This window comes from Streptomyces sp. bgisy159, assembly GCF_965341775.1.
In the GTDB taxonomy this organism is placed as follows: Bacteria; Actinomycetota; Actinomycetes; order Streptomycetales; family Streptomycetaceae; genus Streptomyces.
This window is the reverse complement of sequence record NZ_CBDQZH010000025.1, coordinates 1-114788: the sequence shown is the minus strand read 5'-3', so window position 1 is coordinate 114788 and position 114788 is coordinate 1. Positions and strand designations below refer to the sequence as shown.

Genomic DNA, 114788 nt, shown 5'->3' with positions numbered 1-114788 from the left:
CAACTCCCCATAACTCAACGACTCCCCCTCCGCGATCACCGCCACCCGATCCGGATCACACCGCACCCGCGCCTCGAACACCCCCGGCAACGTCCCCTCCTCCACCACCACCGCCGTGTCGTTCACCCCCCGCACCAACCACTCACGCTCCTCCACCGACAACACCTCCACCCCGCTGACCGGCAGCGTCGGATCGTCGTGCAGCTGGTCGAGGATCCGGACCAGCCGGGCGGCGATCACCTCGGCGTCCGCGCGGTCGTAGAGGTCGTGCCGGTAGTCGAGGGAGAGCCGCAGGTAGGGGTCGGACGCGTTGAGGGTGAGCGGGTAGTGGGAGCCCGCGAAGGGGCGGATGGCGTCGATCGCGAAGCCGGCCGCGAGGTTGGCGTCGACGATGCCCTCACGGTCGACGGGGTAGTTCTCGAAGACGACGATCGTGTCGAACAGGGCGGGCAGTCCGGTGCCGCGCTGGATGTCGGCGAGGCCGAGGTGGTGGTGGTCGAGCAGCGCGGTCTGCCGGTGCTGGAGGTCGGTGACGAGGTCGCTCACGCTGCGGTCCGGCCGGATGGTCAGCCGGGTCGGCAGGGTGTTGATGAACAGGCCGACCATGCCGTCGGAGCCCGGCACCTCCGCCGGGCGGCCGTTGACGGCGGCGCCGAACACCACGTCCTGCTGCCCGGTGAGCGTGGACAGCAGGAGCCCCCAGGCGGTCTGGAGGAGGGTGTTGAGGGTGACCCCGAGTTCCGCGGCGCGCCGGGCGAGAGCGCGGCCCTTGTCGATCGAGAGCGGTACCTCGATCCGGCCGAGGGCGGACACGTCCTGCTGGAGCGGGGCGTGGGGGGCGACGAGGGTGGGCTGCTCGAAGCCGGCGAGCGCGGTGGCCCACTCGGCGGCCGCCGCCTCCCGGTCGCGGGTGGACAGCCAGGACAGGTAGTCGCCGTAGGTGCGGGCCGGGGCGAGTTCCCCGGTCCCGGCGTACAGCCGGACCAGGTCCGTGATCACCACGGGGGAGGACCAGCCGTCGAACAGGGTGTGGTGGGCGGTGATGATCAGTTTGGCCTGCCGCGGCCCGTAGGTGAGCAGGGCGAGGCGGAACAGCGGGGGCCGGGCGGGGTCGAGCCGGTCGGCCCGGTCCTCGGCCAGGGCGGTGTCGAGCGCCGCATCGGTCTCGGCCGGGTCCCGGCCCGTCAGGTCGATGTGCCGCCAGGGCAGCCGGACGTGTTCCGGCACGACCTGGACGGGGTCGCCTCCGGCCGCGGTGAGGAACGCCGGGCGCAGGTTCGGGTACCGGTCGAGGAGGGCCTGTCCGGCGGCGCGCATGCGCTCGGGGGCGACGTGGCCGGAGAGGTGCAGCACGAACTGCATGTGGTAGACGTCGAAGGCGCCGTCGGCGAGCGCGGCCTGGAACTGGATGCCGGACTGCCCCGGGGCCTGCGGCCACACCTCGGCGAGACGGCCGTAGCGGGCTTCCCAGCCCTCGATCTCGGTCTGCCCCACGGCGACCAGCGGTGCGTCGGCGGGGGTCAGGCCGCCGGCCTCGGGGCGGGCGGCGTGCCCGGCCATGCCGTGCAGCGCCTCGACCCAGAGCCGGGCCAGCTCGGCGGCCCGCTCCCGGGGCAGCACGCCCGTGGGGAACATGAAGGCCGCCTGCAGCCGGGTGCCGTCCTCGGTGTCCGTGGCGACCGAGTTGACCTCCAGCACGGACAGTGCGGGCAGGTCCGGGTCGGGTGCCGGGATCAGCTCGGTGGACCAGGACGACGGTCCCCAGCCGTCGGCGCGCAGGTGCTCGGGTACGTCGGAGCCGGAGATCCGTCCGAGGTAGTTGAACCCGATCTGCGGTGCCGGGTGGCCGGCGAGCTGCCCGGCGGTGTCCGCGTTGAGGTGGCGCAGCAGCCCGTACCCCATGCCCTTGTCGGGGACGGCGCGCAGCTGCTCCTTGACGCGTTTGATCGCGGTTCCGGCCGCGGGGCCTCCGGCCAGCACGTCGGCCCAGTCCACGCCCCGGACGTCGATCCGGGCGGGGTGCATGGCGGTGAACCATCCGACGGTCCGCGAGAGATCGGCTCCCGGGACCAGTTCCGCCTCGCGGCCGTGTCCCTCCAGCCGGACCAGCGTGGAGCGGTCCGCGGCGCGCCAGCGGTCGACCGCCAGGGCCAGCGCGGCGAGCAGCACATCGGTGGCCGTGCCCCGGTATGCGGCGGGCAGCGTGGTCAGGACCGCCTCGGTGACGTCGGCGGGCAGTTCCACCCGCAGGTGGTCGACGGTGGCCATCACGTCCACCGCCGGGTCGAAGGGCCGGGTGCCGAGCGGTGGGTCGGGTGCCTCCAGCAGGTCCAGCCAGTAGGCGAGTTCGGCCTCCCGCCGCTCGGAGTGGGCCTCCTCCCGCAGCGCCGACAACCAGCGGCGGGCGGACGTGCCGACCGTCGGCAGGTCGGGGGTGCGGCCGGTCCGGACCCGCTGCCACGCCTCGGCGAGGTCCGACATGAGGATGCGCCAGGAGACGCCGTCCACCGCCAGGTGGTGCACGACGAGCAGCAGCCGGCCCGCTCCCGACGGGGCGGCGAACCAGACGGCGTCGACCAGGTGCCCGGTCTCCGGGTCGAGGCGTCCGGCCGCGGCGTCCAGCTCGGCCCGGGCCGACCGGAGCGAGGCCGGCTCGTCCCAGCGGCCGTCGCAGGGCACGCGGTGGATCAGGTCCGCCGCCCGTACGGTGCCCCTGGGCCGCACCAGCAGGGTGGTCTCGGGGCCGCGCACCAGCCGCGCGCGCAGCAGGTCGTGCCGGTCGAGCACGGCGTCGAGGGTCGCGGCGAGCCCGCGCTCGTCGATGCCGTCGGGCAGCTCGAGCGTCATCGCCATGGCGAACCGGTCGATGCCACCGCCGTGTTCGAAGACGTGCCGGGCCACCGGCGGCAGGGGCATCGGCCCGATGCCGCCGTCCTCGTCCTCGGCGAGGGCGCCGGTGCGCTCCCGGCGGGCGGAGGTGACCTCGGCGAGGCGGGCCGCCGTGCGGCACTCGAAGATCTCCCGCGTGGTGAGGTCCAGGCCGCGGGCCCGGGCCCGCGCCACCACCTGGATGGACCGCAGGCTGTCCCCGCCCACCGCGAAGAAGTCGTCGTCGGCACCGACCCGCTCCACCCCGAGCACGTCGGCGTACGCGGCGGTGATGACGGCCTCGGCCTCGGTGCGCGGTTCCCGGTAGGTCTCCCCCGTGAACTCCGGCTCGGGCAGCGCGGAGCGGTCCAGCTTGCCGGTCGGCCCGAGCGGCATCCGGCCGAGCGCCACGAAGGCCGACGGGACCATGTAGTCGGGCAGCCGTGCCGCGACGAACCGGCGCAGTTCGGCGGGCGAGGCGCCGGCCATCACGTCGACGTCGCCGATGCCGCCGGCTCCGTCGTCGCCGACGGCTCCCTCGCCGGTGTGCACCACGTACGCGACGAGCCGCCGCCCGCCCGAAGGTGCCTCCCTGCTGATCACCACGGCCTGGCTGATGCCCGGGTGCTGCAGGCAGGCCGCCTCGACCTCGGCGGTCTCGATGCGGAAGCCGCGCACCTTCACCTGGCCGTCGGCCCGGCCCAGGCACTCCAGCTCTCCCCGGGCGTTCCAGCGGGCCAGGTCGCCGGTGCGGTACATCCGCTCGCCGGGCGGGCCGAACGGGCTTGCCACGTAGCGCTCGGCCGTGATGCCCGGGCGGCCGTGGTAGCCGCGGCCGAGGCAGGTTCCCGCCACGTACAGCTCACCGGTCACGCCCTGGGGCACCGGGGCGAGTCCGGGGCCGAGGACGTAGGCCCGCATGTTCTCCAGCGGGGTGCCGATGGGGGCGACGTCGCCCGCCGGTGCCTCCTCGGACGCGGGGAGGGAGTAGGTCGTGGCGTAGAAGCTCTCGCTCTGGCCGTAGGAGTTCACCACCTGCACGCCGGGCAGGGCGTCGCGCATCTGGCCGACCAGGGCGGCGGGCAGGACGTCGCCGGCGAGGACGACGGTGCGCACGCCGCCGGTCCGCTTCAGGTGGCCGACCAGTTCCGCGAGGACCGAGGGCACGGCGCTGATGACCTGGCCGTCCCAGCCGTCGCGTTCGCCGAGGGCCAGCACGTCCGGCACGATCTCGGCCGTGCCGCCGGTGGACAGGGTGGACAGCAGCTCGAAGACCGAGACGTCGAAGTTCACCGAGGTGCCGGCCAGCATCCGGAACCCGGGCCGCGCGTCGAGCACGCGGGCCAGGGCCCGCACGCCGTTGACGACGTTGCGGTGGGTGATGGCCGCGCCCTTCGGCGTACCCGTGGAGCCGGAGGTGTACATGACGTACGCCAGGTTGTCCGGGTGCGGCGGGCGGGCCGGGTCTGACGCCGGCCCGGACGGGTCCCACTGCGCGCGGCGGTCGAGGTCGACGACGGCCATGGTGTGTTCCGGCAGGGCGTGCGCCGTCGCGGTGTCCGTGACGACGAACCGGGGGCGCGCCTCGGCCAGTACGGTCGCGGCCCGCCCGCCGAGGTGCCGGGGGTCCATCGGGAGGTATCCGGCACCGGACTTGAGGATGCCGAGCAGGCCGGCGACCAGGTTCTCGGTGCGGGGCAGGGCGAGGACCACCAGGTCCTCCGGCCCGGCCCCGCGTCGGGTCAGCTCGCGGGCGATGCCGTCGGCCCGCTCGTCGAGCTCCCGGTAGGTCAGCGTCCGGTCGTCGCAGACGACGGCCGGGGCGTCCGGCGTCCTGGCCGCCTGGCGCTCGAACAGGCCCGGGACGGTCAGTTCCGGCACCGCGGTCGCCGTGTCGTTGAACCGGACCAGCAGCCGGTCCCGTTCGGCCGGGTCGAGCACGTCGACCGCGCCGACGCGCCGGGCCGGGTCGGCCACGAGACGGTGCAGGACCCGGACGAAGCGGTGCGCGAGGGACTCGGCCGTGGTGCGCTCGAACAGGTCGGTGGCGTACTCCAGACGGCACCCCGCCCCGCCGGTGCCGTCCGGCAGCATGTCGAAGAAGAGGTCGAACTTGGCGGTGGCGGTCTCCAGCCGCTCGGCGCGGACGCCGAGGCCGGGGAGTTCCAGGTCCGGCACGGCCGGCTGCCAGGAGAGCATGACCTGGAAGAACGGGTTGTAGGCGCTGGAGCGTTCGGGGTTGAGCAGTTCCACGAGCCGCTCGAACGGCATGTCCTGGTGGTCGTAGGCGGCCAGGGAGGTGTCCCGTACGCGCTCCAGCAGGTCGTGGAAGGCCGGGTCGCCGGACAGGTCGACGCGCAGCACCCAGGTGTTGACGAAGAAGCCGACGAGGTCGCGCAGTTCCTCGTCGGTGCGGCCGGCGATGGGCGCGCCGATGGGGATGTCGTCGCCGCAGCCGAGGTGGTGCAGGAGGACCGCGAGCGCCGCGTGCATGACCATCGACACCGTGGTGCCGCGCTGCGCGGCCAGTTGCTCGACGGAGCGGATCAGCCCGGGTTCGAGGGTGAACCGGACCACGTCGCCGCACGGGCCGACGGCCTTGGGGCGGGGCCGGTCGGCGGGCAGCGGCAGCGGCTGCCGCAGATCGGCCAGTGCCTGGCGCCAGTAGGCGAGTTGGCGGGCGGCGAGGCTGTCGGGATCCGACTCGTCGCCGAGCACGTCCCGCTGCCACAGGGTGTAGTCGGCGTACTGCACGGCGAGCGGCTCCCACGCCGGGGCCCGGCCCTCGCGGCGGGCGCCGTAGGCCAGGGCGAGGTCGCGGAACAGGGGGCCGAACGACTCCCCGTCCACCGCGATGTGGTGGACGACGAGCACCAGGGTGTGCTCGCGCGGGCCGGAGCGGAGCAGCCGGGCGCGCAGCGGGACGTCGGCGGCCAGGTCGAAGGGGGCGGTGGCCGCGTCGTGCACGGCCGCCGCCCGCTCGTCCTCCCGTGCGACGTCGACGACCGGCAGCGCGAAGGGTTCCCGGGCCGGCGGCAGCACCCGCTGGTGCGGGACGCCCTCGTCGTCCTCGGCGATCACCGTGCGCAGGACCTCGTGGCGGTCGACGACGTCGCGGAGCGCCGACTCCAGGGCGTCCACGCTCAGGTCACCGGTCAGCCGCAGGGCGAAGGCGCCGTTGTACGTCGACGACGGACCCTCGAACTGGTGCACGAACCACAGCCGACGCTGCGCGAACGACAAGGGGATCATTGTCTCTCCAAGATCGGCGGGGCCACCACGGAGCGAGCCGTCGCTCAGCTCTGGTCGAGCAGCGTCAGGAGGCCGGTGTTGTAGAAGTCGTCTAGGGAACAGGCCCCGGACAGGGTCGAGAAGTACCGGTCGATCAGGTCCTGGTGACCGACCAGCTTGCGGAGCATGTCGGTACGCCCCTCGGGCTTGAGCTCGGCCACGTTGAGGGCCGCCTGGTAGAAGCTGGTGTGGTTCTCCTCCAGGTCCTCCTCGTACCGCTCCAGCGCGGCCTCCAGTGCCACGGGGTCGTGCAGCCGGTCCCCGATGTGCTCGGTGAGGGTCCGCGCCTGCTCGAAGGCCTCGGTGATACCGCGGGCGGTGATGGAGTCCTTGTGGTTCACGGCGTCGCCGACCAGTGCCCAGCCGGGGCCGTAGGCCTTGCGGAAGAAGTTCTCCTGGTGCCCCGTGCCGTACAGCTGCTCGACCCGCTCGCCCGCCCGCATCCGCTCGTACAGCTCGGGCGCGGTGGTGCGGAAGGCGTCGAGGTAGGCGGGTTCCACCGCCTTGCGCACCCCGGAGAACTCGTCCTGCGGGAAGTAGGCCATGAGCAGCGTGAGGTCGTCGTTGGTCGGGATGACCCCGATCCAGCGCCCGGGCCGCGCGTAGGACTCGAAGTGGGCGGGCACCCCGGCCCAGTAGCTGTAGTAGGTGCACGTCTGCCGCGGGTGCTCGACGACGTTGGGCGCGCCGGTCTTGCGGGCCACCAGCGACCGCATGCCGTCCGCGCCGACGACGAGCACGGCCCGCTCGGTGGCCGCGGCGCCGCCGGGCGTGGTGTACCGCACGCCGGCCACCCGGTCGCCCTCGAAGACCAGGTCGGTGACGGCGCAGCCGTCGCGGAACTCCGCACCGGCCGCCACGGCGCCGCGCGCGAGGATCGGGTCGAGGACGTACCGCCGGGGGGCGTACGTGGTCCGCCGGCCGTCGACGGGCAGGGAGAAGCCGTCGAGGCGGACACCGGGTGCCTGGTAGCTCTGGTGGTCGATCGGGCGGCAGCCCGCCGCGAGCAGTTCGTCGAGCAGTCCCCACCGGGCGAGCAGGGCCACCCCCGGCTGGTGGATGTAGTGCGAGGACAGGGTGTCCTGAGGGAAGCGCGCTTTCTCCAGGAGCAGGACGCGGTAGCCCTGCCGCGCGAAGAGCATGGCCGTCGGCGATCCCGCACAACGGGCACCTATGACAATCACGTCGTACATGGCGCCTCTCTTGCCAGGCGGTCGGTTTTCCTCGGTGGCGCGGGAACCCCTCACGTCCGGTGCGCAGGGGGCACCGGGTCCAGGGTTTCGATGTAGGCGGAGATCGAGGCGATCGTCGGGTTGAGGAACAGCCGGTCCATCGGGACCTCGACGCCCAGTTCGTCGGCGAGCGCGCCCTGGATCCGGGCCATGATCACGGACTGGCCGCCCAGGGCGAAGAAGTTCTGGTCGTCCGCTATGTGTTCGCGCCGCAGTTCCCGGCACCAGATGGCCCGCACGTCGTCGGTGATCATCGCGTTCCCCTCGTCGTCGTCGCGGTCCGCCGGCCGGCCGCCGTGCCGCTGCCGGCCGGGCGGTCGTGGAACGCGTCGAGCAGCGCCGCGCGGTCGACCTTGCCGTGCGGGCTCAGCGGAAGGTGTGTGACGCCGATGAACCGGGCCGGGACCATGGTCCGCGGCAGCGTGCGCAGGAGACGCTCGCGCACCTCGTCCTCGGCCAGGGCGTCCCCCTCCGGCACGACGAACGCGGTCAGTTCGGCCTCGCCCGTCTCGGCCGGGGTGACCACCACCGCCGCCTCCCGCACCCCGTCCAGCCGGCCGAGTGCCCGTTCGACGTCGACGGGGTCGATGCGCATGCCCCGGACCTTCACCTGCGCGTCGATCCTGCCCAGGACCACCAGGTCCCCGTCCGGCGTCGCGTAGCCGAGGTCGCCCGTGCGGTACAGCCGTTGCGGCACGCCGTCGACCTCGATGGTCGTGAACCGCTCGGACTCGGGGCCCGAGCCGTTGAGATAGCCGGCGCCGACACCCGCGCCGGCGATGCAGATCTCGCCCCGCTCCCCCGGCGCGACACCGTGCAGCCGCGCGTCGAGGAGGTGGATGTCGGTGTTGTGGGCGGGCCGGCCCACCGGCGCCGGGTGCCCGTCGCCGGGCCGGTACCCGGCGAGGTCGTAGGAGGTGGCGACGTCCGTGCACTCGGCGACGCCGTACTGGTGCAGGAGGGTGCAGGTGGTGTCCTCGCGCGCCGCCCAGTGCGCGATCCGTTCGGTCTTCAGCGGCTCGCCGCCGAACAGCACGTGGTCCAGCCCGGCGAGCGCTTTGCCGCCCCGCGCGGTCTCCCGGTCCACCAGGAGGTACAGCGTGCTGGAGGCGCAGTGCACGACGCGGATGTCGTGCTCGGTCAGCGTGCGGTAGGCCATCATCGCGTCGACGTTCCGGCTCGGCATCAGGTGCTGGGTGGCCCCGCAGAACAGCGGGGCCATCAGGCTGCGCTGGGAGAGGTCGAACCCGAAGGCGCTGACGACCAGGTGGTGTGAGCCGCGGTGCAGTCCGTACTCGTCCGTCAGCCAGTTCAGCAGGTTGAACCAGCCCTCGTGCCGTATCGCGGTGAGCTTCGGCGTCCCGGTGGAGCCGGAGGTGAAGACGGCGTAGCAGAGGTCGTCCCCGGTGACCTGGACGTCGGGAGCGGTCGCGGGGTGCTCCGCCGACGGGCCGGACAGCCGTCGCGGGTCGACGACCTCGGCGGAGGACGACGCGACGAGCGGGGCCGTCTCCGCGGACGCCACGATCACGGCGAGATCCGGGATCTGGCCGAGCAGCAGCCGCAGCCTCGCCGCCGGGTAGGCCGGGTCGAGCGGCACGTAGGCCGCCCCGGCCTTCAGCGTGCCGAGGACGGCGACGAGCATGTCGGTCGAGTAGTCGAGGCAGATCCCGACCTTCGCGCCCCGCCCGTGTCCGCGGGCCGCGAGGGCGTGCGCGAACCGGTTCGCCGCCGCGTCCAGCTCCGCGTACGTCAGCCTGCGCCCGGCGCAGCGGACGGCGACGGCGTCGGGGGTGGCCTCGGCGTGCGCCTCGAACCGCCGGTGGACGACGGGCTCCGGGGGCAGGTCGACCCGCTTGCCGTGAAGGATCATCAACTGCCTCCGATGTGAGGGGGGTGAGGGTGGTCCGGCCGGCCGCACACCGCCGGGGACGGCGCCCGGGCCGGTGCCACTAGGCGGTCCGCCGGTCGGCGGCGTCGAGCATCCGGGTCACCCACTGCTCCACGGGCAGCCCCTGCGCGGCGGCCACCCGCGCGTAGTGGTCCAGCCGGCCGGCGGACAGTTCGATGGTGAGCGTGGCGACCTCTGCGCGCGGGCCGCCGGGGTCCGCCGGGCCGTCCGCCCGGGGCGCCGCCGCTCCGGCCGGCGGGAGAGCGCCGGCCGCGGTGGCGGCCACCGGCAGGGTGCCGTCCGGGCACGAGCCGGCCGCGGATGCGCCGGGGAGGGAGGTCCCGGCCGTGTCACGCCGCTCAGCCTGACCTGCGCGGACCGCCCTGCGCAGCTCGTTGCGCGACCACTTGAGCCGGTCCGCCTCGCCCAGCCAGTGGTCCTGCTCCGCCGGTGGCAGGCCGGCCACCTCGGCGTGGTGGGCGAAGCTGAGGCTGTCGCGTCTGCGGTGGTGCTCGAAACGGCGGGCCACCCAGGCGTAGTTGCGCAGCGTCTGGTAGTCCAGGCCGGTCCGCTCGACGGCCTCACGGTAGCGCCGCGTCCCGTAGCTGGTCTGTCCGTGGACCAGCCAGTCGCCGAGCCACCACGCCGAGGAGTTCGTGAGTTCGCGCAGACCGGTGCCGATCCGCTCCCAGGACCGCTCCGACAGGCCCTGCGGGAAGGTCATCCCCGAGGTGCCCACCGTGGCCTGTCCGCCGGCGAAGGGCAGCGCCGCCGCCGGCCGCGCGCCTCCACCGCCGGCTCCCGCCGTGTACCGGCCGGCCGTCGTCACAGGACGTCCCTCCCCGCCTTCGTCTCGCCGCCGTCGTCCGTGGGCCCGGGTTCAGCCGTCCGCCATCGCCTCGCGCAGGCTCCGCGGCCGCAGGTCGGTCCAGTTCCGCTCGACGTACTCCAGGCACTCGGCCCGCGACGCCTCGCCGAATACCGTCCGCCAGCCCGCGGGCGTCTCGACGAACACCGGCCACAGGGAGTGCTGGTCCTCGTCGTTGACCAGCACGTAGAAGCGGCCGTCCTCGTCATCGAAAGGGTTCGTGCTCATGCCACCGTCCTCGAACGTCGCGGGGGACTCGGCAGGGATAAACGCCGGGCCGAGTTCTGGAAAAGGGGCCGGGGGCGGGTTCACCGACGGGCGTCGTCCCGTCGACGGGACATCCCGGCATCCGCGGCGCCCCTGGAATGCCGACGCCAACTTAGGTCTCGGCCGCCGCCCCCACAAGGGCGGCAGAACACCGGCCTCCCGGTCGTCCCCCGCAATCTGTATCCGCCGGGGTTCTTGTGCCACCATGACCGATCAGCGGCCCGGGGCAGGCGCACTCGCATGCGGGCCGGCCCCCTCGGGTCCGCAAGGACGGGCAGGCGAACACATTCCGTTCCTGCGGTCCCTTCGGATTCCTCTGGATTCTCCTGCAATTCCGCACCGGCCGGCTACCGGGGCGGATGGCACCGACGTACGCCCCACCTGCGCGCGAGCACCGCCTTCCCTTTTCACTGGTATTCCGCCTCCGACCCGCGCCGCGCGTTTCCCTTTCGCCGGGAGACCCTCCGGCGTGTTCCGCACGTATGACGGCAGAAAGCCCTTCGACGGACCTACGACTGGTGATCGGACTTGACGTCAGAATCCGAGTACACGACAGATCCAGACGACGACACTCGGCGGTCGCTGCTACGCCACATGCTGGTGGCGCGGGGCGTCGACGAGGAGGCCCGGCAACTGCAGAAGCAGGGGGCCCTGGACCTCTGGCTGTCCTGCCAGGGACAGGAGGCCGCGCAGGTGGGCTCCGCCCTCGCCGTCGGCCCGGCCCCGACGGTCTTCCCCAGCTACCGCGAGCACGCGGTCGCCCTCCTGCGCGGTGTGACGCCGGCCGAACTGGTCGCGCAGTGGGGCGGCCGGACGTTCTGCGGCTGGGAGCCGCGCAGGCTCCGCTTCTTCCCCTACACCCTGGTGCTGGCCGCGCAGACGCTGCACGGCGTCGGCTACGCGATCGGACAGCGGCTGCAGGGCCGGGAGGACTTCGTCGTCGTCTACATCGGCGACGGCGCCACCAGTGAGGGCGACATGTCGGAGGCGATGAACCTCGCCGCCGTCGAGTCGGCTTCCGTGCTGTTCGTCTGCCAGAACAACGGCTGGGCCATCTCCAAGCCGGCCCGGGAGCAGATGCGCACCTCGCTGGCGGAGCGCGCCCGGGGCTTCGGGATCGAGGCCGTGCGGATCGCGGGCCAGGACCCGGAGAGCGTCTTCGCCGCCTGTTCACGGGCCGCCGCCCAGGTCCGCGCGGAACGCTCGCCCCGGCTGGTGGAGATCGAGGTGGCGCGCGTGCACGGCCACTCCAGCTCCGACGCCCAGGAGATCTACCGGGCCCGCGAGGACATCGACCGGGCCAGGGCGGCGGACCCGGTGACCGCCTACGCGGCGCGGCTGACCGGTGCGGGCCTGGTGGACGCCGCGTGGTTCGACGGCGTGGCGGCGGAAGTGCGCGACCTGCGCGAGCAGTTGATGAAGGAGTACGCGTGACGAGTACCGCGACCGTGCCCCTGGCGGAGGCGATCAACACGACGCTCGCCGACCTGCTCGACGCGGACCCGGCGCTGCTGCTGCTGGGCGAGGACATCGGCCGGCTCGGGGGCGTCTTCCGGGTGACCCGGGGACTGCGGGACCGCTTCGGCGCGGACCGGGTGCGCGACTCGCTCCTCGCCGAGTCCACGATCGTCGGCCAGGCGGTCGGCCTGGCCATGAGCGGACTGGTCCCTGTCTGCGAGATCCAGTTCGACGGGTTCACCTATCCGGCGGTGAACCAGCTGGTGACGCAGGCGGCCCGGATCGGCGAGCGCTGGAACGGGCAGGTCAGCCCGAGCCTGGTGGTGCGTGTTCCGAGCGGCGGCGGCGTCCGCGGGGTCGAGCACCACAGCGAGTCCAACGAGGCGCTGTTCGCCCGCGTCCCGGGGCTCTCGGTGGCGTGCCCCTCCACGGGCGAGGACGCCGACCAGATCCTGCGGTACGCCGTGCGGCTCGGCTCACCCGTGGTGGTGTACGAGCCGATCCGCCTGTACTGGCGGCGGAACGCGCCCGTCCGGGACGCCCGGCCCGCGCCGTCGCCGACGGCGGCCCGGGTGGTGCGGCGCGGCACGGACCTGACGATCGCCACCTACGGCGCGGTCACCCACGAGGTGCTGCAGGCGGCGCACGCCCTCGGCCCCGCCGTGGACGTCGAGGTGGTGGACCTGCGCTGGGTGGCCCCGCTCGACCTGGACACGGTGATGGAGTCCGTCGCCCGCACCGGGCGGCTGCTGATCGTGCACGAGGGGTCCAGGGACGTCGGCATCGGCGCCGAGGTCGCCGCGCACGTCGCCGAGCACGGCTTCGGCTCGCTGCGCGGTCCGGTCCGGCGGCTGGCACCCGCCCGTCGCGCCTATCCCCCGGCGGACTTCGAGAAGGACTACCTGATCGGTGTGCAGCAGATCACGGACGAGGTGCTGGTGATGACGAAGTGACCGATTCCTCGGTGGAGATGCGCGTTCCCCGCTTCGGCCACGGCCTCGGCGAGGCCCTGCTCGTCGAGTGGGCCGCCGCCGTCGGTGACCTGGTCGAGCGGGGGGACGTCATCGCGGTCGTGGAGACCGACAAGGCCAGCACGGAGATCGTGGCGGAGCGCGCGGGACGGGTCACGGACCACTGCGCGACGGCCGGCACGGTCCTGAAGTCCGGTGATCCGCTCTACCGGCTCCAGGCCGGCCCGCCCGGCGCCGCGGAGATGCCCCCGACACCCGAGCCCCCTGGAATTTCCCCCCGGAACGGAGAAGAAGCATGAGTGACATCGAGAGCCGGATCACCGAGACGATGCTGGCCAAGCTGCGCGAGCGCGACCCGTCGATGGGACCCGACGACCTCGGCCGGCCGGTCGCCGACCTCGATCTCGACTCCCTCGACCTGGTCGAGCTGCACCAGCAACTGGAGCGCGAGCTCCAGGTCAAGGGCGACCTCCAGGAGACGGCGTCCTTCGCCTTCCTGGACGACTTCAGCGGCTACTTCCTGAAGCTGGCGAACGGGCGGTGAGCGCGGGCATCGTCGAGGTCGCGACGGCGAAGCCCGGCCGGACGGTCACCAACGACGACTTCGCGTCGATCGGCCTCACCGACGAGTGGATCCGGCGCCGCAGCGGCATCGCGTCCCGCTCGTGGCTGCCGGACGGCACGCCGCTGGCGGACGTCGCGGCGGAGGCGTGCGCGCCGATCGTGACCCGCGTGTCCGACCCCTCGACGATCGGCGCCCTCGTCGTCATCAGCACGTCGGTGCGGCAGCGCGTCCCCGGCATCGCGCAGCGCGTGGCGCGCCGGGCCGGCCTGGGCTCCGCCGTGCTGGCCTTCGACATGAACGCGGCCTGCTGCGGGTTCGTCTACGGACTGGTCGCCGGCCTCTCGCTGTGCGAGTCCGGACGGGCGCGGTCGGTTCTGGTGTGCTCGGTGGAGGCCATGTCCCGGCTGGTGGACCGCACGGACCGGCAGACGGCGTGCATCTTCGCCGACGGAGCCGCGGCCGTCCTGCTGGAGGACCGCGCGTCCTTCGCGCCCTTCCGGCAGCTCGCCGGCTGCGACGGCTCGCAGGAGGCCCTCATGCGGGAGACCGGGGAGGGCGGCATCCACCTCGACGGCATGCAGGTGTACGACCGTGCGGTGCGCCGCATGTCGGAGTCGGCGCAGTACCTCTTCGACCACGGCCCGGCGCCGACCGTCCTGGTCGGCCACCAGGCCAACGGCCGCATCCTGGAGCAGGTGCGCGGCCTCACCGCCCCGCTCGGTGTGCCCTTCGTGAACCGGATCGCGCACTCCGGCAACACGTCCTCCGCCTCCATCCCGCTGGCCTTCGCGGAGGAGCTGGACTCCGGCTCCCTGCCCGCCGAGGGCCGGCTCGGCGCCGTCGCCTACGGCGCCGGTGAGGCGTGGGGCGGGGTCGCGGTGGACTACCGGGTGCCGGACCCCGCGGTCCGCTGACCGCTCCGGCCCCGGACACGTACTAGAAATCAGGAGGTTGTCATCTACTCGCCCGATGCCTGGGTCCTGCGCTCCGGCGCGGTGACCGGCCCTCACGACGGCAGTCCCGGCAACGCGCTGCGGCGCGACGTGTTCACCTTCGGCCCGCTGGAGGAGGGCGAGGCCCTGGTGGAGCCGATCCTGGGCTCCTGGGAGGCCAACGTCGACCACGCGCTGGCCCGTTCACCGATCGACGTGTGCAGCAGCCGCGGTGAGGACGCGGTGGTCGTCGGCAACATGGGAGTGGTCCGGGTGCTGCGGGTGAACGCGGGTGGCCGGGACGTCCGGGTCCGCGAGGGCGACCTGTGCATGCTGATGCCGTTCGGCAAGACCGACCGCTTCGGCTACGCCGAACTCGCCTACGCCTACGACGCCCCCCACACCATCGGCCTGCTGGCCAAGCGGTCGAAGATGGACGTGCGGGTGCTGCTGCCCATCCCCGACGGCACGGCCTACTCGCTGGCGCAGTGGGCCACCTACGGGCGCTTCTTCACCGCCTGGGACAACTGGCACAAGGCGTACGGCTGCTGGCGCACCCAGGTGGCCGACGACGACCCGGCGAACCACCTGGTGTTCGGCTGGGGCGGCGGGGTCGCCTTCGCCGAGCTGCTGCTGGCCAAGCGGGCCGGCTTCCGGGTGGCGATGACGGCGGGCTCGGACGAGCGCGTCGCGTTCCTGCGGGAGAACGGCATCACCCCGGTGGACCGCCGTCAGTTCCCCGACCTCTCCCTGCCGACCCGGGAGCAGCGCACGGACCGGGAACGCCACCAGCGGCGCCGTGACTCGGTGAAGAGGTTCCGCGGCCTGGTCGACGAGCTGAGCGACGGCCACGGGGTAGCGGTCTTCGTGGACAACATCGGCGAGCCCCTGTACGACATCACCCTGGCCGCGCTGGCCCGCGCGGGGGTCGTCACCACCTGCGGGTGGAAGGCGGGCATGCGCCTGACCCATCTGCGAGGCGCCGAGTCCATCAGCCGCCACATCCTGGTGAACACACATGTGTGGCAGTTGCAGGAGTCGCCCGCCATCCGCGACTTCCAGGAGGCCGAGGGCTGGATCGCGCCCAAGGGCTCGGAGGTCGTCTACGACTTCGACCGGGTGCCGGAACTGGCCGACGACTACGCCCACGGCAGGATCGCCTCGTACTTCCCGATGTACCACGTGAACCCGGTCTGACCGGCCCGAAGGAGAAGGTGCCATGACAGCGGAACTGCTCGCCCGGGTCCGGGACTTCGCCGCGACCGAGCTGGCCGGGAAGGACGAGCACTTCGACGGTCTGCCGGAGCAGCCCACCGTCGAGGCGTCCCGGCTGCACGATCTCGGCCTGGCCAACTGGTGGGTGCCACGGGAGTACGGAGGGGTGGGTCTGTCCGTGACGGACAGCGTCGACGTCGTGTCCGAACTCGCCTACGCAGACGCCGGGTTCGCCTTCGGCGCCTTCCTGCCGGTGCTGGGCGGCGTCATGCTGCAGCACTTCGGCGGCGAGGAGCTGGCCCGCCCCGCCCTGGAGGCCCTGGTGGCCGAGGGCGGCCGGATCGCCGTCCTCGGCAGTGAGGAAGAGGCCGGCAGCGAGCTGGTGAGGATCACCACCACCTTCCGCACGGAGGGCGACCGGCTGGTGCTCAGCGGCGACAAGTACTTCTCCACCAACACCGACACGGCCGGCCTGCTGCTGGTCCTCGCCCGGTCCGCCGACGACGCCGCGGACTTCGCGGTCGTCGCGGTACCGCGCGACACCCCCGGGGTCGAGATCGTCAAGCGCTGGGACCTGCTCGGCGTCCGGGGCGCCGGCACCTACCGGGTGCGCCTGGAGGACTGCTCCGTGCCCACCGCCCACCGCCTGCACGGCAGCGGGCTGCGCATCCTGGAGGCGAGCCTGAACGCGAGCCGCATCCTGATCGCGGCCTGCGCGGTGGGCATCGCCCGGCGCGTCAGGGACCTGGCGATGGACTACGCGGCGGCGAAGCGGCTCAGGGGCGCCCCGCTCACCGAGAACGCGGTGTTCGCGGGGAAGCTCGGGCAGGTGGAGACGCTGATCGACGTCATGCGCAACCAGTGCCGGGCCGCCGCGGCGGAGTTCGACGAGCTGCTGGTCGCGGCCGCGAGCGGGGGAACCGGTCTGCTCCGGGCCGGCACGCTCCGCTCCGCGCTGGCCGCCAAGCTCTTCTGCGGCCAGGCGGGCTGGGAGGTGGTGTCGACCGGCTCGGAACTGTTCGGCGGACTCGGCTACACGCAGGACCATCCGATCGGCAAACTCGTCCGCGACATGCGGTACGTGGCCATCGTCGAGGGCGGCGAGGACATCATGCGGGACCTGGTCTACGCCCGCTACGTGGTCCCCGCCCGCAAGCGCCGGTGAGCGGCGGGACTCCACGCCACCGGTGACGGCCGGGGCTCTCCCCGCCGCGCGCCCGTCGCCCGGAGGGCGGCCCGGACCGGTGCGACCGCGCAGACCCGCGGTCGCACCGGTCCGCCGCGTCCGCCGCGTGCTGTGCGCGGCCGGCTCGGTCGGCCACGACGGGGCCTCGGCCGGCCGCGATGACATACGTCCGGCCCATGGCCGCACCGGCCGACCGCCATGGCGTTCACCGGCCCCCGGCCGCCCGAGCGTGCCGCGCACCGCCCCCCTCCGGGGCAGCGGCGGCCCTGCCACCGCTGCCCGCACCGACGGACGGGCATCTCCGATGGCGTCTGCCACGCACTGCTCTGACATCACCAGGTGACACCGGCGGCATCATGCGGCGCCATCCGACGCCACTCGGAGCCACCAGAGGCCACCCGAACGGCCCGTCGGCGCCACGGCGCCCGGAGTGGTCGGTGACACCGTCCCTGCCGCTCACCTCGCCCTTTATCCCTGGGCAGAGCAGCCGCTCCGAGGCCTGTCCGCCCCGTAGTGCCGTTCTGTCTTGCGCGCGGCATCAAAGTGGTGCCATGATGACGGCATGGACCTCAGCCCGTATGTCGACACACTCCGCCGAGAACTCGCGGTGGCCGCCGAAGCCGGAGGGGAGGAAGCTCGCGAGCTCGCCGACCGGCTCACCGCACCGCTGGAGTCGGCGACCCGCCTGACCCTGCTCAACGTCCTGTCCGCCGCGATGGACGAGATCACGCGCGAGCTCGCCCCCGGCTCGGTCGACGTGCGGCTGCGCGGGCTGGAGCCCGACTTCGTCGTGACGCCCCCGCCCGCCCACGACGTCCCGGCAGAGCCGGTCAGGACCGTCGAACCACCCGTGGCACAGGCACCGGCCGACGCCGAGGGCGGCGGCCCCGCCCGTATCAACCTGCGCCTGCCTGCCCACCTCAAGGCCCGTGCCGAAGAGGCCGCGAACCGCGAGGGCCTGTCGGTCAACGCCTGGCTGGTCCGGGCGGTGGCGAGCGCCGTCGAGGGCGGCGCCCCGGCGCGCACGACGGAGAAGACCCGGACGGTCGGACAGAGTCTCACGGGCTGGGTGCGATAACCCCACCCGCGTCCGCACCGCACCACCCACACCACGTCCCGCCAGGAGGGACGGCCCGACGACCCACGAGGACAGTACCGCCATGCCTTCTTTCGACACGCCCGAACCCATCTCGGTCACCGCACACGTCTACTCCGGGTCGATCCGGTTCACCGCCGGCGACCGCACCGACACCGTGGTCGCGGTGGAACCCCGCGACCCCAAGCGCGACCAGGACGCGCGGGCGGCCGAGCAGACCGAGATCTCCTGCGCGAACGGCACCCTGACCATCAGGACGCCCAAAGCCAACCTCATCGGCCGCTCCGGCACCGTCGACGTGACCGTGGAGCTGCCGACGGGCTCGCACGTCGACGTCTCCGGCGCCGGTGTGGGACTGCTCGGCGAGGGCCGGCTCGGCGAGGTCCGCCTCAAGAGCTCGGCCGGCGACGTCCGGCTCGACACCACCGGGCCGCTCCACCTGACCGCCTCGCACGGCTCGGTCACCGTGGAACGGGTCGAGGGCATGGCCGAGATCACGACCAGCTCCGGCAGCCTGCGGGTGGGAGTCGTGGACGGCCCCGCCGTGCTGAAGAACTCCCACGGCCCCACCACCGTCGACGCCGTGACCGGCGAGCTGCGGGTGAACGGCGTCAACGGCGGCGTCGACATCGCGCGCGTCGAGTCGTCGGTCACCGGCACCACCACCAACGGCCACCTCCGGGTCGGCGACGTCGCCCGCGGCACCGTTCACCTGGAGACCGCCAACGGCCCGATCGAGGTCGGCATCCGCGAGGGCACCGCCGCCTGGCTCGACGTCAGCTCCAAGCGCGGCCAGGTACGCAACACGCTCGCCACCTCCGACGCGCCGCAGGAGACCGAGGAGACCGTCCGGGTCCACGCACGCTCCAACTGGGGCAACATCGACATCCGCCGCGCCCGGAGCTGAGCACCACCGCCCGCCGCTCATCCCCGTCACGACAGCCTCCGAAAGGGAGTGCTTCATGCCTTCTTCTGTCATGCCCGCGTCCAGGAAGGGTGAGAGCGTGCCGCCTCCGGCCGCCATCTCGGCCGTCGGGCTGCGCAAGTCCTTCGGTGACAAGACCGTTCTCGACGGCATCGACCTGCACATCCCGACCGGGTCCGTGTTCGCCCTGCTCGGGCCGAACGGCGCGGGCAAGACCACCGCTGTCAAGATCCTCTCCACGCTCATCACCGCCGACGCCGGTGAACTGCGCGTCGGCGGCCACGACGTCGGCACCGAGGCGCAGGCCGTACGCGCCGCGATCGGCGTCACCGGGCAGTTCTCCGCGGTCGACGGTCTGATCACCGGCGAGGAGAACATGCTTCTCATGGCCGACCTGCAGCACCTGCCCAAGCAGGAGGGCCGGCGGGTCGCCGCCGAACTGCTGGAGCGCTTCGACCTCACCGACTCGGCGAAGAAGCCCGCCTCGACGTACTCCGGCGGCATGAAGCGCCGTCTCGACCTGGCGATGACCCTGGTCGGCAACCCGCGGATCATCTTCCTCGACGAGCCCACCACCGGTCTCGACCCGCGCTCCCGGCACAGCATGTGGCAGATCATCCGCGAGCTGCTCGCCGACGGCGTCACGGTCTTCCTCACCACCCAGTACCTGGAGGAGGCCGACGAACTCGCCGACCGCATCGCGGTCCTGAACAACGGCAAGATCGCGGCCGAGGGAAGCGCCGAGGAACTCAAGCGGCTCATCCCCGGCGGGCACATCCGGCTCCGCTTCACCGACCCGGCGACCTACCAGACCGCCGTGGCCACCCTGACCGAGGCGGCCCGGGACGACGACGCGCTGGCCCTGCGCATCCCCAGCGACGGCAGCCAGCGCGAACTGCGCTCCATCCTCGACTGGCTGGACTCGGCCGGCATCGAGGCGGACGAGCTGTCCGTGCACACCCCCGACCTCGACGACGTCTTCTTCGCCCTGACCGGCGGCACCGACCAGCACAAGGAGGCTGCCCGATGAGCGCTCTGACCCTTGTCGTCCGCGACTCGAACACGATGCTGCGCCGCAACCTGCTGCACGCCCGGCGCTATCCGTCCCTCACCCTGAACCTGCTGCTCACGCCGGTCATGATGCTCCTGCTCTTCGTGTACATCTTCGGCGACGTGATGAGCGCGGGCATCGGCGGCGGTGGCGCGGACCGCTCCGAGTACATCGCCTACATCGTCCCCGGCATCCTGCTGATGACGATCGGCAGCACCGTGATCGGCGCCGCCGTGTCCGTCTCCACCGACATGTCCGAGGGCATCATCGCCCGCTTCCGGACGATGGCGATCCACCGCGGCTCGGTCCTCATCGGGCACGTGGTCGGCAGCGTCCTGCAGGTGCTCGCCAGTCTGGTCCTCGTCGGCGCGGTCGCCGCGGCCATCGGCTTCCGGTCCACCGACGCCACGGCGCTGGAGTGGCTGGCGGCGTTCGGACTGCTCGCGCTGTTCGCCCTGGCGCTCACCTGGATCGCCGTCGGCATGGGGCTGGCCAGCCCGAACGCCGAGGCGGCCAGCAACATGGCCATGCCGCTGATCCTGCTGCCGCTCATCTCCAGCGCCTTCATCCCGGCCGACACGATGCCGGGCTGGTTCCAGCCGATCGCCGAGTACCAGCCCTTCACGCCGGCCATCGAGACCCTGCGCGGCCTGCTCCTCGGCACCGAGATCGGCCACAACGGGTGGCTCGCCATCGCCTGGTGCGTGGGCCTGTCCGCCCTCGGCTACTTCTGGTCGAGGTCGCTCTTCGACCGCGACCCGCGGTAACCGGGCCGCCTCCGCGGACGAGCACACCCCGCTCCCGGGCGGCGCACACCGAGCCCACCTCGGCGCGCGCCGCCCTTCCGGCGTTCCGCCCGCCCGCCGGTGACGGCGCCCGGTCCGCCGGCAGCGGCCCTCTGCCGGGACACCTCTGGACCGCGAGGCGTTCGGACGGCGCATCGGATACTCGGCGGCGTCCACGGTCGCGTCGTACGAGCAGGGTCGGCGGATCCCCTCACCCGGGACCACGGTTCCAGCACGCTCCAGACCGACCCTCGGCCAGCGGCGCTCGCCGCCGCCCGTTAGGGGATCATCCGATCGCAGGCACGCCGCACCACGCCCTCACGTCCCGTTCATGATCGCGTCGCCACTGCTTCGCGAACCCTCCGTAGCGTTCACGGGGTCCACACCTCTACCGAGGAGTAACGTGAGCGTCTTCGCTCTCAGCAGCCTGACCGCACTCGCCACCGCGTTCACCCTGACCGCCGGCCCGGCGGCCCCGGTGCCCGTCACGGCCGCCGTGGAGACCCCCGCGGTCTACGACGACGAGGCGGGCGGCAACGCCGACGCCGACGACCCGGCCGTGTGGGTCGACCCGGAGAACCCCGGCCGCAGCATCGTCATCGGCACGCTGAAGGAGGCCGGCCTCGACGTCTACGGACTCGACGGCCGCCGCCTGCAGCACGTGGCCGCGCCCCAGGCCCCGGACGAGAACGCCAAGCCCGGCCGGTTCAACAACGTCGACATCGTCTACGGCTTCGAACTGGACGGCGAGGAGACGGACCTGGCCCTCGTCAGCGACCGGGGCCGCGACCGCATCCGCGCGTACGCCATCGACCCGGCCGCCGTCGCGGCCGGCAAGCCGCCGCTGAAGGACGTCACCGCCGCCGACGCCGCACCGGTCTTCGCCGCCGACGAGACGGAGGTCGACGACCAGCGCACCTCCTACGGCCTGACGGCCTTCAGCGATGACGACGACGCCTACGTGGTCGTCTCCCGGCGCGAGGAGACCCGCCTGCGCCTGCTCCGGCTGAAGGACGACGACGGGCGCGTCGCCTTCAGGACGGAGGACACCCTCGACCTGCCGGACACCTTCACCCTGCCCGACGGCACCGACTGGCGCCCGTGCGCGGACCCCGGTGAGAACCCCCAGGTCGAGGGCATGGCCGTCGACCTGGAGGAGCACGTTCTGTACGCCGCCCAGGAGACCGTGGGCCTGTGGCGGATCGAGCTCGACGACGAGGAGTTCGAGGACCCCGAGCTGATCGACCGCGTCCGCGAGTACGGCACGCCGTGGACGTACGACGCCGAGCAGGAGGAGTGCGTCCTCGACACGGACGACGACCCCGGCTTCGGCGGTGAGCACCTGAGTGCCGACGCGGAGGGCGTCGCCGTCTACCACGCCGAGGACGGCGCCGGTTACGTCCTCGCGTCCAGCCAGGGCGACAACACCTTCGCCGTGTACGAGCGCGACGGCGACAACGACTACCTCGGCTCGTTCGCCGTCACCGACGGCGCCACCGACGGCGTGCAGCACTCCGACGGCTCCACCGTCGTCAACGTCCCCCTGGGCCGGTCCTTCCCCAAGGGCCTGCTGGTCACCCACGACGGCGAGGCGACCCCGGCCGACGGCGACCGTGAGGGCACGAACTTCAAGTTCACCCGCTGGGACGCCGTGGCCGGCGCCTTCCCCGAGCAGCTCACGGTCGACACCGACTCCTTCGACCCCCGCGACGCGGACTGACCTCACCCGCCGGCTCACGCCGTCCGGCTCCGCGTCGCCCCGAACCGCCGCGCCGCGTGGTCCACCAGGGGGCGCCTGGGCAGCGGCACGGCCCGCGCCCCGCCCTCCGAGCCGGTACGGCACAGTCCGGCCCGTGCGGCGAACGCCTCCCCCACCGCGGGGAAGTCGTCGTCGCCGACGGCCGGTTCGTCGAAACTCGACCCGGCGGCGCGCCCCGTCCACCAGGAGGGGCGCGCCGTTGGCGACCCGCTCGACGGGCAGTCCGGCCCGGGGCTCGGCGAGGTGGGGCCGACAGCCCGCACGGCCGCCGCCCGCAGGCGACGCCCGGTCCGGACGTCACACATCCGGGTGGACGGGCGCCCGTGGACCAGACGGCCGGTGGTCTTGAGGCACCCGACCGTGCCCATGACATCGCACCTCAGTCGGCGTCGGCTGCTCGGCGCCGCCGCGGCGGCCGGCGTCGGTTTCCTGGCCACCGCCCCTCGGCACGAGCCGCGGAACTGGCCGAACGGGCCCGGACCGGATCGAGTTACGACAGCCTCGGTCTGGTGCTCCACGCGCGCTACGGGAACTCGCGTCGTCCGATGTTCAGTCGGGCCGGGCGGGGGCTCGTAGCTCGATCTTGTAACCGCCTTCCGGGGTGGGTCCGACGAGGAGGGTGCCGTCGAGGAGTTCGGCGCGTTCTTTCAGGCCGATGAGGCCGTGACGGGCGCTGGGGAGGGCGACGGTCGGGCGGGTGGGGGCGGTGTTGGTGACGGTGACGCCGAAGTGGTGTGCGTCGTGCCACAGGTGGACGTCGGTGCGGGCTCCGGGTGCGTGTTTGCGCACGTTGGTGAGGGCTTCCTGGATCGTGCGGTAGACGGTGCGCTGGGCTGTGGTGCTGATGTCGGCCGGGAGCTGTCCGGTCAGGGTGGTCTCGATGCCGCTGTTGGCGATGAGCTGCCGGAGGTCGGCGAGGGTGGGCTGGGGGGTGAGCTCGGTCGCCTTGCCGCCGGAGGCGCGGAGCAGGGTGACCATGTGGCGGAGTTCGTCGAGGGTGTTCGCGCTCAGGGTGCGGATGGTGCGGGCGGCGTCGCGGACGTCGGGGTCCTTGGCGGCCATCTGCAGGGCCCCGGCCTGGACGGCGATGAGGCTGACCTGGTGGGAGACGACGTCGTGCATCTCGCGGGCCAGCTGGGCGCGTTCGCGGGCGAGGACGGTCTGGGCGTAGAGGGCGCGCTCGTGTTCCCGGGCCTCCCTGACCTCGCCGAGTTGGCGGGCCACGTCGTGCCTGGCCTGCACGAGCTGGCCGAACAGGACGGGGGCGAAGGCCGTGGCCAGCGTGTAGACGAACTGGACGAGCGTCCAGGTCCGGTCCCCGTCGAACGCGTCGGACAACGGCCAGGCGAGCGTGCCCGCAGCGGCGTTCAGCAGCGCGCAGCCGACGAGCAGCGGGCGGTTGCGGGTGGACGCGGCCAGTGTGTACAGGGCGGCGATCGGGGCGACCGCGACGTCCATGAACAGGGTCATGGGCAGGGTCAGCAGGAAGACGGTCAGCGGGAAGCGCCTGCGCAGGAACAGTCCGGCGGAGCCCACGGCGGCGCAGGCCCACATCACAGGGGTGCCCTCGCCCAGGAGGTTGATCCAGGCGTCGAGCGCGGCCGGCATCACGAGCCCCGTGTCGACGGCCCAGGGCGGTACACGCCGCCACCACGCCCGGCCCGTGTTCATCGTCCGTTGTCCCGTGCCGTGTTGTCGTCGTTGTGGGTGAGCAGTCCTGCGCGCTCGGCGAGCAGTGCCGCCTGGACGCGGCTGGAGACCCTCAGCTTGGTCAGGATCGAGCTGACGTGGTCCTTGACGGTGCCCGCGCTCAGATGGATGCGGGTGCCGATGTCGGCGTTGGACAGTCCTTCGGCGACCAGGACGAGGACGTCGCGTTCCCGGTCGCTGAGCAGGCCGACGCGTGCGACGTCCGCGTCCTGGGGTGCTCCGCCCCCCGGGTGGTTGCGGAGCAGCGCGCGTGATGCCTTCGGCGACATGACGACGCCGCCCGCGGCCAGGGTGCGGACCAGCTGGGCGAGTTGTTCGGGCTCGGTGTCCTTGAGCAGGAAGCCGGCGGCTCCCGAGCGCAGGGCGGTGAGGATGTACTCGTCGGTGTCGAAGGTGGTCAGCATGGCCACGTGCGGTGGTTCGGGCAGCGTTTGGACCTGCCGCAGCACCGTCAGGCCGTCCACGTCCGGCATGCGGATGTCGAGGAGCACGACGTCCGGCCGCTCGCGCCGGATCACGTCGGCCGCCCGGGCTCCTTCGGCGGTCGCCACGACCTCGATGCCGTCGGACGCGTTGAGGATCATCTGGAAACCGGACCGCACCAGGGCCTCGTCGTCGACCACCACTACCCGGATCACCGGCGTCCCGCCTCACACTCTCGTCTGCGCTGTCCCGCTGCTCGGCGCCCCGTGCATCCGGGGGTCCCGCATGCGCGTACGGGTCCGCCCGACGTCGACCGTACGCCGGGCAGGGTACGTGGTGGAGTGATCACCCACGGACTGTGGACACCCGGCGGGTCGGCTCCGGCCGTTCGGGGGGTGCGCTCCGGCCGGTCGGCGGGGCGGCGGGCGAGGCTCGGCGGATGGCGCCCGCCTGAGCGGCGGCCCGGTGCGGGCGAGGACGGTACGCCGTCCTCGCCGGGCGAGCCTCGGCCGGAGCACTCGCGGGGACCAGGGGATGTGAGGGGGCGGCCCGTGAGCGAGGCGCCGCACATCAGGCGGCGCGCGATCGCCGCCGGAAGAGGGCGGGCAGTCCCGGCGTCATGACGAAGCCCTCCGCGCGGGCGGCGGCCAGCGCGATCCGCGGCAGTTCGCCGCTCTTCTGGAAGAGGACGAAGCGGGGTTCCCAGACCGGCCGGTACTTGGCGTTCGCCCGGTACAGCGATTCGATCTGCCACCAGCGGGAGCAGAACCCCAGGGTGGTTCGCCACAGCCGCAGGACGGGTCCGGCGCCCAGGCGGTCTCCGCGCTCGAAGACCGACCGGAACATCGCGAAGTTCAGCGAGACCCGGGCCAGTCCCACGTCGTCCGCCTGCCGTAGCAGTTCGATCACCATGAACTCCACCAGGCCGTTGTCGCTGGCGCGGTCCCGGCGCATCAGGTCGAGCGAGAGCCCCTTGCTTCCCCAGGGAACGAAGCTGAGCAGCGCGCGCAGTTGGCCGTGGGCGTCGTGGCACTCGACCATCACGCAGCGTCCGTCGTCCGGCGATCCGAGCCTGCCGAGCGCCATCGAGAAGCCGCGTTCGGTCGCCCCGTCGCGCCAGCGGTCGGCATCGGCCACCAGACGGGCCATCTCCGGCTCGGGTATGTCCTCGTGGCGGCGCACCCGCACGCTGTGGCCGGCGCGCCGGACCCGGTTGTGCGCCTGACGGACCCCGCGCATCGCGCGTCCTTCCAGGGTGAAGTCCGCGACCTCCACGACGGCCTCGTCGCCCAGTTCGAGGGCGCTCAGACCGTGGCGTCCGTAGATCACTCCCGCTTCCTCGGACGCCCCCATCACGGCCGGGACCCAGGCGTGCGCCCGTGCGTCGGCAAGCCAGGCGTCGATGGCGCCGGGCCATGCCTCGGGGTCTCCGACGGGGTCGCCGGAGGCCAGGGAGACGCCGTTGACCACGCGGTAGGTCACGGCCGCCTTGCCGCTCGGGGAGAAGACGGCCGCCTTGTCGCGGCGCAGGGCGAAGTAGCCCAGGGAGTCCCGCTCACCGTGCCGGTCGAGAAGGGTGCGCAGCCGGGCCTCGTCGTCCTCGGTCAGCATCACCCGGCCCCGGGGGCTGCGGAACGCCACGTACAGCACGCTCAGGAACACGAGCGCCGCCGTCACGTTGAGCGTCCCGTCGACCCAGCCGGGCACCTGGATGAGGCGGGCGGCCTTCTCGGACGGGTCCAGCGTGACGAAGCGGGACAGGACGTAGCCGAGGCGATCGGACAGATCGGCTCCCACCCCGGTGCCGGTCGCCTGCACCAGCGCCACCCCCAGCGCGCTGCCGAGCGCCACACCGCCGGCCAGGGTCGCGAGCGCGGTCCGCGGGTTGGAACGGTCGCCCTTCGACGTGAACTCCGTACGCCCCACGAGCAGCGACAGCAGGAAGAGGGCGGTCAGCGCGGCGGACGCCCAGTTGACCCAGTGGTGGCGGAAGCCGAGGTCCTCACCGGGCAGGAGCATCCAGAGGACCATGACCGACAGGGTCAGTGCCGAGAGGACCGTGTTGAAGATCCAGGCCGCGCGCTTGCGCCTGCGCATGGCGACGGCCAGGTACAGGGCGAGGATCGCGGACACCAGACCGGCGGTGAGCAGGTACGGGGTGAAGTACTCGCCCTCGTTGTGTTCCCGCACCCCGTCGCGCAGGGGAACGGACAGCACCGCCGGCACATTGAGCAGAGCCATGAAACGCAGGTACCAGACGCTCGCTGTGGCCGCCGCGCGCCGGCACCGTGGTGTCATCACGGTCGGGTGAGGCTTCACGGCGGCGGTCGGCGGAGTCGTGGATGGAGTCACGTCCACGACACTCGTGAGGATCCTGAGGACTCACCACCCGGCAACCGGCCACACGTACCCCGCCGGGTGGCGGGGGTGCCGCGGCGGAGACGTTCCCGGTCTGTGACCGCCACCGAGCGGCGGGTGGTCCTCCCGCCGCATGGCGGGGGGCGACCGGTCACCCGTCGGATGCCGCCGGGCCGAAGCGTCGACGAGGTTGGGGATACGCAAGCCGGGGCGCCGTGAGCGTCGGCCCTGTCCGACGGACGGATGATCCCGTGTCCGCTCGCCGTGGCCGTGCGCCGGCCAGGAGCAGAGGCAAGGAGCACCCCATGTCGGCCACCAGCCGGACCTGAGGCGGTGCCTCCGGCCTCGCCGGTACCGCCCAGGACTTCGGCGTCGGCCTCTGGCTCCAGGACACCGGTCCCGCCCCCTCCCCGCCGCCCTCGCGTGGACATCCCCTCCGCGCGCGGGCGGCGGTTCCTGTCTGCCGGCCGTCCCGTTCGGGCCCGGCCACGTCCTTCGCCTCGACCCACACCGGGAGTGCTTCATGTCCGTCAATCTCACCAAGGGCCAATGGATCAGCCTGACCAAGCTCGACACGACCCCCCTCAGCCACGTGCGGATGGGGCTGGGCTGGCAGGCGAGGACGCGTACGGGCTTCCTCGGCAGACTGATGGGCGCCACGGCGATCGACCTCGACGCTTCCGCGGTCCTGTACGCGGGCCGGCGAGTCGTGGAGGTCGTCTACTTCCAGCACCTGACCGGCATCTTCGGTGCCGTGAAGCACTCCGGCGACAACCGCACCGGCGGCGACGGTCCGGGGGACGACGAGGCCATCACGGTCGACTTCACGCGGATGCTGTCGGAAGTGGACCAGATCGTCTTCACCGTGAACTCCTTCACCGGCGCGACCTTCGACGAGGTCGAGAACGCCTACTGCCGCCTGGTGGACGAATCGACGGGGGCCGAACTCGCCCGCTACACCCTGTCCGGCGGCGGCTCCCACACCGCCCGGATCATGGCCAAGATCTCCCGCGTCAGCGGAGCGTGGCAGCTGACCGCCATCGGCGAACCCGCCTCCGGGGCCACCTTCCAGGACCTCCTGCCCGCCATCGACCGCCACCTCTGATCCGTCCGTCCCGGCCCGCCGGTCGGCGGGGGTGGTCCCGGCCGGTCGGCGGGGATGCCACCGAAGCCTGCCGGATGGTCACCGTCCGTACCGCATCGGGAGATTCCTCGTATGACACAGATGCAGCCGTCGCAGGCGATGCCGACTCCGCAGGGAACCTCGCCACCAGGACTCCGCACCTCGCCCGAGTCCGCCGGGAAGCCTTCGACGGGTCGCCTGGTCGGCGTGGACCTGGCCCGCGCGCTCGCGGTGTTCGGTATGTACGTCGTGCACATCGGCCCGCCGCTCGAGGCCACGGCCGGGGTCGGCACCTGGGTGCGGTTCCTGGCCGACGGGCACTCGTCGGTCCTGTTCGCCACCCTCGCCGGGTTCTCGCTGATGCTGATCGCCGGCCGCCGCGAGCCGAAGACCGGCCTGGCCGGCCGGCAGGCGAAGGCCCGGGTCGCGATCCGCGCCGTGGTCCTGCTGGCCCTGGGCAGCGTGCTGGCGATCGAATACGGGGACGTCATCATTCTCGGCTTCTACGGCGTGTACTTCCTCCTCGCCCTGCCCCTGCTGCGGCTGTCCGCGAGGACACTGGCGCTCACCGCGGCCGGGCTCGCGCTCGTCACACCCCAGCTGGCGTTCGTGCTGCGCACGTGGCTGGGCGAATCGGTCCAGCAGAGCGTCAACGCCTACGACCCGCTCGAGAAGCTCAACGGCGTGGGAGTGATCGATCTGCTGCTCACGGGCCTCTATCCGACGATCACGTGGATGCCGTTCGTGATCGCCGGTATGGCGCTGGCCCGCCTCGACCTGTCGGCCGTCCCCGTCCGGCGTCGCCTGGCCGCCCTCGGCGCCGCCCTCACCGTGGCCGCGTACGGTCTGTCGTTGCTGCTGGCGGGCAAGGACGCGGTGTTCGCGGGAACCGGTGGGTCGTCCGCCGGCTCCGGGTCCTGGTCCGGCGGCTCCGGGGCCGCTTTCAGCGGTTCCGGATCGGGGCCCGGCGGCAGCGGCTCCAGCGATCAGCTCCTGTCGTCCGCCTCGGACCTCCTGGGTGCCGGCCCGCACACCGGCACCACGTTCGACATCATCGGCAGCGTGGGCGTCGCGATCCTCGTGATCGTGGGCGCGACGGTGCTGATGGACCGCGTGGCGCGTCTGCGCCGTCTGGCGAAGCCGGTCATCGCCGTGGGCACCATGTCCCTGACGGCGTACGTCGGTCACTTCCTCGCACAGTCCGCGTGGCCCGCTTCCGGCTCCGGCACGACGACGTCGTGGGTCCCCGTGCTCACATACATCCTGTGCGCGATCGTGTTCGCCGCGGTCTGGTCCCGGTTCTTCCGCCGCGGACCGCTGGAGGCGCTGCTCAACGCCGCCACCAAGCCGGCGAAGTACGTGCGTTGACGCCGGCCGGGGCGGGCGGTCTTCGATGGCCCGCCCCGGCTCCGACGGCCCTCGCCGCCGCTCACATCGACCGTCCGGCCTCTGGCACCCGCCGGACGGCTGAAACAGGCCCGGAGCGGCTCGGACGGGAGCGCGCGCCGCCGCCGTCCACGGACGGCGGATCTCAGGGTCGGATACGGCGGCGCTCCGGCCGGGCTCACGAAGCCCCGTCGAGCGTGCTTCCCGCCCGGCAGGGCCCGGCCCGCGCAGGCACCTGGCAGCGCCGTGCCCTTCGGCGTGAAGGCACTGGCGGTGGACGTGGCCCTCGGTTCCCCGCTCGCATGGCTGATGATCACGGCCGATCGCAGGCAGTGGATGACCGGACAGTCCGGGGACGCGGAACACACCGCCGGCCGATGCCCTTCCGCATCGGGCTGAGCGGGCGGCCGTCCGCCCTGTTCCGCGGGACCACCGCCTGGTGACGCGCGGCACTGTCCTCAGCCTCACGCGCCGCCGGTGCGCCGGGTATCCGACGGCTGTCCGGCGCCACTCAGCCACTCAGCCGCTCAGCAGGGCTGCCCCCGCCATGCGGCGGGGGCAGCCTGTGGTGCACTCGGCTCACCCGCCGGGACGCCCGGTGGGGAGCAGGAGCTGGGTCGCGGCGAGCTGGGCGTACAGTTCGTCCTCGGCCACCAGCTCCTCGTGGGTGCCGATCGCCCGGACCGCGCCGGCGTCCATGACGACGATGCGGTCCGCGTCCGTCACCGTGGACAGGCGGTGCGCCACCACCAGGACGGTGGTCTCGCGTGCCGTCTCCGCGATGACGTCCCGCAGCGCCAGCTCGTTGACCGCGTCGAGCTGTGAGGTCGCCTCGTCCAGGAGCAGCAGCCGGGGCCTGCGCAGCAGGGCGCGGGCGATCGCGACGCGCTGGCGTTCGCCGCCGGACAGCTTCGAACCGCGGTGCCCCACCAGGGTGTCCAGGCCGTGCGGGAGACGGTCGACGAGGGTGTCGAGCCTGGTCCGGACGAGGACGGCGCGGATGTCGTCGTCCGTCGCGCCGGGCGCGCTGAAGACCAGGTTCTCCCGCAGCGTGCCGGCCAGAACCGGTGCGTCCTGCTCGACGTACCCGATGACGGACCGCAGCTCGGACAGCGGCCACTGGCGTATGTCCTGGCCGTCGACCAGGATGCGCCCGCCGGTCGTCTCGTAGAACCGCTCGATGAGCGAGAAGACCGTCGACTTACCCGCACCCGAGGGCCCGACGAAGGCCGTCATCCCGGCGCCCGGCACCTCGAAGTCCACCCGGCGGTGGATGTCGGGCAGCCCGGGCCCGTAGCGGAAGGACACGTCCTCGAAGCGGACCGACGCCGGACGCCCCTCGGTCCGCACCGGCTTGTACGTGGCCGGCGGCTCGGCCGCCAGACGGTCGACTTCCTCGATCCGGGAGATCGCGGCCGCGCCCTCCTGGTACGCGGAGGCGGCCTCGACCAGCTTGTACACCGGCTCCATCAGGTAGAACAGGTACAGCAGGAAGGCGATCAGCGTGGAGACGGGGATCTCCCCGGACGCCACCCGTGCCCCGCCGACCGCGAGCACCGCGAGGAACGCCAGCTCGACGGCGAGGTTGTCCGCGGTACCCAGCAGGGCCTCCCACTTCGCGCCCCGCACGCCGTGGCGCCACGCACGCCGGGCCGACGCCTCGACGCGGGCGGTCTCCCGCGCCTCGGCGCCGGATGCCTTCACCGTGCGGAACGCGCCGAAGACCCGCTCAAGGCCGGTGGACATCTCCCCGACCGCGGCCTGGGAGCGCTCGGCGGCCTGCCCGATCTTCGGCATCACCAGGGCGGCGCACGCCCCGACGACCGCGACCACGAGGAGGGTGACGCCGAGCAGGACGGCGTCCAGGAACGCCATCACCACGACCGCCGCGATCAGCGTCAGCGCCCCGGTCGCGGCGTTGACCACCGCCTGGGTGCTGACGGCCCGCAGCAGCGTGGTGTCGGACGTCACCCGCGACATCAGATCGCCCGGCTGCATCCGGTCCACAGCGGAGAGCCGCAGCCGCAGCAGCCGGCCGATCAGGCTGCGGCGAGCGGCCAGCACGACCGACTCGGCCGTCCGCTCCAGCACATAGGCGCCGAACGCCTCGGCCACCGTGCTCAGCAGCACCAGCACGGTCAGCGCCAGCAGTACGGTCGCGAGCGTGCCGCCGGACGAGAGCCGGTCGACCAGCGTCTTCGTGGCCAGCGGCTGGAGCAGTCCGCCGACTGCCCCCGCCAGCGCCAGCAGCAGACCGAGTACGACGGTCCAGCGGTGCGGGCGGACATAGCCGTACAGCGCCCGGAGCGTCGCACGGACGCGCAGGGACTCGCCATCCGTCGCCTCCGGGGCGGATGCGGTGCTCACAGAGTTCCCTTTCTACGTGGCCTGCCCCGCACACGGTCAGCGATGGGACGGCATCGGCCCGCTGAGTACGACGGGTCATGCCCAGCCTGGAACCTCGGTCGCTCCGTCGGCCATCCGGCGATCGACGGGTGGACCCCCGCCAAGTGGCTGGAACAGCCGGCCCATGGTGTGACCAGAGGACCCCAGCGCTGGCCCGACGTGGTGGAGCGGTCTCCGTCAGCCGGCCTGCTGCACCATGATCGCCCCGCTCACCCGGACCGTCCCGGCTTCAAGACCGTCCAGGTGGATGGACACCTGGGCACGAGAGCCGCCCCCAGGCCGAACCCGGAGACGCGGTGCCCGCGGGCGACCGCGCGCATGACGCCGGGATCCGCCCGGGAGTGTATGGACGGTCGAAGCACGCGTCAGCTGACCGGAAGACCGACCGCCAGCGTCAGTTCAAGGACCCGGTGTGGCGATGCGAGATCCGGAAACAGCTCCCGCAGCTGCGACATCCGGTACCGGACTGTCTGGGGATGGACGAACAACGCCGCCGCCACCTCGTCCCGCTTGCCCTGGTGCAGCAACCACTCCCGCAACGTCTCCTCCAGCCGCCGTGCGGTCGCGACGGGCAAGGTCCGCAACGGTGCGAGGGCTCGGGCCCGCAGGTCCGCGAACGCGTCCATGTCGGCGCTCAGCACCAGCTCAGGCAGGTGGTCCTCCGTGTCGCGAATATCGACGGAGAGGGAGCGCGCGCGTACGGCTCGTGCGTACGAGGCGGACGCCCGAGTCCAAGGCCGGGCCGGGCCGACCACGGCGGTGCGGTCGGTCAGCTGCCGCAGGAGATGTGATCGGTCGGCATCGGGTACGAGCAGCACACCGGTGGCGTCCGGCAGATCGTCGAGGACGAGGGTTCCCGGGTCGAGCGCGCGGTAGGCAGGCCGGGCCTGGGCGGCGGGCAGCAGGACCGCGGTCAGCGAAACCGGAGGCTGCCACCCGGCCCGTTGGGCAGAGGCCAGCAGCACATCCGGGCTCGCGCCGCCGAGAAGGTCGCGGGCCAGGTGTTCCAGGTGGAGCTCGTGGGCCCTGCCCCGGGCAGCCAGTTCGTCGGCGTGGCCCGCGGCGCTCGCGGCGGAGAGCTCGTCGATGTAGGCGAAGGTCAGCTCGGCGAACTTGGCGACCTCGGCGGCGGGCAGACCTGCGGGTACGGCACCCGCTGCCAGGCATCGCCAGGCCACGCGGGCGCCGACGCGGTAGGCGCTGAGCAGGGCGTCCATCGAACGGCCGTCGCGCACCTCACCGCGGCCCAGCTCGTAGGCCGCGTCACCGGCGTCGCCGCCCGTGGCGTTCCCGCTCGCGAGGTCCAGGTAGTGCCCCAGGGCGGTGCGCACGGCTCGGCGGATGGTGGCGCCCATGTGACCCGACAGGGCGTTGGCGTAGGGAGGGACCTCGTCGATGATGGCCTGGACGACCTCGTCAGCGGTGGTCTTCAGCGCGGCCCGAAGTGCTGTGACCGTCGTCTCGTCCAAGGCCAGTTCGCTGGCCCTCCGGATTGCTTGGCTCACGTCTTTGTTCCTTGCGAACAATTCATCCGACCAGATTCACGTCCTGCGGTCAGGACTTTACGCCTCGCGGCACAGCAAGCTGGAGCCATGACGAGCGCAGCCCTCCGCAGCGGGGCGTGGAAACTGCTGGAGATGGTCACGACGCCGCTGCTGCCGTCGGACTACCTCGACCTGGTCAGCCCACTGCGTGCGGGCGCTGACCTGCGGGGACGTATCGAGGCGGTGCACCCCGAGACGGGTGACGCCGCGACCGTCGTGATCAGGCCGGGCCGGGGCTGGCGCGGCCACACAGCCGGTCAGTACGTGCGGATCGGGGTCGACGTCGACGGCGTACGCCTGTGGCGTGCCTACTCCCTCACATCGCCGACAAACCGCCCGGACGGCCGCGTCACGATCACCGTGAAGGCGATCCCGGACGGCAAGGTCAGCAACCACCTGGTCCGCAGGGTGAAACCGGGCACGTTGATCCAGCTCGACCAGGCGACCGGAGACTTCGTACTGCCGCGGGCCAAGCCCGCCAAGGTGCTCTACCTGACGGCCGGCAGCGGCATCACGCCCGTGATGGGCATGCTGCGCGACACCGAGTTCGACGACGTCGTCATGGTCCACTGCGCGCCACAGCCGCAAGACGTGATCTTCCGCGACGAACTGCACGACCTGGTCGCGGACAAGAAGCTGCGGCTCACCGAGGTGCACACCGACACAGACGGCATGCTCGACATCGCCCGTCTCGACGAACTCGTGCCCGACTGGGCCGAGCGCGAGACCTGGGCTTGCGGGCCCGCGGGCCTGCTCGACGCCGCCGAAGAGCACTGGAGAGAGCACGGCGTCCAAGAGCGCCTGCACACCGAACGCTTCCGCCCCGGCATCGTCGTCGCCGGCGACGGCGGCGAGGTCACGTTCAGCGCCACCGGCAAGACCGTCGACGCGGACGGCGCCACGCCGTTGCTGGACGTCGGCGAGGAGGCCGGCGTGCTCATGCCCTCCGGGTGCCGCATGGGCATCTGCTTCGGCTGCGTCACGCCGCTCAAGGCGGGTGCCGTCCGCGACCTGCGCACCGGCGAGATCACCGAGGCCGAGCCGGGTGTCCTCATCCAGACCTGTGTGTCCGCCGCCGCGGGCCCCTGCGACATCGAACGGTAGGAACACCTTGACCGCTATCGACCCCACCGCCCACCTGACCGCGGAGCAGATCGAGGAGCTCGGCCGCGAGCTGGACGCGATCCGCGACGAGGTGATCGCCGGCCGCGGCGAGAAAGACGCCGCCTACATCCGTAAGGTCATCTCGGCGCAGCGCAAGCTCGAACTGGTCAGCAGGGGTGTGCTCCTGTTCTCGATCTTCCCGCCCGCGTGGCTGATCGGCACCGCCGGCCTGTCCGTGGCGAAGATCATGGACAACATGGAGATCGGCCACAACATCCTGCACGGCCAGTGGGACTGGATGCGGGACCCGAAGATCCACTCCACCACCTGGGACTGGGATCACGTCTCGCCGGCCGACCAGTGGAAGCACTCGCACAACGAGCTGCACCACACGTACACCAACGTGATCGGCAAGGACAACGACCTCGGCTACGGCATCATGCGCGTCGACGAGGACCAGAAGTGGCACCCGTTCCACCTCGGCCAGCCGCTGTGGAACTTCATCAACGCCTGCTTCTTCGAGTACGGCATCGCGGCGTACGACCTGGAGCTCGGCAAGAACCTCAACAAGCGCCGCCGCAAGAACCCGGAGTTCCGCGCGCGGGCCAGGGCCGTGGGCCGCAAGATCCGCAAGCAGGTACTCAAGGACTACGTGATCCACCCGCTGCTGTCGGGCCCGTCGTTCCTCCCCACGCTCGCCGCCACGTTCACCGCGAACCTGGTCCGCAACCTCTGGTCCCACTCGGTGATCATGTGCGGGCACTTCCCCGAGGGCGTGAAGGTCTTCGAGCGCCGGTCGATCAAGGGCGAGACGCGCGGCCAGTGGTACCTGCGCCAGATGATGGGCTCGGCGAACATCAGCGGCAGCAAGGCCATGCACTTCATGACCGGCAACCTGTCGCACCAGATCGAGCACCACCTGTTCCCGGACCTGCCGAGCAACCGGTACGCCGAGGTCGCGGTGAAGGTGCGCGCGCTGTTCGAGAAGTACGAGCTGGAGTACGTCACCGGGCCACTGCCCAAGCAGGTGTTCTCCGCGTGGCACAAGGTCTTCCGGCTCTCGCTGCCGAACAAGAAGACCAAGGCCGAAACGCCGGACCACGAGCAGGAGCTCGTCGCCGCCTGATTCCCTGTACTGGTTCAGATCTTCCGGCCGTACCGGCGCCACCGCCGGGTACGGCGAGATCCGCCGGGGAAGCCGTGTGCAGGCCGAGCGGCTTGTCGGGGTGGTCCGCGACGCCGAGTTCGTCACATGAAAAGCGAGACGAGTAATCGCAGGTCAGCGTGTGTCCGCCGCCGCTCCGAACGGCCACTCGTCCACCTGGAGCGTCAAAGAGGCGTCACGACCAGTCAGGCCGACGCCTCTGCTGAGCCGCACCAGCGAGATCTTTCAACAACACCTCCGCCACCAGCTCCTCGACCACGGCGACGCCGTGCTCCGCCATGTCATCGGCCAGGTCGAGATCCCAGGGCGCTTGGGTGATGCGTCCCGGCTGAGGACCGCCTGGGTTGAGGGCGACCGCGGCACGATAGTCCGCTGCCGTCATGCGCCAGGGACGCGCCGGCGTCTTGTCCAGGACGTAGGCGGCGATGCGGACGCCTTCTCCGTCGAAGTCGCCGTGGTAGCGAAGAGCCGCTCCGTGGTCCGCGAGCATGCGCAGGAGCTGGATCGCGGCGCTGTTGGGCCAGCCGGACGTACAGACGAGCGGCGGGCAGCAGGGCCCGAAGCGGCGTAGGGCCAGTGCCAGGACGCTGGGGTTCTCCACGACGTGGACGACGGGTACAGGGGCCGCGGAAAGGATGAACTCGCCCGGGTACCGGACGTGGGCGAGGGTCAGGCAGGCGGCCTGGCCGGCCTCCGCGCACGCCGTGGCCACCTGGGCGAGCAGTCCGTCGCCGGCCGGGCGAAGACCGCCGACGAGAACGGTGGCGGACAGCTCGTCGTCGGCGACTCCCGCGCGGGCCCACAGGGCGCGCCGCTGCGCGGCGGACTGCGGCGGGACGGTGTCGTACAGGGTCGCCAGGGCGCGCAGGACGAGTGCGGACAGGGGTGTGCCGTCGTCGAGTGCGTGCGTCCGGCCGCTGAGGACCCGGGCGGCGAAGACGGGCAGGGGTTCTGCCTGGCCGGGCAGTTCGGCGAGCACCTTGAGCGCGTCCGTGAGCAGCGTACGGGTCTGCTCCACCGAGCCGCCGACCACGCCGGCTGCCCGGCAGCCGGCGGCCCAGTCGGAGAGCGCCGGCTGGGCCCTCACCGTCTCGTGCCCGGCCAGCCAGGTCCACAGCTCGGCCCGCTCGTCCTGCCGGCGGCGCCGCTCGCCGGCTCTGTCGCCGAGGGGGCCGACCAGTTCGCTGACGATGTCTCGTACGGTGCGGCCGGAGAGTTCGGTGACGGCCTCCTCCAGGCGGGTCAGGGGGACAAAGGGACGTGCGTCCGGCAGACGGTCGAGGCCCAGGAGGTCGGCGAGCGCCTCGCGCTGGGTGTCGTCGAGCGGTCCGAGGCGCACCCGTGTGACGGGGCGGCCGGAGGAGAGGCGGCTGTGGAGCGTGTCCCAGAGGGGGCGGAGTTCGGGGCGGCGCAGGGTGGCCTCGCCCGGGGCCGGTTCCGTGGGCATCCTCGCGTCGGCGCTGGTCATTCCACCTCCAGGTCGACGCCGTTCCAGACGAAGCGGGCGCTGGTGACCGCGTCGTCGTCCCCGCCGGTGAGGAGTTGGTGGACGGCGATGCCGGGCAGTTCGCCGTAGGTGCACCATTCGTGGTCGGAGGTGACCATGAGGTCCAGGTCGAGGGCGGTGAGCAGCGCGAAGACCTGTCCGCGGTTGACCGTGTCGACTCCGACGAAGACCTCGTCCAGCAGGATCGGCCGGGGTGCCAGGGGCACGGCCTCGTAGTGGGCGGCGACGGCGGCGAAGAGGGGCAGGTGCAGTGCGATGGCCTTCTCTCCGCCGGAGAGCGCGCCGTGCAGCTTCTTGGTCAGCGGCTGCCATCCGGTCCCGTTCGCCCGGTCGAGGCGGACGGTGAAGCGGTGCCAGGCGGTGTAGTCGAGCACCTCGCCGAGCTGTTCCTCCCAGCTCGCGGCCGTCTCACTGCCCTTGGCCTCCTCGATGCGGGCACGGAAGAAGACGTGCAGCGCCTCCCGGTCGCTCTCGGTGACCCGGCCGGGGTCCTTGAGCAGCAGCTGACGGGCGGTGCGGGTGCTGTCCGGAAGGTCCGGGCGGACGTCCCAGACGAGTTGGACGGCGACGTCGGAGGCGGTGCGGACCCGCTCCAGGTGCCCGTTCATGCGGTCGACGAGTTCACCGGCCTGGCGGATGCGGGCCGCGAGGTGGCGGCGGATGTCGCCCGTGAGGATCTGGTCGAACAGGCGCCGCTCGGCGGCCGTGATGTCGTCCCGGCTGCGGTCGCGCTCCTGGGTGAGCGTGCTGAGCAGGCCCGTCGCCCCCACCCGTACGCCGTCCAGGGTGGCGGTGAAGAGCTGGATGTCGTCGTCGGGTTCCAGGTCCAGATCGGCACGGGTGCCGAGGCGCCGGCGGGCCTCGTGGACCGCTTCGGACAGGCGGGTCGCGGCGTCGCCCAGGTTGCGTGGGGCGTGCGGGAGGTCCGGCCACTTCGCCGCCGTGGCGCGGGCGGCCTCCAGGGTGGCCTTGGTGCCGTCCCCGGCGTCGAGTGCCGGTGTGATGCCGGCGTCCTCGGCCAGCCCGGCCAGACACAGGTGCCGGAACCGGCGCGCCGCTGCGTCCCTGGTCGCGACGGCCTGTTCCCGTCGTTCGGCGTCCTGGCCGCTGGTGGCCCGCAGTTCTCCGACCTGTCCTTCCAGACGCAGCAGGAGTTCGGCGGCCCGGCCGGCCTCCTCACGGCAGCTGCGCAGCTCGGCGCGCGCCTCGGCGAGGCGTGCGACGATCTGCCGGTAGTCCGCGCCGACGGTGGCTTCCACTGCCTCCAGGCGCGCTTTCAGCCCCGTTGCCTCCGCTTCGGTGGCGGCCGCGTCCTCGGCGCGTTCCTCTGCGGTCCGGCGCGATCGGGCCGCCTGGGCGGCCCGCTGGCGGGACTGGTCGGTGGCGGCGGTCGCGGCGAGCCGGGCGTCCACCCAACCGTCGGCGGTGTTCCGGAACCTGTCGATGGCGTCGGAGAGCGTACGCAACCGGGCGCGATCGGTGGGCAGTCCGTGTTCGGCGGCTCGTCGGTCGAGCGTGCGCAGAGCGGCCGCCACCTCCCTCTCGCACCGCGCCAGTCGTCCGGCGACGTCACGCACGGCGTCGTCCCGGGCCGCCACGGTGTCCTCCGCGCGGTCCCGGTCACGCCGCCGGGCGTCGAGTTCCCGGTGGTCGGGTCGGGCGGCGCGGTCGGCGTCCAGCCGGGCGCGGCGAGCGGCGAGGCCACGCAGCCGGTCGTCGAGTGCGGCGAGGGAGGCGTTCGTCTCGCCGATACGGTCGGTCAGTTCGCCGATCATGCGCTGCCGGGCACGCTGACGTGCCAGGGCGCCGATGTGAGCCGGCTCCGGTTTGCTCCAGGTGCCGGTGGCGAGCGCGAGACGCCAGGCGCCGTCGGCGGAGACGGCCGCGGGGTGCCCGCCCGGCAGAGTGGGGCCGTAGGCGATGCCCGCGAGGATGCGGGTCACGGTGTCGGCCGGGACGGGGATGCCCTCCTCGGGCCGCAGCACCTCCAGCAGGCTTGGCCCCGGGGCGGTCGCGGCCAGGGCGGCTTCGGCGCGCGTGTCGTGACCCGGCAGTGTGATTCCGTCGTAGGGACCGACCCAGGCGTCCAGGAGACCCGACGCCTCCAGTGCGGCCTCCACCGCGGACTGGACGGGCAGCGGGACGCCTTCACGGAAGGCGACCACGCGCCACAGGGGTGCTCCCGCCGTCTCCGTACGGACGGCGGTGCGGGTGGGCGGGGGCCCGGGCGGCAGGTCGGTTTCACCGCTCAGCCGTCGTAGCTGCTCCTCCAGTCGGCTCCGCTCGTCCCGCAGGCCCTGGCGTGCGGCCCGGGTGGTGGCCTCCGCCTCGGCGATCTCCTGTTCCGGCGGGCGCGCGGCGGCTTCGGTCAGGGCTGTCACCTCGGCCTCCGCCGCTGCTGTGGCAGCGAGTGCGTCGAGGTCGGTGATGCGCAGTTCCGTGCAGTCCTCGGCCCAGGCGAGCAGGCGTTCCGCCTGTGCGGCGAGGGCATCGTCCCAGGCGGCGGACGCCTCGTCCCGCCGGGCGATCGCCTCCGCGAGACGGGTGCGGGCCTGGTCCAGCAGTTCCTCGGCGGCGCCCCGGTCGCGTACGGCGCGATCGTGCTCGTCGATCGCCTCGGTGACGAGGGTGACCTGCTGCCGTCGGGCGGTGTCCGCGCCGCGCACCAGTCGACGGGCCTGTCGCGCCGCGTCCCCGGCCGCCGTGCGCGGGACGCCGCCCTGGTCTCGTCCCGGGGTTGGCGGGAGGGCCACCGCGGGCTCCGCCGCGTCGAGGACCGTCCTCACCTCGTGGTGGATGGACTCCAGCCCTGCTGCCCGAGCCGCCCGGTGTGCTTCCCCGGCGGCCTCGCGCGCGTGCTCGCCCAGTGTGCGGGCGTGGTGCGCCGCCTCCTCGGCGTGCCGCTGGTCCTCCTCCGACCGGACCTGAGCGGCCTGAGCGGCGGATCGCTGCCTCCCGGCGGCGGCTGCCACGTCTTCGGTACGGCGGCGGAGCCGGTCGAGTTCCTCGCCCTGCCGGTACGCGTCACTCTCGCGCAGGCCCTCGACGATCTCGTCCAGCGCGTGCGAGCGCGACTCCAGTTCCTCGCGCCGGTCCTGGGTCGACCGCCGTTCCGCCAGCGCCTGTTCGAGTTCGTCGGCGCTCCGGCGGGCGACGCGGGTGAGGTTGTCCAGCTCGGTCGTGGCCGAGATGAGCGCGGCGGAACCCGCGCGCAGGACCCGCCGCGCGTAGGCACGCTGCCGGGACGCGACGGTCTCGGCGGCCGTCACCTCGTCGTCCAGCCGCTTGAGGTGTTCGCGCTGCCGGTCGAGCCGCTCGAAGCCCTCGGCGAGTTCGGCGATCTCCGCCTCGCCCAGCGGGGGCAGGGCACGGGACAGCAGGGTGGAGAGCAGCGACGGGTCGAGCCGCTCCGACAGTTTGGGCTGACGCAGCTGGAGCAGCGCGGACAGCAGCGACTCGTACCGCTGCTCCCCCATCCCCGCGAAGAGTTCACGCCGTACGGCCGTGCGGTAGTCGGTGGCCGAGGCGTGGACGTCGCCGCGGTCGCGCAGGGCTTCGGCGAGGGCGGCCCGGGTCAGTGGCTGTCCCGCGTCGTTGACGAGGAGCACACCGCCGGGGTGGGCGATTCTGGAGCCGGTGGTGAAGTAGTCGGCGTGCACCGTGCTGGTGTGCACGCTGGCCTGAAGGCGCGCCCCGCAGCCGAACCACCGCTCGGTGCCGTCGTCGCCGACGCGGCGGAACTCCATCCACACGTAGCCGACGCGGGTCTTGCCGGAGGCGCCCTCGCCCAGCAGGTTCCAGTGCATGGTGCGTTCCGAACCACCGAACGTGGACAGGCGGTTGGGGCGCAGGCTGGCGTCGAAGAGGAACGGCAGCAGCAGTTCCAGGGCCTTGGACTTGCCCGAGCCGTTCTGGCCGCGGAGCAGCAGGCGGCCCTGGTGGAAGGTGAACGTCTCGTCGTAGTAGCGCCAGACGTTGAGGATGCCGGCGCGGTGGGGCTGCCAACGGCTGCCGGCGGCGTCCGCCGCTCGGGCGGCCCCTGCCGGAGCCGGTTCGGTGGGCTCCGGCCGCCGGGGGAGGGGAAGCTCGGTCACGCTCACTGCTGGTCTCCTTCTGCGGCGACGCCCTCGGCAGCCGTGCCGACCGCCGCCCGGGGGGCGGCGGCGTCCGCTGCCGGTCCGGGCTCGTCGTCCCGGTCCCCACTCGTCGTCCGTGTCAGGCGGTAGCGGTGGGCGGCCGGGCACGCCACGACCCGCCCCCCGGTCCGGCGGGCCAGGCCGACGTCCTGCAGGACGCCTACGGCGTCGTCGGACAGCCGGGCCGCGCCGTCCTCGGACTGGTACGCCCTGGCCCACCGCGGGAAGCGCCGCAGCAGGTCCGCTCCGGCCTCGGCGAGCTGCTCGGGCAGCAGCCCGGCGGGCGCGGCGCACAGCGGCTCCAGGAGGAGCAGCGCGGCGACCCGGGCGGTGGACGTGTCGTCGGGGAAGCGGACGTCGGTGGCGAGCCCGTCCGGGTCCACGAGCAGGAAGCCCTCGGCTCGTTCCTCCAGCAGGAAACCGGCCTGCTCGACCGAGCGGCGCAGGATCTGGCGTCCTGTGAGGGAGGTGACGTACGCCAGCTCGTCGTCGGTGAGGTCCGTCCGGTACAGCACGGGGTCGTCGAAGAGGCGGCGCAGCACCGAGTGGCGCAGCCTCAGGTTGCGTTGCGCGTCCGTGGCGGCCCGCTCGCCGTGCGCCTCGTCCGCCGTGCCGTCGGCGACCGCGCCGCCGTAACGGCGCTCCCGCACCAGACCGGTGAGGAGTTCCCCGAACCGCGCGGGCACCTCGTCCGGGGGTACGGCGAGCCGGGAGGCGCCGACGGGCGCGGCGGGCAGCCGCATCAGCAGCGTGGTGTCCACCCGGTAGAGGACCTTCGCCTCGGCCGACTCGACGTACGCCTCGGTGGTCCCGTCGACCGCGCGCAGCACGTCGTACGACTCCAGCAGTTTCAGGACGTCGACGAACGCCATCCGCTCCGGCTTGTGCACCGGGTCGAACGCGGTCAGCGCCGGGTCGGCCGCCGTGGCCTGCACGACACGGTCGGCGAGCATGCCGATGGTCGTCATCGGTATGGACAGCAGCTCGGCGGCGGTCACGCACAGCAGCACGTAACGCCGGCGGTCGAACGGGGCCCGGCCGGAACGGGCCCTGCGGGCCGGCCGGGTGCCGTCCGGGTCGGCGCGGACCTTGGTGAGGCGGGCGTAGCCGCGGCGCGGTTCCACCACCAGGCTCCAGCCGCAGGTGTAGTCGAACCACTGGGCCAGCGGCTCGCGGCGGCGGCGTACGAGTTCGAAGCCGGCCGGGTCGGTGGCTTCGGTCAGCAGCGGCCGGGCCAGCAGGAGGCGGATGGCGCGGGCCACCTGCTCCCGTTCCGCGGCGGCGAGTTGGTTGGCGAGGGTGCTCATCCGGCTGCCTCCCGCCGCGCGGCGCCCGGTCGTGGGAGGGGGCTCGCTCCGCCGACCGCTGTGATGCGTACGACGTAGTCCGGTCCGGCGAGTGTGCCCTTAGTGGTGCGCAGCACGGCGGTGCGCTCGTCGGGAGGCGGGGACAACGCGATCTCCACCCGGCCGTCACCCGTCGTGGCGCGGCGTGAGCCGGTCGTGTCCGGCCGGGCGGCCAGGGCCCGGCCGACCAGGTCGAGCAGCCGCTCGAAAACGGCGGGATCCAGGGTGCCGAAGGAGGACAGACGCACGGGGCCGTCCGTCCGCAACGCCTGCCAGGCACGGGCGAGTTCCGTCCGCTCCGCGCGGGCCCGCTCCGCGCGCTCGGCCCTGACGGCCGTGACGTCCCGCACCCTGGCGGTGCGGGTGAAGCGCTCCGTCCGTCCGCTGGTCCGCAGCAGAGCCGACACCTCCACGGGCGGGGCCTCGGCCCAGGAACGGGACGACGGGATCAACTCCGGGTCCGGGTGGGCGAGGTGGGCGTGGCGCGCCGGGCCGAGTCCGAAGGCGGCCGACCACAGCCGGTGCAGGTCTTCCTCCGCCGGGGCGGCGGCGAACCAGCGCGCCAGCTCCCGGAAGTCCTGTACGGCGCTGGAGGAGCGGCGCCGTGACTCGTTGATCCGCTCCAGGACCTGCAGCAGCGAGACGATGGCGCGCCGGGCGATGTCGTGCAGCTGCTCGATCCGGGGGCGTGCCCCGTCGTCCGGCAGGAACCACGCCCGCAGGCCCGCCCACCGCGCCCGTCTGCTCTCCAGCCAGCCGGCCGCGGGGTCCTCACCGGCGACCGGGGGCAGTTCGGCCCCGCGCAGGGCGCGCTCGCGCAGCACGGCGGTCCCCCGCTCCTCCACCCGGGCCACGGCGGCGGCGACCGCCTGTCCGCGCCGGTCGAGGTTGACCAGGAACTCCTGCAGATAGGCGACGGTGGCGGCCTTGACCTCGCGGAAGACCTCCAGGTCCGCCCCCTCGGCGCGCAGGAGGCGCTGCAGTTCGCCGTTGAACGCCTTGGTGTTCTCCACCAGGGCCTCCAGATGCGCCTCCAGCTCGCGCAGCGTGCTGAAGATCCGCCGGTCGGCGGAGGCGGGTTCGCCGGACAGCAGGCACAGGTCGTCCAGGCGGTCGGCGATGGCCTCCAGCACGGCCGTCTGCAACGCCCCGGTGGAGGCCAGCACCTCAAGGGCGTGCCGCACTCCGGCGAGAGCCGCCTCGCCCCGGCGGGTCAGCGAGTACTGGAGGTTGCGCCGCTCGTACTCCTCGGCCGTGCGGTAGTTCTCGGCGTGGTTGTGCACGACGTCGAGGAGTTCCCACTTCACGAGCCGGGTGAGCGCGTCGTGCAGTTCCGCGTCGTCGACATCCGCCACCCAGCCCACCAGGCGCAGTCGCTCGCGTACCGCGTCGGGCCCCAGTGTGGTTTCGAGGTGCTCGCCGGCCACGCCGAAGGCGTCCAGCACCGCCCCGTTCAGGTCGGCCTTCTCCCCCGTCGTGAACCGGAACATCTCCGGTGGCACCCTGCGCACGCCCGTCGTCCCTCCCCACCGCCCCGCGGCATCGGTGATCTCCACCGTAGAGGGTGGCACCGACATCACGGGCCGTGTCCGGGAAGAGGGGTGTGCGCCCCGGTCTGCCGGGGAATGGGCGGTGACCGGCCTCCCGCGGGCGCGGGCGGTGGCCCAGCGTGACCGTGGACACCGGTTCCGCCCCCAGCTCGCCGAAATCGCCCGGAAATCGGTTGCGTTTCGTTCGAGTTCCCGCAAAGCCAGCCTTCGGGAGCACGTCTTCCACCCAGCAGGATCTGCACGACCAGTGAGGTGACACACCATCAGAACGAGCGTCAATTGAGCGTCACAAGCGTGATTTCAGCGTGAAGATATCGCCCGTAACACCCACACCACACATAATGCGCACGGAAGAAAGCGCAGGTCAGGAGCGCTTCGCGGCCGGTTCGAGGATCGCGACACACTCAACGTGGTGCGTCATCGGAAACAGATCGAACACCCGCACCGTCCGTACCCGGTACCCCCCGTCCCGGAAGTACCCCAGGTCCCGGGCCAGCGCCGCCGGGTCGCAGGCGACGTAGGCGATGCGGCGGGCGCTCAGGGACGTCAGGTGTTCGACGGTGGCGCGGCCGGCGCCGGCGCGGGGCGGGTCGAGGACGATGAGGTCGACCTCCGTGATGCCGGTACGCGGGAGGACGGACTCGACCTTGCCCTGTTCGATGCGGACCCGGGGGAAGCCGGCGAGGTTGTGCCGCGCGTCCTCGACCGCGCGCTTGCCGGACTCGATGCCGAGCACCGCGCCCTTCTCGCCGAGCCGGTCGGCCAGCGCGCCGGCGAAGAGGCCGACGCCGCAGTAGAGGTCGAGGGCCGTCTCGCCCTTGCGGGGCAGCAGGCCCTGCATCACGGCGGTCACCAGGGTGTCCGCCGCCTTCGGGTGGACCTGCCAGAAGCCGCCGCTGCCGACCCGGTAGGTACGGCCGTCCGCACGCTCGCGGACGAAGGGGCGGCCGTGGACGCGGTGGACGCCGCCGTCCTTCTCCCCGACGCGCATGACGGACACCGGCCGGTCCAGTTCCACGATCGGCAGCCGTTCGCCCGGCTTCGGGGTGAGGATGACCTGGCGGTCCTGGGACCCGGTGGCCGCGATCGCCTCGACGGTCTCCATGCCGGTCCAGTCCCGTTTCTCGACGCCCAGCTCGCTGACGCCCTCGGCGGCGATCAGGCAGTGGTCGACCGGCTCGACCTCGTGCGAGCGGTGCCGGCGCAGTCCGGCCCGGCCCTCGGCGTCCACCGCGTACTGCACCCGCGTACGCCACTGCGGCACCTGCCCGGCGGGCAGCTTGTCGCCCTCCGCCGGCATCACCGTGCCGTCCCAGCCGGCCTCCTCGGGCGTGAGGCCCGCGAGCCGGCGCAGCTGCTCGGCGACGACCTCGCCCTTCATCCGGCGCTGCGCGCCCGGCTTGGCGTGCTGCCAGTCGCAGCCACCGCAGCGGCCCGGACCGGCGTACGGGCAGGGTGCCTCGACGCGGTCCTTGGACGCCTCCAGCACCCGCACCGCGTCCGCGCGCAGGAACCGGGCGCCCTCCTCACCCTCGGTGACCCGGGCGACGACCCGCTCACCGGGCAGCGTGTGCCGCACGAACAGCACCTGGCCGGCCTCGGTGCGGGCGATGCAGTGGCCGCCGTGGGCGACGGGACCGACCTCGACCTCGTACTCCACGCCCACCAGCGACTTCTTCGGTTCTGCCTGCATGGCGGGGTGACTCCAGATCGAGAGGGGGACGGCGTCCGGGAACGCGGACCGCGGCGACGAGGGCGTACGGACCGACAACAGCCCACCAGTCTACTTCCGCGACGACGGCTTCTTCGCCGCCTCCTCCGTCGCGGGGCCACGCCGCACCGAGCCGGGCGCGTTCCACTCCGCCTGCCTGCGGGCGCGCCGCTTGGCGGCCTCGGAGGACTGCAGCTGGTACGGCACCGAGGTGACCATGACGCCCGGCGTGAACAGCAGCCGGCCCTTGAGCCGGAGGGCGCTCTGGTTGTGCAGCAGATGCTCGTACCAGTGGCCCACCACGTACTCGGGGATGATCACCGACACCGCGTCGCGCGGCGACTGGCGGCGCAGGCTCTTGACGTAGTCGATGACGGGCCGGGTCACCTCGCGGTAGGGCGAGTCCAGGACCTTCAGCGGTACGTCGATGCCGCGCCGCTCCCACTCGGCGCGCAGCGCCTTCGTCTCGGCCGGGTCCACGTTGACGCTGAGCGCCTCCAGGCTGTCCGAGCGCAGCAGCTGGGCGTAGGACAGGGCGCGCAGCGTCGGCCGGTGGATCTTGGAGACCAGCACGATGGAGTGGAGCCGGGAGGGGCGGATCGTGTCGTCGCTGGGCTCCTCGGGCGCCGCGATCTCCTCGGAGACCCGGTCGTAGTGCTTCCGGATCGCGGTCATGGTCACGTAGAAGATCACCATGCCGAGCAGGGACACCCAGGCGCCGTGCTCGAACTTGGTCACCAGGACGACGACCAGCACCAGGCCGGTGAAGAAGGCGCCGAACGCGTTGATGGCCCGGGAGCGGACCATACGGCGGCGCTGCCCCGGGTCGGTCTCGCCGGCCAGGTGGCGGTTCCAGTGCCGGACCATGCCGGTCTGGCTGAGCGTGAAGGAGACGAAGACGCCGACGATGTACAGCTGGATGAGGCGGGTGGAGTCGGCGTTGTAGATGACGGTCAGCAGTGCCGCGGCGCCCGCGAGCAGCACGATGCCGTTGGAGAAGGCGAGCCGGTCGCCGCGGGTGTGCAGCTGGCGCGGCAGGTAACGGTCCTGCGCGAGGATCGAGCCGAGCAGCGGGAAGCCGTTGTAGGCGGTGTTGGCGGCGAGGAACAGCACCAGCGCGGTGGCCGCCGCGAGCAGGACGAAGAAGAAGCTGCCCTTGCCGAAGACGGCGGCGGCGACCTGGGAGATCACCGGGTCCTGGACGTAGTCGGCGCCCACCGGGACACCGCCGCGGAGCAGGTCGGCGGCCGGGTTCTCCGCCATGTGGACGTCAGTGGCCAGGGCCAGGGCGATGATGCCGCAGAACATGGACACCGCGAACAGGCCCATCAGGGCCAGCGTGGTCGCCGCGTTCCTCGACTTCGGCCTGCGGAACGCGGGTACGCCGTTGCTGATCGCCTCGACGCCGGTGAGCGCGGCGCAGCCGGAGGAGAACGAGCGCAGCAGCAGGAAGACGAGTGCGAACCCGGCCAGGCCCTGCTGTTCGGGCTCGATGTGCAGCTCGGCGGTGGGGGCCTGCATGGTGTCGCCCAGCACCAGGCCGCGGAAGGCCCCCCATGCGATCAGCAGGAACACGCTGGTGACGAAGACGTACGTGGGAATGGCGAAGAGTTTGCCGGACTCCTTCACGCCGCGCAGGTTCATCAGCGTGAGCAGCACGATGATGGCGACGGCGCACAGCGCCTTGTGCTCGACGAAGAACGGCACGGCCGAGCCGAGGTTCTCGACGCCGGAGGAGATCGACACGGCGACCGTGAGCACGTAGTCCACGAGCAGGGCACTGGCCACGGTCAGTCCGGCCCGCGGGCCGAGGTTGGTGTTCGCGACCTCGTAGTCGCCGCCGCCGCTGGGGTAGGCGTGCACGTTCTGCCGGTAGGACGCCACCACGGTGAACATCAGGATGACGACCGCGACGGCGATCCAGGGGGCGAAGTGGTAGGCCGACACGCCCGCGATCGACAGGACCAGCAACACCTCCCCGGGCGCGTAGGCCACGGAGGACAGCGGGTCGGAGGCGAAGACGGGGAGTGCGATGCGCTTCGGCAGGAGCGTTTCTCCGAGCCGATCACTGCGCAGTGCGCGCCCGATCAGAATTCGCTTGGGCACGTCGGTCAGTTTGGACACAACAGAGGATCGTAAGCCTTCGAACAGACGGCGGCACACCGCCCCGCCCGCACCGTCCCCGCGCCGGCTCCGGCGCCCCCGAGTGGGACCATGACGCGGCATCACCGGCATGATGGTCACTGACGGCCGTCATGGCGGCCGCACATGTTGCCCGACGAGCCGGAAGAGAAAAATGAGCGGGACGTTTGCCCAGGTCAGAGGCCCTGCGGGAAGTGTGGTGTAAGTCCGTGCACATTGTCATCATGGGCTGCGGCAGAGTGGGCTCCGCCCTCGCCCAGAACCTCGAGCAGCAGGGGCACACGGTCGCCGTGATCGACCAGGACCCCACCGCGTTCCGCCGTCTCGGCTCCTCCTTCGGCGGACGGCGGGTCACCGGCGTGGGCTTCGATCAGGACACCCTGCGGGAGGCGGGCATCGAGGAGGCCGGTGCCTTCGCCGCGGTCTCCAGCGGCGACAACTCCAACATCATCGCGGCCCGGGTGGCCCGCGAGATGTTCGGCATCGAGAACGTGGCCGCCCGGATCTACGACCCCCGGCGCGCCGAGGTGTACCAGCGGCTGGGCATCCCCACGGTCGCCACCGTGCGCTGGACCGCCGACCAGATGCTGCGCCGGCTGCTGCCGTCCGGCGCCGAGCCGCTGTGGACGGACCCCACCGGGGGTGTCCAGCTGGCGGAGGTGCACACCTCCACCGCATGGGTCGGACACAAGATCAGCACGCTGCAGGAGGAGACGGGCGTCCGGGTGGCGTTCCTGACCCGGCTCGGTGAGGCGATCGTGCCCAGCTCGCAGACGGTGCTGCAGGAGGGCGATCTGGTGCATGTGATGATGCGGTCGGACGAGGTCGAGCGGGTCGAGGCGGCGTTCGCCAAGGGCCCTGAGGAAGGCGGTCACTGATGAGGGTCGCCATTGCCGGAGCCGGCGCGGTGGGCCGCTCGATCGCGGGCGAGCTGCTGGAGAACGGCCACGAGGTCCTGCTCATCGACAAGGCGCCGACCGCGATCTCGGTCGAGCGCGTCCCGCTGGCGGAGTGGCTGCTCGCCGACGCCTGCGAGATCACGTCCCTGGACGAGGCGGCGTTGCAGCGCTGCAACGTGGTGATCGCCTCCACGGGCGACGACAAGGTCAATCTCGTCGTCTCCCTGCTGGCGAAGACGGAGTACGGCGTCCCGCGGGTCGTCGCCCGGGTGAACAACCCGAAGAACGAGTGGCTGTTCAACGAGTCCTGGGGCGTGGACGTCGCCGTGTCGACCCCGCGTCTGATGTCCGCCCTGGTCGAGGAGGCGGTGAGCGTCGGCGACCTGGTCCGGCTGCTCCGCTTCAGCCACGGTGACGCCAACCTCGTCGAACTGACCCTGCCCGAGGAGTCGGCCCTGGCCGGCACCCAGGTCGGCGAGGTGGAGTGGCCGGAGGACACCTCGCTGGTCACCATCATCCGCGGCACCCGGGTCCTCACCCCGTCCCCCGCCGACTCCCTGGAGGCGGGCGACGAACTCCTCTTCGTGGCCGCCCAGGCCCGCGAGGAGCAGCTGGAGGACCTGCTGTCGGTCCGGCGCGCGGACGCGACCGACTGACACACCTCCGCGGCGCTCGCCGTGCGAACGGACGGACGGACGCCGAGGGCGCCCTGGTCTCCCAGGGCGCCCTCGGCGTTTGCGCGGTCGGCCGGCTTGTGTCACCGGGTCTCTGTCACCCGGCCACGCTCACCCGGCCACGCTCACTCGGCCGGCTTCGCCGCGGCCTCCTCCCGCTCGGCCTTCTCCGCCGCCTCCATCTCCGCGAACACGTCGATGGGCGCGGGCGCCTTCGCCAGGAACACCCAGGTCAGCCAGACCGCGAGCAGGAACGGCGGGATCTTCAGGGCGATCAGGACCCAGCCGAGCTGGGTGGTGTCGGCCCACCAGTACAGCGGGAAGAGGATCGCGCACTTGGCGAGCAGGATCAGGCCCCAGGCCCAGCTGGCCTTCGCGTACGCCTTCTTGCGGCCGGGGTTGCGGGTGCGCCAGGAGAGGTTCTCCTTGAAGACCGGGCCGAGGATCACCCCGATCAGCGGGACCCCGCACAGCGTGGTGACGATGTAGGCCAGCGCCAGGCCCAGCGTGTAGAGCATGCCGGGAAGGTAGAAGTCCTTGGCGTTGCCGGTCATCATCGCGAAGACGACGCCGAAGGCGACGCCGAAGACCCCGCTGAAGGCGTGCTTGACGGTGTCCTTCATCGCCAGCCGCACCACGACCAGGACCAGCGACACCGCGAGCGCGGCGATCGCGGACATGTGCAGGTCCTTGTTGACCGTGTAGATCGTGACGAAGAGGAGCCCGGGCACCACCGTCTCGACCATGCCCCGGACCCCGCCGAAGGCCTCGAACAGCGCGGCCTCCGTCACCGCCCGGGCGTCGTCCGCTTCCGTGTCCTGCGTCGACTTGTCGAGCGACGTCACCGGCTACTCCCTACCGAGGGGTCTCAGTTCGTACTTCGGGTTGAACAGCACCCGGCGGCCTCTGCTCATCGAGATCCGGCCCGACGCGATCAGTCGCCGCCCGGGCTCGATCCCCACGATGGAGCGCCTGCCGAGCCACACCACGTCCAGCGCGGCGGAACCGTCGAACAGCTCGGCCTCCAGGGCCGGGACTCCCGCGCGCGGCCGCAGCGTGACCGTGCGCAAGGTACCAGTAACCGTCACTATCTGCCGGTCCTGGCAGTCACCGATGCGTGTACAGCCGGCCGTCTCGGCGTCCTCCCGCAGCTCCTCGGACTCCAGGTCCTCCTGCGACGAGGAGAGCCGGTCGAGCATGCGGCGGAAGCGACCCGCCGGCTTGTCGGAACGAGGAACGGCACTCATATCTGAAGCGTACCGGGGTGCACCGCTCCCGCCGTAGCCCCGGTCACCACCCCGGACGGGCTGACGTTCGAAGCGGTGGCCCGCCCCCGGCCCGGTGCCCTTCCAGCACCGCCGCCTGCTCGTCGGAGGAGTGCCGGGCCGACAGCACCGGGATCGGCGCCCGCGTGCGAGTACGTGCGTGCCCGAAGGCCGGAGACCAGGGCGCACGGTCCGCGACGCGTGGCCGATCAGGAGCACCCGGGTGACGAAGCCTGCCCTCCGCACCGTACTCCCACCCCCGCGGCCCCGGCCGCCTTACGGCGCGGCGAAGGACCTGGGCGCCTGCGGCCTGCACGACCAGCACGGCCGCCCGCCCCCCGCTCCGCACGGCCCACGAGACGGCAGCCGACAGGGCCCTACCCGTCCTCCCCCCGGATCTCCCCGTCGCGCAGCTCCAGAACGCGGTCGGCCAGGTCGAGCAGGTTCGCGTCGTGCGTGGCGACCAGGGCGGTGACCTGTTCGCTGCGCACGACCGCGCGCAGCAGCTCCATGACCGAGTGGCCCGTCTCCGCGTCCAGCTGGCCGGTGGGCTCGTCGGCGATCAGCAGCGACGGGCTGTTGGCGAGGGCCCGGGCGATGGCCACCCGCTGCTGCTGGCCGCCGGAGAGCTCGGTGGGCCGCTGTGCCGCGTGATCGGCCAGGCCCACCAGCGACAACAGCAGCTCGACGCGCTCCTCGCGCTCGCGCACGTCGGCCCGGCGCATCCGCAGCGGCACCCCCACGTTCTCGGCGGCCGTGAGGATCGGGATCAGCCCGAACGACTGGAAGACGAAGCCGACGCGGTCCCGGCGCAGGGCCAGCAGGCCGTCCTCGCCGAGCTCGGACAGGTCCGTGCCGTCGACGGTGATCCGGCCCCCGTCCGGTGTGTCGAGTCCGCCGACGAGGTTGAGCAGTGTCGTCTTGCCGGAGCCCGAACGGCCCTTGAGCGCGACCAGTTCCCCGCGCGGGATGTCGAAGGAGACCCCGCGCAGCGCGTGGACGGCGGCGGCTCCCTCCCCGTACGACTTGTGGACGTTGTCCACCCGGACCATGGTCTCGGTGGCGACCTGGCTCATCTGTCCTCCCCTGTTCCCCCGTGGCCGGGCGTCAGTATCGCGATCTTCCGCCCGGCCCTCAATGGTTCGTCCACTCGGGATTGTTGCTCGGGGCCGCCCCGCGCGTGAGTGCCTTCCGGGCGACGACGGGGAGCGGTGCAGGCCGGCCGGTCGCGCAGGGTCAGCGCACCGGTGCCGTTCACGGAGGCGCGGGCGTGCAGAAGGGCCGCACCCGGGGGTGCGGCCCTCCACGCTTTCGCTGTGACAGTCCTAGCGGACCTCGGTGATCTCCGGCCCGCGCTGCAGCTGCCCCATACCGCCGGAGAAGCGGGAGCCCTCCTCCTGCTGGACACCCTCCGGCACCATCTGTGCGTCGTTCGGCAGCTTCAGGACGATCGGATCGCGCGGGGCCATCGGGCCCTCGCCGCGAACCACGACGGTGTCCCGGAAGATCTGCTCCAGCAGTCCGGCGGCCTGCGGCTGCACCGCGCCCTGGCCCGAGATGACACCACGCAGGAACCAGCGCGGACCGTCCACGCCGACGAACCGCACGACGTGGAAGCCGCTCGTGCCGTCCGGCAGTTGCACCGGGACCTGAGCCCGCAGCTCCCAGCCCAGGGGACCCTCGACCTCGTCGATGATGCCGCCCTGCTGGGTGATGCCCGAGCCGATCTCCTCGCGCACCTCGCCCCAGATGCCCTCGCGCTTGGGCGCGGCGAAGGCCTGCAGCTGGATGGCGCTGTCCCGTAGCACCACGGTCGCCGCGACGATCGCGTCGCCCGCGACCTCGACCCGGAGCTCCATGCCGTCGACTCCCGGCACGAAGAGACCACCCAGGTCGACGCGGCCCTCGCCGGGCTCGCTCACCTCCGAGCTGTCCCAGGGCCCGTCGGGCCGCGGTTCGGGCTCCAGACGCACGCGCTCGCGCGCGCCCTCTTCGTCGTCCGCCTCGGTGTCGACGCTGTCGACGACCTGCTCGGCCTCGCCGGCCGCGCCCTCGGCGGCATCCTTCTTCTTGCGACGTCCGAACACGTCACTGTCCTTCCCGGTCTGATACGACCGAAGCGTATCGATACCCACCCGCTGTGCCGCCTTCGGCGGCCTGACCGCTTGTGCTGTTCGTTCCCGCCACGGCGGCATGGCCGCCGGTGGACCCGAAGCCCCCCGCGGCCCGCGCCGAGTCGGGAAGCTCCGCGACCTCCTGGAAGCGGACCCTCTCGACCTGCTGGACGACCAGTTGGGCAATCCGGTCGAAGCGCTCGAACCGCACGGACTCGCGCGGGTCGAGATTCACCACGATCACCTTGATCTCCCCACGGTACCCGGCATCAACCGTCCCCGGGGCATTCACGAGGGCGACGCCGCACCGGGCGGCGAGCCCCGACCGGGGATGCACGAAGGCCGCGTACCCCTCGGGCAACGCCACAGCGACCCCCGTGGGCAGCACCGCCCGCTCCCCCGGCGCCAGTTCGCAGGCCTCGGTGGTGCGCAGATCCGCCCCCGCGTCACCGGGGTGCGCGTACGTCGGAAGCGGTACCTCCGGGTCGACGCGGCGGACGAGCAGATCGAGGGGGGCACGGCTCACGGGTTCACCTCGAAGGCGCGGGCCCGCCGGACCTGGTCCGGGTCGCTCATGGCGGCCCGGATCTCCTCCTCGCGGCCGTGGTGGACGAAGTGCTCCACCGCAACCTCGACGAAGAGCGCGTCGGCGCGCACCGCGACGGGCCCGTCAGGGCCGCCGATCCGCCCGGTGGCGGTCGAGTAGATCTTCCGTCCGGCCACCGCGGTGACCTCGGCCTCCAGGTGAAGGGTGGTGCCCACCGGCACCGGCCGCGCGAAGTCGGTCTCCAGCCGTCCGGTCACGGCGATCGTGCGCAGCAGCCAGTTCAGGGAGCCCAGCGTCTCGTCCAGGGCGGTCGCCAGCACCCCGCCGTGCGCGAGCCCCGGGGCACCCTGTTGGGCGGGCTGCACGGTGAACTCGGCGGTCACGGTGACACCCTCACCGGCCCGCGCCTGGAGGTGCAGCCCGTGCGGCTGCCCGCCGCCGCACCCGAAACACTGTTCGTAGTGGGCACCGAGGAGTTCACCGGGTACGGGAGCGTCGGGGTGCCGCACCGGCTTCACGGCGCCGGCCGGGGGCTGAAGAGCTGGGGAAGTACCACTCACAGGCGCAGACCTTACCCGCCCGCCCGGCTCCCACCGCCGCCCCCACCCGGCGGTGCTTCGCGCCGGGGCCCTGGTCCCGGCCCGGTCCCGGCACCGTGCCAAGCTTGGCCTCATGCAGCTCTCCGCCACCCCGTACGAAGAACGCCTCACCGCCCCCCGCTCGTGGTGGCTGGTGTCCTTCCTCGTGGGCGTCTCCTTCGCCCTGATCCTGCTGCCGTTCGGCACCCTGCCGCTGCTCGGCGGGCTGGTCGGCGGGACCGCGGCGGCGGCCGTGGTGGCCAGCTCGTACGGCTCGGTCCGCATCCGCGTGGTGGGGGACTCGCTGATCGCCGGTGAGGCGAAGATCCCGGTCCGCGCGCTGGGTGCCACCGAGGTGCTGAGCGGCGAGGAGGCGCGCGCCTGGCGCACGTACAAGGCGGACACGCGCGCGTTCCTGCTGCTGCGCGCCTACATCCCGACGGCGTTGCGCGTCGAGGTCACCGATCCGGACGACCCGACGCCGTACCTGTACCTGTCGACCCGGGAACCGGAGCGGCTGGCGCAGGCGCTGGAGGCCGCCCGCAGGTCCTAGGGCCCCGGCCGCTTCAGAGGGGTCTCTCGATGTCCGCGTCCCCGGACTCGGGCTCGGACTCGGGCATCGCGCCGTCGGGCCCGCCCTGCCGCGGCAGACCGGAGATCTCCTGCAGGGTCACCGGGTGGGCGGGGGCTTCCAGGGGCGGCAGTTCGGGCAGCGCGTCCCAGGGCACCTGGACGGCGCGCAGGTCCCGGCGGACCCTGGCGGCGAGCCGCTTGGTGTCGCGCCGGTTCACCAGCGCGCCCACCGCCGCGCCCACGAGGAAGGGCGTCAGGGTCGGCAGGTCGCGCACCATGCGCTTCATGATCTGCTGCCGCAGTTCGCGCTTCATCCGGCCACCCAGCGCGACGTTGACCGAGGACGGCTTGAGCACGTCGATCCCGCGTTCGCCGGACCACTGGCGCAGATAGGCGGTGCTGCGGTCCTTCAGGTTGCCCGCGGGGCGTACGCCGTAGACCTCGTGGAGTTCGGCGATGAGTTTGAGTTCGATCGCCGCGACGCCGGTGATCTCCGCGGCCAGCTCGGTGGGCATGGCCGGCGGCACGGGCAGCATCGCGGCCGCGCCGACGCCGGCGCCCACGGTGGAGGTGGCGGCGGCCGCACCTGCCACCAGCTTGTCGGCGAGCTGTTCCGGGGTGAGGCCGGGGAACTGGGCCCGCAAGGTCCGAAGGTCCCGTACGGGGATCCTGGGGGCGATCTCGACGATCCGGTCCACGAGGTGGGTCAGCCCCGTCCGGGCTCGGCTGCCGCCCTTGCGGACGCCTTCCCGGGCCAGTCTCGCGGCCGTGCTGCGGACCGCCGCGGCCTTGCCCCGGGCGGTCTGCCTCTCGTGGGTGGTGGGCTCCCCGGCGGCGACGGGATCGGGCGTCGCCTCCGGTGCCGGGCGGTCACCCCGGCCGCCCACCGATTCGAGCGAGGCCTCTCCCGCCGGGAAGGTTCCCGTGCCGGATGAGCCTCGCTCGTCGTCACGCATGCGATGAGGACCGCCGAACGGTCCGTTGTCCGCTCCCGTCGGACGGAAGCGGCGCTTCCGAGGTGGGGTCGAGCCAGTCACGGCCGACCCGGCCTCAGTCGCAGTCGCGGCAGATCGGCTGACCGTTCTTCTCCCGGGCCAGCTGACTGCGGTGGTGCACCAGGAAGCAGCTCATGCAAGTGAACTCGTCCTGCTGCTTGGGCAGCACTCGAACCGCCAGTTCCTCGTTCGAGAGGTCGGCGCCCGGCAGTTCGAGGCCCTCTGCGGCCTCGAACTCGTCGACGTCGACAGCCGAGGCGGACTTGTCGTTCCGCCGGGCCTTGAGCTCTTCGAGGCTGTCGGAGTCGACGTCGTCGTCGGTCTTGCGTGGAGTGTCGTAGTCGGTAGCCATGTCGCTCTCCCCCTCTGGGTGTATGCGGTGTCTCCAGCGCACGTAACGCGTGAGAGGCCGGACTTGTGCCCGACCTGAGGCGGAGATTTTGCCTCACATCAAGGTCTGTTACTCAATCGACACCCAACCGGACCCCTCAAGAGTGATCGGCTTGGATGGCGAACCGGACCGTACACGGTCCCAATGCCGCAGTTCAAAGGCGTCTCACCCTGTACTTCCCGTGATCAGGACACCCGAAAACCCGGATTTTCCGGGCGTTATGGCAGCCTGCTTGATCACGGAGAGTAGATGGCCGGAAATTCGCCCTTGTGATCGATCACACACGGGAAGGCGGGTCGGCAGGTCCGAAAATTCCGCCCAAAGCGAACAGCCCCGTGTGTGTCGCGGCATGATCTCAGAGAGGAAGGGTCACGCGCATCACGAGCCCTCCCCCGTCGCGCGGCTGGGCCGCGATGTGCCCGCCGTGGGCACGCGCGACGGACCGCACGATCGACAGCCCCAGCCCGACGCCCTTGTCGCTGCCGGTGCGCTCCGTGCGCAGCCGCCGGAAGGGCTCGAAGAGGTTGTCGATCTCGTACGCCGGCACGACCGGACCGGTATTGGAGACGACCAGGACCGCCTGGCCGTGCCGGATGTCGGTGGTGACCTCCACCCAGCCGCCCTCGGGGACGTTGTAGCGCACGGCGTTCTGCACGAGGTTCAGGGCGATGCGCTCCAGCAGGACGCCGTTGCCCTGGACGACGGCCGTCGCGCGCTCCCCGCGGATCTCCACGCCCTTGGCCTCCGCCTCGGCGTGCACCTGGTCGATGGCCTGACCGGCCACCTCCGCGAGGTCGACGGGTTTGCGCTCGACGATCTGGTTGTCGCTGCGGGCCAGCAGCAGCAGACCCTCGACGAGCTGTTCGCTGCGCTCGTTGGTGGCCAGCAGGGTCTTGCCGAGCTGCTGCAGCTCCACCGGCGCGTTCGGGTCCGACAGGTGCACCTCCAGCAGGGTGCGGTTGATCGCCAGCGGCGTGCGCAGCTCGTGCGAGGCGTTGCCGACGAAGCGCTGCTGGGCGGTGAAGGCCCGCTGAAGGCGCTCCAGCATGTCGTCGAAGGTGTCGGCCAGCTCCTTCAGCTCGTCGTCCGGCCCGTCCAGCTCGATCCGGCGGGACAGGTCCGATCCGGCGACCGCGCGCGCGGTACGGGTGATCCGGCCGAGCGGGGACAGCACGCGGCCGGCCATCGCGTAGCCGAACGCGAAGGCGATCACCGCGAGCCCGAGCAGGGCGAGGAGGGAGCGGCTGAGGAGGTTGTCCAGCGCCTGCCGGCGCTGGAGGTCGATGCAGCTGCTGATCGCCTCGTTGAAGTCGGTCAGCGTGAGGTTGGTGGCGGCGTTGTTGATCGCCGGGCAGTTGTCGCTGGTGACCTTGAGCGCGCTGGCCCCCGCGATCTTGAACGGGGGCTGGTTGCCCGTGTTGATCGCCTGCGCGGCCAGCAGGTAGATGATCGACAGCAGGAGGATGCCGGCGATCAGGAACATGCCGCCGTACAGCAGCGTGAGCCGTATCCGGATGGTGGGGCGCAGCCAGGGGAAGGGCGGGTCCTGCCGCCGTGGGTCCCAGGTGGGCTTCGGGGGCGCCTGGGGCGGCGCCGGGGTCGCGGCCACGGGGATCAGATCCGGTATCCGGAGCCGGGGACGGTGACGATGACGGGCGGCTCGCCCAGCTTGCGGCGCAGGGTCATGACGGTCACCCGTACGACGTTGGTGAAGGGGTCGGTGTTCTCGTCCCACGCCTTCTCCAGGAGCTGCTCCGCGGAGACGACCGCGCCCTCGGAGCGCATCAGCACCTCCAGGACGGCGAACTCCTTCGGCGCCAGCTGCACCTCCCTGCCGTCGCGGAAGACCTCGCGGCGGTTCGGGTCGAGCTTGATGCCGGCGCGCTCCAGGACGGGCGGCAGGGGGATGCTGGTACGCCGGCCGAGGGCACGCACGCGTGCGATGAGCTCACTGAAGGCAAAGGGCTTGGGGAGGTAGTCGTCCGCGCCGATCTCCAGGCCCTCGACACGGTCGCTGACGTCACCGGAGGCGGTGAGCATCAGCACACGCGTGGGCATGCCCAGCTCGACGATCTTGCGGCACACGTCGTCGCCGTGGACCAGCGGGAGGTCGCGGTCGAGGACGACCACGTCGTAGTCGTTGACGCCGATGCGCTCCAGGGCGGCCGCACCGTCGTACACGACGTCGACGGCCATGGCCTCCCGGCGCAGTCCGGTGGCCACCGCATCGGCGAGCAGCTGCTCGTCCTCGACGACGAGTACGCGCACGTCGCTTGTCCTTCCTGTGTCCACCCGCGTAGCGCCGCAGGAGCGCGCGCGGGCAGGGGTCTGCTTGGGGTGTGGACCTCCATCCTGCCCTTTTCGGCCGTAAGTCGGCAGTAAGGCGGGGTGCTGCGGCCCACCGGCGGGATCCGAGCGCGGGAATGACGGATTTTCTCCGCGGGTTGAGGTTTCCACGGAAGACAGCGGGGGGAGGACGGTTTACACCCCGCGATCACGCTCTGCGTGTGCCGCAGCACCATGCGGTACACGATGATCCGCTTTTCCGCAGAGCGGGCGTGGGTGTCCGGCACCGCCGCCGCCCAGCCCGGGCTGCGCTGGGCACCCTGTCGAGGCGTGATCGCCCCTTCCGAAACGGCACACCCCCGTGCCATCGACCCACGACCCAGGACGAGGGGGCGCAGCATGGACGCATTCACCGCAGGACTTCTGCAGCGCATAAGGGCGACCGAGTCGGACCTGACGAGGGCTCGTGACGAGGGCGACGACTTCCTCGTCGAGGTGGAGCAGGCAGAGCTCGACGACCTGCACCGTCTCGCCGCCGAACACGGTGTGGAGGTCGGTGCGCCCACCGTCTGACCGGCTCGTGCGCACGACAGGGGCCCCGGCGAATCCAGCGCCGGGGCCCCTTCGCGTGTGTCCTGGGGCGGGACGGCCGGCGATCGCCCCTCCGCGAGGCCGACCCGCGGTCGTCGCCCCGTGGGGTCCGCGCCGCCGGCCGCGGCCACCTCGGACACGGCGCCCTCTGTCCGGGCGGTCCGGGGCGTGCCACGGCGGACGGCCCTCGGGTGCGGCGGGCCGGGCGGCGCCCTCCCTCCCGGTGCCTCCCGCGCGGCGGGCCGCCCCGCTGACGCCGCACGCGTCGGCCGCAGCCCGCCGCAGCACACCGTGCCGGACCACAGGGCGCGGCCCGCCACCCGCAGTGCACGACCACACAGCGCGGCCCGCCGACCCGGGTCGTGCCGGCTCCGGCACTGCACGGGCCCCGGACCATGCCGACCCGGGCACCGCCCGAAGGCACCCCTACCGCGCCGGACAACGCGGCGCGCCCCGGCGCCCCGTACCGTGCCGTCACCGGCACCGCGCGCGGCACACCGCGTTCGCTCGCCGCAGCCGCAGCCGCTCGCGGCCGTTCCCGGCCGTACCGGTCACTCTGGGCCGCCCCCACCGAGCCCGCCCCCACCGGGCGCGCCGGCCGGCCCGCGTCGGGACGGGACGGCCCTCGTCCCGCCCGTGCCGGAGCCGCCAGGGCCCCGGCCCTCCGGGGCGGCGGAGGCGGCCTCAGTCGTGCCAGGCCCCGAAGTCCTCCAGTAGCCGCTGGAGGGGCTCGTAGACGCCCGGAGACGCGGCGATGGCCAGGTCGCGTGAGGGGCGCTCTCCCGGGCGTCCACCGGTCAGGGCGCCCGCTTCCCGGGCGACGAGGTCCCCCGCCGCGAGGTCCCAGGGGTGCAGCCCGCGCTCGTAGTAGCCGTCGAGCCGGCCGGCGGCCACGTCGCAGAGGTCGATCGCGGCCGAGCCGCCGCGCCGGATGTCCCGCAGCAGCGGGATCAGCCTCCCGGCGATCTCCGCCTGGTGGGCTCGGACCTCGGCGACGTAGTTGAAGCCGGTGGAGACCAGCGCCTGGTCCAGCGGGGGCGCGGGGCGGACCGTGAGCCGGCGCTCGCCCTCCCAGGGGCCGGTGGCCCAGGCTCCGCCGCCGCGGACCGCCCGGTACGACTCGCCGCGCATGGGGACCTCGACCACGCCGACGACGGTCTCGCCGTCCTGCTCGGCGGCGATGGACACCGCCCAGGTGGGCAGGCCGTAGAGGTAGTTCACCGTGCCGTCGAGCGGGTCGATCACCCAGCGGACGCCGCTGGTGCCCTCGCTGGTCGCGCCCTCCTCGCCGAGGAAGCCGTCGTCCGGGCGCCGCTCGGCGATCAGGGTGGTGATCAGTTTCTCGGCGGCGACGTCCATCTCGGTGACCACGTCGACGGGGCTCGACTTGGTCGCGGCGACCGCGAGGTCGGCGGGGCGGCCGTCGCGCAGCAGGGCGCCGGCCCGGCGGGCGGCCTCCTGGGCGAGGGCGAGCAGTTCGGTGTGCAGGGAGTCGTGCGGGGAGTCGTGCAGGGGCTCGGTCACCGGGATCCTCACGCGTAGGGGCTGTCGGCGCCGGCGGCGGCCGGCTTGGGGGCACGGGACGGGCAGCAGCCGACGGGGCACAGGTCGTGGTCGGCGCCGAGCGTCCCGAGGGCGCAGCGGGTGACCTGCCGGCCGCGCTCGGTGGCGGCGCGCTCCAGGACCAGGTCCCGGATCGCGGCGGTGAAGCGCGGGTCGTCGCCGACGGTGGCGGAGCGACGCATCGGCAGGCCCAGTTCCCCGGCCTTCGCCTTCGCCTCGGTGTCGAGGTCGTAGAGGACCTCCATGTGGTCGGAGACGAAGCCGATGGGCGCGATGACCACCGCCGGAGCACCCGCGGCGTGCCGCTCCTCCAGGTGGTCGCAGATGTCGGGCTCCAGCCACGGGATGTGCGGGGCGCCGGAGCGGGACTGGTAGACCAGTCGCCAGGGGTGGTCGACGCCGGTGCGCTCACGGACGGCGTCGGCGATCAGGCGGGCCACCTCCAGGTGCTGCCTCACGTACGCGCCGCCGTCGCCGTGGCCCTCGACCGGACCGGAGGTGTCGGCGGCGGCGGTCGGGACGGAGTGGGTGGAGAAGGCGATGTGGGCGCCGTCGCGGACGTCGTCGGGGAGGTCGGCGAGCGACCGGAGCACGCCGTCGATCATGGGTTCGACGAAGCCGGGGTGGTTGAAGTAGTGCCGCAGCTTGTCGACGCGCGGCAGCCGCAGCCCCTCGGCCTCCAGGGTCGCCAGCGCGTCGGCCAGGTTCTCCCGGTACTGCCGGCAGCCGGAGTACGAGGCGTAGGCGCTGGTGGCGAGGACCAGGATGCGGCGGCGGCCGTCGGCGACCATCTCGCGCAGCGTGTCGGTGAGGTACGGGGCCCAGTTGCGGTTGCCCCAGTAGACCGGCAGGTCCAGGCCGTGGTCGGCGAAGTCCTTGCGCAGGGCCGCCAGCAGGGCGCGGTTCTGGCCGTTGATGGGGCTGACCCCGCCGAACCCGAAGTAGTGCTGCCCGACCTCCTCGAGGCGTTCCTTGGGGATGCCGCGCCCGCGCGTCACGTTCTCCAGGAACGGGACCACGTCGTCCGGGCCTTCGGGGCCTCCGAAGGAGAGCAGGAGCAGGGCGTCGTAGGGGCTGGCTTGGAGCGCGTCTGGCATGCCTCGATCCTGCCACCCGCCACCGACAGCCCGGAAACGGCGGGGCGGCGGGCCCGGGTCCGCCGGGGACGGCGGTGGGCGTCGACCTGACGGGCGCGGGGGAGGCCCCGAAAACCCGGTGCGTGCGGACGGCCCGGCCCGTAAGCTATGTCGGCCGCCTTCGCACCTTACGAGGCGCTCTCGTTCACTCGAACGAGTCATCCCTGTTCACGCCGGGCCGTGCCGCCGGTCGTCCGCGCGTGACCGGAGCCGACCGGAGACGCCCGTGCCCAGCCCCTACCGCGCTCTGTTCGCCGCACCCGGCACCAGGGCGTTCTCCGCCGCTGGGCTCCTCGGGCGGATGCCGCTGTCGATGATGGGCATCGGCGTGGTCACGATGGTCTCCCAGCTCACCGGGCGCTACGGCCTGGCGGGCGCCCTGGCGGCGACCATCGCGCTCGCGGCGGCGGCGGTGGGCCCGCGGATCTCCCGTCTGGTGGACCGGCGCGGCCAGCGCCGGGTGCTGCGGCCGGCGACCCTGGTCGCGCTCGCCGCGGCGGCCGGGCTGCTGCTGAGCGCCCACTTCGGCTCGCCGGACTGGGTGCTCTTCGTCTGCGCGGCGGGGATCGGCTCGGTGCCCAGCGTCGGCGCGATGGTCCGCGCACGCTGGGCGGCCCTGTACCGGGGCACTCCGCACCTGCACACCGCGTACTCCTTCGAGTCCGTGGTGGACGAGGTGTGCTTCGTCTTCGGGCCGATCATCTCCATCGGCCTGTCCACGGCCTGGTTCCCGGAGGCGGGCCCGCTGCTGGCGGCCTGCTTCCTCGCCGCCGGCGTCTTCTGGCTGACCGCACAGCGGGCCACCGAACCGGTCCCCCACCCGCGCGAGCAGCGCGGCGGTGGTTCGGCGCTGCGCTCGCCCGCCCTGCGGGTGCTGGTGGCCACCTTCACCGCGACCGGGACCATCTTCGGGGCCGTCGACGTCGTGACGGTGGCCTTCGCCGACGAGCGCGGCCACAAGGGGGCCGCGAGTGTGGTCCTGGCGCTGTACGCGGCGGGCTCCTGCGCGGCCGGTGCGGTGTTCGGCCTGCAGCGGTTCGCGGGAGCGCCGGAGCGCCGCTGGCTGCTGGGCGTGTCCATGATGGCCATGAGTATGATCCCCCTCCTACTGGTCGGAAACTTGCCGCTTCTGGCCGTGGCGCTCTTCGTTGCGGGGCTGTCCGTCGCACCCACGATGATCACGACGATGTCCCTCATCGAGGAGCACGTACCACGCGCGCGACTGACCGAGGGCATGACCTGGGTGAGCACCGGGCTCGCGGTCGGTGTCGCGCTCGGTTCCTCGGTCGCCGGTCGGGTGATCGACGCCGCCGGCGCGCGGGCCGGGTACGGGGTTCCGGCGGTGGCCGGAGCCGTCGCGGTGGCGGTGGGTTTCCTGGGGTACCGCCGGCTCAGCAGGCCGGCTCCGGCTCGGGGAGGCACCGTTGAGCAGCACGACGAGCGTCAGGAACGGCACATGGCGTAACTGGGGAGGCAATGTCGTCGCCCGCCCCGCGCGGGAGGTCGAGCCCGCCTCCGTGGAGGAACTGGCCTCGGAGGTGCGGCGGGCCGCCGAGGACGGTCTCAAGGTGAAGGCGGTCGGCACCGGCCACTCCTTCACCTCCATAGCCACCACGGACGGGGTGTTGATACGCCCTCAACTGTTGACCGGTATCCGCGCCGTCGAACGGGAGACCATGACGGTCACGGTCGAGGCCGGCACCCCGCTCAAGCGAGTCAACGTGGCTTTGGCGCGCGAGGGCCTGTCGCTGACCAACATGGGCGACATCATGGAGCAGACGGTCTCCGGTGCCACCAGCACGGGCACGCACGGCACGGGCCGGGATTCCGGCTCGTTGGCCGCACAGGTCAAGGGGCTCGAACTGGTCACGGCCGACGGCTCGGTCATGACCTGCTCGGCCGAGGAGAACCCGGACGTCTTCGCGGCCGCGCGGATCGGCCTCGGCGCCCTCGGCGTCATCACCGCGATCACCTTCGCCGTGGAGCCGCTCTTCCTGCTCACGGCACGGGAGGAGCCGATGCCGTTCGAGAAGGTGCTCGCCGATTTCGACGAGCTGTGGGCCGAGAACGAGCACTTCGAGTTCTACTGGTTCCCGCACACCGGGAGCACCAACACCAAGCGCAACAACCGCAGTGCGGGTCCGCGTCGGCCGGTGGGGCCCGTGGCGGGCTGGCTCGAGGACGAGTTCCTCTCCAACGGCGTCTTCCAGGCGGCCCAGTGGGTCGGCCGGGCGGTACCCGCCACGGTGCCGGCGATCGCCCGGATCTCCAGCAGGGCCCTGTCCGCGCGCACCTACACCGACATCCCCTACAAGGTGTACACATCGCCGCGCCGGGTGCGGTTCGTGGAGATGGAGTACGCCGTGCCCCGGGAGGCGGTCACCGAGACGCTGCGCGAACTGAAGGCGACGGTCGACCGCTCGGGGCTGCGGATCAGCTTCCCGGTCGAGGTGCGCACCGCGCCGGCCGACGACATCACCCTGTCCACGGCGTCGGGCCGCGACAGCGCCTACATCGCCGTCCACATGGCCAAGGGCACGGCCTACCAGGCGTACTTCACCGCGGCGGAGCGCATCTTCACCGCGTACGAGGGCCGCCCGCACTGGGGCAAGGTGCACACGCGCGACGCCGAGTACTTCGCCTCCGTCTACCCCCGCTTCGGCGAGTTCACGGCACTGCGGGACCGGTTGGACCCGAACCGCCTGTTCCAGAACGACTACTTGCGCAGGGTGCTCGGGTCGTAGCGGGCGGGCGGGTCACGAATCCGCTCGCCCGTGCGCTGGAAGAGGTGTCGGAACGCCGCCGGTCGCCGGAGCAGGACCGGCACCTCAGAAGCCGTCAACGTTGATCAACCACCCGCACCGGGAGGGGGCGCGCGAACGAAATCACCGGTTCCGCTTGGGTGGTTCGCGTGAAGTGCACCACGTTCAAGATCGCCGAACCCCCGAGGGGGCGGCCAAGTCGCGGCCCTTGCCAGAAGTTGGGCGGCGTGCCAATCCACGCACCTGGCCCAAATGGAGTACTGTTGCGAGCCCTGGGTCCGGTCTCCCGTCAGGGTGTCCGGAGCCTGCCTGAACCGCCAAGAGGGGGCTCGTTGCACAGGGTGACAGGCTTGGTCACTTAGCGTGGCCAAGAGGTAACCGTGCCATAACGGCGATCCAGGGCCCGCGCCCGACACGCCGGGCAACTCGGCAAGGTTGTGGCAGGCTGCACCCGGGCAGGCCACACTCGACTAGCGGAAGCAGCGACGCACGTGACGTCGGCAGGCACCACCCGGGAGGTCCCCATGCCCGAACTGCGTGTCGTGGCCGTCTCGAATGACGGCACACGGCTGGTGCTGAAGGCTGCGGACAGCACGGAGTACACGCTTCCGATCGACGAACGGCTCCGCGCCGCCGTGCGCGGCGACCGTCCCCGCCTCGGCCAGATCGAGATCGAGGTGGAGAGCCATCTCCGCCCCCGCGACATCCAGGCCCGCATACGAGCCGGCGCGACTGCCGAAGAAGTCGCGCAGATGGCGGGCATCCCCGTCGACCGCGTACGCCGCTTCGAGGGCCCCGTGCTGGCCGAGCGCGCCTTCATGGCCGAGCGGGCCCGCAAGACCCCGGTGCGACGGCCCGGCGAGAACGCAGGACCGCAGCTCGGCGAGGCCGTCCAGGAACGGCTGCTGCTGCGCGGCGCCGAGAAGGACACCGTCCAGTGGGACTCCTGGCGGCGCGACGACGGCACCTGGGAGGTGCTGCTGGTCTACCTGGTCGCGGGCGAACCGCACTCGGCGAGCTGGACCTACGACCCGCCCCGGCGGCTCGTCCAGGCCGTCGACGACGAGGCGCGGTCACTGATCGGCGAGTCCGACGACCTCGCCGCGCCGGAGCCCAGCTTTCCGTTCGTGCCGCGTATCGCGCGGTTGCCGCGCGACCGGCCGCTGGACCGCTCCCTCGACCGCGAGCGGCCGAGCCTGCCCGCGCAGGCCTCCGAACCGGCCGAGGAGAGCGGCGAGCGCGAGCGGGACTCGCTGACCAGTCTGCTGGAGGCGGTGCCGAGCTTCCGGGGCGACCTCGTCGTACCCGAACGTCCGGCGGAGACGCCGGAGGAGGCCGTCGAGGAACCGGAGGCCGAGGAGCCCCCCGCGCCCGCGGCGTCCGCCGGCTCCGCCTACGCGGACGTCCTCATGCCGCGCTCCGTCGGCAGCCACCGCGACCGCCTGATCGGCTCCACCGACCGCCAGGCCGAGGCCGACGGCGTCCGGCCCGGCCGCCGGGCGGCGGTGCCGAGCTGGGACGAGATCGTCTTCGGCACGCGGCGCAAGAAGCAGGAGTAGGAGCGGACCGTACGACGAGGCCGGTGAGGGACGCGTCCACCGGCGCGCCCCTCACCGGCCTCGTCGCGCCGCGCCTCGCCGCCCACCGGTCACCCTGCCCCGGCACGGCGCGGGGCTGTCGCCACGAGAGCGGGCCGCTCGCCGGCATCGGCTCGAAGGCGGTCGGCGCGGCGTCCGCCAGGCACCCGGGTCGTCGGCAGCGGCCCAAGACGGTCGGGTCCGCATGCCCACGTACCGCGCCGAAAACGGCTGACGGCCGTGCAATCGGCCTCCGCCGGCACCGGATCGCCGGCAGCGGCCGAATGCGGTCGGGACGGCAGCCGACGTACCGCGCCGCGCCGACAGCGGCTGACGGCCGTGGAAACGGCCTTGGCGGGCGCCCGGCTGACGCCACGTCGGAAGCCGGCCGACTCCGCCCTGACGGGTCGCCGGAAGCCGTGCCGGCCTCCGGGCGCACCGCGCGGGAAGACGCGCCGGTCCGTTCGAGAACGCCGTACCACCCCTTCGCCGGGCACCCAGCCCATGCCGCGCCCCGCTACTGCGGATCCGGCCCCACGGCCACCGGCCGCGACGGGTCCGAGGACCACTCGGACCAGGAACCGACGTACAGCGCCGCCGGGATTCCCGCCACGGCCAGTGCCAGCACCTCGTGTGCGCCGGAGACACCCGAACCGCAGTAGACGCCCACCGCGGTGTCGTCGGTGGCGCCCAGCGCCTTGAAGTGGGACCTGAGGTCCGGGGCGGGGAGGAAGCGGCCGTCCGGACCCACCGTGTCGGTGGTGGGTGCGGAGACCGCGCCCGGGATGTGCCCGCCGACACGGTCGATCGGCTCCACCTCGCCGCGGTAACGCTCCCCCGCGCGCGCGTCGAGGAGGATTCCGGACCGGGCCAGCGAGGCCGCCCCGTCCGCGTCGAGCAGCCCCCCGGGCACCGGCTCGGGCTCGAAGTCCCCCTCGGCGGGCGTCGGGACGTCAACGGAGCGTTCGCCCCGCCACGCCGGCAACCCGCCGTCGAGGACCCGCACGTCCGGGTGACCCGTCCAGCGCAGCATCCACCAGGCGCGGGCCGCCGCCCACCCCTGACCGCCGTCGTAGACGACCACGGGCCGCGCCGCGGAGACGCCCGCCCGGCGCATCACGGCGCCGAACTCCGCCAGGTCGGGCAGCGGATGCCGGCCCGCCGCACCCGGGGAGCCCGCCAACTCCCGGTCCAGGTCGACGTAGACGGCGCCCGGGACGTGGCCGGCCGCGTAGGCCGCGCGTCCGTCGAAGGGCGGCTCACCGGCCGCCTTGGCCAGGCTCAGCTGCCAGCGGACGTCGAGCAGGACCGGCGGGTTCACCCCGGTCAGTTCGCTCGCGAGTTCGGTCGCGGAGATGATGGCGTTCATGGCCACCATCCTCGCGCACGGGGTGGCCCCGCCGCCCGTGTCCGGCTACTCTGCTCCGCCGGACAGGCCCGATCACGAGGCGTACTGGTTCGAGCACATGCAGTACCGCCGACCGACATCCGTCGGCAGACGCGCGGAAACGGACGGGTAACCACACATCGGGCATCCTCCGATCGCAGACCGCCGTACGGGCGGCGCGCCCGGGACGTGTGGCACCACCGGGGGTGCGAGCATCTGCACGGGGGCTGCAGGGCGGAAGCGACACGGCCACCGCGAGGGGCCGAGGAGAGAGTGACGATGACCGAGGCACGTGGGTCGGCCGGCCGCGACGGCGAAGCGCACGCCCGGTACGCGCCCGGCACACCCTGCTGGGTGAGCCTGATGGTGCACGGGCTGACGACCACCCAGGAGTTCTACGGCGAACTGTTCGGGTGGACCTTCCGACCCGGTCCGCAGCAACTCGGCACCTACGTGCGGGCGGTGCTCGACGGCCATGAGGTGGCCGGTATCGGCCAACTTCCCCCGGACCGTCATCTGCCCGTCGCCTGGACCCCGTACCTGGCCTCGGACGACGTGGACGCGACCGCCGACGCGGTGCGGCTGTGCGGTGGGACCGTCGGTGTCGGCCCCCTGGAGGCCGCCGACGCGGGACGCCTGGCGATCGGCTCCGACCCGTGCGGCGCCGTCTTCGGCATCTGGCAGGCGGGGGTCCACGTGGGCACCCGGGTCACCGGCGTGCCGGGCACGCCCGTGTGGAACGAGCTGCTGACCTACGACACGGCGGGCGTCGTCAAGTTCTACGAGACGGTGTTCGGCCACGAGTGGCGGAAGGAGGCGGAGGCGTCCGCCGACTTCGACCAGGTGACCCTGCGCATCGACGGCCGGCCGGTGGCCGCCGTGCACGGCATGGGCGCCGCGCTGCCGCGCGACCGGGGACCGCACTGGCTCACGTACTTCGAGGTCGCCGACGCGGACGCGGCCCTGGCCCGGGTCACCGAGCTGGGCGGCCATGTGATCACGCCGGTCCGGGACAGCGGCCACGGGCGCGTGGCGATCGTCTCCGACCCCGAGGGAGCGCGTTTCGCCCTGATCCAGGACCCGGCCTGAGGCCTCAGGCCCGCTGCACCGGCAGAACGTCCGGGGAGAGGGCCGCCGCGCGGGCCGAGGCGGCGGTCATCCGGCGGCGGTGGTGGCGGCGGCACAGCACCTCGTAGCCGACGGCGTCGGCCTGGTTGACGTCCCCCACGACGACCTGTGCGCCCTCCACCACCATGACCCCACCCACCGTACGGGCGTTGTGGGTGGCACGGGCCCCGCACCAGCACAGGGCCTCCACCTGGAGGACCTCGACGCGGTCGGCGAGTTCGACGAGGCGCTGGGAGCCGGGGAACAGCTTGGAGCGGAAGTCGGTGGTGATACCGAAGGCGTAGACGTCGATGCCCAGGTCGTCGACCACGCGCGCGAGCTGGTCGATCTGCTCCTCCGCGAGGAACTGCGCCTCGTCGGCGATGACGTAGTCGGCTCGGCCGCCCCGGGAGAGGTGGTCGACCAGGTAGACGTAAAGGTCCTGGCCGTCCCCGACCTCCACGGCGTCGGTGACCAGGCCGAGCCGGGAGGACAGCTTCCCCTGGCCCGCGCGGTCGTCACGGGTGAAGATCATGCCCTGCAGGCCGCGCGCGGAGCGGTTGTGCTCGATCTGGAGAGCCAGCGTCGACTTCCCGCAATCCATGGTTCCGGAGAAGAACACCAGCTCGGGCATGAGGGGGTGAGCACCTTTCGGCAGGGGCGAGCGAGGACGCGGGGGCGTTCAGGAGCGTACTTCGAGCAGGGGGACCAGCTGCTCGTCGGGGGTCATGGAACCGTGGTTGCCGACCATGGCGGACTCCTTCGGCTCCCGTTCCGAGGCGATGATCAGCACGTCGTCGCAGGCGGCGGCGACCACGTCGCCGATGCGCGCGTACACGCGGTCGTCGACGTGCGGTCCGAACCAACCCGCCGCGATCGCCTCGTCCCTGGAGGCGACCCAGAACTGCTCGCCCAGCACCTCGCGCCAGCAGGTCAGCACGTCGCCCTCGGCGCCCGGCAGCGCGTAGACGTGGCGGGCGCGGCCCTCGCCGCCGAGCAGGGCGACGCCGGCGCGCAGTTCCCAGTCCAGGTCGAAGTCGAGGCGGTGCTCCTCGTCGAAGGGCACGTCGATCATGCCGTGGTCGGCGGTGACGTAGAGCGCGCTGCGCGGGGGCAGCTGCTCGGCCAGGCGCTGGACGAGCCGGTCGACGTACATGAGCTGGCCGCGCCAGGTGTCGGAGGCGACGCCGTAGCGGTGGCCGGCGCCGTCGAGTTCGGCGTAGTACGTGTAGACGAGGGCGCGGTCGGCGGCGGCGAGCTGCTCGGCGGCGAGGTCCATGCGCTCCTCCCCGGTCAGCCGGCCGTGGAAGGTCCCGCCGCTGAGCGCGATCTTGGTGAGCGGTGTGTTCGCGAAGGCGGGAGAGGAGACCTGTGCGGCGTGCACGCCCGCGTCGTGGGCGAGCTGGAAGACCGTGGGGTACGGCTGCCAGGCGTCCGGCGCGGTCCACGGCTGCCAGCGCAGCTGGTTCATCAGCTCGCCGGTCGCCGGATCGCGCACGGTGTAGCCGGGCAGGCCGTGGGCGCCCGGGGGCAGGCCGGTGCCGACGGAGGCGAGGGACGTCGCGGTGGTCGCCGGGTAGCCGGCGGTGATCGGGCGGCCGGTGCCGCCGCGGGAGCCGGACAGCAGCGAGGTCAGGTAGGGCGCCTCATCCGGATGGGCGCGCAGTTGCTCCCAGCCGAGGCCGTCGATCAGGAAGACGCAGGCCCGGTCGGTTCCGGTCAGCTCGGGGATGGCCGGGGTGACGCCGGGGACGCCCATGCCGGCCGCCAGGGTGGGCAGCAGGTCGGCGAGGGAGCCGCTGCCGTAGGCGGGCACCGGCGCGGAGGCCACGGTGAGCGGTTCGGCGTGCTCCCAGGGGGCGGGCTGTGCCATCAGCGCGTGAGGTCCGCGGTCGCCTCGGACAGCGACTGCGCGAAGGCGAGCGCCTGGCGGACCGTCTCCGGGCCGTCACCGGCCTCGCTGACGCGCAGGCTGAGGTCGTCGGCCGTGGAGTTGCCGGTGTAGCCGTGGTCGGCGTCGCAGTTGGGGTCACCGCAGGCGGCCGGTTCCAGGTCGATGCGGGAGACGGCGCCCCAGCCGATGGTCAGCACGACCTCGCGCGGGAGGGTGCCCGGCGTGTACGACTCCGGGTTGGCGACCACGCGGCTGACGACGACCGACGAGATGCGGTCGAGCTTCACGGACTCCGTCGAGGTGGTCGCGTACGGCGTCGGGGAGGTGCTGTCGGCGGCCTGCTCGTCGGTGTGGCTGACGATGAACCGGTTGGCGGTGAGGACCAGCACGGTCACGTGCCGGCGCACCTCGTTCTGGTCGAACGTGGTCTCCTGGTGGACCAGGTACGACCGCATGGGCTCGCCGCCCACGGCGGCCTCCACCGCCTCGGCCACGAGGGCCGGGTAGTAGCCGCTGCGTTCGATCGCCGCACGCAGCCCCTGGGTCGTCGTACTGGTCTTGGCCATGCCGTCCATCCTACGGGGACCCGCTGACTGCGAGGGACCGCTCGCGCCGCTCAGTACAGCGGGAGGGTGCGCGGGCCGAGGTCGTCGCGGGCGGGGGGCGGGGCCAGCCGTACCGAGGCGCCGAGGACGGTGAGGCCGTGGGGGGCGACGACGACCGGTTCCAGGGTGACGGCCACGACCTCGGGGTGGTCGTCGACCAGGCGGGACACGCGCAGCAGCAGTTCCTCCAGGGCGGGGGTGTCGACGGGGGTGGAACCGCGCCAGCCGAACAGCAGGGGCGCGGTGCGGATCGACCGGACGAGCGAGGTGGCGTCGCGGTCGGTGACCGGGATCAGGCGGTGGGCCATGTCGTCGAGGAGCTGGGAGGCGGCGCCCGCGAGGCCGAAGGAGAGCACGGCCCCGGCCGCCGGGTCGATCACGGCGCGTACGACGGTGTCGACACCGCGCGGAGCCATCGCCTGGACTACCGGACGCAGCTCCTGCGGCGGCCCGAACAGCTCGGTCAGCTCTCCGTACGCGCGGCGCAGCTGGTCCTCGTCGGCGAGGTCGAGCCGTACTCCGCCCAGGTCGGCGCGGTGGCGCAGGTGCGGGGCGGTGGCTTTCAGGGCGACCGGGTAGCCGAGGCCGGCGGCGGCCCGTGCGGCGTCGTCGGGGGTGCGGGCGAGGACCGCCGGGCGGACCTCGATGCCGTAGTGGCCCAGCAGGTCGCGGGTGGCGTCGGTGCCGAGGGTGAGGCCCTGTCCGCGTGCCAGCAGGCCGTGGATCAGCCGTGCGGCGCCCTTCTCGTCGATGTCCTCGTACTCGGGCACCCTGCCGGGCTCGGCGGCCTCGCGCCGCCACTGCGCGTACTTGACGGCCTCGGCGAGCGCGCGCACCGCGCGTTCCGCGGCGGGGTAGGCGGGGATGAGGCGGGGGGCGGGCCGGTCGGACCCGGCGGTCGGCTGCGGGTCGGCGGCCGCGGCGGGCGGACCTTCCGTGGCCGGCTGCGGGGTCCGGTGGGAGTCGTGCCGGGGCACGGCGGTCGGCTGTCGGTCGGGCAGGGGCATGCCCGGCCGGGTGGCCGGGGGCGCGGTGCTCGCGGCCGCGGAGAGCGCGCCGGCCAGTCCGCCCAGCTCCACGTGGACGACCAGGACCGGCTTGCCCGGCACGGCCTCGGCCGCCGAGCGCAGCGCCTCCGCGAGTTCCGCGTCGTCCGGCGACGCCTCGCCGATGGCGGGGATCGCCGTCACCACGACCGCGTCGCACGTGTCGTCGGCCAGCGCGTGCGCCAGCGCCGCGTGGAAGTCTCCGGCCGACGCCTGGGTGGTCAGGTCCCGCGGGGGCTGCGGTCGCAGCCCGGCGGAGAGGCAGGCGTCGTAGGTGAGCACGCCGAGGGACTCGGAGTTGCCGAGGATGGCCACGCGCGGCCCGCCGGGCAGGGGCTGCCGGGCGAGCAGCAGGCCGGTGTCGACGAGTTCGGTGATGGTGTCGACGCGCAGCACCCCGGCCTGCCCGAGCAGGGCGGACACGGTGCCGTGCGGCAGCCGCGTGGCCCGCACGGCGTGGCCCTGGGGCGCGGCGCCCTGGACGACGACGAGGGGTTTGACGGCGGCGGTGCGCCGGGCGAGGCGGGTGAACTTGCGCGGGTTGCCGATGGACTCCAGGTACATCAGGGCGACGTCGGTGTCCGGGTCGTCGTACCAGTACTGCAGGACGTCGTTGCCGGAGACGTCCGCGCGGTTGCCGGAGGAGACGAAGGTCGACACACCCGTGACGCCGGTGACGCCGCCGCCGCGCCGGTGCAGCCGGGACAGCAGGGCGATGCCGATGGCGCCGGACTGGGCGAACAGGCCGATGCGGCCGGGGCGGGGCAGCTCGGGTGCGAGGGAGGCGTTCAGCCGCACCTCGGGCGAGGTGTTGATGACGCCGAAGGAGTTGGGGCCGAGGATGCGCATGCCGTACGCGCGCGCGTGGCGGACCAGGGCGCGCTGGCGCTCACGGCCCTCGGGGCCGCTCTCGGCGTACCCGGCGGAGACCACGACCAGGCCTTGGACGCCGTGCTCGCCGCACTCGGTGACGACGTCGGGCACGCGCTCGGCGGGGACGGCGACGACCGCGAGGTCGACCGGGCCGTCGATCTCGCGCACGGAGCGGCGGGCGGGTACGCCGTCGAGTTCCGCCAGGTCGGCGGGGAAAGCCTTGTTCACGGCGTACAGGCGCCCGGTGTAGCCCGCGTCCTTGATGTTGTCGAGGATGCCGCGACCGACGCCGCCGGGTGCGCGGCCGGTGCCGACGACGGCGACCGAGCCGGGCATCAGCAGGCGCCGTACGGAGCGGCCCTCGGCGCGCTGCTCCCGCGCGCGCTGCACGGCGAGGGAGCGCTCGGTCGGTTCGAGGTCGAACTCCAGGCGTACGACGCCGTCCTCGAAGCTGCGCTTCTGGGTGTACCCGGCGTCCGTGAACACCTTGATCATCTTGGTGTTGGCGGGGAGCACCTCGGCGGCGAAGCGTCGGATGTCGCGCTCGCGGGCGACGGCCGCGATGTGCTCCAGGAGCGCGGAGGCGACACCGCGGCCCTGGTGCGCGTCCTGGACGAGGAAGGCGACCTCGGCCTCGTCGGCGGGCGCGGAGGCGGGCGTCCCGTCGGCGCCGATGCGGTCATAGCGTACGGTGGCGATGAACTCGCCGCCGATCGTGGCCGCGAGTCCCACCCGGTCCACAAAGTCGTGGTGCGTGAAGCGGTGGACGTCCTTGGCGGACAGGCGCGGGTAGGGCGCGAAGAAGCGGTAGTACTTCGACTCGTCCGAGACCTGCTCGTAGAAGCTGACCAGGCGCTCGGCGTCGTCGACGGTGATCGGGCGAATGCGCGCGGCACCGCCGTCGCGCAGCACCACGTCGGCTTCCCAGTGGGCGGGGTACTCCTGCCGGTCCGTCGCGCTCTGCATGGGGCCCAGAGTACGGCTCGCGTACGACAACGGCGCGAGGCAGTCTGTGGAGGACGCTCGTCGGGCCGAGGCCGCGGCCCGACGGTCACCGCCGGGGGGGCCACAGGACCCCTCCGGGCACGCGTCACGATGTGGAACACTGGTCTAGACAACCCTGAGAAACTGAAGGGCAGCATCACATGGCTGAGCGCCGCGTCAACGTCGGCTGGGCCGAGGGCCTCCACGCCCGCCCCGCTTCCATCTTCGTCCAGGCCGCCACGGCCGCAGGGGTCCCCGTGACGATCGCCAAGGCCGACGGCACCCCCGTCAACGCGGCCTCCATGCTGGCCGTGCTCGGCCTGGGCGCCCAGGGCGGCGAGGAGATCGTCCTCACCTCCGACGCCGAGGGCGCGGACGCGGCCCTCGACCGTCTGGCGAAGCTGGTCTCCGAGGGGCTGGAGGAGCTTCCCGAGACCGTCTGAGTCCGCCCGGGCACCGTTCCCGGCGTCTCACGCGACACCTGTCGCAGCGCGCGAAGCCGCGTCGCCCTGTCCGGCGGCGCGGCTTCGCCGTTTTCCGTACGGTCGGATGAAATCCGGGGCGCATGCTTCAAGACCTGGCCGCACGGGCACGCGAAAAGGGCGCGACCGTGAATTCACGGGGCGCACCGAAAAGGCAGCGGGAATACCCGCCCACCGAATATCTCTTCTTTGTATACGGTGCTCGTGTTAATGCCGCAGGCCGGGGATGTTTACGGCATGTTGCGAAGTCCTCACACGGTCCGCGCGGTCACCGCCCGGAAAGCGCAGCCGGTGCGCCGGGTGGGTGCGCTCGGTGTGCAGCGCCGTGAGCGCCCGCGCCCGCTCCCCGTCGCCGCGCGCCACCGCGTCCACGATCGCACCGTGCTCCGCCCAGGAGTCCACCGGACTGGCCGGCGCCTCCACCGTGTACATCCAGGCGATCTTGTGGCGCAGCTGGGTGAGCGTCGAGGTCAGGGCGTGGCTGCCGGTGGCCTGGGCGAGCGTCTCGTGGAACCAGCCGCCCAGGGAGCGCAGATCGTCGCTGCTGCCGCGCCTGGCGCGCTCCTGGCCCAGCCGGACGAGGCCGCGCAGGACCTTCAGGTGCGCCTCGGTGCGCCGCTGGGCGGCCCGGGAGGCACCGAACGGCTCCAGGAGCATCCGCATCTCCAGCAGATCGGCGGCCTCCTGCTCGGTCGGTTCCGCCACGCACGCTCCCGCGTGGCGCCGGGTGACGACGAACCCCTCCGCCTCCAGGGTGCGCAGTGCCTCGCGCACGGGGACGCGCGAGACGCCGTAGCGGCGGGCCAGGACTTCCTCGGTGAGCCGGCTGCCGCGCTCGTGGACACCCGCGACGATGTCGTCCCGGATGGCCGTGCACACCGAGTGCGCCGGAATGCGCATGACCGACCTCCGCATTAATCCCCGTGAAACGTCGACGATTGACGTGTGGTGAGCGACTCTAATGCAATGGACGGCAATATCCGATGGCAGCCCGGAATCCAGGGATATTTTTTGGACAACAGGCCCCGTGAAACGGCGAAAGCCCCGGCTCGATGAGCCGGGGCCGTACGTCCTGTCGTGCGTCTCGGACGGTCCGTGCTGTCGTGCGTCTCGGACGGTCCGGCCGGTCGTGGTCGTCAGACAGCGACGCCGTGCTTGCGGAGATAGGCGACGGGGTCGATGTCCGAGCCGTACTCGGGGGTGGTGCGGGCCTCGAAGTGGAGGTGCGGTCCGGTGACGTTGCCCGTGGCGCCGGACAGGCCGATCCGCCGGCCCGGGGCGACCTGCTCGCCGACCGCCACGCCGATGGACGACAGGTGGCCGTACTGGGTGTACGTGCCGTCGTTCATCCGGATCACGACCTGGTAGCCGTAGGCGCCGCCCCAGCCCGCCTCCACGACGGTCCCGAGGCCGACCGCGTGGACGGGTGTGCCGCTCGCGGCGTGGAAGTCGATGCCGGTGTGGCTGCCCGAGGACCACAGGGAGCCGCCGGAGCGGTAACCCGTGGAGACGTAGGAGCCGTTGACCGGCGACACGAAGGCGTTCAGGCGCCGGCGCTCGGCCTCACGGGCGGCGCGCGCCGCGGCTTCCCGCTCGGCCTTGGCCTTGGCCGCCGCCTTCTGGCGGGCCACCTCGGCCTCGGCGGCCTGCCACTGGGCCGTGGCCTGGTCGTCGATCTGCTCGGCGACATCGTCGTTGACCGTGAGGACGGGGGTCAGCCCGGTCTGCTCGGCGGAGGTCTCCGCGGCGAGCGCGGGGGTGGTCACGGTGGCCATGACGCCGGTGGTGGTGAGCGCCGCGATGCCCGCCGCGCGGGCGGTGGTGCGCTGCATCCGGCTGGGGCGACGGTGCTTCCCGGTGGCGCAGTTGAACGCCATATGGTCGAGCGGTCCTTTCCTTCCGTCTCGCCTACCGGGTTAGCGGTGGGGGTACCCCCAGGCCCTTCGGGCACAGGGGGAGGGTTCGGAGCAGGAAGGTCTCCTACGGGCCCCTCGCGACACGCGCGGGCGCCCGATGCACCCCAGGGACGACTGCGTTGGGTCCCCGGCTCCCCTGGCTCGCGCCGTACGGGGACTCGGCGATGACTGTCCGGTGCCGCGGGTGCGGCGCACTGCCTGACGAACAGCCCGGACGACGCTAGAGGCGGTGACCTTCGATTCCCAAACGGATGCGGACTTTTGTAGCGCATGCCACAGGGCAGACGGGCAACCTCTCCCCCAATTCGGACATCCGGACCTCTGGTATCCGAACTCCGGGCATCCGCCCCTCGGATATCCGGAGCTCGGGTGTCAGGACGGCGTGGGGCCCTGGTGTCGTCTCCGCCGCCAGGGCCCCCGCACACGCGCGTACGGCGGTGTCGCCGCTCGGCAGGGAGCTACTCGGCGGGCACGACCTTCACCGCGCCGATTCCCAGGGCCTCCACCGGCTCCTTGATCTGCGCGGCGTCGCCCACGAGGACGGTCACCAGCCGGTCCACCGGGAAGGCGCTCACGGCCGCCGCGGTGGCCTCGACCGTGCCGGTGGCGGCGAGCTGCCGGTAGAGCGTCGCCTGGTAGTCGTCGGGCAGGTGCTGCTCGACCTGGTCGGCGAGCGTGCCCGCGACGGCGGCGGCGGTCTCGTACTTCAGCGGGGCCACCCCGACGAGGTTCTGCACGGCCACGTCGCGCTCGGCGTCGGTGAGGCCGCCCGCTGCGAGGGTGCGCAGCACCGTCCACAGGTCGGCGAGGGCCGGTCCGGTGTTCGGGGTGTCGACCGAGCCGCTGATGGCGAGCATGGCGGCACCGGAACCGTCGGGCGCGGAGCGCAGCACCTGGGCGAAGGAGCGCACCCCGTACGTGTAGCCCTTCTCCTCGCGCAGCACACGGTCCAGGCGCGAGGTGAGGGTGCCGCCCAGGCAGTACGTGCCGAGCACCTGGGCGGGCCACACCCGGTCGTGCCGGTCGGGGCCGACCCGGCCGATGAGCAACTGGGTCTGCACGGCACCGGGACGGTCCACGATGATCACGCGGCCGGTGTCGTCCGCGGTCACCGGTGGCACCGGCCGGGGCTCGCCGGCCGAGCCGGTCCAGGTGCCCAGGGTGTCACCGAGGAGCCCGGCGAGGTCGACCCCGGTGAGGTCGCCGACCACGACGGCCGTGGCCGTGGCGGGCCGGACGTGCCGCTCGTAGAAGGCGCGGACCGCGGACGAGTCGATCGCCTCGACGGTCTCGGCGGTGCCCTGCCGGGGCCGGGACATGCGCGCGGTCGCCGGGAACAGCTCCCTGGACAGCTCCTTGGCGGCCCGCCGGGAGGGGTTGGCCAGCTCGTGCGGGATCTCGTCGAGGCGGTTGCGCACCAGGCGCTCGACCTCGCTGTCGGCGAAGGCGGGCGCCCTGAGGGCGTCGGAGAGCAGCCCGAGCGCCTTGTGCAGCCGGGAGACCGGCACTTCCAGGCTGAGGCGGACGCCCGGGTGGTCGGCGTGCGCGTCGAGGGTCGCCCCGCAGCGTTCCAGTTCGGCGGCGAACTCCTCGGCGGAGTACTTGTCGGTGCCCTCGGAGAAGGCCCGCGCCATGATCGTGGCGACGCCGTCGAGGCCGGCCGGCTCGGCGTCCAGCGGCGCGTCGAGGAGGACCTCGACGGCGACGAGCTGCTGGCCGGGGCGGTGGCAGTGCAGGACGGTCAGGCCGTTGCCGAGCGCGGTGCGCTCCGGGGCCGGGAACGCCCACGGCCTGGCCTCGCCGGCCTGGGGCCGGGGGTGGAAGTCCATCGTGGCGAGCTCGGTCACTTGGCGCTCTCCTGGGTCTCGTCGGCTTCCACGGTGGCCGCGGACTCCGGGTCTTCGGTGCCCGCGACGTCCTCGGCGGTCTCGACGTGCTGCGGGGCGAGCGGCTCGTAGACGAGTACCGCGCGGTTGTCGGGGCGCAGGCGGGCCTGGGCGACCTCCCGCACCTCCTGCGGGGTGATCTCCAGCACGCGCCGGACAGCGGTCAGGGCGAGCTGCGGGTCGCCGAACAGCACCGCGTACCGGCACAGTTCGTCGGCGCGGCCGGCGACCGTGCCGAGCCGGTCCAGCCATTCGCGCTCCAGCTGGGCCTGGGCGCGCTCCATCTCCTCGGCGGTGGGGCCCTCCTCGGCGAACCGGGCCAGCTCCTCGTCGACGGCGGCCTCGATCACCGGGACCTCGACGTCGCCGGAGGTCTTCACGTCCAGCCAGCCCAGCGAGGGCGCGCCGGCCAGGCGGAGCAGGCCGAAGCCGGCCGCGACGGCGCTGCGGTCGCGGCGCACCAGCCGGTTGTACAGGCGGGAGGACTCGCCGCCGCCGAGGACGGTCAGGGCGAGGTCGGCCGCGTCGCACGCGCGCGTGCCGTCGTGCGGCAGCCGGTAGGCGGCCATCAGGGCGCGCGCGGGCACCTCCTCCTCGACGACCTCGCGCAGCTGCTCGCCGATGACCTCGGGCAGCGAGCCGTCGCGCGGGGCGGGCTTGCCGTCGTGCGCGGGGATGGAACCGAAGTACTTCTCGATCCAGGCGAGGGTCTGCTCGGGGTCGATGTCGCCGACGACGGACAGGACGGCGTTGTTGGGCGCGTAGTACGTACGGAAAAAGGCGCGCGCGTCCTCCAGGGTCGCCGCGTCCAGGTCGGCCATCGAACCGATCGGCGTGTGGTGGTAGGGGTGGCCGTCGGGGTAGACCAGGGCGGTCAGCTTCTCGAAGGCGGTGCCGTAGGGGACGTTGTCGTAGCGCTGGCGGCGCTCGTTCTTGACGACGTCGCGCTGGTTCTCCATGGACTCGTCGTCCAGGGCGGCCAGCAGGGAGCCCATGCGGTCGGCCTCCAGCCAGAGGGCGAGCTCCAGCTGGTGGGCCGGCATGGTCTCGAAGTAGTTGGTCCGCTCGAAGCTGGTGGTCCCGTTGAGCGAGCCGCCGGCGCCCTGCACCAGCTCGAAGTGTCCGTTGCCCGTCACCTGGGCGGAGCCCTGGAACATCAGGTGCTCGAAGAGGTGAGCCAGACCGGTACGCCCCTTGACTTCGTGGCGCGAGCCGACGTCGTACCAGAGGCACACCGCGGCGACCGGGGTCAGGTGGTCCTCGGAGAGCACCACGCGCAGGCCGTTGGCCAGGCGGTGCTCGGTCGCTGTCAGGCCCCCGGAGCCTGCCTGGGCTGTGGCCGTGTGACCCATGGGCATGTACGTCCCTTCGATCGCGGACGCGGTCGTCGAACCGCGGATTTCCTGCCGGTCCTGTCACTGTATGCAACCGTGCGGACAGTCGGCGAAGTTCCCGCCGGACGTACGCCGAAAGCGGATCGCGTAGCCTTCAGGCAGCCGCGGGGAGGTGATCCCGCGTGCGGGACCGGGGCGGTCGCGATCGGGTCCGTGCCCGTCCTGTCAGTGCCACGGTCCACAATGGTCCGCGTCAGATCCCGTCACGCTTCAGCAAGGAGCCAGGCAGCGATGGCCCGCCGCAGCACGAAGACCCCGCCGCCCGACGACTCGTACGAGGAGAAGATCCTCGACATCGACGTCGTCGACGAGATGCAGGGCTCCTTCCTTGAGTACGCGTACTCGGTCATCTACTCCCGCGCCCTGCCGGACGCCCGGGACGGGCTCAAGCCCGTCCACCGCCGCATCGTCTACCAGATGAACGAGATGGGGCTGCGCCCCGACCGCGGCTATGTGAAGTGCGCGCGCGTGGTCGGCGAGGTCATGGGCAAGCTGCACCCGCACGGCGACGCGTCGATCTACGACGCGCTGGTGCGGATGGCGCAGCCCTTCTCCATGCGGGTGCCGCTCGTCGACGGCCACGGCAACTTCGGTTCCCTGGGCAACGACGACCCGCCGGCCGCCATGCGGTACACCGAGTGTCGCCAGGCCGCCGCCACCAGTCTGATGACGGAGTCGATCGACGAGGACACCGTCGACTTCGCGCCGAACTACGACGGCCAGGAGCGGGAACCGGTGGCGCTGCCCGCCGCGTTCCCGAACCTGCTGGTCAACGGCTCGTCCGGGATCGCCGTCGGCATGGCGACGAACATGCCGCCGCACAACCTGGGCGAGGTCATCGCCGCCGCCCGCCATCTGATCCGCTACCCGAACGCGGATCTCGACGCGCTGATGCGGCACATCCCCGGCCCCGACCTGCCCACCGGCGGCCGGATCGTCGGCCTGTCCGGCATCCGTGACGCCTACGAGACGGGCCGCGGCACGTTCAAGATCCGCGCCACGGTGTCGATCGACAACGTGACCGCGCGCCGCAAGGGCCTGGTGGTCACCGAACTGCCCTTCGCCGTCGGCCCCGAGAAGGTCATCGCCAAGATCAAGGACCTGGTCGGGTCCAAGAAGATCCAGGGCATCGCCGACGTCAAGGACCTCACCGACCGCGAGCACGGCCTGCGTCTGGTCATCGAGATCAAGAACGGCTTCGTCCCCGAGGCGGTCCTGGAACAGCTCTACAAGCTGACGCCCATGGAGGAGTCCTTCGGCATCAACAACGTGGCGCTGGTGGACGGCCAGCCGCTCACGCTGGGTCTGAAGGAGCTGCTGGAGGTCTACCTCGACCACCGCTTCGACGTGGTGCGCCGCCGCAGCGAGTTCCGCCGCGGCAAGCGCCGCGACCGGCTGCACCTGGTGGAGGGCCTGCTGACCGCCCTCGTCGACATCGACGAGGTGATCCGGCTGATCCGCTCCAGCGAGAACAGCGCGCAGGCCAAGGAGCGCCTGATGGAGCGCTTCTCCCTGTCGGACGTGCAGACCCAGTACATCCTGGACACACCGCTGCGCCGCCTGACCAAGTACGACCGCATCGAGCTGGAGGCGGAGAAGGACAGACTCACCGAGGAGATCGCCGAGCTGACCCGGATCCTGGAGTCGGACGCGGAGCTGCGCAAGCTGGTCTCGGCGGAACTGGCTTCGGTGGCCAAGAAGTTCGCCACCGAGCGGCGCACGGTCCTGCTGGAGTCCTCCGGCGCAACGGCCGCCGCGGTGCCGCTCCAGGTCGCCGACGACCCGTGCCGGGTACTGCTCTCCTCGACGGGCCTGCTGGCGCGTACGGCGACCGGCGAGCCCTTCACGGTGGACGAGGGCGCCCGGCGGACCAAGCACGACGTGATCGTCTCGGCGGTGCCGGCGACCGCGCGCGGCGAGGTCGGCGTGGTCACCTCGTCGGGCCGGCTGCTGCGGGTCGACGTCGTCGACCTGCCGCAGCTGCCGGAGACCGCGGCGGCACCGAACCTGTCGGGCGGCGCTCCCCTGGCGGAGTTCATGTCTCTGGAGGGCGACGAGACGGTGGTCTGTCTGACCACGCTCGACGAGTCGTCGCCGGGTCTGGCGCTGGGCACCGAGCAGGGCGTGGTGAAGCGGGTGGTGCCCGACTACCCGGCCAACAAGGACGCGCTGGAGGTGATCACCCTCAAGGAGGGCGACCGGATCGTCGGCGCGGTGGAGCTGCGCACCGGCGAGGAGGATCTGGTCTTCATCACGGACGACGCACAACTGCTGCGCTACCAGGCGGCGCAGGTGCGTCCGCAGGGCCGCCCGGCGGGCGGTATGGCGGGCATCAAGCTCGCCGACGGCGCGAAGGTCATCTCGTTCACGGCGGTCGATCCGGCGGCCGACGCGGTGGTGTTCACGGTGGCCGGCTCGCGCGGCACGCTGGACGACTCCGTGCAGACCACGGCCAAGCTGACCCCGTTCGACCAGTACCCGCGCAAGGGGCGGGCCACCGGCGGTGTGCGCTGCCAGCGGTTCCTGAAGGGCGAGGACTGCCTGGCCCTCGCCTGGGCGGGTGCGACGCCGGCGCGCGCCGCGCAGAAGAACGGCACCCCGGCCGAGCTGCCGGAGATCGACCCGCGCCGTGACGGCTCGGGCGTGTCGCTGCCGAAGACGGTGTCCGTGGTGGCGGGGCCGGTCTCCTGACCGGACCCGTTGCCGACATCCCGTGGCCCGTGGCCCGCGCCTCGTCCGGAGGGGCGGGCCACACGGCGTCCGGCCAGGGGCATCGCCGGGTGAGGTTCCGGTGCACACCGGGGGTACGCGGACGGCCCGGCGGCTGAGCGCCGGGCCCTGCGTCGCGGTGCGGGAGGGGTGCGCGCGGGACCCCTCCGCCCGGCTCTTCAGGCCGGCCGTTCCCTGGGCTCGTCCTCGGGGTCGCGTACGTAGCGCAGGATGCCCCACATGGCGTGCTCGTCGGCGTGCGGGGCGTCGGCCTCGCACGCCCGCAGTTCCTCGGCGAGCGCGTCGGTGCGGATGTCGGAGCCGATGAGGACCAGTTGGGTGGAGGGCGCCTCGGCACCCGGCCACGGCTCGGGGTAGAAGCGCAGGAAGCGTCCGACGGCGTGCACGGCGTACCGGTTGCGGATGTCGTGCGGCCCGAAGTCGACGTAGCCCTTGATCCGGTACAGCCCGTCGGGCCGGCTGTCGAGGAATCCCATCAGCCGGCGCGGGTCGAGGGGCCGCCCGGACACGAAGGACAGGCTGTCGTACCCGGTGTGGAGATGCCCGGCGTGGCTGTCCTCGGTGTGTTCGTGCAGGTCGTCGAAGGAGAGCTGGCCGACGCGCTCCTCGGCCGGCCGGCAGTCGAACAGGAACTCGGGGTCGATCCGGCCGTAAGTGGCGGGGACGACGGCCGCGCCGTCGGCCAGGGACCGCACGAGGGCGAGGATCCGCTCGCCGTCCGCCGCCCGGTCGAGTTTGTTGACGACCACCAGGTCGGCGAGCGCGAGGTGCCGGTCGATCTCGGGGTGCCGGGAACGGGTCGCGTCGAACTCGGCGGCGTCGACGACCTCGACCAGCCCGCCGTAGACGACACCGGGGTGCTCGCTGGCCAGGAGCATGCGGACGAGTTCCTGCGGCTCGGCCAGTCCGCTGGCCTCGACGACGATGATGTCGATCCCGGAGGAGGGGCGGGCCAGCCGCTCCAGGTAGACGTCCAGCTCGGTGGCATCGACTGCGCAGCACAGACAGCCGTTGCCGAGGGAGACGGTGGAGTCGCCGAGAGCGCCGGCGACGGCCATGGCGTCGATCTCGATCGCGCCGAAGTCGTTGACGATGGCGCCGATCCGGCTTCCGCCGCTGCGGTGGAGCAGATGGTTGAGCAGGGTCGTCTTGCCGGAACCGAGGAATCCGGCGAGCACGACGACCGGGATCTGCTGCGGGCTGTGGCGCTGCGCCAACGTGCGACCTCTCTCCCCCTGCGCGTACGCCGGCCCACGGCCGGGCGCACGACCGCTGAATTCCGTGCCGACCCAGGATAGGAGCCGGCCGTGGAGGCACCACGCGGTGGACGGTCGTCGGCCGCGCTTGCACAGGGAACGGTCGTCAGCCGCGCTTGCGCGGCCGACGACGGCCAGGGGCGCGAGCGGCCCGTGGGCGGGAGTCCACGCCGGTGTCCTGTGGATACCGTGACCCCATGCGTGATCAGGAATCCGGCCCCGGCCACCCCGAACGTCGGCTGACCACCAAGGAGGCCGCCGAACTGCTCGGCGTGAAGCCCGAGACCGTGTACGCGTACGTCAGCCGCGGGCAGCTCAGCAGCCGCCGGGTGCCCGGCGGCCGGGCCTCCACCTTCGACGCCGGTGAGGTGGCGGCGCTGGCCCGGCGCAACCGGCGGGAGAGTGCGGCGCCCGCGGGCTCCGGCGGCGAGCTGTCCGTGCGCACCCGCGTCACCCTGATCGACCAGGACCGGTACTACTACCGGGGCGTCGACGCGACCGAGCTGGCGACCCGTCACTCCTACGAGGAGGTCGCGGAGTGGCTGTGGACCGACAGGCTGCGGCAGGGCGCCGCCTTCACCGCTCCCGAGGCCGCCGTGGCGGTGGCCCGCCGTGCCGTCGAGGCACTGCCCGGCCACACCGGCCCCATCGACCGGCTGCGGGTCGCCGCCATCGCCGCCGGGGCGGCAGACCCGCTGCGTTTCGACCTCTCCGAGCGCGCGGTGCTCGGTACCGCGCGGGCCCTCATCCCCACCCTGGTGGCAGCGCTGCCGCCGCAGGGTTCCGTTCCCCGGGACGACGGGGGCCCGCTGGCCCGGCGGCTGTGGGGGCGGCTCAGTGGCCGCCCCGCCGACGAGGCTTCGCTGCGCGTCCTGGACACGGCCCTCGGCCTGCTCGTCGACCACGACCTGGCCGCTTCGACGCTCGCCGTCCGGGTGGCCGCGTCGGCCAGGGCGCACGCCTATGCGGCGGTCTCCGCCGGACTGGGCGTCATCGAGGGCCCCCTGCACGGGGCGGCCGGCGGCCTGGCGCACCGGATGCTGCTGGAGGTCCTCGACCGGGGCGACGCGGCCCCCGTGATCGCGGAGGAGCTCCGGGCCGGACGGCGCATCCCGGGTCTGGGCCACCACCTCTACCGGGGTGAGGATCCACGCGCGCGTAGGCTGTTCGCCCTCCTGGCGGAGATCCCGCGGGCCGAGCCCGCCCTCGCCGCGGCGCGGGACGTCGTCGCCACGACCGCCCGCCACGCCCCGTTGCACGCCAACGTGGACCTGGCGCTCGCCGTGCTGACCGCGTCGTCGGGCATGCCGTCGACGGCGAGCGAGACGATCTTCGCCGTCGCCCGCACGGCCGGCTGGATCGCCCACGCTCTGGAGGAGTACGGGGAGCGGCCCCTGCGGATGCGACCGAGCGGGCACTACGTCGGTCCGCGGCCACCGCGGCCGCTGCCGTCGCCGGAGTAGTCCGCGCACGGCCGTTCCTTTGCGGGGCCGGGCGCGCCGTGCGCCGGGGACGGGTCGCACCACCGAGGGAGCCGGGCCGCGCGGAGGAGGACACACCGCCCTCGGGGCGCCACCACGCGCCAAGTCAGGTTAGGCTCACCTGTGTGAGTACGTGCGCGACCGTCTCGCGGGACCTCGACGAGCCCGTCTCCGGAACCGCGGCCACGGCGAGGACCTGGATCCTGCTGGAGCAGCCCGGCCCCTGGGGTGCCGAGGCGCTGGTGTCCAGCCATCTCGACCCGGCGGTCGGCCGCGCCCTGAAGAGGGCCGTCAAGGGCACCGGGGTGCGGATCGCGCTGATCCGACGGCCCGGCCGTCACGCGGACGTCGGTGCCCCATCCGTACGCCGGGTGTTCGCGGCGCACACCGTGCCGGGCCGGGTCTGGCTGCGCACCGCCACGACCGCTGACCCGCGCCGGTTGCTGGACCTGGACTTCCGCGCCCTGGAACGGGGCGACCACCGCTCCTTCGACGCCGCGCTCGGCGCCCGCGCGCACACCGGCGGCCCGCTCGCCCTGGTGTGCACCAACGGCAAGCGGGACCGCTGCTGCGCCCTCCTGGGCCGCCCGCTCGCGGCGGAGCTGGCCGACTCGGGCGAGGAGGGCGTCTGGGAGGTCACCCATCTGGGTGGTCATCGCTTCTCCCCGACCGTGCTCGTCCTGCCGTACGGGTATGCGTACGGCCGCGCCGAGGCGCGCACCGTCGTGGAGGCGCTGCGGGGCGCGCGCGAGGGCCGGATCGTCGTCGACGCGTGCCGCGGCGGCTCGGCGTGGGAGCGGCCCGGACAGGCGGCCGAGCTGGCCGTGCGCACGGCGGTCGGCGAGTACGCGGCCGAGGCGCTCAGCGTCGTCCGCACGGTCGGTGAGGCGCCTCGCTGGGAGGTGACCGTCGCTCACCTGGACGGACGCCGGTGGCGGGTCCTGGTGGCCCACGGCGCGTCGCTGCCGCCCCGCCCGGAGAGCTGCGGGGCGTCGGTCCTGGGCTCGCCCGCCCGTGTGGAGGTCGTCGAGGTGCGCGAGCTGACACCGGCGACAGCCCTGGCGAGCTGACGCGCTCACGATCGCGGTATTCACCATCGTCGTAATCACGATCGCGGCATCCACGATGGAGGCACAGCCACAGGCGGTCGCCCCGCCCCCGAGCGGTCAACGCGACGATCCACCCGGTCAAGAGGTACGTACCGTGCCGCAAGAGATCCGTGCCACAGCTCTACGGCCCGGCAGCCCCCTGCCCGTACCGTCATGGCATGCGCTCCACTACCCCCGCACGCCGCTTGCGGCTGGGCCTGCCGCGGCGGGCGTTCTCCCAGGTGCTGCTGATGCAGGTGGCGATCGCCGCCGGGGTCGTCGTCCTGGTCACCGGCCTGTTCCTGGCCCCGCTGGGCAACCAGCTGGACGACGAGGCGATGCGCCGGGCGCTGGCCATCGCCCAGACCACCGCGACGATCCCGGGCCTCGCCGAGGACCTGCGCGACACCCCGCCGACGGCCGACGGCCCGGTGCAGCGGCAGGCGGAACGCATCCGCGGGGCGAGCGGCGCCGAGTACGTGGTGGTGATGGACCTCAACGGCACCCGCTGGTCGCACACCGATCCCCGGCAGATCGGCGGCCACGTCTCCACGGACCCGCGCCAGGCCCTGGCCGGCCACGAGGTCATGCAGATAGACACCGGCACCCTGGGCCGCTCGGCGCGCGGCAAGGTGCCGCTGCGGGACGGTGACGGCCGGATCGTGGGGGCGGTGTCCGTCGGCATCGCGTACGACAGCGTCCACGACCGGCTGGTGCACGCCGTCCCCGGCCTGCTGGCGTACGCGGGCGGCGCCCTGGCCGTAGGCGCGCTGGCCGCCTGGCTGATCTCCCGGCGGGTCCAGCGGCAGACCCGGGACCTGGCGTTCTCGGACATCTCGGCGCTGCTCGCGGAGCGGGAGGCGATGCTGCACGGGATCCGCGAGGGCGTCGTGGCGCTCGACCGGACCGGCCGGGTGCGGCTGCTCAACGACGAGGCTCGGCGTCTGCTCGGCGTCGGGGAGGAGGCCGTGGGCCGCTCCCCCGACGAGGCGCTGGGCACGGGCCGGACCGCCGATGTGCTGGCCGGCCGGGTGACGGGCACCGACCTGGTCACCGTGCGCGGGCAGCGCGTCCTGGTCGCCAACCGCATGCCGACCGACGACGGCGGCGCCGTCGCCACCCTGCGCGACCGCACCGAGCTGGAACAGCTCGGCCGGGAGCTGGACTCGACGCGCGGGCTCATCGACGCCCTCCGCGCCCAGGACCACGAGCACGCCAACCGGATGCACACGCTGCTCGGGCTGCTGGAGCTCGAGATGTACGACGACGCGGTGGACTTCGTGGGCGAGGTGGTCGGCGACCACCGGGCCACGGCCGAGCAGGTCACCGAACGGGTCCGCGACCCGCTGGTGGCCGCGCTGCTGGTCGGCAAGGCGACCGTCGCCGCGGAGCGCGGCGTCGCCCTGCGGGTCACGGACGACAGCCGGCTCCCGGACCGTCTGGCCGATCCGCACGCGGTGGTCACGGTCGTCGGCAACCTCGTCGACAACGCCCTGGACGCCGTGGCCGGCACCCGCCACGCGCGCGTGGAGGTCGAGCTGCGCACCGACGGGCGCACGGCCGTGCTGCGGGTGCGGGACACCGGCCCCGGCATCCCCGCCGACCAGCGCGAGTCGATCTTCACCGAGGGCTGGTCCACCAAGCAGCCGCCCGCACACGGCAAGCGCGGCATCGGGCTGTCACTGGTGCGCCGGCTCGCCGAGCGGCAGGGCGGCTGCGCGGTGGTCGGCGAGGCGACGGGCGGCGGCGCGGAGTTCACCGTCGTCCTGCCCGAGGCCCTGACCGGACCGGACGCGGAGCCGGCCCTGAGCGCGCCCGCGCGCTCCACCGACGAGGAGGAGTCGTGATGATCGAGGTCCTGGTCGTGGACGACGACGTCCGGGTCGCGCGGGTCAACGCCGCGTACGTGGAGAAGGTGCCGGGCTTCCATGTCGCCGGTGAGGCGCACTGCGCGGCGGACGCGCTGCACCGACTGGAGCTGTCGCCCCGCCTCGACCTCGTCCTGCTCGACCACTACCTGCCCGACGGGACCGGTCTCGACGTCGTCGGGGAGATGCGGCGGCGCGGCCACCAGACCGACGTGATCATGGTGACGGCGGCCCGGGACGTGTCGACGATCCAGGCGGCGATGCGGCAGGGCGCGCTGCAGTATCTGGTGAAGCCGTTCTCGTTCGGCGGCCTGCGGGCCAAGCTGGAGGCGTACGCCGACCTGCGGCGCACCCTCGACGTCGGCGGCGAGGCCGAGCAGGCCGACGTGGACCGCATCTTCGGCGCCCTGTCCGCGCCGTCGGACCCCGTGCTGCCCAAGGGGCACTCCCCCACCACCGCCGAGCTGGTGCGGCAGGCGCTGGTGAGCGCCGAGGGACCGTTGTCCGCGCAGGACGTCGCGGAGCGCACGGGGGTGAGCCGGCAGACCGCCCAGCGCTATCTGAAGCTCCTGGAGCGCACGGGCCGCGCCCGGCTGACCCTCAAGTACGGCGACGCGGGCCGCCCGGAACACCGTTACGTGTGGGCGACCCGCGCCTGAGGCACGGCCGGGGCGGGAGGAAGGGGCCGCGCCTGCCCTTGAGTACGCAGGCGGCCCGCTGCCGTCTCGACGGTCCGGCCGGAAGTCACGGGCGGACGCCGCACGGCCCGCGCGCGTACCTGGGTGACACACGTCCGCGCGCTCACCGAGGCGTACCTCTGCGCGCGTGCCCGGGGCCGTACGGCCCGGCGGGCCGCCGTCGGCTACACGGCTCCCGCCCCCGTCAGCGACCGCACCTCGGTCTCCGCGTGTCTGGCCTCGTCGGCCGGCTCGGCCGAGGTGACCGTGCCCAGCCAGCCCGCGAGGAAGCCCAGCGGGACGGAGACCAGTCCGGGGTTGCGCAGCGGGAACACCTGGAAGTCCAGGTGGGGCAGGAATGACTCCGGACTGCCCGACACGACCGGGGACAGCGCGACCAGAACCACGGCCGGGACGAGCCCGCCGTACACCGCCCAGACGGCGCCCCGGGTGGTGAAGCCGCGCCAGAAGAGCGAGTAGAGCAGGACGGGCAGGTTCGCCGACGCGGCGACGGCGAAGGCGAGGCCCACCAGGAAGGCGACGTTGAGGTCGCGGGCCAGCAGGCCGAGTGCGATCGCGACCGCGCCGATACCGACGGCGGCGACCCGGGCCACGGCGACCTCGCTGCGCGGGGCCCTGTCGCGGCGCCGCAGGGAGGCGTACAGGTCGTGTGCCACGGACGCGGAGGAGGCCAGGGTGATCCCGGCGACGACGGCCAGGATGGTGGCGAAGGCGACGGCGGCCACGATCGCGAACAGAACCGTCCCACCGGTGGAGTCGGCGCCGCCGCCAAGGTCCAGGGCCAGCAGCGGGACGGCCGTGTTCCCGGCCGCGTTGGAGGCGCGCACGGCGTCCGGGCCGACCAGGGCGGCCGCGCCGAAGCCGAGCACGATCGTCATCAGGTAGAAGCCGCCGATCAGCCCGATCGACCACACCACCGAGCGGCGTGCGGCGCGGGCGGTCGGCACGGTGTAGAAGCGGGACAGGATGTGCGGCAGGCCTGCGGTGCCCAGGACCAGGGCCAGACCCAGGCTGATGAAGTCGAGGCGGGCGGTCCAGCCCCCGCCGTACTTCAGGCCCGGAGCCAGGAAGGCGTCCCCGTGGCCGCTGCGTTCGGCGGCCGTGAGAAGCAGGCGGTCGAAGTCGCCGTGGAAGCGTGCCAGGACGAGCACGGTGAGCGCGACGGTGCCGGCGAGCAGCAGGACCGCCTTGACGATCTGGATCCACGTGGTGGCCCGCATCCCGCCCAGCGACACGTAGACCACCATGAGGGCACCGACGCCCACCACGGTCCAGCACTGCGCCGCCGCGCCGCTGCGCCCCAGCAGCAGCGCCACCAGGCTGCCCGCGCCGACCATCTGGGCGACCAGGTACAGGACCGACACCACGACCGACGAGGTGCCCGCCGCGATCCGCACCGGTCGCTCCCTCATCCGGGCCGCGACAACGTCGGCCAGTGTGAACCGCCCGCAGTTGCGCACCAGTTCGGCGACCAGGAACAGCACCACCAGCCAGGCCACGAGGAAGCCGACCGAGTACAGCAGCCCGTCGTAGCCGAAGAGGGCGATGAGACCGGAGATGCCGAGGAAGGAGGCGGCGGACATGTAGTCGCCCGCGATGGCAACACCATTCTCCAGGGGGGAGAACAGCCGCCCGCCGGCGTAGAACTCCTCCGGCGAGCCCTGGCGTCGGCGGCTCACCCAGGTGGTGATCGCCAGTGTCACCGCGATGAAGGCGCTGAACAGCACCAGCGCCAGCGTCTGGTGATGACCGGTCATGACACACCGCCCCTCGCCGCGCGGGTCAGTTCCTGGGTCTCCCAACGCAGTTCGAGCGCCGCGCGGTCCCGGCGCAGCCGCGCGTGCCGGGCGTAGGCCCAGGTGAGCACGAAGGTGGTCAGGAACTGGCCGAGCCCGGCGAGCAGGCCCACGTTCACCGCGCCGATGACGCGGTGGGCCATCAGGCCGGGCGCGGTCGTCGCGGCGACGACATAGGCGAGGTACCACAGGAAGAACCCCGCGGACGCCGGCACCACGAATCCGCGGTAGCGGTCACGGACCTCCTGGAAGGCAGCGCCGCGCTGCACCCGCAGATAGATGTCGGCGGCCTCCGGGGCACCCTCGGGCAGGTCCCGGCGCTCGGCCTCGGCGGCCACGCCGGGAGCGTCCGCGAGGCCCGGCTCGCCCCAGCCCGCGGCCAGCGCGTCGTACCAGGGGTCGTCGTAGCGCACCTCCCCCGGCGCCCCTTCGGTGGCGGGGGACCGCCCCGGGCCCTGTCCGCCCGATGTCTCGCGACCGTCCCCGTCCGTACGAAGACGACCATTACTGAAGTGCATGCCCAAGGATGGACAGAACGGGAAGATCCACGTTTCTTCTTCCCTCGACGCTTCACCCCATCAGGTGACGAAAGGGAACCTTCTCCCCCCTCGGCGGCCGTGAGGCGGGCTCCCGCGGGTGTCGCCGCGGGAGCCGGAGGGGTGGGGTCAGGCGTCGATGCGGGACCGGTCCAGCGTGGCGGCCGAGCTGGAGATGAACTCCTTGCGCGGGGCGACGTCGTTGCCCATGAGCAGGTCGAAGACCTGCTCGGCGGCTTCCAGGTCGGAGAGGTTGATGCGGCGCAGGGTGCGGTGACGCGGGTCCATGGTGGTCTCGGCCAGCTGGTCGGCGTCCATCTCACCCAGGCCCTTGTAGCGCTGGATGGTGTCCTTGTAGCGGATGCCCTTGCTCTGCAGCTCCATCAGCTTGTCGCGCAGTTCGCGGTCCGAGTACGTGTAGACGTACTTGTCCTGGCCCTTCTTCGGCTGGACGATCTCGATGCGGTGCAGCGGGGGCACCGCGGCGAAGACGCGGCCGGCCTCGACCATGGGCCGCATGTAGCGCTGGAAGAGGGTCAGCAGCAGACAACGGATGTGGGAGCCGTCCACATCGGCGTCGGTCATCATGATGATCTTGCCGTAGCGGGCGGCGTCGATGTCGAAGGTGCGCCCGGAGCCCGCCCCTATGACCTGGATGATCGCGCCGCACTCGGCGTTCTTGAGCATGTCGGTCACGGACGACTTCTGCACGTTGAGGATCTTGCCGCGGATCGGCAGCAGCGCCTGGAACTCGGAGTTCCGGGCGAGCTTCGCCGTACCGAGCGCGGAGTCGCCCTCGACGATGAACAGCTCGCTGCGGTCGACGTCGTCGCTGCGGCAGTCGGCGAGCTTGGCGGGCAGCGACGAGGACTCCAGGGCCGTCTTGCGGCGCTGCGCGTCCTTGTGCTGGCGGGCCGCGATCCGCGTGCGCGCGGCGGCGACGGCCTTCTCCATGACGACCCGCGCCTGGGCGGCCGCGTCCCGCTTGGTGGACGTCAGGAACGCCTTGAGCTCCTTGGAGACCACGTTGTTCACGATGCGGCGGGCCGCCGAGGTGCCGAGGACCTCCTTGGTCTGGCCCTCGAACTGCGGCTCGGCGAGACGCACGGTGACGACGGCGGTCAGGCCCTCCAGGGCGTCGTCCTTGACGATGTCGTCCTCGGCGACGCGCAGCAGCTTCTTGGCGCGCAGCACCTCGTTCATCGTCTTGGCGACCGCCTGCTCGAAGCCGGCGACGTGAGTGCCGCCCTTGGGCGTGGCGATGATGTTGACGAAGGACCTGACGGCCGTGTCGTAGCCGGTGCCCCAGCGCAGGGCGACGTCGACGCCGAGCTCGCGCACCACCTCGGTGGGGGTCATGTGGCCGCGGTCGTCCAGGACCGGGACGGTCTCCTTGAAGGTGCCCTGGCCCTGGAAGCGCAGGACGTCGCAGACCGGCTTGTCGGTGGCCAGGTACTCGCAGAACTCGCTGATGCCGCCGTCGAAGCGGAAGGACTCCTCGCCCTTGCTGCCCCCCTCGCCGAGGCCGAACTCGTCGCGGACGACGATGGTCAGGCCGGGCACCAGGAACGCCGTCTGGCGGGCGCGCTGGTGCAGGTTCTCCAGGGAGAGCCGGGCGTCCTTGAGGAAGATCTGGCGGTCGGCCCAGTAGCGCACGCGCGTGCCGCTGCGCGCCTTGGGGATCTTCTTGGCCTTGCGCAGCCCGCTCTTCGCGTCGAACCCGGCGTCCGGGCCGGCTCCCGTGAAGGCGCCGGGGACGCCGCGCCGGAAGCTGATCGCGTGCGTGTGCCCGCCGCGGTCGACCTCGACGTCCAGGCGGGCCGACAGGGCGTTCACCACGGAGGCGCCCACGCCGTGCAGACCACCGGAGGCGGCGTAGGAGCCGCCGCCGAACTTGCCGCCGGCGTGCAGCTTGGTCATGACGACCTCGACGCCCGAGAGACCGGTCTTGGGCTCCACGTCGACCGGGATTCCGCGGCCGTTGTCGCGGACCTCCACCGAGGCGTCGTCGTGGAGGATCACCTCGATGTGGTCGCAGTAGCCGCCGAGGGCCTCGTCGACGGAGTTGTCGATGATCTCCCACAGGCAGTGCATCAGACCACGGCTGTCGGTGGAGCCGATGTACATACCCGGGCGCTTGCGTACGGCCTCGAGCCCCTCGAGGACGAGCAGGTGCCGCGCGGTGTAGTTGGAACCGTCCCGGTCTGCTCCTGCCAGCAGAGCTGTGGACGGCACGGACGTCTCGGCGGTCACGCGGTTCGCTCCTCGCTGAATTTCAGGTGGGGCCCTTCTGGGTAAGGGCGCGGCGTCGGTTGCCGCTCAGAGGGTACCGAGGCCTGGTAGAGCCGTTGTAACGCCACCCTCGTCTGAAGTCACCCTAGTCCAGAGTCGTATGGATGTTCGATCCCTCGATGGAGTGAAGTACATATCACGTTCCCTTCGAGGCATGAACCATTTAGGCTCCGGGCACGTCCTCATGAACAAACCGGCAACCCGGCCGGGAGGACCGAGCCATGATCGACAGAGCGAAACCGTAGGCACAAGAGACGCAATACGGCACATTCGCCGCCAAACCGGCAGCAGCCAGCCACCTCGGAAGATTTTTTCGAGGAGAAGCCACGAGCGGGAACGTTTTCGGGCTGGTTGGATGTTGACCCTGGTACGACAGCTCGTCGAGCTAGAGAAGAGGCGACGTGACTACTGTTCTGACCCCCGCGAGCCCGCTGACGGCCGCTGATCGCTGCGACCGCTGCGGCGCCCAGGCATACCTGCGCGTCGTCCTGCTCAGCGGCGGAGAACTGCTCTTCTGCGCCCACCACGGTCGCAAGTTCGAGCCGGAACTCAAGAAGATCGCCGCTGAGATACAGGACGAGACGGAGCGGCTCACGTCCGCCCCGGCATCCGCCTCGGACGCAGAGCGCTGACCCTTCGGTCCCTTCGCACCACGACGAGCCAGACCGGCACAGGCCGGCACGCGGGCGGCCACCCTGCCCAGGGGTTGCCGCCCGCACTCGTGGTCGAAAGACGCCCTCAGCCCCCGCCGGGCGCGCCCACGGGGCCCTCAGTGGCCGCCTGCGGCCGGACCAGCGCCCGTACGGCGTCGGAGACCCTCGTGTAGACGCCGGGGCTCCCCGCCCGCCCACACCCGCTCCCCCACGACACCAGGCCGATCAGTCGGCCCTGCGCCACGAGGGGGCCACCGCTGTCCCCCTGGCAGGCGTCCGGGCCGCCCAGCCGCTCCCCTGCGCACACCATGGTCGCGGCGCTGTAGCCGCCGCTGAGCCCGCCCGGATACGCGGTCCGGCACAGAGCGTCGGGCAGTACGTGCATCCGCGCCGCCCGCAGGCTGTGCGCGTAGCCCCCCGTCCCCGTGGCGTCCCCCCAGCCGTAGACGGTGGCGTCGTTCCCGGGGGCGTACGCCGGATCACCCGCCGGGGCCATCCGGATCACCGACGCCTGCGGCACCGGCTCGGCCAGGGTGAGCACGGCGAAGTCCCCGGCGTTGCTGCGACTGTCGTAGTCGGGATTCACCCAGACCCCCCGCACGGCGATCTCCCGGCCTTCGGAGGAGTAGAGGTCGGTGCGTCCCACGATCACTTTGAGGTCGCGTGCGCGGTCCGGTGGCGCCCCGAGAACCTCCTCGGCCATGCAGTGAGCCGCGGTGAGTACGAAGGTGGGTGCGATCACCGCGCCCCCGCAGAACTGTCCCGAGCGCATACGGCCGAACTGGTCACGGCTGGACAGCGCCACCGTCCAGGGGCTGTCGGAGACATCGACGGGGAAGCCGCCCACCACGATGCCGTCGGAGGCCGCCGGGGCCGTCGGAGCCGCGGGGGCGGCCGTCACCAGCGGTATCGCCAGGGCGGCGGCCACCAGGGCCAGCGGCCGGGCCAGCGCCCGGACGAGAGCACGACGCATGGGATACTCCTCACCCTGAGACGACGATCAGACACCCAGAGTGATCCACCGGCGGACGCGGCGCACCTGCGCTGTCCACGCCGAAGGCCCGGCTCCCGTATCGGGAACCGGGCCTTCGGCGTCGTACGCGTTCGACCCGTCCGGGCCGAAGTGGTCCTAGTCGAGGTAGTCGCGCAGCACCTGGGACCGCGAGGGGTGGCGCAGCTTCGACATGGTCTTGGACTCGATCTGGCGGATGCGCTCACGCGTCACGCCGTACACCTTGCCGATCTCGTCGAGGGTCTTCGGCTGACCGTCGGTGAGGCCGAAGCGCATGGAGACGACGCCCGCCTCGCGCTCGGAGAGCGTGTCCAGGACCGAGTGCAGCTGCTCCTGGAGGAGCGTGAAGCTGACCGCGTCGGCCGGAACGACGGCCTCGGAGTCCTCGATGAGGTCGCCGAACTCGCTGTCGCCGTCCTCGCCCAGCGGGGTGTGCAGCGAGATGGGCTCGCGCCCGTACTTCTGGACCTCGATGACCTTCTCCGGGGTCATGTCGAGCTCCTTGGCCAGCTCCTCCGGGGTGGGCTCGCGGCCCAGGTCCTGGAGCATCTGACGCTGCACGCGCGCCAGCTTGTTGATGACCTCGACCATGTGCACCGGGATACGGATGGTGCGGGCCTGGTCGGCCATGGCGCGAGTGATCGCCTGCCGGATCCACCAGGTGGCGTACGTGGAGAACTTGTAGCCCTTGGTGTAGTCGAACTTCTCGACCGCGCGGATGAGACCGAGATTGCCCTCCTGGATGAGGTCCAGGAACAGCATGCCGCGGCCGGTGTAGCGCTTGGCCAGGGAGACCACCAGACGGAGGTTGGCCTCCAGCAGGTGGTTCTTGGCGCGGCGGCCGTCCTCGGCGATGATCTCCAGCTCGCGCTTGAGCTTCGGGGCCAGCTTGTCGGCGTTGGACAGCTTGTCCTCGGCGAACAGGCCCGCCTCGATGCGCTTGGCGAGCTCGACCTCCTGCTCGGCGTTGAGCAGGGGGACCTTGCCGATCTGCTTGAGGTAGTCCTTGACCGGGTCCGCGGTGGCACCGGCCGCGGCCACCTGCTGGGCGGGCGCGTCGTCCTCGTCCTCGTCGGACAGGACGAAGCCCGCGTTCTCGGTGCCTTCCGGCTCGTCGCCGGCCTTGGTCTCCTCGAGGACCTCGTCCTCGATCAGCTCGGCGTCGTCCTTCTTGGCGGTGGTCTTCTTGGCCGCTGCCTTCTTGGCGACCGTCTTCTTCGCCGCCGCCTTCTTGGCGGTGGTCTTCTTGGCCGCTGCCTTCTTGGCGGGCGCGGCCTCCTCGGCGGCGGGATCGGCTGCGGCGGGCGCGCTGGGCGCGGCCGGAGCGGCGGTGGCCTTCCTCGTGGTCACCGTCTTGGCGGCGACCGCCTTGGTGGCGGTGCGCTTGGCCGGACTCTTCGCTGCGACGCTCTTTCGGGTGCGCTTGGGCTCCGCGGCACTGACCATCAGCGTCACACCCTCTTCCTCGAGGATCTGGTTGAGGCTGCGCAGTACGTTCTTCCACTGAGTGGCCGGAATCTGGTCAGCTTCGAAGGCCCGACGCACATCGTCGCCGGCGATCTGCCCCTCAGCCTTTCCCCGCTCAATGAGCGCCATGACAGAGACGGACTCGGCGATCTCCGGCGGGAGCGTACGGGATGTGCTGGCCGACACGAACAACCTCTCGGAACGTTGGAAAACGGCTTCCGGCCCCGTCCACAGCGGACAGGAGCCGACCACCGGCCTGGGGATGGGCCGACGGCGCGGGCGGGGGCCGGGAAGATGCACAGCGCCTTGAACGGCGTCCGTATTCCCTCCGCGGCTGTCACCTCTTAGGTCATCGCAGGGCTCCCACGAGCGTTACGCCCAATCTGCGTGGCCCGAGTCACACCGCGAAAGCGCTCAAAAGTGTTCATACGCGAACAGATACGGTCACCGGTGCTGCAGTGGAGACCCATGGCCGGTGACCCGCGCCACCACCGTGCACCGCCACCGTCGGACGCCGCAGGGCCCGGGGCGGCTCTGCGGGGTCCGACGACGGGGCGGGGCACCGGCCCCGAAGGCGGCACGGACGGGGGGAGGACATCACCGGCGGCACCGCGCGCGGCGCGCGGTCAGTGCTCGCGGGGAGCCGGCACCACACGTTCCACCTCGGGGTGAACGGTGAGCAGCTGCCGCATCGCCGCTTCGGCGGCCGAGCCGTCGCCCGCGGCGAGAGCGTCGACGATCCGCGCGTGGTGCGCCAGGGACGCCTCGGTGGGCCGGTCACAGCCGGTGACCGGGCCGCCGGACACCTGGAGCGCGGCCGAGACGATGCCGGAGAGGTGCTCCAGCATGCGGTTGCCCGCGACCTGGATCAGCAGCGAGTGGAACTCCGCGTCGGCTCGCGCGTGGGTGAGCGCGTCCCCCTGCGCCATCGCGTGCCCCATGATCTCGACCATGTCGGCCAGCCGCTGCTGGACGTCCTCGCGCCCGTGCCCGGCGGCGAGCCGGGCCGCCAGGGGCTCGATGGTCCAGCGAAGCTCGCCCAGCTCCCTGCGCTGGTCGTCGCGCTGCGGACCGAACGCCCGCCACTCGATGATGTCCGGGTCGAGGAGGTTCCAGTCGCTCACGGGGCGCACGCGCGTGCCGACGTTGGGCCGGGCGCTCACCAGGCCCTTGGCCTCGAGGACACGGAGCGACTCGCGGACGACGGTGCGGGAGACCTCGAAGCGCTGCCCGATCTCCTCGGGGACCAGCGGACGGTCGGCGCCCAGGTCGCCCGAGACGATCATCTGGCCGAGCTGCTGGACGAGTTGGCCGTGCAGCCCGCGCCCGCGGCTGCCCGCGGAGCGCCGGCCCACCCGGCCCAGCTCGGGATCCGCGCCCTCCCAGGCGGGAGCACCGACACGGTCGGCGGCGGCGGGGGCCTCCGCGTAGGGGTAGCGGTCGAGTTCGCCCGGGCCTGCCAGACCGGAGTCGGCGGAGCGGGCGGCGGTCATCATGGTGTGCGCAAGGGTACTCACGGATCCTTTGTCGGCGTCGTCTCCAACTCCCTTGAGGTCTTTGGTGAAAAGCACACGAAAGGGTGATCGCTCACCCCGTCGCAATTGACGCCTAATCGGAAAGAAACGGGCTTTCTGCGGGGAGTTGTGCACACGCCGTGACGGAAAGCGCACGGATGGTCGTCATCGGACCCTGCTCCGCAGAGTCGTGACCAGATATGCGCAGAGCAGGGCGGCCAACGACAACGCCAGCGCCCAGCCGACGGGTTGAGCGATCACACGGGTCACAGCAGTCACATGCTGTTCCCCTCCGAAGGGCCACTGCGGCAGCACCGTCTCCCTCAGCCGCTCGGGCAACCCGGCCGCGCTCCGCACCGAGACGCCCGCCCACGCCCGACGCACCAGCGGTACGACGACCACGGGCACGCCGACCACCGCCGCCAGCCCCGCCGTCGTGGACCGGAACACACCCGCCGCGAGCACCCCCGCCCACGCACAGCCCACCACCAGCCCCGCCCACCCCGCGCTCAACACCGCCCACTCCTCGGGAACTCTCCCCAGCTCCCGACCGTAGAAGAGATAGAGCACCTCCGCGTCGCACCCCACCGTGAGGAACGCCAGCAGCAGCGCCGTGACCGCGGCCACGAGGAGCTTCGCGGTGAGCAGTCCCAGCCGGCGGGGCACGGTGCCACGATCCGCCGCCAGCGCGGGGTGCCGGAACTCGTCACCGAAGGCCAGCGCGCCGAGCAGCCCCGCCCCGAGCGCGGCGGGCGGCAGCGGCAACTCGGCCGGCCACGCGGCCAGCAGCCGCGCCTGCGGAGTGTGCCCGACGCTCGCCGCCACCACCGCGGTGACCGCGGAGGCCACGAGCACGGCCGCGCCGGTGAGGAACCCGGTGCCGATGCCGGTGGCACGCCGCAGTTCGTAGCGCAGGGGGCGGAGGGGGCTGGGGGCGGGGCGGACGGAGATGGGGGGCGGGAGGGCGGGAGGGCGGGTGGGGAGGGGTGAGGGGCGGGGAGGAGCGTCCGTCGCGGCAACGGACTCACCCTCTCCCGTCTCGCCACCAGCCGCATCGTGGCTCGGCGGGGCCGGCTGGGCGTCGGGGGCGGGGAGCTCGGGAGGGGAGGCGGGTTCCCGGTCGGGCCCCAGTTCGCGCTGCGGGCAGGGCTCGGGCTCCGGGAGGGGCCGAGGCTGCGGGACGGGCTCGGGCTCCGGGCCGGGCTCGGGCTGTGGGACGGATGCGGGCTGTGGGACGGATGCGGAGTGAGGTGGGGTGGCGCAGGCTCCCGACGGGCCGACACCGTCGTTCCGCGTGAGGCCGTCGGCGCCGGCGCCCGGTCCCTCGTCGCCCACTTCGTCGGCGAGCCGGTGGACGAGGACACTGTGGCGGAACGCGGTCTCCCCGACCTCGGCGCAGCTGCTGCCGTACACCGAGAGCCGGTTGCCGCCCTCCTGGACGACCTCGACGGAGCGCTGTGCGGCGCGGGCCTCCCGGGTCAGCAGGGCGGCAAGGCGGGGCGCGTGCGGGGTGCGAACGGCGACGCGGGGGCGCAGGCGGGTGCGGGCGAACACGGTGGCGTCCTGATCGGCGACCAGTCGGCCCTGCTCGAGGGTGACGACACGGTCGGCGGTGCGTGCCGCTTCCTTGGGGTCGGCGGTGGTCAGCAGCACGGTGCCGCCCTGCGAGGCATGGGCGCGCAGCATGCCGTGCAGCCATCGGCCTTCACGGGCGGGCAGGCCTTCGGTGGGGCCGTCGAGCACCAGGGTGTGGGGGTCGGCGAGCAGGGCGCAGGCGAGGCCGAGCCGACGGTCCATGCCGCGCGAGAGCGTGCCGAGGCGTTCGTCTCGCAGGCTGACGAGGCCGACCACTTCGAGGACTTCGTCGGCCCGGCGGGCCGGGACTCCGGCCGCGGCACAGAGCATGCGCAGGTGTCCGCGCACCGTACGGCCGGGGTGGCCCGGGATGTCCCCGAGGACCACTCCCACCTCGCGCGACGGGTGGGCGATGCGGTGCAGGGGGCGCCCCCTGAAGTGGGTGATGCCACGGCCCTGTTGCAGCTGGAGCATGAGTCTCAGGGCCGTGGTCTTGCCCGCGCCCGGCGCGCCGAGCAGTGCGGTGACGCGACCCGCGGGTGCCTCGAAGGTGAGGTCGTCGACGGCGGGCGGGAGGTCCTTGCGGGGGGTGCTGGTCAGTCCGAAGGCCTGGATCACCCGTAGCAAGATAGCGCGCTATGTCCGGTTTTTCGGGTATCGCCAGGTGCCCGGCGCTCACACCTCGGGTCGCAGCATCGGCGGGTTGAGCAGAGTGGCCCCGCCCGCGCGGAACAGCTGTGCGGGGCGGCCGCCTTGGCGGGTGGTGGTGCCGCCGGTGGGGACGAGGAAGCCGGGCGTGCCCGTGACCTTGCGGTGGAAGTTGCGCGGGTCCAGCGCGACGCCCCACACCGCTTCGTAGACACGGCGCAGCTCGCCGACGGTGAACTCGGGCGGGCAGAACGCCGTGGCCAGTGACGAGTACTCGATCTTCGATCGGGCTCGCTCCACGCCGTCGGAGAGGATCTGGGCGTGGTCGAAGGCGAGGGGGGCGACGGGTTCGCCGTCGCGGCCGTAGCCGCCCTGTTGCAGCAGTTCCTCGACGGGAGCCCAGCGGGCGTTGCTGGCGTCACCGCCGGCGCGGGGCGCGGGCAGGTCGGGTGCCAGAGCGAGGTGGGCGACGCTGACCACGCGCATCCGGGGGTCGCGCTCGGGGTCGCCGTAGGTGGCGAGCTGTTCCAGGTGGGCCCCGTTGTCCTGGGCGGGGGCGGCCGGGTCGTGGGCTCGCAGTCCGGTCTCCTCGGCGAGTTCGCGCGCCGCCGCCTGAGCCAGGTCCTCGTCGGCCCGTACGAAGCCGCCCGGCAATGCCCACCGCCCCTGGAACGGTGACTCGCCCCGGCGGACCGCCAACGCGCACAGGGCATGGCGGCGCACGGTCAGCACGACCAGGTCCACGGTGACGGCGAAGGGCGGAAAGGCTGACGGGTCGTAGGGCATGCCGCGATCATAGTCGTCTGCCTGACGATAAACACTCCCTCGGTCGGTCGCATCGGTGGCTGGTCCCCCGCCGCGCGCCGGGGGCTTTGCCGTGGCGCGGCGACGGTCGTCCGGCCCCCTGTGGGCGGTACGCAGGGCCAGGTCAGACCCCGAGCTGCAGTCCGTCGGCGGCTTCCTCGACCATCGCCAGGCCCAGTCTGCTGACGCGTACGGAGAAGGGAGCGCCTCCCACGCGCAGCCCGGTCAGGCCGATCTCGCCCAGGGGGGCGCTGCGCACGGGCCGCAGCGTGACCGTTCCGGCGGGGGCGTCGGGGCGGATGCCGGCCAGGGTGGTCAGCAGCAGGACGCCGGCTGCCGCGGCGGTGGCGGCGGGCCGGCAGGCGGCGGGGTGGGGCAGGGGTACGCCGCCGTCGGTCCGCCGCTCGCCGGCGTACATCTCGGGCAGGCGGTAGCCGAAGGCGGCGGCGGCCGAGAGGACCCCGTTGAGCAGTGAGCCGGCCTCGCGCTCGTAGCCGGCCGCGGTCAGCCCCGCGACGGCGACGGCCGTCTCGTGGACCCGCACCGCGCCGCTGCGGTGGCCGAAGGGGTTGTGTCCGTTCTCCTCGGCGCCGAGCCCGCGCAGGCCCCACCCGGAGTCCAGGGCCGGGCCGGCCAGCAGTCGGGCCAGGTGCTGTGTGCGCACATTGTCGAGGAGGCCGGGGGCCACGGTGCCGGCACCCAGCAGGCCGGTGTCGAGCAGATGGGCGGCGCCCGCCCCGAGGTACGGCAGCGGACGCCCGTCGGCGAGGCGCGCGGCCGCCGGACGGCCGCCGGAGGGGTCGTCGATCCAGAAGTCGGTGTGAAAGGCGGTCCGCAGGGTCTGCGCCCAGTGCCGCAGCCCCATGCTGCCCGGCCTGCCACAGGCGTCGAGGAGGTCCGCGCCGAGCAGGGCCGCGCGGTGCGCCTGCGCCTGGGTCTCGCAGCGCACGGGTCCGCCGGGTTGCGGGTCGCACAGGTAGGCGCTCTCGTCCACGATGGTGGTCAGCCAGGTGAGACAGCGTTCGGCGGTCGGGAGCAGTTCTTCCGTCTCGCCCTCGGGCAGTCCCCAGCGGCGGGCCTCCGCGAGCAGGACGGGAAAGAGGAGGGTGGCCTCGGTGCCGGTGCAGCCCGGGGGCAGGTGGGGGCCGGCGTCACGTCGGGGGCCCGGGATCATGCCGTAGCGCGGTCCGCGGGCGGTGACCTGGGTGCGGGCGAGGGTACGCAGGGTGCCCGCGGCGAGGCGGGTACCCAGGGGCAGGGTCATGCGGGCCGCGGCGAGTGCCTCGGCCGGGGCCAGGCCGCAGCGCCAGGGGGCGCCGGCGGCGAGGTGCTGGTCCGTCGGTCGGGCCGGGTCGCGTACGAGGAGTGCCCGCAGGTCTTCGATGCTGGTCCTCAGGAGCGCTTCGGCCCGAGGGTCGTCGCCGTCGGCCCTGGCGTGGGCCACGGGGCTGGTGGCGGTGCGGCCCGCGGGCCGGACGGGGCCGGTTCCGTCCAGGCGGGCCCGCAACTCCAGGGTGGCGCTTCCGCCGGCCGGGAGGTCCACCTCCCAGCGGAGCAGGCCGGCGGAGGCGAGCGAGTCGGTGGGCGGCGGAGTGGCGGTCACCGACGACCTTCCGGTGGAGGCCGACCAGCGCAGTCCGGAGTCGTGGACGCTGGCGGGCAGGTCGGGGCCGGTGGCGCCCGCGGCGATCGTCCCGAGGTCGGCGAGGTCCGTGCCGAGGGCCACCTCGACCGGCAGGCGCATCGGGCGGGGCGCGGAGCTGCGCAGGGTGATGCGTTCGGTGCCGTCGGCGGTGCGGATCCGCTCCACGACGACATCGGGGTCGGGGCCGCCGGGTGGGGAGGCGCGCAGCGTGCCGACGAAGTGGGCTCGGTCGGCCGACGTCAGCCGGGACTGCACGGGCAGGGGTTCGCGTCCGGCGACGCGGACCTGGCACCGGGACAGGACGCGCCGTCCCGCCCGGTAGTAGCCGTCCAGCCCGCGGCCGGTCAGCTGGCCTCCGGGTGGGGAGATGGCCAGGCCGGGAAGGGCCACGCAGATCAGCACTTCGTGTGCCGGGGGCAGATCCCCCGGGCCACGCGGCGGTGTGGGTGCGGTTCCGGCGGTCGGAGCGGGGCTTGTGCGCGGGCCGGGGGCGGGCGGGCCGAGGGCCCCGGGCTGGACTGGGGGGACAGCGGCGTGCGGGTGGGGGGTGGTGGCGGGTGGTGGGGTGGCCGGTGCCGGTGCCGGTGCGGGCGGCCGAGGGGCCGGGGGGCGTGGCGCTGCGGGAGCCGGGACGGGGGTGGCCGCGGGAACGCGTTCCCCGTCGGATCGGCTCGCTGCTGCGTCCGCTTCGGGGAGGCCACCTCGGCCGCTGGTCGGGGAGGCGCGTTCGGCGCCGTGGCGGAACCGGTCGGCCGGCACGCTGGTGCCGGCGGTACCGACGCCGGGCCCCGGGTGGTGCCCGGGCCGTCCGGAGGGGAGGCAGTCGTCGGAGGAGGGCGGAGTCGGCTGGTGCATACGGTTGCTTCTTCTGCTCTCTGTGCCTCGGGCGGGTGCGGTGCCGGGGCCCGACCGGACGGATACGGGGCGGCGCGCGGCCTGCGCGACGGTGGGCCGCTCAGGTCGTTGCGCCACTCAGGTGAACGGACCGGCCCTCGCCCGGGTCACGCCCGTACGGGGCGGTGCCCACCGAATGGCGGGGGTGATTCGGCGAGGTGGCGTGCGGCACGAGACGGGGAGCTGAGCGGCACCGCCCGACATCGCCGCGCCCGTGTTCTTGCGGCAGCCCGCCACTCCAGCCGTTGCGGCACCCCGCCACTCGTGGAGTAGCGGCCCCCGCCCCTCCCGCCTTCACGGCGCGGCATCGGCCTGCTGTTGGCGCCGGAGCGGCCCTCCGCATCACCCCGTCGCCCGCTCGTGGCACCCGGTCGGGCCCGCCGTGCGACGCCGCCGATCCGCTGTTGGCACCCCGTCGGGCCGCTGTTGGTGCCCGTCGGCCGTGTCACTCCACAGGGCCGTCGCCGTCAGTCGGCCGCGGTCCCTCCGCGGCCGCGCCGCGGCGTCGTGCGTTCGTCTTCCCCGGCGTACGGGGCCTCGGGACGCCGTCACGTGTGGAGGTTGCGGGGCGGCGAGGTCCGGATCCGGAGGGCGTCCGCATACGGGATCGGCGACTGCGGCGGGGCAGCGCTGTGGTGGCCGGTACACGGCACTGAGGGTCCGTCTCGCTCGGGCCGGGCAGGACGGAGGCTCCGGACGGGCCGTCGCCGGACAGCGCACCGGTGTCAGGTCCGCCGGAGCGCACATCGCGTGCCGCACCCGCGGTACGACCGACGCGTTCGGCACGCAGGCAGCGGCGGACCGACTCGGGGTCGAGGCCCTCATTGCACGCCTGGTGCAGAAGACGGGCGAAGAGGTACGCGGGGTCGGCGCCGAGGGCCATGGCGAGGGCTTCCCGTGCTTCGAGTTCGTCGCCGGTCGACCAGGCCACCCAGCCGGCGAGGCTCAGGGGGGCGGCGGCGTGCTCGCCGTAGGAGCCGACGCAGCGGCGGGCCAGGGCCCGCCACAGCCGGAGCGCCGGTGCGGCCTCGTCCCCCTCCATCCATTCGGCGGCGCGGTCGCGTGTCGTCCGGTCCTGGAGGCCCAGGATCAAGGTGGCCGCCTCGTCGGCGTCGAGCAGGTCGTCGTCGCGGCGGTCCTCGGTCTGCCTGCCGGACGGGGGCGGCACCTCGGCGAAGCGTCGCAGCACCTTGTGCGCCAGGGCCATCGTCTCCGCGGCCACCTGAGCGCGGCCGGAGTCGTCGAGGATCCTGGGGACGAGCGCGCTGCCCAGGGCGTCGAGTGCCGCTTCCTGCTCCGAGACCAGGGAGGTCTCCAAAGGCTGGAGCCGGGCGCGCAGTGCGCGCAGGCTGCCCCTGACCTGGATGCCGGCATAGGTGGCGGCCGCGGCCAGCACGGAGGTGCCCGGCAGGCCCATGGGCGTGCCCTCGGGCGGGCAGCAGGCGCTGCCGCAGCAGTACGACCAGAAGCGGCCGCCGGAGATGCAGAGCGCCTCGATCACGGGGACGTCGAGTCGGCCGCTCTCTACGCGCAGATGCTGGGCGAGGGGCCGCAGGCGTTCCATCACCTCATGGGCCGACTCGCCCGGTGCCGGCTCCTGGCACAGATAGGCGACGATCTGTTCGGGTCGGGCTCCCCTGCGTTCACCGCCCGTCACCAGGCCGTGTGCCAGTTGCCGGGCGACCGACTGCCAGTCGTCGCGGTTGGCCGGGATGCCGAGCCGGGCCCGGCCGCCGAACCGGCCGCGTCCGGAGTGTCGGTGCACAGACACCAGGACGATGCTGTCCTCGGGACGGTAGCCGAGCAGGTAGGGGAGGGCGTCGGCCAGTTCGGCCGGGGTGCGCAGGGTGACCTGGTGGGCACCGCTGCCTTGACCGAACGTGGCCGCGCCGTCGTACGGAGCGGCGCCCTCGTACACGTACGGCGGCGTGACTGCGCCGTCCGGGGCAGGTTCGCCAGCCGGTGCCGGTCGGCGAACTCCTGACATGTCGTCATTCTCGGAAGATGCACTGTTTTCGCTGTGATGCGTCATGATCAGACGATCTCGCGGAATGCGAAGCTCCGCTTGACCTGTGGATAACTCCGATCAGGACCACGTCAACCGACTGCCGGAACAGGACGCCGAAGTCCCTTCGCTGCACGGCGCCGGTCGCTCCTCCCCCGGTATGACCGCGGGAACGTCTCCCGCCGTCCCTCCGCAGCCACGAGCACAGCGGCCCGGCCACGCGCCACCGACCGGTCGGCCCGGCCCGGTCCGGCCCACCACGCTCTCAGCCCGCCACGGCCAAGACCAGGGGCAGCACCTGCTCGGCACCCGCCCGGCGCAGCAGGCGGGCGACGACGGCGAGGGTCCAGCCGGACTCGGAGTAGTCGTCCACGAGCAGGACGGGCCCCGGTGCGCGGGCCAGGTCGGCGGCCAGTTCCTCGGGGACGGCGAAGGCATCGGACAGGGTTCTCAGGCGCTGGGCGGAATTGCTGCGGTGCGCCCGGTGCGGGTCGCTCGCCCCGGTGTAGGTCACGGTGCCGAGGTAGGGCAGGCGGCCGACGGCCGCGATGCCCTGGGCCAGGGATTCCACGAGCCGCGGCCGGCTCAGGGAGGGCACGGCCACGACGCCCACCGGCCGGGGGACGGCGTCCGGGCCGTCCGACGCCCAGCCGCCCGGGGAGCGCGCCCAGTCCGCGAGCACGGCCACCGCGGCCCGCAGCGCGTCGTCGGGGACAGGACCGTCGGGCGCGCCGTCGGCGAGCAGCGGGCGCAGCCGGTTGCCCCACCCGATGTCCGAGAGCCGGCCCAGGGCCCGCCCGGCCGAACACTGCTCCTTGGCCGGGATGCGCCCCTTGAGGTCGACGCCCAGGGCGGGCATCCCCGTCGGCCACATGCGGCGGGGCTCGACGTCCACTCCCGGCCGGTCCAGTTCCCTGGTCGCCCCGGTCAGCGCCTCCGCGGAGACGGACGGGTCGGCCCAGGGGCCCGCGCAGTTGTCGCAGCGGCCGCACGGGGCCGCTCCCTCGTCGTCCAGTTGCCGGCGCAGGAACTCCATACGGCACCCGTCGGTACTGACGTAGTCGCGCATGGCCTGCTGTTCGGCGGCGCGCTGCCGGGCGACCCACGCGTACCGCTCGGCGTCGTAGACCCACGGCTCGCCGGTGGCGATCCAGCCGCCCTTGACGCGCTTGACCGCGCCGTCCACGTCGAGCACCTTGAGCATGGTCTCCAGCCGGGTGCGCCGCAGGTCGACCAGGGCCTCCAGAGCGGGTGCGGACAGCGGTCGCCCCGCGTCGGCGAGGGCCGCCAGGGTCTGGCGGACCTGTGCCTCGGGCGGGAAGGCGGTGTCGGCGAAGTAGCGCCAGATGGCCTCGTCCTCCTTGCCGGGCAGCAGCAGCACGTCGGCGTGGTCGACACCGCGGCCGGCGCGCCCCACCTGCTGGTAGTAGGCGATCGGCGAGGAGGGCGAGCCGAGATGGACCACGAAACCGAGGTCGGGCTTGTCGAACCCCATGCCGAGGGCCGAGGTCGCGACGAGTGCCTTGACCCGGTTGGCCAGCAGGTCCTCCTCGGCCTGGAGTCGGTCGGCGTTCTCCGTGCGGCCGGTGTACGGGGCCACCGGGAAACCACGCTGCCGGAGATAGGCCGTGGCCTCCTCGGCCGCCGCCACGGTCAGCGCGTAGACGATCCCGGACCCCGGCAGTTCGTCGAGGTGTTCGGCGAGCCACGCCAGGCGGTGCGCCGCGTCGGGCAGGCGTACGACGCCCAGCCGCAGGCTCTCCCTCTCCAGCGGGCCGCGCAGCACCAGAGCCTCCCCGGCGCCGGTCCCCAGTTGCTCGGCCACGTCGGCGGTCACGCGCGCGTTGGCGGTCGCGGTGGTGGCCAGCACGGGCACACCCGGGGACAGTTCGGCGAGCATCGCGCGCAGCCGGCGGTAGTCGGGCCGGAAGTCGTGGCCCCAGTCCGAGATGCAGTGCGCCTCGTCGACCACCAGCAGGCCGGTGGTGGCCGCCAGTTTGGGCAGCGTCTGGTCCCGGAAGTCGACGGAGTTGAGGCGCTCGGGGCTGACGAGGAGCACGTCGGTCTCGCCCCGCTCCACCTCCTCGTGGATGGCGTCCCACTCCTCCGGGTTGGCCGAGTTGATGGTGCGCGCCCGGATGCCGGCCCGCGCCGCCGACTCGACCTGGTTGCGCATCAGCGCCAGCAGCGGGGAGACGATCACCGTGGGGCCGGCGCCGCGGCGGCGCAGCAGGGCGGTGGCGACGAAGTAGACCGCCGACTTGCCCCACCCGGTGCGCTGCACCACCAGCGCCCGCCGACGCTCGCGTACCAGGGCGGCCACCGCCTGCCACTGGTCCTCCCGCAATCGCGCCGCACCCTGCGGCGCCCCCACCAGTTCGGCGAGGATCGCGTCGGCCTCGGTGCGCAGCTCCACATCGTCCATGCCTCCATGCAACCCGACGGCACTGACAATGAGCCACTTCACCCTCCGTGACGGCGGCTCTCCCCACGCCCCGTGCATCGACCCCGGCCACTCTGGGTAGTGATATAAGCCGCGCACCACTACATAACCCTCGGTGGCCCCAATTGCTCGTTGCCGCATCCCAGTTCGACAGGAAGAATTGAGGTCCGCTCCCCGTACGGCTCGGCCGTGGTCCGGTAGGGCTCTGTTGCGGTGTGCGCTCCCCCGAATCCGACCCGCCCGCTGTGTGGGCCGTAGCCGAAGGGAGGAACGTGACCTTCGGATTCGCTCCGTCCTCGGCGGCGCCGTTGTCGACGTCCACGTCCGACGCTTCCGCCACCCGCTTGCTGGAGCCCGCCGAGTGGGCCGCGGCAGGCATTCCGCTGCTGCGCAATCCGCGGGAGGTCGTCAGCGGGCTGCATGCGCGGCACCGCCCCGGGCCGGCCACCGCGATCGTGGCCGTGCTCGATCCGGACGAGCGGGTGCGGGCCAGCGCCTCGTTCGTGCGCCGGCAGGCACCGGCCGACGGGTGGATCTTCCGCAACGCGCTGCTCGCCCAGCTGCGCCGGATCATCCCGCACGACCTCAGACGCCGCACCCCGGTGCGCACCGCCGTACTCCTCTACTGCCGTGAGGGTGACGCGCGTTGGACGGAGGAGGACGGTGCGCTGATGTGGGGTCTGCGGGACGCCTGCACCCTGCACGGGCTGCGGTGCGGTGCGTACGTCACGCTGACCCGTGACGGCTGGCAGGTTCTCGGCGAGGGCCGGGGCGGCCGACGGCCCAACACGGACTCCGCCCCGGAGCCGTTCGCGCTGTCCGAAGCGCCTCCGCCGCTGCCGCGCACCGGGGGTGCGGCGTCGGACGTGCTGCGTCGCGCCGCCGCACGCTGAGCCGTCGGCCCTGAGCCGCTCGCACAGCGGACCGCCCCGGCCTCCGGCCGCACGACCACGCGGGAACGCCCTCGACGTGTGCACCCGATCTCGCACCCGGCGCCGTGGACACGCGAACCCCGGCCCGGCGGGCCGAGGCGTTCCGCCACGTTGCCGCAGGCACGGCGAGGGGTCGCAGGCACGCAGGAGCCGGGGCGCCGGAGTCCGCGGCCGAGCACGACTCCGCCGGACCGCCGTGCGGTCACGGGCCCGCACGCGACCGCCGGACTCCCCCACGCCCCCACTACCGGTCACCGAGCCCGCCGAGCAGTCACCGCCGGTTTGTCACCGCACGCGCCGACGGCGGCCGGCACGGCGCCCCGGCGTCGACACCGGGGGCCGCCCGCTCCAGCTGCCGCCCGTCGGCTCAGAGTCCGGCGCCCAGTACCGCGTTGATCTGCTGCGGGTCGCCGCAGACGATCAGCAGGGCTCCGGCCCGGGAGTGGGCCAGCGGCAGCGCGGTGGCGGCGGCTGAGGCGGGACCACCGTTGACGGCGACCACGACGACGGGACGCTCGGCGGCCCGGCCGACGGAGGCGGCGTCCAAGTAGAAGACGTCGTCCCGGGCGTCGTGCTGCGCCCAGTAGGACGCCTCACCGAAGGACAGTTCGTGGGTCGCCCACGGGTGGGGCTCGCCGGTGGTGACCACCAGGACCTCACCGGGGGCGCGGCCCGACTCCAGCAGCAGGTCAACCGCCTCCTCGGCGGCGTCCAGCGCGCCCTCGGCCGAGGCCGGGATCAGCTGGACCTGCGGAGCGGCGGCGGCAGCGGCCGGGGCCGGCGGCCCGGGCTTGACGGCGGCCGGGTCGCGGGGCGCGCGCTGCACCGGAGGCGTGGGCCGCGGAGGACCGGGACGACCGGGTCGCGACGGGGCCACGGAACGTGGGCCGGGTACGGGGCGGGGGGTCGGCGCGGTGCGGCCGCTGGCCGGAGTGGCGCGGGGACCCTGGGCACTCTCGTGAATCTGAGGCTCCTCGGGAATGAGAGGCATGGGCTGATATTTATCAAACGGTGGTGCGGCTCGCGTCGGCGGGGGCACTGCGGTGCGAGCGGACGCGTCAGAAATCGAAGCCGAGTTGGCCCTCGATCTCCGGAACGCTTCCGTCCGCCCAGCTGCGGGCCTTCTTGAGGTGCCGCCACTGGGGCAGCGCATCAAGATACGCCCACGACAACCGGTGGTACGGGGTGGGTCCCCGCTCCGCCAGTGCGGCCTTGTGCACGGGAGACGGATACCCGGCGTTGTCCGCAAAACCGAAGTCTGCATGGTCGATACCCAGTTCGGCCATCATTTTGTCGCGCTGCACCTTGGCGATCACCGAGGCCGCCGCGACCGCCACACACGACCGGTCTCCCTTGATCACCGTGCGCACCCGCCAGGGGGTGCCCAGATAGTCGTGCTTGCCGTCCAGGATGACCGCGTCCGGGCGGAGCGGCAGGCCCTGGAGGGCCCGTACGGCCGCGAGGCGCAGGGCTGCGGTCATCCCCCGGTCGTCGATCTCCTCCGGGGAGGCGTGCCCCAGGGCGTACGAGGTCACCCAGGTGCGCAGTTCCTCCGCGAGCTCGGTGCGTCGCTTGACGGTGAGCAGTTTGGAGTCGGTGAGACCCGCAGGGGGTCGACGCAGTCCGGTGACGGCCGCGCAGACGGTGACCGGACCGGCCCACGCACCGCGGCCCACCTCGTCGACACCGGCAATGATCTTCGCTCCGGTCGTGGCGCGGAGGGAGCGCTCGACGGTGTGAGTGGGCGGTTCGTACGGCATGGCGCCCTTAGCCTACGCCGCCGTGATCCGCGGGCGACACCCCGGTTCCCCTTACGAATCCGGGCCGCCGCGCAGCCTCGGCGGGAAGGCCGCCGGGCAGTGACCGACTGCGTTCGCAGTCGTGCATCCGCTCCGGTCTCAGGATCGGCGACCTCGCTGCCGACGGTGGGAAAGAAGCCGACCGGAAGCCTCGATCCGGCTGCCCTCACGCAACACTCCCCCAGGTCCTGGCAGGTCGCGTTCGCGAAGCGTGGAACCACGGTCCGATGGGCCACCGGCCGCGGACGCGGCCGACGGCGGTGCGGCACGGTCCAGGAGTCGTCGGGGGGAGCGCCGGGCACACCTTCGTCGACTTCCCTCGACTCCCCCATCACCACCCCGACGAGTCACCGGGCAGCGTACGGTCGGCCGAGAGGCCGGCCGCTGGTCCTCCCGGCGGTCCGCGGGACCGGGCGGACAGGGGCGCGGTCCGGTTCTCAGCCGGCCCGGCGGCCCGTCACGAGGCGGTCGGCAGCCAGCCGGGCAGCTCCTCCGTGCGCTCGACCCATGCGGCCGGGGGCGCCCCCGCCTTGCCCGCGGCGAGCACGCCGCCCACGATCGCGCAGGTCGTGTCCATGTCTCCGCCGGCCTGCGCGGTCGTCCAGAACGCCGTCTCGAAGTCACCGAGCGCCCGGGCGGCCGACCAGAGAGCGAAGGGCACGGTGTCGTGCGCCGTCGTACGCCGTCCACAGCCGAGCACGGCGGCGACGGTGGCGGCGTCGCCGTAGTCGAGCATGTCCCGGGCACGCCTCAGCCCCGCGCCGACCGCGCTGCGGGGAACCAGGGCGATGACGCCGTCCAGCAGCGCCTCGGCCCTGGGCGGTCCCCCGGGCGCCGCGGTCAGGGCTGCGGCCGCGGCCACCGCCATGGCGCCCACGACGGCCTCGCGGTGCTGGTGGGTGGGGTAGGCGGAGATCTCCGCCTGGTGGGTGGCCTGCTCGGGGTCGTCCGCGTACCAGGCACCGAGCGGGGCGATCCGCATGGCCGCTCCGTTGCCCCAGGACCCCTGTCCGTTGAAGAGCGCGGCGGCCAGCTCCCGCCAGTCGCCGCCTTCCCGGATCAGCCGCAGCAGCCGGTTGACGGCGGGACCGTACCCCCGGTCGAAGTCGTGCCGCTCGGCGAAGGAGCGGGCCAGCGCGTCCTGGTCGATCCGCCCGTGCGCGGCCAGGACGGCGACGACCGAGGCGGCCATCTCGGTGTCGTCGGTCCACTGCCAGTCGCCCGGCGGCAGCTCGCGGCGCTTGAGCAGCGGATAGTGGTCCGGCACGAAGAACTGCGAGCCGAGTGCGTCCCCCACGGAGAGTCCGCGCAGGCTTGCCAGGGCGCGCTCCAGGCGCCCTGAGGAAGAGGAGTCGGAGGTCATCGGCTGCCACTCCATCCGGTGATCCCGTACGGCTCCGGATCACGCCAGCGTTCGAACGGCCGGTCAAGCGTGTACTTGCCGTCGTCTCCGAGAACGAGCATCCTCATCTCCGCGTTCCCGGGATTCGACAGCGACTCGAACTCCGCGACCGTCCAGTGGAACCAGCGCATGCAGAACAGGCGCATGGCGAGCCCATGGGTCACGATCAGCACGTTGGGCGGGTGGTCGGGGGCCTCGAAGCTGCGGAAGAGGCTCTCCAGGAAGCCGCCGACCCGGTCGTACACGTCGGCTCCGCTCTCCCCCTGGGCGAACCGGTAGAAGAAGTGCCCGTAGGCGTCGCGGTACGCCTTCTGCAGCCGTACCTCGTCGCGGTCCTGCCAGTTCCCCCAGTCCTGCTCGCGCAGCCGGGGCTCCTCACGGACCCGTATCAGCTCCGGTTCGAGGTGGAAGGCGCGCAGCGTCTCGTGGGTACGGCGGTAGGGCGAGACGTAGACGCTGACGTGCTCGCGGCCGAACAGTTCCCGCAGCCGCTTTCCGGTCTCCTCCGCCTGCCGCCAGCCGCGCTCGGTCAGCGCCAGCGCGTGGTCGGGTTCGCGTTCGTACACGGTGTCATCAACATTGCCCGTTGACTCCCCGTGGCGGACAAGGACGATGCGCCGTGGTCGTGCCATGCCGAAACCCTAGATCGAGTGACGGCGTTCCGAGCACTCGTACGGGCTCCATACGGCGTAGCTCACACGGATCAGACCGTCCACGAGGGCTCCAGCTCCACTATGTCACCGGTGAGGGAGGCGATGTCCGCCTCGGTCTGCGCCCGCAGCGCGAGGCGCTCGACGCGTTCGGTCCGGTACTTGCCGTGCTCGGCCTCCGAGCGCCACATCGACAGCACCAGGAACTCATGCCCCGGTGCCTCGGCGAACAGTCCGCGGATCATGCCGGGCGAGCCGGCCATGGCGGGGTTCCAGACCTTCTCCTGCATCAGGGTGAAGTGCTCCGCGCGCTCCTCGTGGACCCGGCACAGCGCGACGCGGAGCAGGTCGGTGTCCGTGAACCGGGGCTCGAAGCCGGTCTTCACGTCGAAGCGGTAGTCGAAGAGCCTGACCTGCGCGTTCTTGAAGGTACCGGCCTGGGTGGCCGCCAGCCGATCGTGCGAGCGCGCCATGAAGGAGTCGTAGAAGGCGCGGCTCTCCCAGAACGCGAAGACATGGGCCACGGAGGGACGGGCCCTGCTCCAGCCCCCGCCTTGGCCACGAAATCCCGGCTCGCCCAGAAGCCCCGCCCACTTTCGCTGCCCCCGCTCGAAACCGCGGCGGTCGACCACGGTGCAGCGAATCCACTTGACCAGCACCGCGCCATCGTAAGGCCACCGGACGTGGCGTCGGTCACGCTCTGGCCCACCGCGGACGCGCGACGGTGCACGCGCGCGTGGCAGGATGGACAACCTGCCTTGCGCAGAGGGCAGTTCAGGCCGAGGGCCGACGGGGAGCAACGGGGAGACGGGGAAGGGGAAGCCTGTGAATGGCCTCAACAAGGGTTTGAGCAAGGTCGAGATCGCGTTGAAGTGGGATCCGAGCCCGGCGGGAGAGCCGCCCACGGACCTCGACATCGTCGCCGCCACGTACCTCGCGGACGCCCCGTACGGGGAGCCCGCCTATGTGGTGCACTTCGACAGCCGTTCACCCGACGGCACCATCTATCTCAACCGCGACAGCAAGGACGGCAAGGGCTTCGGCTGGGACGAGGTCATGACCGCGGAACTGGAGCGACTGGACGCCCGCTACGCGCGCGTGGTCGTCGGCGTGGTCATCCAGCAGCGCTCGGCGTACCGCGCGCTCGACGGCGTCGCCGATCCCGGGTTCAGGATCCGCGAGGGCTACTCGGTGCTCTCCGAGGGGGACTTCGGCACGGTGCCCGCTGCCACGGCGGCGACCATCGCGGAGTTCGTGCGCGACCCGTCCGACGGCTGGGTCTTCCACGACGACGTCCGGGGCTTCGACGCGGACCCGGCGACCTTCCCGGCGGTCATGGGCCGGGCGCGGGAGGCCTGAGGCTCCCTCGTTGTACCGAAAGAGGGCGCCGGCTGTCCGCCGGCGCCCTCTTCGCGCCTTGCCGGGCCGCGCCCGCCGGGGCGGTGGAGCCGACTCCACCGCCCCGACCGGGTCGCACACGCCCTGAGGCGTGGGCCTCGATACTGGCGGAGAGCACTTATTCCTGACGTGCGCTATTCCTCGGTATCCGACTCTAGATCGGGGAACGCACGCAGCCTCAGCTGTGACGCCCGGTGGTCGGCGAGCCACCGCATCCGGTTGTCATCCGCAGTGAACCCAGCGCGTGCGTCTCGGTCCACTCCTCTCGGTCGAGGACTTCGAGGTACGTCTCTCGGAGCGCTTCCTGCTGAGTCGCAGTGCACCCCGCAGCCTCGGGATGCTCCGTGGTCAGGTGCTGAGTGAGCACAGCGATCGTGAAGTAGCGCTCGATCGTCGGGCTGAGCGAACCCACATGGCGAGCATGAGCTTCTAGGACCGCTCTCGAATGGGGGTAGTGAGCGAGGGTGAGCCCCATTCCCCCGCAGTCGCTCATCAGATGAAGCAGTCGACCGATGTGGTCGACCATCTCGCTGTCGGTATCGAGGTCTGCAAGCGCCTCATGGAGTCTGGCGACTGTCGCGACCTTGTCGGCGAAGTATCCGTTGAGGAAGTCGCCGTCGCAGGCCCTGCGAAGCAGCCATGGTCGGGCAGCCGGGTCGTCGAGTCTGCAGAGAGCTTCGACGACATAGACGCGTCCCCAGCTGGT

The 114788-nt window shown here is 72.7% G+C and carries 89 protein-coding genes and 2 pseudogenes; 34 read left to right on the top strand and 57 right to left on the bottom strand.

All coding sequences use genetic code 11. The annotated features are described in order from the left end of the window. The 6 genes from ACSLTV_RS23320 to ACSLTV_RS23295 form a co-directional block, all read right to left on the bottom strand. On the bottom strand, nt 1–6120 hold a 6120-nt coding region (locus ACSLTV_RS23320), incomplete at its 3' end, for an amino acid adenylation domain-containing protein (RefSeq protein ID WP_435612815.1). 44 nt (nt 6121–6164) lie between these two features. After that, nucleotides 6165–7352: an NAD(P)/FAD-dependent oxidoreductase gene (locus ACSLTV_RS23315; RefSeq protein ID WP_432136382.1), complete on the bottom strand. Its 1188-nt coding sequence runs from the start codon at nt 7350–7352 to the stop codon at nt 6165–6167. 50 nt (nt 7353–7402) lie between these two features. Beyond that, nucleotides 7403–7645, bottom strand: coding sequence for a phosphopantetheine-binding protein (locus ACSLTV_RS23310; RefSeq protein WP_432136381.1), 243 nt, complete (start codon nt 7643–7645; stop codon nt 7403–7405). Further along, entirely contained in the window at nt 7642–9264 is a 1623-nt protein-coding gene (locus ACSLTV_RS23305) for an amino acid adenylation domain-containing protein (RefSeq protein ID WP_435612814.1), read from the bottom strand. Before ACSLTV_RS23305 ends, ACSLTV_RS23310 begins: the two co-directional genes overlap by 4 nt. Nucleotides 9265–9343: 79 nt before the next feature. Next, entirely contained in the window at nt 9344–10111 is a 768-nt protein-coding gene (locus ACSLTV_RS23300; RefSeq protein WP_432136379.1) for an LmbU family transcriptional regulator, read from the bottom strand. A gap of 51 nt (nt 10112–10162) precedes the next feature. Beyond that, nucleotides 10163–10378, bottom strand: a complete 216-nt coding sequence (locus ACSLTV_RS23295) for an MbtH family protein (protein ID WP_432136378.1) — start codon at nt 10376–10378, stop codon at nt 10163–10165. A gap of 567 nt (nt 10379–10945) precedes the next feature. On the opposite strand from ACSLTV_RS23295, the gene ACSLTV_RS23290 reads away from it, so the two are divergent. The 13 genes and pseudogenes from ACSLTV_RS23290 to ACSLTV_RS23230 all read left to right on the top strand — a co-directional run bounded on the left by ACSLTV_RS23290 (nt 10946) and on the right by ACSLTV_RS23230 (nt 22321). Further along, a complete protein-coding gene (locus ACSLTV_RS23290) occupies nt 10946–11851 on the top strand; it encodes a thiamine pyrophosphate-dependent dehydrogenase E1 component subunit alpha (protein ID WP_432136377.1) in 906 nt (301 codons plus the stop codon). After that, a complete protein-coding gene (locus ACSLTV_RS23285; RefSeq protein ID WP_432157274.1) occupies nt 11848–12828 on the top strand; it encodes an alpha-ketoacid dehydrogenase subunit beta in 981 nt (326 codons plus the stop codon). Before ACSLTV_RS23290 ends, ACSLTV_RS23285 begins: the two co-directional genes overlap by 4 nt. Continuing rightward, a complete protein-coding gene (locus ACSLTV_RS23280) occupies nt 12825–13145 on the top strand; it encodes a biotin/lipoyl-containing protein (RefSeq protein ID WP_432136375.1) in 321 nt (106 codons plus the stop codon). Before ACSLTV_RS23285 ends, ACSLTV_RS23280 begins: the two co-directional genes overlap by 4 nt. Further along, nucleotides 13142–13390, top strand: coding sequence for a phosphopantetheine-binding protein (locus ACSLTV_RS23275; protein ID WP_432136374.1), 249 nt, complete (start codon nt 13142–13144; stop codon nt 13388–13390). The genes ACSLTV_RS23280 and ACSLTV_RS23275 overlap by 4 nt, the downstream gene beginning before the upstream one ends. Further along, complete coding sequence (locus ACSLTV_RS23270) at nt 13387–14325, top strand: ketoacyl-ACP synthase III (protein ID WP_432157275.1); 939 nt, start codon at nt 13387–13389, stop codon at nt 14323–14325. The genes ACSLTV_RS23275 and ACSLTV_RS23270 overlap by 4 nt, the downstream gene beginning before the upstream one ends. 81 nt (nt 14326–14406) lie before the next feature. Beyond that, entirely contained in the window at nt 14407–15540 is a 1134-nt protein-coding gene (locus ACSLTV_RS23265) for a zinc-binding alcohol dehydrogenase family protein (protein ID WP_432136372.1), read from the top strand. Between the two features lie 22 nt (nt 15541–15562). Beyond that, the gene (locus ACSLTV_RS23260; protein WP_435612813.1) at nt 15563–16723 is read left to right on the top strand and encodes an acyl-CoA dehydrogenase family protein; all 1161 of its coding nucleotides are present in this window, start codon (nt 15563–15565) and stop codon (nt 16721–16723) included. 583 nt (nt 16724–17306) lie between these two features. After that, complete coding sequence (locus ACSLTV_RS23255) at nt 17307–17822, top strand: toxin-antitoxin system HicB family antitoxin (protein ID WP_432136370.1); 516 nt, start codon at nt 17307–17309, stop codon at nt 17820–17822. 82 nt (nt 17823–17904) lie between these two features. Continuing rightward, a complete protein-coding gene (locus ACSLTV_RS23250) occupies nt 17905–18747 on the top strand; it encodes a DUF4097 family beta strand repeat-containing protein (protein ID WP_432136369.1) in 843 nt (280 codons plus the stop codon). Nucleotides 18748–18802: 55 nt separating this feature from the next. Beyond that, nucleotides 18803–19795: an ATP-binding cassette domain-containing protein gene (locus tag ACSLTV_RS23245; protein WP_432136368.1), complete on the top strand. Its 993-nt coding sequence runs from the start codon at nt 18803–18805 to the stop codon at nt 19793–19795. Continuing rightward, nucleotides 19792–20583, top strand: coding sequence for an ABC transporter permease (locus tag ACSLTV_RS23240; RefSeq protein ID WP_432136367.1), 792 nt, complete (start codon nt 19792–19794; stop codon nt 20581–20583). Before ACSLTV_RS23245 ends, ACSLTV_RS23240 begins: the two co-directional genes overlap by 4 nt. A 145-nt stretch (nt 20584–20728) precedes the next feature. Next, nucleotides 20729–20818, top strand: a pseudogene (locus tag ACSLTV_RS23235) (transcriptional regulator); the annotation flags it as partial. Nucleotides 20819–21004: 186 nt separating this feature from the next. Beyond that, entirely contained in the window at nt 21005–22321 is a 1317-nt protein-coding gene (locus ACSLTV_RS23230) for a phytase (RefSeq protein WP_435612812.1), read from the top strand. A gap of 14 nt (nt 22322–22335) precedes the next feature. Here ACSLTV_RS23230 and ACSLTV_RS23225 read toward each other — a convergent pair whose 3' ends face one another. The 4 genes from ACSLTV_RS23225 to ACSLTV_RS23210 all read right to left on the bottom strand — a co-directional run bounded on the left by ACSLTV_RS23225 (nt 22336) and on the right by ACSLTV_RS23210 (nt 26791). Further along, nucleotides 22336–22728 carry a hypothetical protein gene (locus ACSLTV_RS23225; protein ID WP_432157278.1) on the bottom strand — a complete coding sequence of 131 codons (393 nt, stop codon included), beginning with the start codon at nt 22726–22728 and terminating at the stop codon, nt 22336–22338. A 181-nt stretch (nt 22729–22909) separates the two neighbouring features. Beyond that, nucleotides 22910–24031, bottom strand: coding sequence for a sensor histidine kinase (locus ACSLTV_RS23220; RefSeq protein ID WP_432136364.1), 1122 nt, complete (start codon nt 24029–24031; stop codon nt 22910–22912). Continuing rightward, nucleotides 24028–24708: a response regulator gene (locus ACSLTV_RS23215; protein ID WP_432136363.1), complete on the bottom strand. Its 681-nt coding sequence runs from the start codon at nt 24706–24708 to the stop codon at nt 24028–24030. Before ACSLTV_RS23215 ends, ACSLTV_RS23220 begins: the two co-directional genes overlap by 4 nt. Before the next feature lie 355 nt (nt 24709–25063). Next, nucleotides 25064–26791, bottom strand: coding sequence for a phosphatidylglycerol lysyltransferase domain-containing protein (locus tag ACSLTV_RS23210; RefSeq protein WP_432157279.1), 1728 nt, complete (start codon nt 26789–26791; stop codon nt 25064–25066). A gap of 583 nt (nt 26792–27374) precedes the next feature. On the opposite strand from ACSLTV_RS23210, the gene ACSLTV_RS23205 reads away from it, so the two are divergent. Continuing rightward, nucleotides 27375–27956 carry a TerD family protein gene (locus tag ACSLTV_RS23205; RefSeq protein WP_432136361.1) on the top strand — a complete coding sequence of 194 codons (582 nt, stop codon included), beginning with the start codon at nt 27375–27377 and terminating at the stop codon, nt 27954–27956. 111 nt (nt 27957–28067) lie between these two features. Beyond that, complete coding sequence (locus ACSLTV_RS23200) at nt 28068–29342, top strand: DUF418 domain-containing protein (protein ID WP_432157280.1); 1275 nt, start codon at nt 28068–28070, stop codon at nt 29340–29342. 597 nt (nt 29343–29939) lie between these two features. Here ACSLTV_RS23200 and ACSLTV_RS23195 read toward each other — a convergent pair. Both ACSLTV_RS23195 and ACSLTV_RS23190 read right to left on the bottom strand, forming a co-directional pair. Next, nucleotides 29940–31727, bottom strand: coding sequence for an ABC transporter ATP-binding protein (locus ACSLTV_RS23195; RefSeq protein ID WP_432157281.1), 1788 nt, complete (start codon nt 31725–31727; stop codon nt 29940–29942). 404 nt (nt 31728–32131) lie between these two features. Next, nucleotides 32132–33271, bottom strand: coding sequence for a PucR family transcriptional regulator (locus ACSLTV_RS23190; protein WP_432136358.1), 1140 nt, complete (start codon nt 33269–33271; stop codon nt 32132–32134). A gap of 87 nt (nt 33272–33358) precedes the next feature. Between ACSLTV_RS23190 and ACSLTV_RS23185 the strand changes: the two genes are divergently transcribed. Both ACSLTV_RS23185 and ACSLTV_RS23180 read left to right on the top strand, forming a co-directional pair. Further along, nucleotides 33359–34414 carry a ferredoxin reductase gene (locus ACSLTV_RS23185; RefSeq protein WP_432136357.1) on the top strand — a complete coding sequence of 352 codons (1056 nt, stop codon included), beginning with the start codon at nt 33359–33361 and terminating at the stop codon, nt 34412–34414. A gap of 7 nt (nt 34415–34421) precedes the next feature. Then, the gene (locus tag ACSLTV_RS23180) at nt 34422–35540 is read left to right on the top strand and encodes a fatty acid desaturase family protein (RefSeq protein WP_432136356.1); all 1119 of its coding nucleotides are present in this window, start codon (nt 34422–34424) and stop codon (nt 35538–35540) included. 214 nt (nt 35541–35754) lie between these two features. Here ACSLTV_RS23180 and ACSLTV_RS23175 read toward each other — a convergent pair whose 3' ends face one another. The 6 genes from ACSLTV_RS23175 to ACSLTV_RS23150 all read right to left on the bottom strand — a co-directional run bounded on the left by ACSLTV_RS23175 (nt 35755) and on the right by ACSLTV_RS23150 (nt 47953). Then, complete coding sequence (locus ACSLTV_RS23175) at nt 35755–37047, bottom strand: TIGR02679 family protein (protein ID WP_435612811.1); 1293 nt, start codon at nt 37045–37047, stop codon at nt 35755–35757. Further along, entirely contained in the window at nt 37044–41186 is a 4143-nt protein-coding gene (locus tag ACSLTV_RS23170; protein WP_432157284.1) for a TIGR02680 family protein, read from the bottom strand. The genes ACSLTV_RS23175 and ACSLTV_RS23170 overlap by 4 nt, the downstream gene beginning before the upstream one ends. Beyond that, nucleotides 41183–42529, bottom strand: coding sequence for a TIGR02678 family protein (locus ACSLTV_RS23165; protein WP_432157285.1), 1347 nt, complete (start codon nt 42527–42529; stop codon nt 41183–41185). The genes ACSLTV_RS23170 and ACSLTV_RS23165 overlap by 4 nt, the downstream gene beginning before the upstream one ends. Then, nucleotides 42526–44058, bottom strand: a complete 1533-nt coding sequence (locus ACSLTV_RS23160) for a TIGR02677 family protein (protein ID WP_435612810.1) — start codon at nt 44056–44058, stop codon at nt 42526–42528. The genes ACSLTV_RS23165 and ACSLTV_RS23160 overlap by 4 nt, the downstream gene beginning before the upstream one ends. Before the next feature lie 424 nt (nt 44059–44482). Further along, entirely contained in the window at nt 44483–45811 is a 1329-nt protein-coding gene (locus tag ACSLTV_RS23155) for a class I SAM-dependent RNA methyltransferase (RefSeq protein ID WP_432136351.1), read from the bottom strand. Between the two features lie 90 nt (nt 45812–45901). Further along, nucleotides 45902–47953: an APC family permease gene (locus ACSLTV_RS23150; protein ID WP_432136350.1), complete on the bottom strand. Its 2052-nt coding sequence runs from the start codon at nt 47951–47953 to the stop codon at nt 45902–45904. 227 nt (nt 47954–48180) lie between these two features. On the opposite strand from ACSLTV_RS23150, the gene ACSLTV_RS23145 reads away from it, so the two are divergent. Then, a complete protein-coding gene (locus ACSLTV_RS23145; protein WP_432136349.1) occupies nt 48181–48849 on the top strand; it encodes a potassium channel family protein in 669 nt (222 codons plus the stop codon). Next, nucleotides 48849–49526, top strand: coding sequence for a potassium channel family protein (locus ACSLTV_RS23140; protein WP_432136348.1), 678 nt, complete (start codon nt 48849–48851; stop codon nt 49524–49526). Before ACSLTV_RS23145 ends, ACSLTV_RS23140 begins: the two co-directional genes overlap by 1 nt. A 143-nt stretch (nt 49527–49669) precedes the next feature. Here ACSLTV_RS23140 and ACSLTV_RS23135 read toward each other — a convergent pair whose 3' ends face one another. The 6 genes from ACSLTV_RS23135 to ACSLTV_RS23110 all read right to left on the bottom strand — a co-directional run bounded on the left by ACSLTV_RS23135 (nt 49670) and on the right by ACSLTV_RS23110 (nt 54030). Next, nucleotides 49670–50389: a DUF3159 domain-containing protein gene (locus tag ACSLTV_RS23135; RefSeq protein WP_432136347.1), complete on the bottom strand. Its 720-nt coding sequence runs from the start codon at nt 50387–50389 to the stop codon at nt 49670–49672. Between the two features lie 3 nt (nt 50390–50392). Continuing rightward, nucleotides 50393–50791, bottom strand: a complete 399-nt coding sequence (locus tag ACSLTV_RS23130; protein ID WP_432136346.1) for an OB-fold nucleic acid binding domain-containing protein — start codon at nt 50789–50791, stop codon at nt 50393–50395. Nucleotides 50792–51186: 395 nt separating this feature from the next. Further along, nucleotides 51187–51885, bottom strand: coding sequence for an ABC transporter ATP-binding protein (locus ACSLTV_RS23125; RefSeq protein ID WP_435612809.1), 699 nt, complete (start codon nt 51883–51885; stop codon nt 51187–51189). A 249-nt stretch (nt 51886–52134) separates the two neighbouring features. After that, the gene (locus ACSLTV_RS23120) at nt 52135–52896 is read right to left on the bottom strand and encodes a DUF3710 domain-containing protein (RefSeq protein WP_432136344.1); all 762 of its coding nucleotides are present in this window, start codon (nt 52894–52896) and stop codon (nt 52135–52137) included. 1 nt (nt 52897) lies between these two features. Next, the gene (gene dut / locus ACSLTV_RS23115) at nt 52898–53449 is read right to left on the bottom strand and encodes a dUTP diphosphatase (RefSeq protein WP_432136343.1); all 552 of its coding nucleotides are present in this window, start codon (nt 53447–53449) and stop codon (nt 52898–52900) included. Next, on the bottom strand, nt 53446–54030 hold the full coding sequence (locus ACSLTV_RS23110; protein ID WP_435612808.1) for a PaaI family thioesterase: 585 nt from the start codon (nt 54028–54030) through the stop codon (nt 53446–53448). The genes dut and ACSLTV_RS23110 overlap by 4 nt, the downstream gene beginning before the upstream one ends. Before the next feature lie 112 nt (nt 54031–54142). Between ACSLTV_RS23110 and ACSLTV_RS23105 the strand changes: the two genes are divergently transcribed. Next, entirely contained in the window at nt 54143–54601 is a 459-nt protein-coding gene (locus ACSLTV_RS23105; protein WP_432136341.1) for a DUF3093 domain-containing protein, read from the top strand. A 13-nt stretch (nt 54602–54614) separates the two neighbouring features. On the opposite strand, the gene ACSLTV_RS23100 is transcribed toward ACSLTV_RS23105, so the two are convergent. The 4 genes from ACSLTV_RS23100 to ACSLTV_RS23085 form a co-directional block, all read right to left on the bottom strand. Continuing rightward, entirely contained in the window at nt 54615–55658 is a 1044-nt protein-coding gene (locus ACSLTV_RS23100) for a hypothetical protein (RefSeq protein ID WP_435612807.1), read from the bottom strand. Between the two features lie 13 nt (nt 55659–55671). After that, nucleotides 55672–55968 carry a DUF4193 domain-containing protein gene (locus tag ACSLTV_RS23095; RefSeq protein WP_003993510.1) on the bottom strand — a complete coding sequence of 99 codons (297 nt, stop codon included), beginning with the start codon at nt 55966–55968 and terminating at the stop codon, nt 55672–55674. 394 nt (nt 55969–56362) lie between these two features. Next, on the bottom strand, nt 56363–57616 hold the full coding sequence (locus ACSLTV_RS23090; protein ID WP_432136339.1) for a sensor histidine kinase: 1254 nt from the start codon (nt 57614–57616) through the stop codon (nt 56363–56365). Nucleotides 57617–57621: 5 nt separating this feature from the next. Further along, nucleotides 57622–58275: a response regulator transcription factor gene (locus ACSLTV_RS23085; protein ID WP_432136338.1), complete on the bottom strand. Its 654-nt coding sequence runs from the start codon at nt 58273–58275 to the stop codon at nt 57622–57624. A 417-nt stretch (nt 58276–58692) separates the two neighbouring features. Between ACSLTV_RS23085 and ACSLTV_RS23080 the strand changes: the two genes are divergently transcribed. After that, nucleotides 58693–58866, top strand: a complete 174-nt coding sequence (locus tag ACSLTV_RS23080) for a hypothetical protein (protein WP_432136337.1) — start codon at nt 58693–58695, stop codon at nt 58864–58866. A gap of 702 nt (nt 58867–59568) precedes the next feature. Here the strand turns inward: ACSLTV_RS23080 and ACSLTV_RS23075 are convergent. Next, nucleotides 59569–60408: an inositol monophosphatase family protein gene (locus tag ACSLTV_RS23075; protein WP_432136336.1), complete on the bottom strand. Its 840-nt coding sequence runs from the start codon at nt 60406–60408 to the stop codon at nt 59569–59571. Nucleotides 60409–60416: 8 nt separating this feature from the next. Next, on the bottom strand, nt 60417–61544 hold the full coding sequence (locus ACSLTV_RS23070) for a ferrochelatase (protein ID WP_432136335.1): 1128 nt from the start codon (nt 61542–61544) through the stop codon (nt 60417–60419). A gap of 265 nt (nt 61545–61809) precedes the next feature. On the opposite strand from ACSLTV_RS23070, the gene ACSLTV_RS23065 reads away from it, so the two are divergent. The 3 genes from ACSLTV_RS23065 (at nt 61810) to sepH (ending at nt 65904) form a co-directional block, all read left to right on the top strand. Then, nucleotides 61810–63048 carry an MFS transporter gene (locus ACSLTV_RS23065; protein ID WP_432136334.1) on the top strand — a complete coding sequence of 413 codons (1239 nt, stop codon included), beginning with the start codon at nt 61810–61812 and terminating at the stop codon, nt 63046–63048. Next, nucleotides 63008–64327, top strand: coding sequence for a D-arabinono-1,4-lactone oxidase (locus ACSLTV_RS23060; protein ID WP_432136333.1), 1320 nt, complete (start codon nt 63008–63010; stop codon nt 64325–64327). Before ACSLTV_RS23065 ends, ACSLTV_RS23060 begins: the two co-directional genes overlap by 41 nt. A gap of 542 nt (nt 64328–64869) precedes the next feature. Further along, nucleotides 64870–65904 (top strand): septation protein SepH, encoded by a 1035-nt coding sequence (gene sepH / locus ACSLTV_RS23055; protein ID WP_432136332.1) that lies wholly within the window; start codon nt 64870–64872, stop codon nt 65902–65904. Nucleotides 65905–66439: 535 nt separating this feature from the next. Here the strand turns inward: sepH and ACSLTV_RS23050 are convergent. Further along, on the bottom strand, nt 66440–67291 hold the full coding sequence (locus ACSLTV_RS23050; RefSeq protein ID WP_432157293.1) for a sulfurtransferase: 852 nt from the start codon (nt 67289–67291) through the stop codon (nt 66440–66442). Nucleotides 67292–67588: 297 nt separating this feature from the next. Here ACSLTV_RS23050 and ACSLTV_RS23045 point away from each other — a divergent pair, with 297 nt between their 5' ends. Beyond that, entirely contained in the window at nt 67589–68398 is an 810-nt protein-coding gene (locus ACSLTV_RS23045) for a VOC family protein (RefSeq protein ID WP_432136330.1), read from the top strand. Nucleotides 68399–68402: 4 nt separating this feature from the next. Here the strand turns inward: ACSLTV_RS23045 and ACSLTV_RS23040 are convergent, their stop codons facing one another. From ACSLTV_RS23040 to ACSLTV_RS23025, 4 genes are read right to left on the bottom strand one after another with little or no spacing between them, the layout of a single operon-like run. After that, entirely contained in the window at nt 68403–69050 is a 648-nt protein-coding gene (locus ACSLTV_RS23040) for a thymidine kinase (protein ID WP_432136329.1), read from the bottom strand. Nucleotides 69051–69098: 48 nt separating this feature from the next. Next, on the bottom strand, nt 69099–70289 hold the full coding sequence (locus ACSLTV_RS23035) for an alkaline phosphatase family protein (RefSeq protein ID WP_435612806.1): 1191 nt from the start codon (nt 70287–70289) through the stop codon (nt 69099–69101). Then, complete coding sequence (locus ACSLTV_RS23030) at nt 70289–70885, bottom strand: DUF5998 family protein (protein WP_432157295.1); 597 nt, start codon at nt 70883–70885, stop codon at nt 70289–70291. Before ACSLTV_RS23030 ends, ACSLTV_RS23035 begins: the two co-directional genes overlap by 1 nt. A gap of 41 nt (nt 70886–70926) precedes the next feature. Further along, nucleotides 70927–73800 (bottom strand): GNAT family N-acetyltransferase, encoded by a 2874-nt coding sequence (locus ACSLTV_RS23025; RefSeq protein ID WP_432157296.1) that lies wholly within the window; start codon nt 73798–73800, stop codon nt 70927–70929. Nucleotides 73801–73979: 179 nt separating this feature from the next. Between ACSLTV_RS23025 and ACSLTV_RS23020 the strand changes: the two genes are divergently transcribed. Beyond that, complete coding sequence (locus ACSLTV_RS23020; RefSeq protein ID WP_435612805.1) at nt 73980–74261, top strand: HPr family phosphocarrier protein; 282 nt, start codon at nt 73980–73982, stop codon at nt 74259–74261. 246 nt (nt 74262–74507) lie between these two features. Here the strand turns inward: ACSLTV_RS23020 and ACSLTV_RS23015 are convergent, their stop codons facing one another. The 4 genes from ACSLTV_RS23015 to ACSLTV_RS23000 form a co-directional block, all read right to left on the bottom strand. Further along, entirely contained in the window at nt 74508–75200 is a 693-nt protein-coding gene (locus tag ACSLTV_RS23015) for a GntR family transcriptional regulator (protein ID WP_432136324.1), read from the bottom strand. 236 nt (nt 75201–75436) lie between these two features. Beyond that, nucleotides 75437–76177, bottom strand: a complete 741-nt coding sequence (locus tag ACSLTV_RS23010; protein WP_432136323.1) for a M23 family metallopeptidase — start codon at nt 76175–76177, stop codon at nt 75437–75439. Nucleotides 76178–76674: 497 nt separating this feature from the next. Beyond that, nucleotides 76675–78063: a M16 family metallopeptidase gene (locus ACSLTV_RS23005; protein ID WP_432136322.1), complete on the bottom strand. Its 1389-nt coding sequence runs from the start codon at nt 78061–78063 to the stop codon at nt 76675–76677. Further along, nucleotides 78060–79460: a M16 family metallopeptidase gene (locus tag ACSLTV_RS23000; RefSeq protein WP_432136321.1), complete on the bottom strand. Its 1401-nt coding sequence runs from the start codon at nt 79458–79460 to the stop codon at nt 78060–78062. The genes ACSLTV_RS23005 and ACSLTV_RS23000 overlap by 4 nt, the downstream gene beginning before the upstream one ends. 267 nt (nt 79461–79727) lie before the next feature. Between ACSLTV_RS23000 and ACSLTV_RS22995 the strand changes: the two genes are divergently transcribed. Continuing rightward, nucleotides 79728–82187 (top strand): DNA gyrase/topoisomerase IV subunit A, encoded by a 2460-nt coding sequence (locus ACSLTV_RS22995; RefSeq protein ID WP_432136320.1) that lies wholly within the window; start codon nt 79728–79730, stop codon nt 82185–82187. Between the two features lie 197 nt (nt 82188–82384). Here the strand turns inward: ACSLTV_RS22995 and ACSLTV_RS22990 are convergent, their stop codons facing one another. Then, nucleotides 82385–83443: a CobW family GTP-binding protein gene (locus ACSLTV_RS22990; protein ID WP_435612804.1), complete on the bottom strand. Its 1059-nt coding sequence runs from the start codon at nt 83441–83443 to the stop codon at nt 82385–82387. A 236-nt stretch (nt 83444–83679) separates the two neighbouring features. On the opposite strand from ACSLTV_RS22990, the gene ACSLTV_RS22985 reads away from it, so the two are divergent. The 4 genes from ACSLTV_RS22985 (at nt 83680) to ACSLTV_RS22970 (ending at nt 88578) form a co-directional block, all read left to right on the top strand. Further along, complete coding sequence (locus tag ACSLTV_RS22985) at nt 83680–84945, top strand: citrate/2-methylcitrate synthase (protein WP_435612803.1); 1266 nt, start codon at nt 83680–83682, stop codon at nt 84943–84945. Nucleotides 84946–85088: 143 nt separating this feature from the next. Then, a complete protein-coding gene (locus tag ACSLTV_RS22980; RefSeq protein WP_432136317.1) occupies nt 85089–86033 on the top strand; it encodes a sucrase ferredoxin in 945 nt (314 codons plus the stop codon). Nucleotides 86034–86230: 197 nt separating this feature from the next. Next, on the top strand, nt 86231–87898 hold the full coding sequence (locus ACSLTV_RS22975) for an ATP-binding protein (protein ID WP_432157300.1): 1668 nt from the start codon (nt 86231–86233) through the stop codon (nt 87896–87898). After that, the gene (locus ACSLTV_RS22970; RefSeq protein ID WP_435612817.1) at nt 87898–88578 is read left to right on the top strand and encodes a response regulator; all 681 of its coding nucleotides are present in this window, start codon (nt 87898–87900) and stop codon (nt 88576–88578) included. The genes ACSLTV_RS22975 and ACSLTV_RS22970 overlap by 1 nt, the downstream gene beginning before the upstream one ends. A 203-nt stretch (nt 88579–88781) precedes the next feature. Here ACSLTV_RS22970 and ACSLTV_RS22965 read toward each other — a convergent pair whose 3' ends face one another. The 3 genes from ACSLTV_RS22965 to ACSLTV_RS22955 all read right to left on the bottom strand — a co-directional run bounded on the left by ACSLTV_RS22965 (nt 88782) and on the right by ACSLTV_RS22955 (nt 93202). Beyond that, nucleotides 88782–90374 carry a solute symporter family protein gene (locus ACSLTV_RS22965; RefSeq protein ID WP_435612802.1) on the bottom strand — a complete coding sequence of 531 codons (1593 nt, stop codon included), beginning with the start codon at nt 90372–90374 and terminating at the stop codon, nt 88782–88784. Beyond that, nucleotides 90371–90931, bottom strand: a complete 561-nt coding sequence (locus ACSLTV_RS22960; protein ID WP_435612801.1) for a DUF485 domain-containing protein — start codon at nt 90929–90931, stop codon at nt 90371–90373. The genes ACSLTV_RS22965 and ACSLTV_RS22960 overlap by 4 nt, the downstream gene beginning before the upstream one ends. A gap of 147 nt (nt 90932–91078) precedes the next feature. After that, complete coding sequence (locus tag ACSLTV_RS22955; protein ID WP_432136313.1) at nt 91079–93202, bottom strand: DNA gyrase/topoisomerase IV subunit B; 2124 nt, start codon at nt 93200–93202, stop codon at nt 91079–91081. 440 nt (nt 93203–93642) lie between these two features. Here ACSLTV_RS22955 and ACSLTV_RS22950 point away from each other — a divergent pair, with 440 nt between their 5' ends. Continuing rightward, complete coding sequence (locus tag ACSLTV_RS22950; RefSeq protein WP_432136312.1) at nt 93643–93873, top strand: DUF7455 domain-containing protein; 231 nt, start codon at nt 93643–93645, stop codon at nt 93871–93873. Between the two features lie 106 nt (nt 93874–93979). Here the strand turns inward: ACSLTV_RS22950 and ACSLTV_RS22945 are convergent, their stop codons facing one another. The 8 genes from ACSLTV_RS22945 to ACSLTV_RS22910 form a co-directional block, all read right to left on the bottom strand. Next, nucleotides 93980–94867 (bottom strand): serine protease, encoded by an 888-nt coding sequence (locus tag ACSLTV_RS22945; protein WP_432136311.1) that lies wholly within the window; start codon nt 94865–94867, stop codon nt 93980–93982. A 156-nt stretch (nt 94868–95023) separates the two neighbouring features. Continuing rightward, entirely contained in the window at nt 95024–96559 is a 1536-nt protein-coding gene (locus ACSLTV_RS22940; RefSeq protein WP_432136310.1) for an RNA polymerase sigma factor, read from the bottom strand. 440 nt (nt 96560–96999) lie between these two features. Beyond that, nucleotides 97000–97890, bottom strand: coding sequence for a FadR/GntR family transcriptional regulator (locus ACSLTV_RS22935; RefSeq protein ID WP_432157304.1), 891 nt, complete (start codon nt 97888–97890; stop codon nt 97000–97002). Nucleotides 97891–98052: 162 nt separating this feature from the next. Continuing rightward, nucleotides 98053–100080 (bottom strand): ATP-binding cassette domain-containing protein, encoded by a 2028-nt coding sequence (locus tag ACSLTV_RS22930; protein ID WP_432157305.1) that lies wholly within the window; start codon nt 100078–100080, stop codon nt 98053–98055. A 57-nt stretch (nt 100081–100137) separates the two neighbouring features. Beyond that, entirely contained in the window at nt 100138–100896 is a 759-nt protein-coding gene (locus ACSLTV_RS22925; RefSeq protein WP_432136307.1) for an NUDIX hydrolase, read from the bottom strand. 142 nt (nt 100897–101038) lie between these two features. Next, complete coding sequence (locus ACSLTV_RS22920; RefSeq protein WP_435612816.1) at nt 101039–102955, bottom strand: glycogen debranching N-terminal domain-containing protein; 1917 nt, start codon at nt 102953–102955, stop codon at nt 101039–101041. Nucleotides 102956–103898: 943 nt separating this feature from the next. After that, nucleotides 103899–105371 carry a DUF4192 domain-containing protein gene (locus ACSLTV_RS22915; RefSeq protein ID WP_435612800.1) on the bottom strand — a complete coding sequence of 491 codons (1473 nt, stop codon included), beginning with the start codon at nt 105369–105371 and terminating at the stop codon, nt 103899–103901. A 352-nt stretch (nt 105372–105723) separates the two neighbouring features. Next, nucleotides 105724–107883 carry a RecQ family ATP-dependent DNA helicase gene (locus ACSLTV_RS22910; protein WP_435612799.1) on the bottom strand — a complete coding sequence of 720 codons (2160 nt, stop codon included), beginning with the start codon at nt 107881–107883 and terminating at the stop codon, nt 105724–105726. Between the two features lie 290 nt (nt 107884–108173). Between ACSLTV_RS22910 and ACSLTV_RS22905 the strand changes: the two genes are divergently transcribed. Beyond that, a complete protein-coding gene (locus ACSLTV_RS22905) occupies nt 108174–108794 on the top strand; it encodes a hypothetical protein (protein ID WP_432136304.1) in 621 nt (206 codons plus the stop codon). A 406-nt stretch (nt 108795–109200) separates the two neighbouring features. On the opposite strand, the gene ACSLTV_RS22900 is transcribed toward ACSLTV_RS22905, so the two are convergent. The 5 genes from ACSLTV_RS22900 to ACSLTV_RS22880 all read right to left on the bottom strand — a co-directional run bounded on the left by ACSLTV_RS22900 (nt 109201) and on the right by ACSLTV_RS22880 (nt 113343). Continuing rightward, nucleotides 109201–109824, bottom strand: coding sequence for a hypothetical protein (locus tag ACSLTV_RS22900; RefSeq protein WP_435612798.1), 624 nt, complete (start codon nt 109822–109824; stop codon nt 109201–109203). 67 nt (nt 109825–109891) lie between these two features. Continuing rightward, nucleotides 109892–110593, bottom strand: coding sequence for a ribonuclease HII (locus ACSLTV_RS22895; RefSeq protein ID WP_432136302.1), 702 nt, complete (start codon nt 110591–110593; stop codon nt 109892–109894). Between the two features lie 496 nt (nt 110594–111089). Then, nucleotides 111090–111995, bottom strand: a complete 906-nt coding sequence (locus ACSLTV_RS22890; protein WP_432136301.1) for an ADP-ribosylglycohydrolase family protein — start codon at nt 111993–111995, stop codon at nt 111090–111092. Further along, nucleotides 111992–112666 carry a histidine phosphatase family protein gene (locus ACSLTV_RS22885; protein WP_432136300.1) on the bottom strand — a complete coding sequence of 225 codons (675 nt, stop codon included), beginning with the start codon at nt 112664–112666 and terminating at the stop codon, nt 111992–111994. The genes ACSLTV_RS22890 and ACSLTV_RS22885 overlap by 4 nt, the downstream gene beginning before the upstream one ends. A 71-nt stretch (nt 112667–112737) precedes the next feature. Beyond that, entirely contained in the window at nt 112738–113343 is a 606-nt protein-coding gene (locus tag ACSLTV_RS22880) for a YdbC family protein (protein WP_432136299.1), read from the bottom strand. A 166-nt stretch (nt 113344–113509) separates the two neighbouring features. On the opposite strand from ACSLTV_RS22880, the gene ACSLTV_RS22875 reads away from it, so the two are divergent. Next, nucleotides 113510–114043 carry a TerD family protein gene (locus ACSLTV_RS22875; protein WP_435612797.1) on the top strand — a complete coding sequence of 178 codons (534 nt, stop codon included), beginning with the start codon at nt 113510–113512 and terminating at the stop codon, nt 114041–114043. A 217-nt stretch (nt 114044–114260) separates the two neighbouring features. Here ACSLTV_RS22875 and ACSLTV_RS22870 read toward each other — a convergent pair. Next, a pseudogene (locus tag ACSLTV_RS22870) lies at nt 114261–114788 on the bottom strand (hypothetical protein); the annotation flags it as partial.

Bases quoted from the DNA above. Each gene is read 5' to 3' on its own strand.
- ACSLTV_RS23095 (WP_003993510.1), bottom strand. From the start codon at position 55,968: ATGGCTACCGACTACGACACTCCACGCAAGACCGACGACGACGTCGAC.
- ACSLTV_RS23245 (WP_432136368.1), top strand. From the start codon at position 18,803: ATGCCTTCTTCTGTCATGCCCGCGTCCAGGAAGGGTGAGAGCGTGCCG.
- ACSLTV_RS23200 (WP_432157280.1), top strand. From the start codon at position 28,068: ATGACACAGATGCAGCCGTCGCAGGCGATGCCGACTCCGCAGGGAACC.
- ACSLTV_RS23295 (WP_432136378.1), bottom strand. From the start codon at position 10,378: ATGAGCACGAACCCTTTCGATGACGAGGACGGCCGCTTCTACGTGCTG.
- ACSLTV_RS22945 (WP_432136311.1), bottom strand. From the start codon at position 94,867: ATGCGTCGTGCTCTCGTCCGGGCGCTGGCCCGGCCGCTGGCCCTGGTG.
- ACSLTV_RS22900 (WP_435612798.1), bottom strand. From the start codon at position 109,824: ATGCCTCTCATTCCCGAGGAGCCTCAGATTCACGAGAGTGCCCAGGGT.
- ACSLTV_RS23255 (WP_432136370.1), top strand. From the start codon at position 17,307: ATGGACCTCAGCCCGTATGTCGACACACTCCGCCGAGAACTCGCGGTG.
- ACSLTV_RS23050 (WP_432157293.1), bottom strand. From the start codon at position 67,291: ATGAACGCCATCATCTCCGCGACCGAACTCGCGAGCGAACTGACCGGG.
- ACSLTV_RS23185 (WP_432136357.1), top strand. From the start codon at position 33,359: ATGACGAGCGCAGCCCTCCGCAGCGGGGCGTGGAAACTGCTGGAGATG.
- ACSLTV_RS23010 (WP_432136323.1), bottom strand. From the start codon at position 76,177: ATGGCGTTCAACTGCGCCACCGGGAAGCACCGTCGCCCCAGCCGGATG.
- ACSLTV_RS23125 (WP_435612809.1), bottom strand. From the start codon at position 51,885: ATGAGCCAGGTCGCCACCGAGACCATGGTCCGGGTGGACAACGTCCAC.
- ACSLTV_RS23080 (WP_432136337.1), top strand. From the start codon at position 58,693: ATGGACGCATTCACCGCAGGACTTCTGCAGCGCATAAGGGCGACCGAG.
- ACSLTV_RS23105 (WP_432136341.1), top strand. From the start codon at position 54,143: ATGCAGCTCTCCGCCACCCCGTACGAAGAACGCCTCACCGCCCCCCGC.
- ACSLTV_RS22910 (WP_435612799.1), bottom strand. From the start codon at position 107,883: ATGGACGATGTGGAGCTGCGCACCGAGGCCGACGCGATCCTCGCCGAA.
- ACSLTV_RS23205 (WP_432136361.1), top strand. From the start codon at position 27,375: ATGTCCGTCAATCTCACCAAGGGCCAATGGATCAGCCTGACCAAGCTC.
- ACSLTV_RS23070 (WP_432136335.1), bottom strand. From the start codon at position 61,544: ATGCCAGACGCGCTCCAAGCCAGCCCCTACGACGCCCTGCTCCTGCTC.
- ACSLTV_RS23165 (WP_432157285.1), bottom strand. From the start codon at position 42,529: ATGAGCACCCTCGCCAACCAACTCGCCGCCGCGGAACGGGAGCAGGTG.
- ACSLTV_RS22970 (WP_435612817.1), top strand. From the start codon at position 87,898: ATGATCGAGGTCCTGGTCGTGGACGACGACGTCCGGGTCGCGCGGGTC.
- ACSLTV_RS22975 (WP_432157300.1), top strand. From the start codon at position 86,231: ATGCGCTCCACTACCCCCGCACGCCGCTTGCGGCTGGGCCTGCCGCGG.
- ACSLTV_RS23035 (WP_435612806.1), bottom strand. From the start codon at position 70,289: ATGGCACAGCCCGCCCCCTGGGAGCACGCCGAACCGCTCACCGTGGCC.
- ACSLTV_RS23175 (WP_435612811.1), bottom strand. From the start codon at position 37,047: ATGACCAGCGCCGACGCGAGGATGCCCACGGAACCGGCCCCGGGCGAG.
- ACSLTV_RS22960 (WP_435612801.1), bottom strand. From the start codon at position 90,931: ATGCACTTCAGTAATGGTCGTCTTCGTACGGACGGGGACGGTCGCGAG.
- ACSLTV_RS22890 (WP_432136301.1), bottom strand. From the start codon at position 111,995: ATGACCTCCGACTCCTCTTCCTCAGGGCGCCTGGAGCGCGCCCTGGCA.
- ACSLTV_RS23030 (WP_432157295.1), bottom strand. From the start codon at position 70,885: ATGGACGGCATGGCCAAGACCAGTACGACGACCCAGGGGCTGCGTGCG.
- ACSLTV_RS23025 (WP_432157296.1), bottom strand. From the start codon at position 73,800: ATGCAGAGCGCGACGGACCGGCAGGAGTACCCCGCCCACTGGGAAGCC.
- ACSLTV_RS22885 (WP_432136300.1), bottom strand. From the start codon at position 112,666: ATGGCACGACCACGGCGCATCGTCCTTGTCCGCCACGGGGAGTCAACG.
- sepH (WP_432136332.1), top strand. From the start codon at position 64,870: ATGCCCGAACTGCGTGTCGTGGCCGTCTCGAATGACGGCACACGGCTG.
- ACSLTV_RS23225 (WP_432157278.1), bottom strand. From the start codon at position 22,728: ATGGGCACGGTCGGGTGCCTCAAGACCACCGGCCGTCTGGTCCACGGG.
- ACSLTV_RS22965 (WP_435612802.1), bottom strand. From the start codon at position 90,374: ATGACCGGTCATCACCAGACGCTGGCGCTGGTGCTGTTCAGCGCCTTC.
- ACSLTV_RS23020 (WP_435612805.1), top strand. From the start codon at position 73,980: ATGGCTGAGCGCCGCGTCAACGTCGGCTGGGCCGAGGGCCTCCACGCC.
- ACSLTV_RS23210 (WP_432157279.1), bottom strand. From the start codon at position 26,791: ATGACACCACGGTGCCGGCGCGCGGCGGCCACAGCGAGCGTCTGGTAC.
- ACSLTV_RS23130 (WP_432136346.1), bottom strand. From the start codon at position 50,791: ATGAGTGCCGTTCCTCGTTCCGACAAGCCGGCGGGTCGCTTCCGCCGC.
- ACSLTV_RS22925 (WP_432136307.1), bottom strand. From the start codon at position 100,896: ATGCCCTACGACCCGTCAGCCTTTCCGCCCTTCGCCGTCACCGTGGAC.
- ACSLTV_RS23140 (WP_432136348.1), top strand. From the start codon at position 48,849: ATGAGGGTCGCCATTGCCGGAGCCGGCGCGGTGGGCCGCTCGATCGCG.
- ACSLTV_RS23240 (WP_432136367.1), top strand. From the start codon at position 19,792: ATGAGCGCTCTGACCCTTGTCGTCCGCGACTCGAACACGATGCTGCGC.
- ACSLTV_RS22985 (WP_435612803.1), top strand. From the start codon at position 83,680: ATGCGTGATCAGGAATCCGGCCCCGGCCACCCCGAACGTCGGCTGACC.
- ACSLTV_RS23315 (WP_432136382.1), bottom strand. From the start codon at position 7,352: ATGTACGACGTGATTGTCATAGGTGCCCGTTGTGCGGGATCGCCGACG.
- ACSLTV_RS23160 (WP_435612810.1), bottom strand. From the start codon at position 44,058: ATGTTCCGGTTCACGACGGGGGAGAAGGCCGACCTGAACGGGGCGGTG.
- ACSLTV_RS23000 (WP_432136321.1), bottom strand. From the start codon at position 79,460: ATGCCCATGGGTCACACGGCCACAGCCCAGGCAGGCTCCGGGGGCCTG.
- ACSLTV_RS23305 (WP_435612814.1), bottom strand. From the start codon at position 9,264: ATGATCCTTCACGGCAAGCGGGTCGACCTGCCCCCGGAGCCCGTCGTC.
- ACSLTV_RS23220 (WP_432136364.1), bottom strand. From the start codon at position 24,031: ATGAACACGGGCCGGGCGTGGTGGCGGCGTGTACCGCCCTGGGCCGTC.
- ACSLTV_RS23260 (WP_435612813.1), top strand. From the start codon at position 15,563: ATGACAGCGGAACTGCTCGCCCGGGTCCGGGACTTCGCCGCGACCGAG.
- ACSLTV_RS23040 (WP_432136329.1), bottom strand. From the start codon at position 69,050: ATGCCCGAGCTGGTGTTCTTCTCCGGAACCATGGATTGCGGGAAGTCG.
- ACSLTV_RS23045 (WP_432136330.1), top strand. From the start codon at position 67,589: ATGACCGAGGCACGTGGGTCGGCCGGCCGCGACGGCGAAGCGCACGCC.
- ACSLTV_RS23250 (WP_432136369.1), top strand. From the start codon at position 17,905: ATGCCTTCTTTCGACACGCCCGAACCCATCTCGGTCACCGCACACGTC.
- ACSLTV_RS23015 (WP_432136324.1), bottom strand. From the start codon at position 75,200: ATGCGCATTCCGGCGCACTCGGTGTGCACGGCCATCCGGGACGACATC.
- ACSLTV_RS23155 (WP_432136351.1), bottom strand. From the start codon at position 45,811: ATGCAGGCAGAACCGAAGAAGTCGCTGGTGGGCGTGGAGTACGAGGTC.
- ACSLTV_RS23310 (WP_432136381.1), bottom strand. From the start codon at position 7,645: ATGATCACCGACGACGTGCGGGCCATCTGGTGCCGGGAACTGCGGCGC.
- ACSLTV_RS22895 (WP_432136302.1), bottom strand. From the start codon at position 110,593: ATGCCGTACGAACCGCCCACTCACACCGTCGAGCGCTCCCTCCGCGCC.
- ACSLTV_RS22995 (WP_432136320.1), top strand. From the start codon at position 79,728: ATGGCCCGCCGCAGCACGAAGACCCCGCCGCCCGACGACTCGTACGAG.
- ACSLTV_RS23275 (WP_432136374.1), top strand. From the start codon at position 13,142: ATGAGTGACATCGAGAGCCGGATCACCGAGACGATGCTGGCCAAGCTG.